The sequence below is a fragment of the Microbacterium sediminis genome, from assembly GCF_004564075.1.
Classification (GTDB): Bacteria; Actinomycetota; Actinomycetes; order Actinomycetales; family Microbacteriaceae; genus Microbacterium; species Microbacterium sediminis.
Window position 1 is genome coordinate 2,375,053 of record NZ_CP038256.1, and the last position, 115,343, is coordinate 2,490,395.

Annotated in this window: 102 protein-coding genes (2 of these 102 only partly in view); 27 read left to right on the forward strand and 75 right to left on the reverse strand. The window is 70.3% G+C overall.

The genetic code is table 11. The annotated features are described in order from the left end of the window. From E3O41_RS11385 to E3O41_RS11395, 3 genes are all read right to left on the reverse strand, one after another. Positions 1–544, reverse strand: the 5' portion of a protein-coding gene (locus E3O41_RS11385; RefSeq protein WP_135012420.1) for an IclR family transcriptional regulator domain-containing protein. The gene continues 251 nt to the left of window position 1, outside the view; the window shows 544 of its 795 coding nt (coding positions 1–544); it begins with the start codon at positions 542–544; its stop codon lies beyond the left edge, outside the window. Between the two features lies 1 nt (position 545). After that, on the reverse strand, positions 546–842 hold the full coding sequence (locus E3O41_RS11390; RefSeq protein WP_067024669.1) for a YciI family protein: 297 nt from the start codon (positions 840–842) through the stop codon (positions 546–548). A gap of 97 nt (positions 843–939) precedes the next feature. Next, positions 940–2,307, reverse strand: a complete 1,368-nt coding sequence (locus tag E3O41_RS11395) for a short-chain fatty acid transporter (protein ID WP_067024672.1) — start codon at positions 2,305–2,307, stop codon at positions 940–942. 136 nt (positions 2,308–2,443) lie between these two features. On the opposite strand from E3O41_RS11395, the gene E3O41_RS11400 reads away from it, so the two are divergent. From E3O41_RS11400 to E3O41_RS11420, 5 genes are read left to right on the forward strand one after another with little or no spacing between them, the layout of a single operon-like run. Further along, a complete protein-coding gene (locus E3O41_RS11400; protein WP_067024675.1) occupies positions 2,444–3,514 on the forward strand; it encodes a cyclase family protein in 1,071 nt (356 codons plus the stop codon). Between the two features lies 1 nt (position 3,515). After that, positions 3,516–4,229 (forward strand): SDR family oxidoreductase, encoded by a 714-nt coding sequence (locus E3O41_RS11405; RefSeq protein ID WP_067024678.1) that lies wholly within the window; start codon positions 3,516–3,518, stop codon positions 4,227–4,229. Next, positions 4,226–5,146: a 3-hydroxyacyl-CoA dehydrogenase gene (locus E3O41_RS11410; protein WP_067024681.1), complete on the forward strand. Its 921-nt coding sequence runs from the start codon at positions 4,226–4,228 to the stop codon at positions 5,144–5,146. The genes E3O41_RS11405 and E3O41_RS11410 overlap by 4 nt, the downstream gene beginning before the upstream one ends. A gap of 43 nt (positions 5,147–5,189) precedes the next feature. Beyond that, positions 5,190–5,981, forward strand: a complete 792-nt coding sequence (locus E3O41_RS11415; RefSeq protein ID WP_135012422.1) for a TMEM164 family acyltransferase — start codon at positions 5,190–5,192, stop codon at positions 5,979–5,981. Positions 5,982–6,005: 24 nt separating this feature from the next. Next, the gene (locus E3O41_RS11420) at positions 6,006–7,466 is read left to right on the forward strand and encodes a SulP family inorganic anion transporter (RefSeq protein WP_135012424.1); all 1,461 of its coding nucleotides are present in this window, start codon (positions 6,006–6,008) and stop codon (positions 7,464–7,466) included. A 400-nt stretch (positions 7,467–7,866) separates the two neighbouring features. Here E3O41_RS11420 and rplQ read toward each other — a convergent pair whose 3' ends face one another. The 31 genes from rplQ to E3O41_RS11575 form a co-directional block, all read right to left on the reverse strand. Beyond that, entirely contained in the window at positions 7,867–8,448 is a 582-nt protein-coding gene (gene rplQ / locus E3O41_RS11425; RefSeq protein ID WP_067024690.1) for a 50S ribosomal protein L17, read from the reverse strand. A gap of 38 nt (positions 8,449–8,486) precedes the next feature. Further along, entirely contained in the window at positions 8,487–9,476 is a 990-nt protein-coding gene (locus E3O41_RS11430; protein WP_067024693.1) for a DNA-directed RNA polymerase subunit alpha, read from the reverse strand. Between the two features lie 146 nt (positions 9,477–9,622). Beyond that, a complete protein-coding gene (gene rpsK, locus E3O41_RS11435) occupies positions 9,623–10,021 on the reverse strand; it encodes a 30S ribosomal protein S11 (protein ID WP_067024696.1) in 399 nt (132 codons plus the stop codon). A 27-nt stretch (positions 10,022–10,048) separates the two neighbouring features. Beyond that, complete coding sequence (gene rpsM / locus E3O41_RS11440) at positions 10,049–10,423, reverse strand: 30S ribosomal protein S13 (protein ID WP_067024699.1); 375 nt, start codon at positions 10,421–10,423, stop codon at positions 10,049–10,051. Positions 10,424–10,564: 141 nt separating this feature from the next. After that, on the reverse strand, positions 10,565–10,681 hold the full coding sequence (gene rpmJ / locus E3O41_RS11445) for a 50S ribosomal protein L36 (protein WP_055821300.1): 117 nt from the start codon (positions 10,679–10,681) through the stop codon (positions 10,565–10,567). Between the two features lie 68 nt (positions 10,682–10,749). Beyond that, on the reverse strand, positions 10,750–10,968 hold the full coding sequence (gene infA / locus E3O41_RS11450) for a translation initiation factor IF-1 (protein WP_029151296.1): 219 nt from the start codon (positions 10,966–10,968) through the stop codon (positions 10,750–10,752). A gap of 139 nt (positions 10,969–11,107) precedes the next feature. Next, entirely contained in the window at positions 11,108–11,785 is a 678-nt protein-coding gene (locus E3O41_RS11455; protein WP_067024703.1) for a DsbA family protein, read from the reverse strand. Between the two features lie 19 nt (positions 11,786–11,804). Beyond that, positions 11,805–12,653, reverse strand: a complete 849-nt coding sequence (gene map / locus E3O41_RS11460; protein WP_083990853.1) for a type I methionyl aminopeptidase — start codon at positions 12,651–12,653, stop codon at positions 11,805–11,807. 4 nt (positions 12,654–12,657) lie between these two features. Next, positions 12,658–13,251: an adenylate kinase gene (locus E3O41_RS11465; protein WP_067024706.1), complete on the reverse strand. Its 594-nt coding sequence runs from the start codon at positions 13,249–13,251 to the stop codon at positions 12,658–12,660. Continuing rightward, positions 13,248–14,573 (reverse strand): preprotein translocase subunit SecY, encoded by a 1,326-nt coding sequence (gene secY, locus E3O41_RS11470; protein ID WP_067024708.1) that lies wholly within the window; start codon positions 14,571–14,573, stop codon positions 13,248–13,250. Before secY ends, E3O41_RS11465 begins: the two co-directional genes overlap by 4 nt. Positions 14,574–14,679: 106 nt before the next feature. Beyond that, positions 14,680–15,144, reverse strand: a complete 465-nt coding sequence (gene rplO, locus E3O41_RS11475; protein ID WP_420845464.1) for a 50S ribosomal protein L15 — start codon at positions 15,142–15,144, stop codon at positions 14,680–14,682. Further along, a complete protein-coding gene (gene rpmD, locus E3O41_RS11480) occupies positions 15,141–15,326 on the reverse strand; it encodes a 50S ribosomal protein L30 (protein WP_067024713.1) in 186 nt (61 codons plus the stop codon). The genes rplO and rpmD overlap by 4 nt, the downstream gene beginning before the upstream one ends. Further along, positions 15,326–16,015, reverse strand: a complete 690-nt coding sequence (gene rpsE / locus E3O41_RS11485) for a 30S ribosomal protein S5 (RefSeq protein ID WP_067024716.1) — start codon at positions 16,013–16,015, stop codon at positions 15,326–15,328. Before rpsE ends, rpmD begins: the two co-directional genes overlap by 1 nt. Further along, positions 16,012–16,371, reverse strand: a complete 360-nt coding sequence (gene rplR / locus E3O41_RS11490) for a 50S ribosomal protein L18 (RefSeq protein WP_067024719.1) — start codon at positions 16,369–16,371, stop codon at positions 16,012–16,014. Before rplR ends, rpsE begins: the two co-directional genes overlap by 4 nt. Before the next feature lie 2 nt (positions 16,372–16,373). Then, positions 16,374–16,910 (reverse strand): 50S ribosomal protein L6, encoded by a 537-nt coding sequence (rplF, locus tag E3O41_RS11495; RefSeq protein WP_067024722.1) that lies wholly within the window; start codon positions 16,908–16,910, stop codon positions 16,374–16,376. A 7-nt stretch (positions 16,911–16,917) separates the two neighbouring features. Continuing rightward, positions 16,918–17,316: a 30S ribosomal protein S8 gene (gene rpsH, locus E3O41_RS11500; protein WP_067024725.1), complete on the reverse strand. Its 399-nt coding sequence runs from the start codon at positions 17,314–17,316 to the stop codon at positions 16,918–16,920. Between the two features lie 152 nt (positions 17,317–17,468). After that, positions 17,469–18,062 (reverse strand): 50S ribosomal protein L5, encoded by a 594-nt coding sequence (gene rplE, locus E3O41_RS11505; RefSeq protein ID WP_067024728.1) that lies wholly within the window; start codon positions 18,060–18,062, stop codon positions 17,469–17,471. Further along, a complete protein-coding gene (gene rplX, locus E3O41_RS11510; RefSeq protein ID WP_067024731.1) occupies positions 18,062–18,421 on the reverse strand; it encodes a 50S ribosomal protein L24 in 360 nt (119 codons plus the stop codon). The genes rplE and rplX overlap by 1 nt, the downstream gene beginning before the upstream one ends. 3 nt (positions 18,422–18,424) lie before the next feature. Continuing rightward, on the reverse strand, positions 18,425–18,793 hold the full coding sequence (rplN, locus tag E3O41_RS11515) for a 50S ribosomal protein L14 (protein ID WP_055992168.1): 369 nt from the start codon (positions 18,791–18,793) through the stop codon (positions 18,425–18,427). A gap of 3 nt (positions 18,794–18,796) precedes the next feature. Next, positions 18,797–19,099 carry a 30S ribosomal protein S17 gene (gene rpsQ, locus E3O41_RS11520; protein WP_067024734.1) on the reverse strand — a complete coding sequence of 101 codons (303 nt, stop codon included), beginning with the start codon at positions 19,097–19,099 and terminating at the stop codon, positions 18,797–18,799. Beyond that, a complete protein-coding gene (rpmC, locus tag E3O41_RS11525; protein ID WP_067024737.1) occupies positions 19,099–19,404 on the reverse strand; it encodes a 50S ribosomal protein L29 in 306 nt (101 codons plus the stop codon). Before rpmC ends, rpsQ begins: the two co-directional genes overlap by 1 nt. Further along, positions 19,404–19,823: a 50S ribosomal protein L16 gene (gene rplP / locus E3O41_RS11530; protein ID WP_067024740.1), complete on the reverse strand. Its 420-nt coding sequence runs from the start codon at positions 19,821–19,823 to the stop codon at positions 19,404–19,406. Before rplP ends, rpmC begins: the two co-directional genes overlap by 1 nt. Further along, positions 19,823–20,575, reverse strand: a complete 753-nt coding sequence (gene rpsC, locus E3O41_RS11535) for a 30S ribosomal protein S3 (RefSeq protein ID WP_067024743.1) — start codon at positions 20,573–20,575, stop codon at positions 19,823–19,825. The genes rplP and rpsC overlap by 1 nt, the downstream gene beginning before the upstream one ends. Next, entirely contained in the window at positions 20,575–20,973 is a 399-nt protein-coding gene (gene rplV, locus E3O41_RS11540; RefSeq protein ID WP_067024745.1) for a 50S ribosomal protein L22, read from the reverse strand. The genes rpsC and rplV overlap by 1 nt, the downstream gene beginning before the upstream one ends. Positions 20,974–20,998: 25 nt before the next feature. Beyond that, positions 20,999–21,280, reverse strand: a complete 282-nt coding sequence (gene rpsS, locus E3O41_RS11545; protein WP_067024749.1) for a 30S ribosomal protein S19 — start codon at positions 21,278–21,280, stop codon at positions 20,999–21,001. Positions 21,281–21,291: 11 nt separating this feature from the next. After that, positions 21,292–22,131: a 50S ribosomal protein L2 gene (rplB, locus tag E3O41_RS11550; protein ID WP_135012426.1), complete on the reverse strand. Its 840-nt coding sequence runs from the start codon at positions 22,129–22,131 to the stop codon at positions 21,292–21,294. Positions 22,132–22,159: 28 nt separating this feature from the next. Continuing rightward, positions 22,160–22,456, reverse strand: coding sequence for a 50S ribosomal protein L23 (gene rplW / locus E3O41_RS11555; RefSeq protein ID WP_067024755.1), 297 nt, complete (start codon positions 22,454–22,456; stop codon positions 22,160–22,162). After that, complete coding sequence (gene rplD / locus E3O41_RS11560; RefSeq protein WP_067024758.1) at positions 22,453–23,112, reverse strand: 50S ribosomal protein L4; 660 nt, start codon at positions 23,110–23,112, stop codon at positions 22,453–22,455. Before rplD ends, rplW begins: the two co-directional genes overlap by 4 nt. Positions 23,113–23,117: 5 nt before the next feature. After that, positions 23,118–23,777 carry a 50S ribosomal protein L3 gene (gene rplC, locus E3O41_RS11565; protein WP_067024761.1) on the reverse strand — a complete coding sequence of 220 codons (660 nt, stop codon included), beginning with the start codon at positions 23,775–23,777 and terminating at the stop codon, positions 23,118–23,120. An 8-nt stretch (positions 23,778–23,785) separates the two neighbouring features. Beyond that, positions 23,786–24,094, reverse strand: a complete 309-nt coding sequence (gene rpsJ / locus E3O41_RS11570) for a 30S ribosomal protein S10 (RefSeq protein WP_067024764.1) — start codon at positions 24,092–24,094, stop codon at positions 23,786–23,788. Positions 24,095–24,501: 407 nt separating this feature from the next. Then, positions 24,502–24,717, reverse strand: coding sequence for a hypothetical protein (locus E3O41_RS11575; RefSeq protein ID WP_067024767.1), 216 nt, complete (start codon positions 24,715–24,717; stop codon positions 24,502–24,504). 154 nt (positions 24,718–24,871) lie between these two features. Between E3O41_RS11575 and E3O41_RS11580 the strand changes: the two genes are divergently transcribed. Next, complete coding sequence (locus E3O41_RS11580) at positions 24,872–26,176, forward strand: UDP-glucose dehydrogenase family protein (RefSeq protein WP_135012428.1); 1,305 nt, start codon at positions 24,872–24,874, stop codon at positions 26,174–26,176. A 54-nt stretch (positions 26,177–26,230) separates the two neighbouring features. Here the strand turns inward: E3O41_RS11580 and E3O41_RS11585 are convergent, their stop codons facing one another. The 3 genes from E3O41_RS11585 to E3O41_RS11595 are packed head-to-tail and all read right to left on the reverse strand — an operon-like array spanning position 26,231 to position 30,074. After that, complete coding sequence (locus tag E3O41_RS11585) at positions 26,231–27,682, reverse strand: sugar transferase (protein ID WP_067024773.1); 1,452 nt, start codon at positions 27,680–27,682, stop codon at positions 26,231–26,233. A gap of 57 nt (positions 27,683–27,739) precedes the next feature. Further along, positions 27,740–28,198, reverse strand: a complete 459-nt coding sequence (locus tag E3O41_RS11590) for a VanZ family protein (protein ID WP_135012430.1) — start codon at positions 28,196–28,198, stop codon at positions 27,740–27,742. Positions 28,199–28,241: 43 nt separating this feature from the next. Beyond that, positions 28,242–30,074, reverse strand: coding sequence for a DUF4012 domain-containing protein (locus tag E3O41_RS11595; protein ID WP_067024778.1), 1,833 nt, complete (start codon positions 30,072–30,074; stop codon positions 28,242–28,244). Positions 30,075–30,193: 119 nt separating this feature from the next. Here E3O41_RS11595 and E3O41_RS11600 point away from each other — a divergent pair, with 119 nt between their 5' ends. Next, complete coding sequence (locus E3O41_RS11600) at positions 30,194–30,952, forward strand: DUF4422 domain-containing protein (RefSeq protein ID WP_158231516.1); 759 nt, start codon at positions 30,194–30,196, stop codon at positions 30,950–30,952. 28 nt (positions 30,953–30,980) lie between these two features. On the opposite strand, the gene E3O41_RS11605 is transcribed toward E3O41_RS11600, so the two are convergent. Genes E3O41_RS11605 through E3O41_RS11630 form a run of 6 tightly spaced genes read right to left on the reverse strand, consistent with a single transcriptional unit; the run spans position 30,981 to position 37,004 of the window. Continuing rightward, a complete protein-coding gene (locus E3O41_RS11605; RefSeq protein WP_067024784.1) occupies positions 30,981–32,117 on the reverse strand; it encodes a DegT/DnrJ/EryC1/StrS family aminotransferase in 1,137 nt (378 codons plus the stop codon). Beyond that, a complete protein-coding gene (locus E3O41_RS11610) occupies positions 32,114–33,130 on the reverse strand; it encodes a GDP-mannose 4,6-dehydratase (protein WP_067025326.1) in 1,017 nt (338 codons plus the stop codon). The genes E3O41_RS11605 and E3O41_RS11610 overlap by 4 nt, the downstream gene beginning before the upstream one ends. A gap of 5 nt (positions 33,131–33,135) precedes the next feature. Further along, the gene (locus E3O41_RS11615; protein WP_067024787.1) at positions 33,136–34,197 is read right to left on the reverse strand and encodes a sugar phosphate nucleotidyltransferase; all 1,062 of its coding nucleotides are present in this window, start codon (positions 34,195–34,197) and stop codon (positions 33,136–33,138) included. Positions 34,198–34,201: 4 nt separating this feature from the next. Beyond that, positions 34,202–35,329 carry a UDP-N-acetylglucosamine 2-epimerase gene (neuC, locus tag E3O41_RS11620; RefSeq protein WP_083990855.1) on the reverse strand — a complete coding sequence of 376 codons (1,128 nt, stop codon included), beginning with the start codon at positions 35,327–35,329 and terminating at the stop codon, positions 34,202–34,204. Next, positions 35,329–36,360: an N-acetylneuraminate synthase family protein gene (locus E3O41_RS11625; protein WP_067024793.1), complete on the reverse strand. Its 1,032-nt coding sequence runs from the start codon at positions 36,358–36,360 to the stop codon at positions 35,329–35,331. Before E3O41_RS11625 ends, neuC begins: the two co-directional genes overlap by 1 nt. 17 nt (positions 36,361–36,377) lie before the next feature. Next, positions 36,378–37,004 carry a PglD-related sugar-binding protein gene (locus E3O41_RS11630; protein WP_240482303.1) on the reverse strand — a complete coding sequence of 209 codons (627 nt, stop codon included), beginning with the start codon at positions 37,002–37,004 and terminating at the stop codon, positions 36,378–36,380. A 49-nt stretch (positions 37,005–37,053) separates the two neighbouring features. Between E3O41_RS11630 and E3O41_RS11635 the strand changes: the two genes are divergently transcribed. Genes E3O41_RS11635 through E3O41_RS11645 form a run of 3 tightly spaced genes read left to right on the forward strand, consistent with a single transcriptional unit; the run spans position 37,054 to position 39,493 of the window. Then, complete coding sequence (locus E3O41_RS11635) at positions 37,054–38,022, forward strand: Gfo/Idh/MocA family protein (RefSeq protein WP_067024799.1); 969 nt, start codon at positions 37,054–37,056, stop codon at positions 38,020–38,022. Then, entirely contained in the window at positions 38,019–38,717 is a 699-nt protein-coding gene (locus tag E3O41_RS11640; RefSeq protein WP_067024803.1) for an acylneuraminate cytidylyltransferase family protein, read from the forward strand. The genes E3O41_RS11635 and E3O41_RS11640 overlap by 4 nt, the downstream gene beginning before the upstream one ends. Further along, complete coding sequence (locus E3O41_RS11645; protein WP_067024806.1) at positions 38,714–39,493, forward strand: SDR family oxidoreductase; 780 nt, start codon at positions 38,714–38,716, stop codon at positions 39,491–39,493. Before E3O41_RS11640 ends, E3O41_RS11645 begins: the two co-directional genes overlap by 4 nt. A gap of 18 nt (positions 39,494–39,511) precedes the next feature. Here E3O41_RS11645 and E3O41_RS11650 read toward each other — a convergent pair whose 3' ends face one another. The 3 genes from E3O41_RS11650 to E3O41_RS11660 are packed head-to-tail and all read right to left on the reverse strand — an operon-like array spanning position 39,512 to position 43,208. Further along, complete coding sequence (locus tag E3O41_RS11650) at positions 39,512–40,594, reverse strand: glycosyltransferase family protein (protein ID WP_135012432.1); 1,083 nt, start codon at positions 40,592–40,594, stop codon at positions 39,512–39,514. Then, positions 40,591–41,802: an O-antigen ligase family protein gene (locus E3O41_RS11655; RefSeq protein ID WP_135012433.1), complete on the reverse strand. Its 1,212-nt coding sequence runs from the start codon at positions 41,800–41,802 to the stop codon at positions 40,591–40,593. The genes E3O41_RS11650 and E3O41_RS11655 overlap by 4 nt, the downstream gene beginning before the upstream one ends. A gap of 41 nt (positions 41,803–41,843) precedes the next feature. After that, positions 41,844–43,208, reverse strand: coding sequence for a lipopolysaccharide biosynthesis protein (locus E3O41_RS11660; protein WP_067024814.1), 1,365 nt, complete (start codon positions 43,206–43,208; stop codon positions 41,844–41,846). A 137-nt stretch (positions 43,209–43,345) separates the two neighbouring features. Between E3O41_RS11660 and E3O41_RS11665 the strand changes: the two genes are divergently transcribed. From E3O41_RS11665 to E3O41_RS11680, 4 genes are all read left to right on the forward strand, one after another. Beyond that, positions 43,346–44,398, forward strand: coding sequence for an acyltransferase family protein (locus tag E3O41_RS11665; RefSeq protein ID WP_067024817.1), 1,053 nt, complete (start codon positions 43,346–43,348; stop codon positions 44,396–44,398). 94 nt (positions 44,399–44,492) lie between these two features. Then, positions 44,493–45,359 carry a glucose-1-phosphate thymidylyltransferase RfbA gene (gene rfbA / locus E3O41_RS11670; protein ID WP_135012434.1) on the forward strand — a complete coding sequence of 289 codons (867 nt, stop codon included), beginning with the start codon at positions 44,493–44,495 and terminating at the stop codon, positions 45,357–45,359. Then, complete coding sequence (rfbB, locus tag E3O41_RS11675; RefSeq protein WP_067024823.1) at positions 45,359–46,357, forward strand: dTDP-glucose 4,6-dehydratase; 999 nt, start codon at positions 45,359–45,361, stop codon at positions 46,355–46,357. Before rfbA ends, rfbB begins: the two co-directional genes overlap by 1 nt. Continuing rightward, on the forward strand, positions 46,354–47,760 hold the full coding sequence (locus E3O41_RS11680; protein WP_067024826.1) for a sugar nucleotide-binding protein: 1,407 nt from the start codon (positions 46,354–46,356) through the stop codon (positions 47,758–47,760). Before rfbB ends, E3O41_RS11680 begins: the two co-directional genes overlap by 4 nt. Before the next feature lie 124 nt (positions 47,761–47,884). On the opposite strand, the gene tuf is transcribed toward E3O41_RS11680, so the two are convergent. From tuf to rpsL, 4 genes are all read right to left on the reverse strand, one after another. After that, positions 47,885–49,078, reverse strand: coding sequence for an elongation factor Tu (tuf, locus tag E3O41_RS11685; RefSeq protein ID WP_067024829.1), 1,194 nt, complete (start codon positions 49,076–49,078; stop codon positions 47,885–47,887). Positions 49,079–49,242: 164 nt separating this feature from the next. Next, positions 49,243–51,357 carry an elongation factor G gene (fusA, locus tag E3O41_RS11690; protein WP_067024834.1) on the reverse strand — a complete coding sequence of 705 codons (2,115 nt, stop codon included), beginning with the start codon at positions 51,355–51,357 and terminating at the stop codon, positions 49,243–49,245. A gap of 90 nt (positions 51,358–51,447) precedes the next feature. Continuing rightward, the gene (rpsG, locus tag E3O41_RS11695; RefSeq protein WP_067024837.1) at positions 51,448–51,918 is read right to left on the reverse strand and encodes a 30S ribosomal protein S7; all 471 of its coding nucleotides are present in this window, start codon (positions 51,916–51,918) and stop codon (positions 51,448–51,450) included. A gap of 5 nt (positions 51,919–51,923) precedes the next feature. Next, entirely contained in the window at positions 51,924–52,292 is a 369-nt protein-coding gene (gene rpsL / locus E3O41_RS11700; RefSeq protein ID WP_067024840.1) for a 30S ribosomal protein S12, read from the reverse strand. A gap of 428 nt (positions 52,293–52,720) precedes the next feature. Between rpsL and E3O41_RS11705 the strand changes: the two genes are divergently transcribed. Both E3O41_RS11705 and E3O41_RS11710 read left to right on the forward strand, forming a co-directional pair. Further along, complete coding sequence (locus tag E3O41_RS11705) at positions 52,721–53,092, forward strand: META domain-containing protein (protein ID WP_067024845.1); 372 nt, start codon at positions 52,721–52,723, stop codon at positions 53,090–53,092. 141 nt (positions 53,093–53,233) lie between these two features. After that, positions 53,234–54,601, forward strand: coding sequence for an HNH endonuclease (locus tag E3O41_RS11710; protein WP_067024849.1), 1,368 nt, complete (start codon positions 53,234–53,236; stop codon positions 54,599–54,601). Between the two features lie 565 nt (positions 54,602–55,166). Here the strand turns inward: E3O41_RS11710 and E3O41_RS14160 are convergent. The 15 genes from E3O41_RS14160 to rpoB form a co-directional block, all read right to left on the reverse strand. Beyond that, positions 55,167–56,852 (reverse strand): hypothetical protein, encoded by a 1,686-nt coding sequence (locus tag E3O41_RS14160; RefSeq protein ID WP_067024852.1) that lies wholly within the window; start codon positions 56,850–56,852, stop codon positions 55,167–55,169. Between the two features lie 95 nt (positions 56,853–56,947). Next, positions 56,948–58,375: a hypothetical protein gene (locus tag E3O41_RS11720; RefSeq protein ID WP_067024855.1), complete on the reverse strand. Its 1,428-nt coding sequence runs from the start codon at positions 58,373–58,375 to the stop codon at positions 56,948–56,950. Then, positions 58,372–60,816: a transglutaminase domain-containing protein gene (locus E3O41_RS11725; RefSeq protein ID WP_067024858.1), complete on the reverse strand. Its 2,445-nt coding sequence runs from the start codon at positions 60,814–60,816 to the stop codon at positions 58,372–58,374. Before E3O41_RS11725 ends, E3O41_RS11720 begins: the two co-directional genes overlap by 4 nt. After that, positions 60,813–62,219, reverse strand: a complete 1,407-nt coding sequence (locus tag E3O41_RS11730) for a DUF58 domain-containing protein (protein WP_135012435.1) — start codon at positions 62,217–62,219, stop codon at positions 60,813–60,815. Before E3O41_RS11730 ends, E3O41_RS11725 begins: the two co-directional genes overlap by 4 nt. Before the next feature lie 16 nt (positions 62,220–62,235). Next, on the reverse strand, positions 62,236–63,201 hold the full coding sequence (locus tag E3O41_RS11735; protein ID WP_067024863.1) for an AAA family ATPase: 966 nt from the start codon (positions 63,199–63,201) through the stop codon (positions 62,236–62,238). Continuing rightward, positions 63,198–69,482, reverse strand: a complete 6,285-nt coding sequence (locus tag E3O41_RS11740) for an Ig-like domain-containing protein (protein WP_135012436.1) — start codon at positions 69,480–69,482, stop codon at positions 63,198–63,200. Before E3O41_RS11740 ends, E3O41_RS11735 begins: the two co-directional genes overlap by 4 nt. A 1-nt stretch (position 69,483) precedes the next feature. Beyond that, positions 69,484–70,569: a serine/threonine-protein kinase gene (locus E3O41_RS11745; protein ID WP_240482306.1), complete on the reverse strand. Its 1,086-nt coding sequence runs from the start codon at positions 70,567–70,569 to the stop codon at positions 69,484–69,486. A gap of 169 nt (positions 70,570–70,738) precedes the next feature. Next, complete coding sequence (locus E3O41_RS11750) at positions 70,739–71,389, reverse strand: spermidine/putrescine ABC transporter substrate-binding protein (protein WP_135012437.1); 651 nt, start codon at positions 71,387–71,389, stop codon at positions 70,739–70,741. Between the two features lie 123 nt (positions 71,390–71,512). Beyond that, positions 71,513–71,986: a hypothetical protein gene (locus E3O41_RS11755; protein WP_067024869.1), complete on the reverse strand. Its 474-nt coding sequence runs from the start codon at positions 71,984–71,986 to the stop codon at positions 71,513–71,515. A gap of 70 nt (positions 71,987–72,056) precedes the next feature. Continuing rightward, entirely contained in the window at positions 72,057–73,265 is a 1,209-nt protein-coding gene (locus tag E3O41_RS11760; protein WP_067024872.1) for a hypothetical protein, read from the reverse strand. Between the two features lie 120 nt (positions 73,266–73,385). Continuing rightward, positions 73,386–74,204, reverse strand: coding sequence for an ABC transporter permease (locus tag E3O41_RS11765; protein WP_067024875.1), 819 nt, complete (start codon positions 74,202–74,204; stop codon positions 73,386–73,388). Further along, on the reverse strand, positions 74,201–75,070 hold the full coding sequence (locus E3O41_RS11770; RefSeq protein ID WP_067024878.1) for an ABC transporter permease: 870 nt from the start codon (positions 75,068–75,070) through the stop codon (positions 74,201–74,203). The genes E3O41_RS11765 and E3O41_RS11770 overlap by 4 nt, the downstream gene beginning before the upstream one ends. Then, positions 75,067–76,008 (reverse strand): ABC transporter ATP-binding protein, encoded by a 942-nt coding sequence (locus E3O41_RS11775; RefSeq protein ID WP_067024881.1) that lies wholly within the window; start codon positions 76,006–76,008, stop codon positions 75,067–75,069. The genes E3O41_RS11770 and E3O41_RS11775 overlap by 4 nt, the downstream gene beginning before the upstream one ends. Before the next feature lie 284 nt (positions 76,009–76,292). Then, positions 76,293–80,168: a DNA-directed RNA polymerase subunit beta' gene (rpoC, locus tag E3O41_RS11780; RefSeq protein ID WP_067024883.1), complete on the reverse strand. Its 3,876-nt coding sequence runs from the start codon at positions 80,166–80,168 to the stop codon at positions 76,293–76,295. A 42-nt stretch (positions 80,169–80,210) separates the two neighbouring features. Beyond that, complete coding sequence (gene rpoB / locus E3O41_RS11785; protein ID WP_067025334.1) at positions 80,211–83,705, reverse strand: DNA-directed RNA polymerase subunit beta; 3,495 nt, start codon at positions 83,703–83,705, stop codon at positions 80,211–80,213. A 367-nt stretch (positions 83,706–84,072) separates the two neighbouring features. On the opposite strand from rpoB, the gene E3O41_RS11790 reads away from it, so the two are divergent. Continuing rightward, on the forward strand, positions 84,073–86,907 hold the full coding sequence (locus E3O41_RS11790; RefSeq protein ID WP_135012438.1) for a cation-translocating P-type ATPase: 2,835 nt from the start codon (positions 84,073–84,075) through the stop codon (positions 86,905–86,907). 23 nt (positions 86,908–86,930) lie between these two features. Beyond that, on the forward strand, positions 86,931–87,560 hold the full coding sequence (locus E3O41_RS11795; RefSeq protein WP_067024889.1) for a 2-phosphosulfolactate phosphatase: 630 nt from the start codon (positions 86,931–86,933) through the stop codon (positions 87,558–87,560). 80 nt (positions 87,561–87,640) lie between these two features. Here the strand turns inward: E3O41_RS11795 and E3O41_RS11800 are convergent, their stop codons facing one another. The 3 genes from E3O41_RS11800 to E3O41_RS11810 all read right to left on the reverse strand — a co-directional run bounded on the left by E3O41_RS11800 (position 87,641) and on the right by E3O41_RS11810 (position 89,666). Beyond that, complete coding sequence (locus E3O41_RS11800; RefSeq protein ID WP_067024892.1) at positions 87,641–88,132, reverse strand: SprT-like domain-containing protein; 492 nt, start codon at positions 88,130–88,132, stop codon at positions 87,641–87,643. A gap of 35 nt (positions 88,133–88,167) precedes the next feature. After that, positions 88,168–88,692 carry a hypothetical protein gene (locus tag E3O41_RS11805; protein WP_067024895.1) on the reverse strand — a complete coding sequence of 175 codons (525 nt, stop codon included), beginning with the start codon at positions 88,690–88,692 and terminating at the stop codon, positions 88,168–88,170. Positions 88,693–88,805: 113 nt separating this feature from the next. Next, positions 88,806–89,666 carry a spermidine synthase gene (locus E3O41_RS11810; protein ID WP_067024897.1) on the reverse strand — a complete coding sequence of 287 codons (861 nt, stop codon included), beginning with the start codon at positions 89,664–89,666 and terminating at the stop codon, positions 88,806–88,808. Positions 89,667–89,918: 252 nt separating this feature from the next. Here E3O41_RS11810 and E3O41_RS11815 point away from each other — a divergent pair, with 252 nt between their 5' ends. From E3O41_RS11815 to E3O41_RS11830, 4 genes are all read left to right on the forward strand, one after another. Further along, complete coding sequence (locus tag E3O41_RS11815) at positions 89,919–91,070, forward strand: benzoate/H(+) symporter BenE family transporter (protein ID WP_067024900.1); 1,152 nt, start codon at positions 89,919–89,921, stop codon at positions 91,068–91,070. A gap of 37 nt (positions 91,071–91,107) precedes the next feature. Beyond that, positions 91,108–91,407, forward strand: a complete 300-nt coding sequence (locus E3O41_RS11820; protein WP_067024903.1) for a putative quinol monooxygenase — start codon at positions 91,108–91,110, stop codon at positions 91,405–91,407. Between the two features lie 196 nt (positions 91,408–91,603). After that, the gene (locus tag E3O41_RS11825) at positions 91,604–92,086 is read left to right on the forward strand and encodes a GNAT family N-acetyltransferase (protein WP_135012439.1); all 483 of its coding nucleotides are present in this window, start codon (positions 91,604–91,606) and stop codon (positions 92,084–92,086) included. A 752-nt stretch (positions 92,087–92,838) separates the two neighbouring features. Next, positions 92,839–94,263, forward strand: a complete 1,425-nt coding sequence (locus E3O41_RS11830) for a DUF6421 family protein (RefSeq protein WP_067024909.1) — start codon at positions 92,839–92,841, stop codon at positions 94,261–94,263. A gap of 133 nt (positions 94,264–94,396) precedes the next feature. Here the strand turns inward: E3O41_RS11830 and E3O41_RS11835 are convergent, their stop codons facing one another. The 4 genes from E3O41_RS11835 to E3O41_RS11850 all read right to left on the reverse strand — a co-directional run bounded on the left by E3O41_RS11835 (position 94,397) and on the right by E3O41_RS11850 (position 98,757). Then, complete coding sequence (locus E3O41_RS11835; RefSeq protein WP_067024912.1) at positions 94,397–95,845, reverse strand: ABC transporter permease; 1,449 nt, start codon at positions 95,843–95,845, stop codon at positions 94,397–94,399. Continuing rightward, entirely contained in the window at positions 95,842–96,633 is a 792-nt protein-coding gene (locus tag E3O41_RS11840; RefSeq protein ID WP_067024915.1) for an ABC transporter ATP-binding protein, read from the reverse strand. The genes E3O41_RS11835 and E3O41_RS11840 overlap by 4 nt, the downstream gene beginning before the upstream one ends. Positions 96,634–96,931: 298 nt before the next feature. Next, entirely contained in the window at positions 96,932–97,513 is a 582-nt protein-coding gene (locus E3O41_RS11845) for a response regulator (protein ID WP_135012699.1), read from the reverse strand. Between the two features lie 62 nt (positions 97,514–97,575). After that, positions 97,576–98,757, reverse strand: coding sequence for a sensor histidine kinase (locus tag E3O41_RS11850; protein WP_240482307.1), 1,182 nt, complete (start codon positions 98,755–98,757; stop codon positions 97,576–97,578). A gap of 98 nt (positions 98,758–98,855) precedes the next feature. Between E3O41_RS11850 and E3O41_RS11855 the strand changes: the two genes are divergently transcribed. Both E3O41_RS11855 and E3O41_RS11860 read left to right on the forward strand, forming a co-directional pair. Further along, on the forward strand, positions 98,856–99,926 hold the full coding sequence (locus E3O41_RS11855) for a threonine aldolase family protein (RefSeq protein WP_067024921.1): 1,071 nt from the start codon (positions 98,856–98,858) through the stop codon (positions 99,924–99,926). 62 nt (positions 99,927–99,988) lie between these two features. Next, the gene (locus tag E3O41_RS11860; protein ID WP_067024924.1) at positions 99,989–100,741 is read left to right on the forward strand and encodes an MIP/aquaporin family protein; all 753 of its coding nucleotides are present in this window, start codon (positions 99,989–99,991) and stop codon (positions 100,739–100,741) included. Between the two features lie 33 nt (positions 100,742–100,774). On the opposite strand, the gene E3O41_RS11865 is transcribed toward E3O41_RS11860, so the two are convergent. Then, the gene (locus tag E3O41_RS11865; RefSeq protein WP_067024927.1) at positions 100,775–101,425 is read right to left on the reverse strand and encodes an NUDIX hydrolase family protein; all 651 of its coding nucleotides are present in this window, start codon (positions 101,423–101,425) and stop codon (positions 100,775–100,777) included. Positions 101,426–101,536: 111 nt separating this feature from the next. On the opposite strand from E3O41_RS11865, the gene E3O41_RS11870 reads away from it, so the two are divergent. Next, positions 101,537–102,187, forward strand: coding sequence for an alpha/beta hydrolase (locus E3O41_RS11870; protein WP_067024930.1), 651 nt, complete (start codon positions 101,537–101,539; stop codon positions 102,185–102,187). A 7-nt stretch (positions 102,188–102,194) separates the two neighbouring features. Here the strand turns inward: E3O41_RS11870 and E3O41_RS11875 are convergent, their stop codons facing one another. Beyond that, positions 102,195–107,141: a lamin tail domain-containing metallophosphoesterase family protein gene (locus tag E3O41_RS11875; protein ID WP_067024933.1), complete on the reverse strand. Its 4,947-nt coding sequence runs from the start codon at positions 107,139–107,141 to the stop codon at positions 102,195–102,197. 135 nt (positions 107,142–107,276) lie between these two features. Beyond that, positions 107,277–109,925 (reverse strand): hypothetical protein, encoded by a 2,649-nt coding sequence (locus tag E3O41_RS11880; protein ID WP_067024937.1) that lies wholly within the window; start codon positions 109,923–109,925, stop codon positions 107,277–107,279. Between the two features lie 208 nt (positions 109,926–110,133). Between E3O41_RS11880 and E3O41_RS11885 the strand changes: the two genes are divergently transcribed. Both E3O41_RS11885 and E3O41_RS11890 read left to right on the forward strand, forming a co-directional pair. Then, positions 110,134–114,879 carry an Lhr family ATP-dependent helicase gene (locus E3O41_RS11885; RefSeq protein WP_135012441.1) on the forward strand — a complete coding sequence of 1,582 codons (4,746 nt, stop codon included), beginning with the start codon at positions 110,134–110,136 and terminating at the stop codon, positions 114,877–114,879. Continuing rightward, positions 114,872–115,343: the 5' portion of a DNA-formamidopyrimidine glycosylase family protein gene (locus tag E3O41_RS11890; protein ID WP_067024942.1), read on the forward strand. Its footprint extends 311 nt past the window's final position; 472 of the gene's 783 nt are visible here — the first part of the coding sequence; the start codon lies at positions 114,872–114,874; its stop codon lies off the right edge, out of view. Before E3O41_RS11885 ends, E3O41_RS11890 begins: the two co-directional genes overlap by 8 nt.

A 115,343-nucleotide genomic window follows, 5' to 3' on the forward strand; every position in this document is an offset into this window, starting at 1 on the left:
GCACGAGATCCGGATCGGTCGTGGTCACCTCGGTGAGGCGCTCCAGGCGCGCCCGGCGCAGGTAGGCGTCGAGCTCGGCGTCGGGCAGCTCGCCCAGCAGCACGCGCCCCATCGCCGTGACGTAGGCCGGCAGGCGCGATCCCACCTGCAGCTCGAGCGAGACGAGCCGGTCGGAGCGGACGCTGGCCACGTAGCGCACGTCGTCGCCGTCGAGCACGCACGCGGCGGTGTGCTCGCCGACCTCGCGCGCGAGCTCCGCGACGCGGGCCTGCAGCAGCTTGGCCTCGGGCTGCGAGGCGAGGAACGCGTAGCCGAGCTGGAGCACCGCGGGGGTGAGCCGGAACACGCGCCCGTCGTCGCTGGCCATGTAGCCGAGCTCGGCCAGGGTCAACGCGAAGCGCCGCGCCGCCGCGCGCGAGACGTCGGCGCGCTGGGCGATCTCCGGCAGCGTCAGCTCGGGGTGGTCGGCGTCGAACGCGCGCAGCACCGCCAGCCCGCGCGCGAGCGACTGGACGAAGGATCGGGAGCCGTCGGCGTCGGGCATGTCAGAGAAAGCTCCGGCCGTCGACGTAGGCCTTGCGCCACCGCTGCACGTGCACGCGGTCGAACAGCCCGCCGCGGGCGAACGGGTCGGCGGCGATGAGGGCCTCGGCCTCCTCGCGGGTGTCGACGTCGACGAGGTAGATGCCGCCGTCGGCGGTCTCGCCGTCGTCGGACAGCTTGGCGCCGCACGCGATCAGCTTCGGCGCCACCGTGGCGAGGTAGTCCAGGTGCGCCGGGCGCAGCTTGGTGCGCAGCGCGACGTGATCGGGCTTGTCGAACGTCTCGATGAGGTAGGGCATCTCGTTCCTTCTGTCGCGGGGCCAGGTCCATCCTGCCGCTCGGGGCCGGCGCCCGCGTACCGCGTGGCGCCGGCCCCGAGCGGGAGCACGGCCGATGTCAGCCGATGAAGCCCCACAGCAGCATCGCGGCGCCGTAGACCAGGCCGATCCAGAACATGCAGACCACGGTGTGGCCCATGATGTCCTTCAGCTTCAGCTTCGAGATCGCCAGCGCGGGGAGGATCCAGAACGGCTGCACGAGGTCGTTCCACGCGTTGCCCAGCTGCACGCTGACGGCCGTGGCGGCCATGTTCGAGCCGAGCTGGTTCGCCGCGTCGATCATGAACGGGCCCTGCAGCACCCAGTGCCCGCCGCCCGAGGGGGCGAAGAAGTTGATCACGAAGCTCGCCACGTAGCCCCAGAACGGCAGGGTCTCGGCCGTCGAGAAGCTCGCGAACCACGCGGCGATGGTCTCGACGAGACCCGAGCCCTCCATGATCGCCATGATGCCGGCGTAGAAGGGGAACTGCAGGATGATGCCCGAGACGGTGCCGATGCCGCCCGCCAGCTTCTCGACGTAGCGCTGCGGGGTGCCGACGAGGATGATGCCGAGGAACAGGATCAGGAAGTTGATGAAGTTCAGGTCGGCGGCGCCGCCGGTGAGCAGGTGCTGGACCGACCAGCCGATGCCGAGCGCACCGATCACGTAGGCGATCACGCGCGAGTGGTTGAGGCGGTTCGCGAACGTGAGCGTGCCGCCGTCGGCCTCGCGCAGCCGGGCGATCTCGTCGCGGTGCGAGATGCGGGGCTGCTCCATCTCGCCGCGGAACCGGTCGCGGTCGATCTCGACGATGTCGGCGCCCGGCTTGGGGTGCAGCCAGGCGTTCAGCAGCGGCAGCGTGATGAGCACCACCACCGCGGTGACGAGCATGATCGGGTGGAACAGCGTCTGCGCGACGGGGATGAGGCCCATGCTGCCCTCGAGCGCGTGGCCCGCGGTCGAGATGGTCAGCGGGATCGTCGCCGACAGGCCCAGGCCGTAGAGAGTGAAGCCCGAGTAGGCCGAGGCGATGATCGTCGGGTAGTGCACGCCGCGCACGCGGTAGGCGAGCTTCTTGGCGATGATGCCGCCGACGACGAGGCCGAAGCCCCAGTTCAGGTACGAGCCGATCGCGCCCACGAGGGTGGCGACGATGACGGCGCCGCGCGGCGTGCGCACCTTGTCGGCGAGGCGGTCCAGCAGGCGGTCGGTGACCGGCGCGACGGCCAGGACGTAGCCCATCGCCAGGATCACGGCCATCTGCGTGGTGAACGCCAGCAGGTTCCAGAAGCCGTCGCCCCACGAGGCGACGATGTCGATCGGGTTGCTGCGCTCGATGACGATCGCGAGCAGCGCCGTCAGCAGCGTCAGCAGGATCGCGAACACGAACGGATCGGGAAGATACTTCCGCATCAGCTGGGTGAAGAACCCGGTCACCTTCGTCATCGTCGACCTCCTGAATCGTCCGGCTTTGGACGCCTGCACGTGCGCTTTGCGCACGCATGCGCTTTATGCGCACAGTGGGGTAGCGTAGCCCACCGCCGGGCCGATTGCGGAATCGGCCCGAGACGAGGAGGCGCGCATGGCGACGACGCGGTGGACCAGGCGACCCGAGGGGTCGACCTGGGGCGATTTCGGGCCCGACGACACCCTCGGCCGCCTCAACCTCATCGGCCCCGAGCAGGTGCGCAAGGGCGTGGCCGAGGTGCGCGACGGCGTGACGTTCTCGCTCTCGCTGCCCCTGGATCTGCCCGGCGGCACGGCGATGAACCCCAACCGCTTCCCGCCGATCGTGCGCCCGAACCTGCGCGCCGGTCACGCGAACTTCAACGTGCCGATGTCGGTGGCCTACCCCGGCGCCTCCGACCTCATGTGCGACGACCTCGTGGTGCTGCACACGCAGTACTCCACGCAGTGGGACGCGTTCGGTCACGAGGGCGCCTTCTTCGACGCCGACGGCGACGGCGTCGCCGAGCCGGTCTACTACAACGGCTGGCGTGCGGGCGCCGACGTGACGGGCCCCGCCTCGCCCGCCGACGCCGGCCTGGGCTCGCTCGGCCGCGTGGACGGCGCCGCCGACGGCTCGGCGTCGACCTCGCACGCCGGCCCCGTCGACATCTCGCACGCCGCCGCGCACGGCATCCAGGGCCGCGCGGTGCTCGTCGATCTCGAGGCGCACCTCGGGCGCGACCGCACGGTCGTCGGCGGCGACGCCCTGCGCCGCATCCTCGACGCCGACGGCATCACCGTCGAGCCGGGCGACATCGTGCTGCTGCACACCGGCTTCGCCGACGCGATCCTCGCCGCCGGCGGCTCGCCCTCCGCCGACGTCATCGGCTCGTGTGCCGTGCTCGACGGCGCCGACCCGGCGCTGCAGGCCTGGATCCGCGACAGCGGCGTCGCGGCGATCGCGGCCGACAACTACGCCGTCGAGGCGTTCCCCGCCACGCGCGCGGGCGACGGCGACCCCGTGCTGCCGCTGCACGAGCTGTGCCTGTTCCGCCTGGGCGTGCACCTCGGCGAGCTGTGGCACCTGACGCCCCTCTCGCGGCACCTGCGGCGGGCCGGGCGATCCCGGCTGCTGCTGACCGCCCCACCCCTGCGGCTGCCCGGCGCAACCGGGTCGCCCGTGACCCCGATTGCGACGGTGTGACATGACCCCCTCCCGCATCCTCATCACCGGCGGAGCCGCCGGGATCGGCCTGGCCATCGCCCGCGAGGCCGCCGCGGCCGGGCACGACGTGGTCGTGATCGACCGCGCCGCGGCGCCCGTGGGCACCTCGATCCAGGCCGATCTGTCCGACCCCGCCTCGACGGCGCGCGCGCTCGAGGAGGCGCTCGCGGGCGGCCCGATCACCCGGATCGTCAACAACGTCGGCGCGGTGTTCCCGCACCCGGTCGAGGAGCAGACGCTCGACGAGGTCGACGCCGCGTTCGCGCTCAACCTGCGCTGTGCGATCCAGTGCACGCAGGCCCTCCTGCCCGGCATGCGCGAGGCCCGGTTCGGGCGGATCGTGAACATGGCCAGCCGCGCCGCGCTGGGCAAGGAGCTGCGCAGCGCCTACGCCGCCACCAAGGCCGGGCTCATCGGCCTGACCCGCGTGTGGGCGCTCGAGCTGGGCGCCGACGGCATCACGGCCAACGCGATCGGTCCCGGCCCCATCGCGACCGAGCTGTTCGAGAAGGCGAACCCGCCGGGGCATCCGCGCACCCAGGCGATCGTCGACGCCGTGCCCGTGCGCCGGGTCGGCACGCCGGAGGACGTCGCGCACGCGGCGGCGTTCTTCCTCGACGAGCGCAGCGGCTTCGTCACCGGCCAGACGCTGTACGTCTGCGGCGGCATGACCGTCGGGGTGGCGCCGCTGTGACCGCTCCCCTGGCCGTCCTGGGCGGCGGATCGATCGGCGTCGCCTTCGCCCTGCAGTTCGCGCTCGCCGGCCGCGCCGTGCGCGTGTACGAGCCGTCGCCCGACCGGCGCACGGCCATCCCCGGCGAGCTGCGCGCCCGCCTGGCCGAGCTGGCCGCGCACGGGCTGCTCGACGACGACCTCGACGCGGTGGCCGGACGCGTGGTGCTGACCTCGGCGGTGGCCGAGGCGGTGGCGGGCGCCGCGATCGCGCAGGAGTGCGCGCCCGAGCGGGCCGAGATCAAGCGGGCCCTGTTCGCCGAGGCCGCCGCGGCGGATCCCGACGCGATCCTCGCGAGCTCGTCGTCGGCGATCGTGCCGAGCGCGATCACGGGCGAGGAGCCGTGGGCCGACCGGCTGATCGTCGCCCACCCGGGCAACCCGCCGTACCTGATCCCCGTCATCGAGCTCGTGCCGGGGCCTCGCACCGCGGCCGGCGTAATCGATCGGGCCGCCGCCGTGTACGAGGCGGTGGGGTTGCGGCCCGTGCGCCTGACGCGCGAGATCGAAGGCTTCGTGTTCAACCGCCTGCAGGGCGCCGTGCTGCGCGAGGCATACTGCCTGCTGCGCGACGGCATCGCGTCGGTCGACGACATCGACGCCGTGATGCGCGAGGGCCTCGGGCGGCGCTGGTCGTTCATGGGGCCGTTCGAGACGAGCGACCTCAACGTGCGCGGCGGGCTCGAGGCCCACGCCGCGCGCATGGCGCCCGCCTACGAGCGCATGGGCGCCGAGCGCGGCCAGCACGATCCCTGGACCCCCGAGCTCGTGGCCGAGGCGCACCGCCAGCGCCGCGAGATCCTGCCGCTCGAGGAGTGGGAGGACCGCGTGCTGTGGCGCGATCGGGAGCTCATGCGGCGCAAGCGCCTGCTCGGCTGAGCCCGCCGTCCGCGTCGCCGGGGCGCGCCGCTATCCTCGGCTCATGCTGATGACCCCGTTCACACCGACGTGGACGCTCTTCCTCCTCGCGATGCTCGGCTTCGGCCTCGCCCTGTGGGCCGTGCTCCGGCGCGCGCCCGACCGCACGCGCCGCCTCGCGCTCGTGGCCGTCGCGGTGGCGAACTGGGCGATGTCGACGTACTTCACGTTCGATCGGATCCTCGACCCGGCGATCCCCGACTTCGTGTTCAGCCAGAACTGGCCGTCCCACTTCTGCACGCTCGTGACGATCCTGCTCGTGCCGGCCATGTGGTTCCGCCCCGATCCGGCGAGCCGGTGGCGGTTCTGGGTGCGGCCGCTGCACACCCTGCTGTTCTTCCCGGGGGCGCTCGCCGGGTTCCTCGTGCTGTTCTCGCCGGCGGCCGAGTACACCGAGCTGCCGGTCTTCCACGAGAACACGCTGTTCTACCTCGTGCACGCGCTCAACGTGGTGCTGCCGTTCGTGCACGCCGCGCTGGGCTACTACCGACCGCGGTACCGCGACGCCCTGCTCTCGCTCGTGTGGTTCGCGATCGTCGCGCTGGGCGTGCTGGCGATCACCCTCTTCGCGCGCGCGTTCGTCGATCCCGCGGCGAACTACATGTACTTCTTCGATCCGATGGGCGCCGGCATCCTCGTCGTCCTCTGGGACCTGATCGGCATCCCGGTGCTGTACGAGCTGCCGCTCGTGCCGATCCTCGCCCCGGTGCTGCTGCTCATGTGCGCGATCCACCACGGCATCGAGGCGCTCGCCCGCCGGGCCTCCCGGCGCCCGCTGGAGGCCGTCCCGGCGTAGCCGCGCGCCGCGGGAGAATGGAGCGTGCCCTCCGTTCTCGATGCCCTCCGATCGCCGCGCCTGCTGGTGCGTGAGGCGCTGGCGGGCCTCGTCGTCGCCCTCGCGCTGATCCCCGAGGCGATCGCGTTCTCCGTGATCGCCGGCGTCGATCCGCGCGTGGGCCTGTACTCGTCGTTCGTGATGGCCGTGGCGATCGCGTTCGTCGGCGGGCGCTCCGCGATGATCTCGGCATCGACGGGCGCGGTCGCTCTCGTCGTGGCCGACGTGGCGCCGACCTACGGGCTCGACTACCTGCTCGCCACGATCATGCTGGCGGGGGTGTTCCAGATCGCGCTCGGCGCCCTCGGCGTGGCCAAGCTGCTGCGCTTCATCCCTCGCAGCGTCATGGTCGGCTTCGTGAATGCCCTGGCGATCATCGTGCTCATGTCGCAGCTGCCACAGCTGATCGGCGTGCCCTGGCTCACCTACCCGCTCGTGGCGCTCGGGGTCGTCGTCATCGTGCTGTTCCCGCGCCTCACGACCGCGGTGCCGGCCCCGCTGATCGGGGTGATCGCGGTCACCGCCGTCGTGCTCATCGCCGGCATCGACGTGCCGACGGTGGGCGACCAGGGCGCGCTCCCCTCGGCGCTGCCCGTGCCGCTCCTGCCGGCCGTGCCGCTGACGGGCGAGACGTTCGCAATCATCGCCCCCTACGCCGCCGGCGTCGCCGTGGTGGGGCTCGTGGAGTCGCTCATGACGGCCAAGCTCGTCGACGACATCACCGACACCCGCTCGTCCAAGACCCGCGAGGCGGCCGGCCAGGGCATCGCGCAGATCCTGTCGTCGCTGTTCGGCGGCATGGGCGGGTGCGCGGTGGTGGGCCAGACGATGATGAACGTGAAGATCTCGGGCGCCCGCACCCGCATCTCGACGTTCCTCGCCGGGGCGTTCCTGCTGCTGCTCGTGATCGTCTTCGGCGACTTCGTCGCCTCGATCCCGATGGCGGCGCTCGTGGCCGTGATGCTCATGGTCTCGTACGCGGCCTTCGACTGGCACTCCGTGCGCCCGTCGACGCTGCGGCGCATGCCGCTGAGCGAGACGACCGTGATGATCGTGACCGTGGCGCTCACGGTGGCGACCGAGAACCTCGCGATCGGCGTGGGCGCCGGCATGCTCACGGCGGCCGTGCTGTTCGTGCGACGCGTGGCGCATTTCACCACGGTGACGCGGCGGCTGTCGGACGACGGATCGACCGCGCACTACGACGTGGTGGGCGAGCTGTTCTTCGCCTCGTCGAACGACCTCACGACGCAGTTCTCGTACGCCGACGATCCCTCGCGCGTGGTCATCGACATGTCGCGCTCGCACGTGTGGGATGCCTCGACCGTCGCGGCCCTCGACGCGATCGTGCACAAGTACGCCCAGCGCGGCACGGCGGTCGAGATCGTCGGCATGAACGAGGCCAGCGGCGACTTCCACACCCGCCTCACGGGCAATCTGCCGTAACCCGGCTCCCGGGGCTCTCGACTCGCTTCGCTCGCTCGAGCCGTCTCGGCTCCCTCCGGTCGCTCGACGAGCCCGGGTGGTTCCGGCGCGGCTACCCGCCATCACGACCGAAGCTCGCACGGGCTCGTCGACCGGAGGCGCGCAGCGCCGGAGCGGAGACGGGCCGAGCGGAGCGCCGCAGGCGCGGAGTCGAGGCCAAGGCCTCAGGCCCCGCTCTCGGCTCCCTCCGCTCGCTCGCCGCGCCCGGGTGGTCACGGCACAACAGCGCAGATCTGCGATTCCGCGCAGCCGATCCCCACCCCGATGCGCCACAACGCAGATCTGCGCCGCGACGCACGCCCGGGAACGACGAAGGTCCCGCACCCTGACGGATGCGGGACCTTCGGTCAGCGGTGCTGAGTTACTTCTTGTCCTCGTCCTCGACGACGGCGTCCTCGGCGGCCTCCTCGGCAGCCGCGCCCTCCTCGGGCGACTCGGCACCGGCGTCGGCGGCGGCCTCCTCGGCCGGAGCCTCCTCGACGACCTCGGTCTCCTCCGCGGGGGTCTCCTCGGCCGGAGCCTCCTCGGCCGCAGCGGCCTTCTTCGAGGAGGACTTCTTGGCGGCCGGGGCGGCCTTCTTCTCGACGGGCTCGAGCACGAGCTCGATCACGGCCATGGGCGCGTTGTCGCCCTTGCGGTTGCCGACCTTCGTGATGCGGGTGTAGCCGCCCTCACGGTCGGCCACCTGCGGCGCGATCTCGGTGAAGAGGACGTGCACGACTTCCTTGTCACCGATGACCGACAGCACGCGACGGCGGGCGTGCAGGTCGCCGCGCTTCGCGAACGTGATGAGGCGCTCGGCGAGCGGACGCAGGCGCTTGGCCTTGGTCTCGGTCGTCTTGATCGACTTGTGCGTGAAGAGCGACGCCGCGAGGTTGGCGAGGATCAGACGCTCGTGGGCGGGGCCGCCGCCGAGGCGGGCACCCTTCGTGGGCTTAGGCATTTCTTGTTACTCCAGGATGTTCGTCAAGTCGAAGAGGATCAGAGGGTCTCGTCGTCGTAGCCGCCGTAGAAGTTGGCGCCGTCGAAACCGGGCACCGAGTCCTTCAGCGACAGACCGAGCGAGACGAGCTTGTCGCGCACCTCGTCGACCGACTTCTGACCGAAGTTGCGGATGTTCATGAGCTGCGTCTCCGAGAGGGCGACGAGCTCGCTCACCGTGTTGATGCCCTCGCGCTTGAGGCAGTTGTACGAACGGACCGACAGGTCGAGGTCCTCGATCGGCATCGACAGCTCGTTCGAGAGCACCTGCTCAACCGGCGCGGGGCCGATCTCGATGCCCTCGGCCTCGACGTTCAGCTCGCGGGCGAGGCCGAACAGCTCGACGAGCGTGCGGCCGGCCGAGGCCACCGCGTCGCGCGGGGCGATCGACGGCTTGGTCTCGACGTCCAGCACGAGCTTGTCGAAGTCGGTGCGCTCACCGGCACGCGTGGCGTCCACGCGGTAGGCGACCTTGAGCACCGGCGAGTAGATCGAGTCGATCGGGATCTGACCGGCCTCGGCGTACTCGTTGCGGTTCTGCACGGCCGAGACGTAGCCGCGACCGCGCTCGATCGTGAGCTCGAGCTCGAACTTGGCGGTGTCGTTCAGCGTGGCGATGACCAGCTCGGGGTTGTGGATCTCGACGCCCGCGGGAGCCGAGATGTCGGCAGCCGTGACCTCGCCGGCGCCGGTCTTGCGCAGGTAAGCCGTGATGGGCTCGTCGCGCTCGCTCGACACCACGAGCTGCTTGATGTTGAGGATGATCTCGGTGACATCTTCCTTGACACCGGGGATCGTGCTGAACTCGTGCAGCACACCGTCGATGCGGATGCTGGTGACGGCCGCACCCGGGATCGACGAGAGGAGGCTGCGACGCAGCGAGTTGCCGATCGTGTAACCGAAGCCCGGCTCCAGCGGCTCGATGATGAACCGGCTGCGGAACTCCGAGATCTTCTCCTCGGTGAGAGTCGGACGCTGTGCGATGAGCACTATGTGTTCCTTTCGATCAAGTGCCCGCTATATGACACTTGGTTGTTCGAGGTCTTGAGTTTTACTCGTGCGAGCCGAGCCCGCGGTGGAACGACGAAGGCCCCGGGGCGGCCGGCACGAGGCCGGCGGCACCCCGGGGTGACGCGTCAGACGCGGCGGCGCTTCGGCGGACGGCAGCCGTTGTGCGCCTGCGGCGTCACGTCCGAGATCGAGCCGACCTCGAGGCCGGCGGCCTGCAGCGAGCGGATCGCGGTCTCGCGACCCGAGCCCGGGCCCTTCACGAAGACATCGACCTTCTTGACGCCGTGCTCCTGCGCCTGGCGGGCGGCCGACTCCGCGGCCATGCCGGCGGCGTACGGCGTCGACTTGCGCGAGCCCTTGAAGCCCACGCCACCCGACGAGGCCCAGCTGATGACAGCGCCCGACGGGTCGGTGATCGAGACGATCGTGTTGTTGAACGTCGACTTGATGTGGGCCTGGCCCAGCGCGATGTTCTTCTTCTCCTTGCGGCGCGGCTTGCGCGCAGCAGTCTTGGGGGTAGCCATTATTTAGTCTCCTGAACCAATCCGCGCTTAGCGGGCCTTCTTCTTACCGGCGACGGTGCGCTTCGGACCCTTGCGGGTACGCGCGTTCGTCTTGGTGCGCTGACCGCGCACCGGAAGGCCGCGACGGTGGCGGAGACCCTCGTACGAGCCGATCTCGACCTTGCGGCGGATGTCGGCGGCGACCTCGCGGCGCAGATCACCCTCGACCTTGTAGTTGGCCTCGATGTAGTCGCGGAGCGCGACGAGCTGGTCGTCGCTGAGGTCCTTGACGCGGATGTTCTCGTCGATGCCGGTGGCAGCGAGGATCTCGTTCGAGCGGGTACGGCCCACGCCGTAGATGTACGTGAGTGCGATCACCACGCGCTTGTCGCGCGGGATGTCGACGCCGGCAAGACGTGCCATGCGGTTCTCCTGTGTGTTGGTGGAGGTGTGGAGCAGGATCGGTGCCCGGGCCTCCGCCCCGAGGTGTCCCCCACGTGTGGGTTCTGATCCTGCCGTGATGTGTGAAGTTGTAAGCCTGCGGATCCGCCGAAGCGGAAGACGTCAGCCCTGGCGCTGCTTGTGGCGCGGGTTCGACTTGCAGATGACCATCACGCGGCCGTTGCGGCGGATGACCTTGCAGTGGTCGCAGATGGGCTTGACGGAGGGGTTGACCTTCATGGCGCGTTCCTTATCGCTGTCTTCACCGGGCCGCTCGCGCGGGGGTGTTACTTCTCGGCCGGCTGAACTCAGCGGTAGCGGTAGACGATGCGGCCGCGGGTGAGGTCGTAGGGGCTGAGCTCCACGACCACGCGGTCCTCGGGGATGATGCGGATGTAGTTCTGCCGCATCTTTCCCGAGATCGTGGCGAGCACCTTGTGACCGTTCGTCAGCTCGACGCGGAACATCGCGTTGGGCAGCGCCTCGGACACCGTGCCTTCGATCTCGATGACACCGTCTTTAGCCATAAACTCGCTTACGCTGGGCAGACCGGCCGGTCTGCGGTGGATGGGGTGGTGGTGCCCTATGACACGCCGAAAATAGGCGCAAGGCACCAAAGATCTATGGTAGACCACCCGCCGCCGTTCGGCAAACGGGCGTGTCGCCTCACTGCAGCTGGTCGACGATGTTGGCCTGCGGGTCGCCCGAGAGCGAGACGAACTCGTCGTTCAGCAGCACCGTGGGCGTGCCGATGCCCTGCGCGTTCGGGGCCACGGGGGTCTCGGGCGTCATCTTGGTGACGTAGTCCTTGTACTCCCCGGCCGCGATGCAGTCGGCCGCGCCGCCGGCGCCCGCCTGGGACGCGTAGTCCGCCAGCTCGTCGTCGGTCAGGCCCGTGCTGCCCTCGGCGGGCTGGTTGCGGAACAGCAGGTCGATGAACGGGTACACGGCGTCGGGGTTCTCGTCCGCGACGCAGTACACGGCGCTCGCCGACCGCGTGGAGTACTCCGTGCCCTGCGAGTACCGGTCGAGGATCGAGATGGGGTGCACCTTGAGGGTGACCTCGCCGTCGGCGACGAGGTCGGAGACCGTCTCGCTGTACCCCTCGTGGTACCGCTGGCAGACCGGGCAGAACAGATCGATGTACTCCTCGACGACGTTCTCGCCGTCGCCGAAGGTGATCGCGCCGGTCGCCTCGTCGACGACGGCGCTGGCCGGCGACTCCGCGCCGGCGAGGGCCTGGCGGTTCATCTGCACGACGAGCACCGCGATCACGGCGATGGCGACGACCACGGCCGCCGAGATCCAGATCGCGAGCCAGTTGGTCTTGCGCGCAGCGGCCATGGGGTCCTCCGAGGAAGGGTCAGTTGATCGGGGCGGGCGTCACGCCGAACGGCGCGAGCCCCTCGGCGCCACCGTCGGGGGCGGTGAGCACCCAGATACCACCAGCATGCACCGCAACGCTGTGCTCCCAGTGTGCGCCGTCCGAGCCGTCCTCGGTCGTCACCGTCCAGTCATCGTCCTCGACGAACACGGCCTCCGAGCCCGAGGTCATCATCGGCTCGACGCAGATCGTCAGCCCCGGCTTGACCTTGGCGCCCGGCTGCGCGGTGCGGTAGTGGAACAGCGTGGGCGGCTCGTGCATCTTGCGCCCGATGCCGTGGCCCACGTAGTCGCGCAGGATGCCCGCGGGGGCGCCGCTGAACGACAGCGGGTTGTCCTCGATGTAGTCCTGGATCACCGCGCCGACGCCGGCAAGGTGACTCGCGCTCGCGAGCGCCGCGATCCCCGCCCACATCGATCCGCGGGTGACGTCGCTCAGCTCCTGCCGGCGCGCAACGACCTCGGGGTCGCCGCCGGGCAGCACGATCGTGATCGCGGAGTCGCCGTTCCATCCCTCGGGCGTCTCGGCGCCGCAGTCGATCGAGACGATGTCGCCCGGCTCGAGCACGCGCTCCCCCGGGATGCCGTGGACGACCTCGTCGTTCACCGACACGCAGATCGTGTGGGCGTAGCCCGGCACGAGCTGGAAGTTGGAGTGCGCGCCCCGCTCGACGATCGCGGCCTCGGCGATGCGGTCGAGCTCGAGCGTGGTCATGCCCGGCCGGATCGCGGCGCGGACGGCCTCGAGGGCGGCGTGGGTGATGAGGCCGGCCTCGACCATCCCGCGCAGCTGCTCGGGGGTCTTGTACGCGCTGCGGCGGAAGACCACGGCGTCAGGCGCTGACGCGCGCGATGCCGCGGGCCTCGAGGGCCGCGAAGATGCGCGCGGTGATCTCGTCGAGCGAGCCCACACCGTCGATGCGGTCGACGATCCCGCGATCCTCGTAGAGGTCGATGATCGGCGCGGTCTCGGACTCGTAGATGTCGAGGCGCTTGGCGATCGCCTCTTCCGTGTCGTCGGAGCGGCCCTCCTGCTCGGCGCGGAGCGTGAGGCGCTGCAGGCTCTCGGCGCGCGGCACGTCGAGCAGGATCACGGCGTCGAGCTTCTCGCCGCGACCGGCGAGGAACTCGTCGAGGTGCCCCACCTGGGCGGCGTTGCGCGGGTAGCCGTCGAGCAGGAAGCCGGCCTGGGCGTCGTCCTGCGACAGGCGGTCGCGCACGATCTCGCTCGTGACGGCGTCGGGCACGAGCTCGCCGGCGTCGGTGATCGCCTTGACCTTGAGGCCCAGCTCCGTGCCGCCCTTGATGTTGGCGCGGAAGATGTCGCCCGTCGAGACGACGGGGATCGAGAGGGCCTCGGCGATGCGGACGCCCTGGGTGCCCTTGCCCGAGCCCTGGGGGCCGACGATGAGAAGACGTGCGGTCATCGGAGGAGCCCTTCGTAGTGGCGCTGCTGCAGCTGCGCATCGATCTGCTTCACCGTCTCGAGACCGACGCCCACGATGATGAGGATCGAGGCCCCGCCGAAGGGGAAGTTCTGGTTCGCCTGCACGGTGGCGAGGGCGATGAGCGGGATCAGCGCGATCAGGCCCAGGTAGATCGAACCGGGGAACGTGATGCGCGTGAGCACGTAGTCGAGGTACTCGGCCGTGGGGCGACCCGCGCGGATGCCGGGGATGAAGCCGCCGTACTTCTTCATGTTGTCGGCGACGTCGACCGGGTTGAAGGTGATCGCCACGTAGAAGTACGTGAAGCCGATGATCAGCAGGAAGTACACGAGCATGTACAGCCAGTGGTCGCCCGTCGTGAAGTACGTGTTGATCCACGTGACCCACTCCGGCACGTTGCCCTCGGCGTCGGGCGTCGCGTTGAACTGCGCGACGAGGGCGGGCAGGTACAGCAGCGACGAGGCGAAGATGACGGGCACGACGCCGGCCATGTTCACCTTGATCGGGATGTAGGTGTTCGTGCCGCCGTAGGTGCGCCGGCCCACCATGCGCTTGGCGTACTGCACGGGGATGCGCCGCTGGGACTGCTCGACGAAGACGACGAGCGCGACAATCACGATGCCGATCGCGAGCACGAGCAGGAAGACCTCGAAGCCGCGGGCCTGCCAGATGGCGCCCATCGCGCCGGGGAACGTGGCGGCGATCGAGGTGAAGATCAGCAGCGACATGCCGTTGCCGATGCCGCGCTCGGTGACGAGCTCGGCGAACCACATGATCAGGCCGGTGCCGGCGGTCATGCAGATGATGATGAGCAGCTGCGCCCACCACACGTCGTTCACGAGCAGCTGGTTGCACTCCGCGATGCCCGTGACGCCGAACAGCTGACCGCTGCGGGCGACGGTGACGAGGGTGGTCGACTGCAGCAGCGCCAGCGCGATCGTGATGTAGCGCGTGTACTGCGTGAGCTTGGCCTGCCCCGACTGGCCCTCCTTGTAGAGGGTCTCGAAGTGCGGGATGACCACGCGCAGGAGCTGCACGATGATCGTCGCGGTGATGTACGGCATCACACCGAGCGCGAAGATCGACAGCTGCAGCAGCGCACCGCCGGAGAACAGGTTCACGAGCGAGAGGAGACCCTCGGCGCCGGCCGTCTGATCGAGGCAGCTCTGGACGTTCGGGAAGTTCACGAACGGAGCAGGCACGTGCGCGCCCAGGCGGTAGATCACGATGATCGCGAGCGTGAAGCCGATCTTCCGACGCAGATCCGGCGTGCGGAAGATCCGCGCGATGGCACTGAACAAGGAAATGCCTTCCTGAAAACTGGTGGCTGCCGCCCGCGGCGGAGCCTGGTCAAGCCTAACGCAAGAGGGGCCGGGGGCCTTCCGGCTCCCGACCCCTCTGCGTGCGTTACTTGACGCTGCCGCCGGCGGCGACGATCTTCTGCTCAGCCGAGCCGGAGACCTTGTCGACCTCGACGTTCAGCGCCACGGCGATGTCGCCGTTGCCCAGAACCTTGACCTTCTCGTTCTTGCGGACCGCGCCCTTGGCCACCAGGTCGGCGACGGTCACGTCGCCACCCTGCGGGTAGAGCTCGGCGAGCTTCTCCAGGTTCACGACCTGGTACTCCACGCGGAACGGGTTCTTGAAGCCGCGCAGCTTGGGCGTGCGCATGTGCAGCGGCATCTGGCCACCCTCGAAGCCGGTCTTCACGGTGTTGCGGGCCTTGGTGCCCTTCGTGCCGCGACCGGCCGTCTTGCCCTTCGAGGCCTCACCGCGACCCTTGCGGGTCTTCGCGGTGTTGGCGCCCGGGACCGGACGGAGGTGGTGGACCTTCAGAACGCCGGGGCGCTCCTCGTTGTTCTCGGCCATCAGTCGATCTCCTCAACCTTGACGAGGTGAGCGACGGTGCGGACGTAGCCGCGCGTCTGCTGGTCGTCGGGACGGACGACCGAGTCGCCGATCCGCTTGAGACCGAGCGAACGCAGCGTGTCACGCTGGTTCTGCTTCTCGCTCACCTTGGACTTGATCTGCGTCACCTTGAGACGCGCAGCCATCAGGCACCTACCTTCGCGGCAGCGGCGGCCTCGGCCTCCGCACGAACCAGACGAGCCGGCGCGACCTGGTCGAAGTCGAGGCCACGGCGCGCGGCGACCGCACGCGGCTCCTCGAGCTGCTTCAGGGCCGCGACGGTCGCGTGCACGATGTTGATCGTGTTCGACGAGCCGAGCGACTTCGACAGCACGTCGTGGATGCCGGCGCACTCGAGCACGGCACGCACCGGGCCACCGGCGATCACACCGGTACCCGCAGCGGCCGGACGGAGCAGCACGACACCGGCGGCGGCCTCACCCTGCACCGGGTGCGGGATGGTGCTGGCCACGCGGGGCACGCGGAAGAAGTTGCGCTTGGCGTCCTCGACACCCTTCGAGATGGCCAGGGGCACCTCGCGGGCCTTGCCGTAGCCGACGCCCACGACGCCGTTGCCATCGCCCACGACCACGAGGGCCGTGAAGCTGAAGCGACGACCGCCCTTGACGACCTTCGACACGCGGTTGATGGTCACCACGCGCTCGAGGAACTGGCTGTCGGCGCCGCGGCCACCGCGGTCGTTGTCACGACGGCGGTTGTCGCGGCCACCGCGGCCACCGCGACGGTCGTCGCGCGGCTCGGTGCCGGCGGCCTGCTCGGCCACGGCCGGAGCGGCTGCTTCGGTGGTCACTTCGGTCTCCTTGTTGTCACTCACAGGTTCAGCCCTCCTTCGCGGGCGCCATCGGCAATCGCGGCGACGCGACCGGCGTAGCGGTTGCCGCCGCGGTCGAACACCGCGTCGGTGACGCCGGCGGCCTTCGCGCGCTCGGCGAGGAGCTCGCCGACCTTGCGGGCCTTGGCGGTCTTGTCACCTTCGAGCGAGCGCAGCTCGGTCTCGAGGGTGGAGGCGCTGGCCAGGGTGTGACCCTTGCTGTCGTCGACGAGCTGCACGAAAACGTGGCGCGCCGAACGGGTCACGACCAGACGGGGGCGAACAGGCGTGCCCACGACCTTCTTGCGAAGGCGAACGTGGCGGCGCTTGCGAGCGACGGACTTCGACTTCACAGCCATGATTACTTACCAGCCTTTCCGGCCTTGCGACGCACGACCTCGCCGGCGTAGCGCACACCCTTGCCCTTGTAAGGCTCGGGCTTGCGGATCTTGCGGATGTTGGCGGCGACCTCGCCCACGGCCTGCTTGTCGATGCCGCTCACGGTGAGCTTGTTGTTGCCCTCGACCGTGAACGTGATGCCTGCCGGCGGCTCGACGGTGACCGGGTGCGAGAAGCCCAGAGCGAACTCGACGGCCGAGCCCTTCTGCGCCACGCGGTAACCGGTTCCGACGACCTCGAGGCCCTTGGTGTAGCCCTCGGTCACGCCGATGATGTTGTTGTTGATGAGAGTGCGGGTCAGACCGTGCAGCGAACGCGACTCGCGCTCGTCGTCGGGGCGGGTGACGAGAACCTGGTTCTCCTCGACCTTGACCTCGATCGGCTTGGCCACGGTGAGCGAGAGCTCGCCCTTGGGGCCCTTGACGGCGACCTGCTGCCCGTCGACGGTCACAGTGACGCCGGCGGGGATGTCGATGGGAAGACGTCCAATACGCGACATTAGGTGATCACCACACGTAGGCGAGGACTTCCCCACCCACGCCCTTCTGCTCGGCCTGGCGGTCCGTGAGGAGGCCCGACGAGGTGGACAGGATGGCGACGCCGAGGCCGCCGAGCACCTTGGGGAGCTCGTTCGACTTGGCGTACACGCGGAGGCCGGGCTTCGAGACACGCTTGATGCCGGCGATCGAACGCTCACGGTTGGGACCGTACTTGAGCGTCAGCGTGAGGTTCTTGCCGACGCGGGCGTCGGTCTCCTCCCACGCCGCGATGTAACCCTCCTGCTTGAGGATGTCCGCGATGTGCGTCTTGAGCTTGCTCGACGGCAGGGTCACGGAGTCGTGGTGCGCCGAGTTCGCGTTGCGCAGCCGGGTCAGCATGTCTGCGACCGGGTCTGTCATGGTCATATGAGTTGTCCTTTGTTCATGAGGTTTCGGCTGCCGTTACACGACAGACGACCTTCCACGACCGGATTGAGCAATATTCGATTGTCCGTGGGAATGCCGGGCCCGACAAAATCGAGCCCGGCATTCACAGCGGTTTACCCGAGACCGAGGCCTCAGGCAGCCTGCGTGGCCTTGTTCACGAAGGGGAAGCCGAGGTGGCGGATCAGCGCCCGGCCCTCGTCGTCCGTCTTCGCGGTGGTCACGATGGTGATGTCGAAGCCGCGGACGCGATCGATCTTGTCCTGGTCGATCTCGTGGAAGATCGACTGCTCCTGCACACCGAAGGTGTAGTTGCCGTTCCCGTCGAACTGCGCGTCCGACAGACCGCGGAAGTCGCGGATGCGGGGCAGGGCGAGCGAGATGAGGCGGTCCAGGAACTCCCACGCGCGGTCACCGCGGAGGGTGACGTGCGCGCCGATGGCCTGGCCCTCGCGCAGCTTGAACTGCGCGATCGACTTGCGGGCCTTGGTCACGAAGGGCTTCTGGCCGGTGATGGCCTCGAGGTCCTTGATGGCGCCCTCGATCACCTTGCTGTCGCGAGCTGCCTCGCCGACACCGGTGTTCACGACGACCTTGACCAGGCCGGGAACCTGCATGACGTTGGCGTAGCCGAACTCGTCCTGCAGCTTCTGACGGATCTCCTCGCGGTAGACCCGCTTCAGGCGCGGCTGGATCTTGCCAGCCTGCGCGGCGGTGTCCGTGCTCATCAGATGTCCTTACCCGACTTCTTCGCGTAGCGAACGCGAACCGTCTTCTTCACGCCGTCCTTGACCTGCTCCTCGAGACGGAAGCCCACGCGGGTCGGCTTCTTGGTCTCGGGGTCCACCAGCGCGACGTTCGACACGTGGATCGGGGCCTCGAAGGTCTCGATGCCGCCGGTCTTGGTGCCGCGCTGAGTCTGGCCGACTCGGTTGTGCTTGGTGATGAAGTTCACGCCCTCGACGACGACGCGGTTGCCGCCGTCGATGACCTCGAGAACCTTGCCCTGCTTGCCGCGGTCGCCGCCGCGGTCCTGCTTGGCGCCGGTGATGACCTGAACGAGGTCACCCTTCTTGATGTTCGCCATGGCTTACAGCACCTCCGGGGCGAGCGAGACGATCTTCATGAACTTGCGGTCACGAAGCTCGCGGCCGACCGGGCCGAAGATGCGGGTGCCGCGGGGCTCCCCGTCGTTCTTCAGGATCACGGCGGCGTTCTCGTCGAACTTGATGTACGAGCCGTCTGCACGGCGCGTCTGCTTCACGGTGCGGACGACGACGGCCTTGACCACGTCGCCCTTCTTCACGTTGCCGCCCGGGATCGCGTCCTTGACCGTCGCGACGATGGTGTCGCCCACGCCGGCGTAGCGGCGGTTGGAGCCACCGAGCACGCGGATGGTGAGCAGCTCCTTCGCGCCGGTGTTGTCGGCGACCTTGAGGCGGGATTCAGTCTGAATCATGGATTACTTCGCCTTCTCGAGGATCTCGACCAGGCGCCAGTTCTTCGTGGCGCTCAGCGGACGGGTCTCGTGGATCAGAACGAGGTCGCCGATGCCGGCGGTGTTCTGCTCGTCGTGCGCCTTGAGCTTCTTCGAACGACGGATGACCTTGCCGTAGAGGGGGTGCTTCACGCGGTCCTCGACCTCGACGACGATCGTCTTGTCCATCTTGTCGCTCACGACGTAGCCGCGGGCCGACTTGCGGTAACCGCGGGCCTCGGCGTCGCGCACGTCGTGCTCGGCGCCGGCCTGCTTCTCGGTGGCCATTACTCAGCCTCTCCCTCGGCGACAGCCGGCTCTTCGGCCTTCTTCGCCTTGCTCTTCTTGGGCTTCGCCTCGACCGGAGCGGGCGTGGCACGGATGCCGAGCTCGCGCTCACGGATGACGGTGTAGAGCCGCGCGATGTCGCGCTTCACGGCGCGGATGCGGCCGTGGCTCTCGAGCTGGCCGGTGGCCGACTGGAAGCGCAGGTTGAACAGCTCCTCCTTGGCCTTGCGCAGCTCCTCGACGAGGCGCTGGTCCTCGAACGTGTCGAGCTCGGTGACAGCGAGCTCCTTGGTGCCGATCGCCATTACGCGTCGCCCTCCTCGCGCTTGATGATGCGTGCCTTGAGCGGCAGCTTGTGAATGGCACGGGTCATGGCCTCGCGAGCGAGCTGCTCGTTGACGCCGGCGACCTCGAAGAGGACGCGACCCGGCTTGACGTTGGCGACCCACCACTCCGGCGAACCCTTACCGGAACCCATTCGGGTCTCGGCCGGCTTCTTCGTGAGCGGACGGTCGGGGTAGATGTTGATCCACACCTTGCCGCCACGCTTGATGTGACGCGTCATGGCGATACGAGCTGCCTCGATCTGACGGTTCGTCACGTAAGCGGGGGTGAGGGCCTGGATGCCGAACTCACCGAAGGAGACCTGCGTCCCACCCGTGGCCGCGCCATCCCGCTTGGGGTGGTGCTGCTTGCGGTACTTGACCTTGCGAGGGATGAGCATTACGCCGTCGCTCCTTCCGCGACCTTCGGGGCAGCGTCGTCACGACGCGGGCCACGGCGGCCGCCACGGTCGCGAGCGGGCTTCATGTTGGCCTGCTCGCGAGCGAGTTCCTTGTTGGTGAGATCACCCTTGTAGATCCAGACCTTCACGCCGATGCGGCCGAAGGTGGTCTTGGCCTCGTAGAAGCCGTAGTCGATGTTCGCGCGCAGCGTGTGCAGCGGCACACGACCCTCGCGGTAGAACTCCGAACGGCTCATCTCCGCGCCGCCGAGGCGGCCCGAGACCTGGATCCGGATGCCCTTGGCGCCGGCGCGCTGGGCGCCCTGGAGGCCCTTGCGCATCGCGCGGCGGAATGCCACGCGGGCGCTGAGCTGCTCCGCGATGCCCTGGGCGACGAGCTGGGCGTCGGCCTCGGGGTTCTTGACCTCGAGGATGTTGAGCTGGATCTGCTTCTTGGTGAGCTTCTCGAGCTCGCTGCGCAGACGCTCGGCCTCCGCACCACGACGACCGATGACGATGCCCGGGCGTGCGGTGTGGATGTCGATGCGGACGCGGTCACGCGTGCGCTCGATCTCGATGCGGCTCACGCCCGAGCGGTCGAGCGTCTCCTGCAGGTACTTGCGGATCCGAACGTCCTCGGCCACGTAGTCCGCGTAGCGCTGACCCGGCTTCGTCGAGTCAGAGAACCAGCGCGAGACGTGGTCCGTGGTGATGCCGAGGCGGAAGCCGTAGGGGCTGACCTTCTGTCCCATTACTTGCTCGCCTTCTTCTCAGCACCGGCGGCAGCGGTCTCCGCGACCTCCGGCGTCGAAAGCACGACCGTGATGTGGCTCGTGCGCTTCTTGATCTGGAACGCGCGGCCCTGGGCGCGGGGCTGGAAACGCTTGAGCGTCGTCCCCTCGTCCACGAAGGCGTTCTTCACGAACAGATCGCGCTGATCCAGGTACTCACCGTCGCGGTCGGCCTTCACCTGCGCGTTGGCCATCGCGGACTCAACGAGCTTGAAGATCGGCTCCGAAGCGGCCTGCGGCGCGAACTTCAGGATGGCAAGGGCCTCTTCGGCCTGCTTGCCCTTGATAAGGGCCACGACACGACGAGCCTTCTGAGGGGTCACGCGGATGTGTCGCACGCGTGCGATGGACTCCACCATTTCTCTCTCCTCTTGCGTCCCCGCGTCAGCGGCGACGGCCCTTCTTGTCGTCCTTCTCGTGGCCGCGGAAGGTGCGGGTGGGCGAGAACTCGCCCAGCTTGTGGCCGACCATGGCCTCGGTCACGAACACGGGGATGTGCTTGCGACCGTCGTGCACGGCGATGGTGTGTCCCAGCATGGCGGGGACGATCATCGAACGGCGCGACCAGGTCTTGATGACGTTCTTGGTACCCGCCTCGTTCTGCGAGACAACCTTGCGAAGCAGGTGCTCGTCGACGAAGGGGCCCTTCTTCAGACTGCGTGGCATCTTCTTGACTCCTACTTACGCTTCTTGCCGGCGGTACGGCGACGAACGATGAGCTTGTCGCTTTCCTTGTTGGCGTGACGGGTACGGCCCTCAGGCTGACCCCACGGGGTGACGGGGTTGCGTCCACCCGAGGTCTTGCCCTCACCACCACCATGGGGGTGGTCGACCGGGTTCATGGCGACACCGCGGACAGTCGGGCGCACGCCGAGCCAGCGCTTGCGGCCCGCCTTGCCCCAGTTGATGTTCGACTGCTCGGCGTTGCCGACCTCGCCGATCGTGGCGCGGCAGCGGGCGTCGACGTTGCGGACCTCGCCCGACGGCAGACGGAGCTGCGCGTAGGGGCCGTCCTTGGCGACGAGACGCACCGAGGCGCCGGCCGAGCGAGCCAGCTTCGCACCGCCGCCGGGACGGAGCTCGATCGCGTGGATCACCGTACCGGTCGGGATGTTGCGCAGGGGCAGGTTGTTGCCCGGCTTGATGTCGGCGTTCGGGCCCGACTCGACGACGTCGCCCTGCTGCAGCTTGTTCGGCGCGAGGATGTAGCGCTTCGTGCCGTCCACGTAGTGCAGGAGCGCGATGCGCGCCGTGCGGTTGGGGTCGTACTCGATGTGAGCGACCTTGGCGTTGACGCCGTCCTTGTCGTTGCGACGGAAGTCGATGACGCGGTACTGGCGCTTGTGGCCACCGCCGATGTGGCGGGTGGTGATGCGGCCCTGGTTGTTGCGACCACCGGTCTTCGACAGCGGGCGCAGCAGCGACTTCTCGGGCGTCGACCGGGTGATCTCGGCGAAGTCAGCCACCGACGAGCCGCGACGGCCAGGCGTCGTGGGCTTGTAGTTGCGAATAGCCATATTCGTTCTCTCTAGTCCTTCCCGGCGATCAGGCGACGGCCGTGAAGATGTCGATGGTGCCCGACTTGAGCGTGACGATCGCGCGCTTGGTGTCCTTGCGCTTGCCGATGCCGAAGCGGGTGCGGCGCGCCTTGCCGACGCGGTTGATCGTGTTCACCGAAGCGACCTCGACGCCGAAGATCTTCTCGATCGCCAGCTTGATCTCGGTCTTGTTCGAGCGCGGGTCCACCAGGAAGGTGTACTTGCCCTCGTCGATGAGCCCGTAGCTCTTCTCCGAGACGACCGGCTTCAGGATGATGTCGCGCGGGTCCTTGTTGACGGTCATGCCGAGACCTCCTTGGCGCCGACCGTCTTGAACGCGACGAACGTGTCGACGGCGGCCTTGGTGAAGACGATGTCGTCCGAGACGAGCACGTCGTAGGCGTTGAGCTGGTCCGGGGTGAGGACGTGAACGTTCGCGAGGTTGCGAACGCTCAGCCAGCCGTAGTCGTCGGTGCGGTCGAGCACGACGAGGACCTTCTTCGACGGAGCGACCTGGGCGAGGTACGCCGCGGCAGCCTTGGTCGAGGGAGCGTCGGTGCCGAAGGACTCGACGACGTGCAGGCGGCCACCGCGCAGACGGTCGCTGAGCGCGCCCGCGAGGGCGGCGGCGATCATCTTCTTGGGGGTGCGCTGCGAGTAGTCGCGCGGCTTCGGGCCGTGGACGATGCCACCGCCGCGGTGCTCGGGCTGGCGGATCGAGCCCTGGCGCGAACGGCCGGTGCCCTTCTGCTTGAACGGCTTGGCGCCGGTACCCGAGACCTCGCCGCGACGCTTGGTCGAGTGCGTGCCCTGGCGAGCCGCCGCGAGCTGCGCGACGACGACCTGGTGGATGAGCGGGATGTTCGTCTTGACGTCGAACACCGAGGCGGGCAGCTCGACCGAGCCGGCCTTCTTGCCGTCGGTGCCCTGGACGTCCAGAGCGAGAGTCGAGTCAGTCATCTAACTCAGGCCCCCTTCACAGCGTTGCGGACGTACACGGTGCGGCCGCGCGCGCCGGGGACGGCGCCCTTGACGAGCAGCAGACCCTTCTCGGCGTCGACGGCGTGAACCGTGAGGTTGAGGACGGTCACGCGCTCCGAGCCCATGCGGCCGGCCATGCGCATGCCCTTGAACACGCGGCTCGGGGTCGACGAGGCGCCGATCGAACCGGGCTTGCGGTGGTTGCGGTGCGCACCGTGCGAGGCGCCGACGCCAGCGAAGTTGTGGCGCTTCATGACACCCGCGGTGCCCTTGCCCTTGCTCGTGCCGACGACGTCGACGAGCTGGCCGGCCTCGAAGGTGCCATCGACCGTGAGCTCCTGACCGAGCGTGTACTCGGCGGCGTCCGCGGTGCGGATCTCGGCGATGTGACGACGCGGGGTGACGCCGGCGGCCTCGAAGTGGGCCGTGAGCGGCTTGTTCACCTTGCGCGGGTCGATCGCGCCCGCGGCGATCTGGATGGCCTTGTAGCCGTCCTTCTCGGGCGTGCGGATCTGGGTGACGACGTTCGGCTGGATCTCGATCACCGTGACGGGGATGAGCTTGCCGTTCTCGTTCCACACCTGGGTCATGCCGAGCTTCTTGCCCAGGAGACCCTTGGAAGTCTTCGTGTTGATGTCAGCCATGTCGAACCTCAGAGCTTGATCTCGATGTTGACGTCGGCCGGCAGGTCCAGACGCATGAGCGAGTCGACCGCCTTCGGGGTCGGGTCGACGATGTCGATGAGGCGCTTGTGCGTGCGCATCTCGAAGTGCTCGCGGCTGTCCTTGTACTTGTGGGGCGAACGGATCACGACGACCACGTTCTTCTCGGTCGGAAGGGGCACGGGGCCCACGACCTGGGCGCCCGCGCGCGTGACCGTGTCGACGATCTTGCGCGCCGAGGAGTCGATGACCTCGTGGTCATACGACTTCAGGCGAATGCGGATCTTCTGTCCCGCCATAGTCTGCTCACTCTCTTTACGCGTCGTACCTCAGGGGCATTGGACGCACGTACCCTCCGGATACCCTTCGGGCCTCTGTTCACATGTCAGACCCGAACACGCGCGACAATGCCTCGCGAGTTGGGGTGTGTGATTGATTCCCTGCCCGCGGCCCAGAACCCTGCATCCTGGATCCGAGGATCCGGTGCCGTCTGTGCACTGTCGTGACAGTGATCCCGCTGCGCGAACGCACGCAGGAATGTGGAACCTGTCTATTCTGCCATCCGGTCCGCACTTGCTGCAACCCGGGCGTGTCGCGCCGGCTTCCGCGTCGTTCCGCGGTTCCCGCCGGGGGCGTCAGTGGTCTCCCAGGAACGCCGAGGCCCCCGGGAGCGGGTGCTTCCGGGGGCCTCGGGGGATCGATCAGATCACTGGTTGCCGATCTTGTCGTCCAGGTTCGCGCGGACCTCGTCGACCTTCGAGTCGACCGAGTCGGGCAGGACCTTCTTGGCGAAGTCCGAGACGCCGTCGAGGACCTTGTCGCTCACACCCTCGGCCTGCTCGCTGTTCAGGGCGTCCTGAACCTTGTCCTTGTTCTGCTCGAAGAGCTCCTTGCCCTTGTTCACGAGATCGTCGAGACCCATGGTTCCCCCTACGGAGTTCGTGCGCGCTCCCCCTCGGAGCGCGCCTGCGGCTCAGTCTGGCATCGGACGCGGGCGGGGCGCCAGAGGATCGTCATGAGCGTTCACGGATCGCGACCGGCTAGCGTGGTACACGCCTCGACCCGAAGGAGTACGGATGAAGATCTCGGTCATCGGATGCGGTTACCTCGGTGCCGTCCACGCCGCCGCCATGGCGTCGCTCGGGCACGAGGTGGTGGGCATCGACGTGGACGCGGCGAAGATCGAGTCGCTCTCCGCGGGCGTGCCGCCGTTCTTCGAGCCGGGGCTGCCCGAGATCCTCAAGGCCGGCATCGACTCGGGTCGCCTGCGCTTCTCCACCGACTTCGCCGACGCCGCCGACGCGCGCGTGCACTTCATCGGCGTCGGCACCCCGCAGCGCAAGGACGGCCAGGGCGCCGACCTCACTTACGTCAACGCCTCGATCGCGTCGCTGAAGCCGCACCTGGCGGCCGGATCGCTCATCGCCGGCAAGTCGACGGTGCCCGTGGGCACGGCGGCGCGCCTGGCCGAGGAGGTCCGCGAGACCGGCGCGCACCTGGCCTGGAACCCGGAGTTCCTGCGCGAGGGCTTCGCGGTGCAGGACACCGTCGACCCCGACCGCCTGGTCTACGGCGTGGCCGACGAGACCCACGACGAGGACGTCGCCACGCTCGACGAGGTCTACGCGTCGATCATCGCGAAGGGCACCCCGCGCCTGGTGATGAACCACGCGACCGCCGAGCTCGTGAAGATCTCGGCGAACTCGTTCCTGGCCACGAAGATCAGCTTCATCAACGCCATGGCCGAGATCGCCGAGGTCGCCGGCGCCGACGTGACGCAGCTGGCCGACGCGATCGGCCTCGATGCCCGCATCGGCCGCCGCTTCCTCAACGCCGGCGTCGGCTTCGGCGGCGGCTGCCTGCCCAAGGACATCCGCGCGTTCGCGGCCCGCGCCGAGGAGCTCGGCAAGGGTGAGTCGCTCGCGTTCCTGAAGGAGGTCGACCAGATCAACCTCCGCCGCCGCCAGCGCATGGTCGACATGGTGGTGGACTCGTTCGACGGCCAGCCGTTCGGCCGCCGCGTGGCTGTGCTCGGCCTCGCGTTCAAGCCCGACAGCGACGACGTGCGCGACTCCCCCGCCCTCGACGTGGCGGTGGGCCTGCACGGCCGCGGCGCCGAGGTGGTCTCATACGACCCCGAGGCGATGGCCAATGCCAAGCGCCTGCACCCGCAGCTGTCGTACGCCGCCAGCATCGACGAGGCGCTCGAGGGCGCCGAGGCCGTGGTGATCGTCACCGAGTGGAAGCAGTTCCGCGAGCTCGACCCGGCCGCGACCGCCGCGAAGGTCGCGCGCCCGTTCGTGTTCGACGGCCGCAACATCCTCGACCCCACCGTCTGGCGCGAGGCGGGCTGGACCTACCGCGGCATGGGCCGCATCTGATCGAACGACGAAGGGGGCGCGGCTTCGGCCGCGCCCCCTTCGTCGTTCCCCGGGTCAGTGGGCGGTGTCGCCCGGATCGACCACGGCTCGGACGGTGCGGAAGAGGATGACGATGTCCTGCGTGAACGACCAGTTCTCCACGTAGTAGAGGTCGAGGCGCAGCGCGTCCTCCCAGTCCAGCGAGGATCGCCCGCTCACCTGCCACAGGCCGCTCATGCCCGGCTTGACGAGCAGGCGGCGCTTGGCGTCGTCGTCGTAGAGCGCGACCTCGGCGGGGCGCTGCGGGCGCGGGCCGACGAGGCTCATGTCGCCCTTGAAGACGTTGACGAGCTGGGGCAGCTCGTCGAGCGAGTAGCGCCGCAGGATGCGGCCGACCTTGGTGATGCGCGGGTCGTCGGTCACCTTGTGCAGGGGCTTGTCGCTCGTGCCCTGCGCGTCGAGCAGCGACGCGAGCTGGTCGTCGGCGTTGACGATCATGGAGCGGAACTTGATCATCCCGAACAGGCGGCCGCGGCGGCCCACGCGCTCCTGCTGGTAGAAGAACGGGCCGCGCCCCTCCGAGCGGATGGCGATCATCACGCCGAGGAAGACCGGCGACAGCAGGATCAGCAGCAGGCCTGAACCGATGATGTCGAACGTGCGCTTGGCCACGCGGCGACCACCGTCGAGCCGCGGGTACGAGATCTGCACGAGCGGCAGGCCCGCGACGGGGCGCGAGTGAATGCGCGGACCGGCGATCTCGGTCATCGCCGGCGCCACGATCACGTCGACATCGCGATCGGCCATCGCCCATCCGAGCCGGCGCATCTCCGCCGGCGGCAGGTCGTCGGCCGACGCGAAGATCACGCTGTCGATGCGCTCTGCGTCAATGATTTTGCCGAGCTCGTCGTAGCTGCCGAGCACCTCGATGTCGTCGTCGGGGTCGATATCGTCGCCGCGCTCGGTGACGATCCCCTTGATGAGCAGGCCCGTGCCCTCGGTGCCGTGTACGGTGCGGACGATGTGCTCGGCCTTGCGCTGCTCCCCGACCACCACCACACGGTGGACGAAGTCGCCCTGCGCCTGCTGCCGGCGCAGCCAGCGCCGCCACACCCAGCGCGAGAACATGAGCAGGATCGCGCCGACGGGGATGGCGACGATCAGGATGCTGCGAGCCAGATCGATGCGCAGGAAGAACGCGATCGCGATGATCGTGGCGAACAGCGTGCCCGACGCCCGCGCCACGCGCTGATACTCGGCGACGCCGTGGCCGACCACCCGCTCGTCGCGCGAGTCGAAGATCTCGAGGCAGAGCCACCACACGGCGCCGATGACGATCAGCCCGGCCCAGTAAGGAATCTCCGGACCGGTCGGCCATTCGATCAGTCGTTCGTCGCCCGGCGCCCACAGCACGTCATAGACGACGAGGACCGCGGCGATGACGGCGAGATCGCTCAGCAGCAGCAGCGCGGCATAGCGACGCGTCCACGGAATGCGCGAAGGGCGTGAGGAATCTGAGGAGGACATACCGGCGAAATCCTATCCGCACGGTGAGAGTTTCCTGGAACCCTTCGCTGCCGGGCCCTACCGTGGGGAGACGGCGAACTCGCGCTCGGCCTCGTACCGCGCGATCACGCGCTCGTCTCGCATCGCGACCATGGCCCGCAGCGTGAGCGCGATCAGAACGCCGATCGTGGACCCGATCGAGTTCGCGACGACGTCCGAGACGGTCGAGTACCGTTCGTCGAGCACCTGCGACTGCGCGAACTCGATGCCCGCGGAGAGTGCGGGCCCAAGGATCAGCGTCAGCAGCGTCCATCGCATCGGGATCGCGAGGCCGAGCAGCACGCCGACGGGCAGGAACAGCGCGATGTTGGCCCCGAACTCGATCACTGCGTAGTCCACGAACTCCGGGACGCCGCGCTCGTGCAGCTCCTCGATCACGCGGTCGAGCAGGCCGCGAACCGGCCGGTCGATCGGCGTGGGCCAGAACACGACGACCGCGAGAAAGACCCCGTAGATGACCGCGAGGGTCCCTACCATGGCGTGGCGCACGCCCGACGTGGACGGCAGTCGCCGAGACACGTCAGAGCCCGCCGCAGGAGGCGTCGATCGTGACGGGCGTCTCGCCGACTGTGGGCGCGTGACGCACCGCCAGCGGGCCCAGCTCGCCCTCGGGCAGGGTGCTGGTGAAGCTCACCGTGCGCGTCTCGCCCATCGGCAGCGCCACCGACACGCTCTGCACGGGGTGGCCCTTCTCCGCGCCGGCGCGATCCCAGCCGTCGAAGTCGCCCGCCGCGGGCTCGAAGCCGGTGATCGTCGACCCCGGAGGAGCGAAGTACATGACGTCGAGGATCATCGTCGTCCGCGGCAGGCCGAGGCTGTTGTTCCGCCAGCCGAGCGTGTAGCCGTTGAGGTTCGGGTCGGTGATGGTGTTCCGCATCGTCAACGTCGTCGTCATCGTGCGGGCCGCGGTGTCGCAGGTAACCGCGACATCCTGCGAGTAGAAGTACTCGAGCTTGCTGTACGCCGCGTCGTTCACGTAGACACCGACCTGAGTCTCGGCCTCGTTGTCGCTCGACAGGGCGCCGTCGATCCCGAGCTCGAGCGACACGGCCTGCTCCTCCTCGCGGGGGAACCACGCGTAGATGCGCTGCTCCTCCACGCCCCATTGCAGCGCCTTGAGCATCGCCATGGGATCCCAGTCCCCAGAGGTCACCTTCTCGAACACGCGGTCAGCGACGTCTGCGAAGTACGCATCCGCAGAAGCGCCGTCGAGACCGAACCGCTCATACGTCTCGAAGAGCAGCATCGACACGGCGTTGTCCGCATTAATCTCGGAACCGTCCGCGAGGGTGACCGGGCCCGTTACCGTCAGCATGCGCGCGAGGGCCGGTGGGTCGATCGAGATGACGCCATCCAGAGGCTCACCCGACGCGTTCTGCCAAAGGGAGTTGAAGAGATGAGCCGTGGTCGGGAAGTCCGGCGTGCGGCTGTAATTCTGCGAGAAGCGGGCGAAGTCCCACTCATACAGATCCAACGTCTCCTGGGGCATGTCGGCGTATTGCACGCCGGAGATGCCCATGTTGAACGCCTGCGCGCTGACCCAGTCGTCTCGCTTCTCGACGTCTCCCGCTTCGACTTGCATCACATTGAAGGTGGCCGGATTGCCGCCGGTGGCACGGATCTCCGCGTTGTTCTGGAAGATCACCATGTATTCGCGGGGCTCGTCCTTGCCGAGCATCTGCAACAGCGTCGGCAGGTACTTCTCAAGCATCTCCAGCGCGGGAGCTGCCTGATCGACGACCTCGATGAGCTCACGTAGCGCGTCGGACACAACCGGGTGGAGCGCGTCGAGCTCGATCGGTTCGATCTTGGCCTTGGCAGCGCCGAAGGCGGCGGTGATAGCGGGGAGGTCGCTCTGGGCTTGCTCGAAAGGATCGAGGTTGATCCCGCCCCCCTCGAGCTTCAGCTTGCTCGGATCGATCGTTTCCAGCAGCCGCACGCCCACGGGCACCGCGTCACGCACGAGGATGTGCGTCGCCTGTGTAGCGCTCTTGACCGCGGCGATGTTCTGACCCACGAACGGCACGCCTGCAGCGAAGTCCCAGAGCGGTCCTGCGACCGTCTTGTCCGCGCGCGCGGTGAGCTCGAGGGTCTCCTGCGCGACGCGCTGAACGCCCTCGGTGTCACCGGCCGAAACCAACGACGTGATCTGCCCGACTTTGGACTTCGCTGCCATCAAATCGTCGCGGACGGACAGTGCTTCGCGGGCGAACACCGCGCCCACGATGCCGACCACGAGCACCAGCGCGAATACACCAGCTGTCACCCATGGCCAGATTCGGCGCCGCGCAAAGCGCGCGTGGTCACCGGCACGCCGGGCGCGGTAGCGGAAGCGGGGGCGGGAGGAGGACATCGTCCTGATCGTAGTCGGCGCTGACTGAGAACAGAGGGCGGCGCGGCGAGCGTAGCGTCGCTGCGCCCCATATGCTGATCAGTCGGGTCGATCGACCGCCATATCGAGGAGAGTTGCCGTTGTCCCTTCGCGTCTTCGTTGCTGCGCACAAGCCGTACGACATGCCGGATGACGGCGTCTACGAGCCGATCCACGTCGGCCACGCAAATGCGACTGTCAAGACCGGTTTCACTGCCGATGACACTGGAGACAACATCTCCGCCCGCAACGCCTCGTACTGCGAGCTGACGGGCCTCTACTGGTTCTGGCGCAATACGAACCACGATGCGTACGGACTCGCTCACTACCGCCGATACTTCGCGGGTTCCGGGTGGCGAGGCGTCGCCACCGGCGAGGAGATGCGGGATTGGCTGAACGCGGCCGATGTGATCGTCCCGCGACGCCGGAACTACGTCATCGAGACCGTCCGTTCGCAGTACACGCGAGCGCACCACGGGTCTGATCTCGACGCCGCCAGGACCGCGATCGCAGAGCTCAGCCCGGATTACCTGCTCGCGTTCGATCGGGTGATGGCCCGACGCACGCTGTCGCTGTACAACATGTTCCTCATGCGTCGCGAGCTGCTCGATGACTACGCGAAGTGGGTCTTTACCATCCTCGAGCGCGCGAGCCGGGACATCGATGTCTCGTCCTACGGCCCGCAGCAGAAGCGCGTCTTCGGATACCTGGGCGAGCGTCTCTTCAACGTGTGGCTCGAGAAGAACGCGGACCGGCTGAAGGTGCAGCGACGCCGCATCGTGGCACTAGAAGGCGAAAACCTGGTCAAGAAGGCTTGGGGCCTCATCAATCGACGTTTCGGACGGGGGCGCGCACATTGAGCGGAGCGCCTCCTGTGGCTCAGGAGTACTAGGCCGCCCCGAAGAAGTCACGGACGGCGGCGATGACGCGGTCCTGTTCCTCATCGGTCATGCCTGTGGAACTCGGCAGCGACACGCCTCGCTCGAACAGCGCGCGTCCGACATGGCCCCCGATATGGGCCGGCTCGCCATACGCCGGCTGCATGTGGAGCGGCCTCCACAGCGCCCGCGCCCCGATACCGGCCGAGTCGAGCGCTTCGAGCAAGCGGTCCCGTTCCATCTCGTCGGCGGTCAGCACCGAGTACAGCCAGTATGTCGAGTCGAACCCCTCGACTCGCGGCGGCACGACCAACGGCAGGTCGGAGAATGCCTGGTCGTAACGTGCAGCGAATCGTCGCTTGGCCGCGACGAAGTCATCGATGCGCGCCAGCTGCGCATTGCCGAGTGCGGCCGCGAGGTTCGTCAGACGATAGTTGTAGCCGACGACATCGTGTAGGTAGCCAACTCCTGGAACCTTGGCTTGAGTGGTGAGGTGCCGAACAGCCGCTGCGAGCTCGGCGTCATCGGTGACCACCATTCCGCCGCCACCGGTCGTTGCGATCTTGTTGCCGTTGAACGAGAAGCAACCAATCGTTCCGACCGTTCCCGTATGGCGTCCGGCGAGTACGCCACTCGACCACCGCGCCCCGAGACTCTCGGCAGCGTCTTCAACCACCGGGATGCCGTATCTTGCGCACACTTCGAGGATCGGTGCGGCGTCGGCCGGCTGGCCGAGAACATGCACGATCTCCACTGCGGCCGGCTGGGGCTCACCGGCGGCGGCGCGCCGCTCGATCTCCTCGACAACCAGCTGGGGGTCCATGTTCCAGGTCCGCCACTCCGAGTCCACGAATACCGGTTGAGCGCCGAGATAGGCGATGGGATTGCCGGAGCCCGCGAACGTGAAGTCGGCACAGATGACGTCGCGCTCGCGCGTGACGCCCACTACCTGGAGTGCGACATGAAGCGCAGCGGTACCGCTCGCGCAAGCGACCGCATACTTCGCGCCGACATACCGTGCAAACGTCTCCTCGAAGGAGCTTACGTCTGGTCCGACCGAGGACACGAAGCCCGACTCCAGCGCACGATTGACGTGCTGAGCCTCGAGCTCTGAGAGGTTGGGAACAGAAAGCGGGATGTAGCTCACGTGTGGTACCTCAGCGCAGTCTCGGCGTCGACGCGGCCCTCGAGCCAATCAGCGGTCTGCTTCAGCCCTTCCTCAAGACCCACGGCGGGTTCCCACCCGAGCTTTTCCTTCGCTCGCTGAGGGTCGGAGAGCAGGATCTCGACTTCGGAGTTCGCGGGACGGATGCGCGCCTCGTCGGTCTCGATGGTGGCGTTAGATCCGGTGACCGCCTTGCAGAGGTCAACCAGCTCGCCAATCGACACGGTGCGGCCGGTGCCGAGCTGAATGACCTCGCCGTTCCCGACCTGCGCTACGGCAGCGCGAAGGAACCCTTCGGCTGTATCCGTTGCGAACGTAAAGTCGCGTTGCGGGGACAGCGCGCCAAGGCGGATGTTCTGCACACCGGCAAGCATCTGCGAGAGCACCGTGGGGATGACAGCGCGCGCGGACTGGCGCGGGCCAAAGGTATTGAACGGACGCAGAGTGACGACCGGCAGGTCGAACGAGCGGGCGTACGACTCCGCCATCTTGTCCGCCGCGATCTTCGAGGCTGAATATGGCGACTGCCCCTTGAGAGCGTGGTCCTCCCGAATGGGCACACTATCGGGTGTCCCGTACACCTCCGACGTGGACGTGTGAACCATGCGAGACACACCCGCCGCTCGAGCAGCCTCCAGCACATTCAGCGTCCCGATCACGTTCGTCTCCACGTAGGAGCGAGGCGCGACATACGAGTACGGGATGGCAATCAGGGCTGCCAGATGCAGCACGATGTCGTGCCCGGCGATCGCCGTGCGCATGTGCTCCGCATCCCTGACGTCCCCAAGCACGGTGCGCACCTGACCGTCCCGCTCAGCTGCTGCAAACGTCTTCGACTCATCCAGCCAACCACGGGAACCGAACGAGTTGTATACGCACAGCGCCGTGACGTCTGCACCACGCGCAATGAGCGCGTCCACGACGTGTGAACCGATGAAACCATCGGATCCTGTGACGAAGACCTTCCGGCCCCTGAGTTCAGTGTCGAGGTCCATCACGTTCAATGCTCTCCTTTGGCGCGTGCGAGATCGGCCGGAGTGCCGACATCGATCCATTCAGAAGTAAGAGGCCAGGCCTGGACACGACGGTCGCTGTCCAGGCAAATCTGTGCGAGCTCCGGCATTGTGCTCGGCTCGCCGACGGGCAGCTCGCGAACGAGCTCGGGATCGATGCAGTACACCGCAGCGTTGACTTCGACAGCCACTTCCGGTTTCTCAACGATCGACGTGATGAGTCGTGCCTCATCCATCTCGATCACACCGAACGGCACAGTGTGCTGGTAAAGCTTGGTGCCGATCGTCATCTTCGCCTTGCTCTGCGCATGCTCTTCAAGCAGCGCGCGGGCACTGAACTCCACCATGATGTCGCTGTTCAAGACGATGATCGGGTCCGCGCCAGGCTCCGTAAGGTGGGGCGGAAGCAACGTCAACGAGCCGGCGGTTCCAAGGGGGAGTTCGGGCGTCTCATGTAGGTACTCGATGCGACATCCGAGAGCGGTTCCATCGCCCAGGTGCTCGATGATCTGGTCTGCCATATGGTTGACGCTGACGAAGATGTTGCGAACACCATCGCCCACCAAACCGAGAATGACCCACTCGATGATTGCCCGCCCCGCGACCATCATGAGCGGCTTCGGCCGATGCTTCGTCAGCTCGCCCAGGCGGGTGCCTTTTCCGCCCGCCATGATCACCGCGTAATTCGGCAGGACTCTCCCGCCGACGATGTCGGAGAGTGTGTGGATCGCACGCAGCCTTCCCGACTCGTCGATCTCGGGCACTGCGCTGATACGCAGCGACTTCATGAGATCGAGCACGCTCGCACGCGATGTTCCGCTGGGAACGGTGTGCGGGTTGCGCACAGCGAATCTCTCGGCAGGGTCCTCGAGTGCCGCACCGCCGAGCAAGGCGCGACGCACGTCGCCGTCCGTGAGAACCGCGACCAAACGGCCGTCGTCGTCGACAAGACACGAAAGCCCGCCCGCCCCGCGATCAATGGCACCGAGAGCGTCGATCAGCGTCGCGGTGCTCGCGGAAAGCACCGCCTGCAGGTTCTCATTCAGCATCTGATCACCGATCTATGAATTTCTTGCTCATGGGCAGCTCTCTGGCGCGCAGGATGACGTCACGGATTTTGGCCGCAGCGTCACCATTCCCGTAAGGGTTGGCGCGGGCGCGAGCCCGCGCCCGAACGACATCTGAGAGTGCCTCTGCCAGCGCGGCGGCTACCGATGGCCCATCCCCACTTGCATGGACAACAGTATCCGCTCGCAAGCGGCCTGCTTGACGCCGCCCGATGTCGACAGCCGGCACACCCGCGCTCGCCGCCTCAATAACGCCCGACGAGGAGTTGCCAACCACCACGTCGACCGCGGCGAGCACCGACGGGTAGCGCGCTCCCAGCGAACTGATGCGCGTGATTCGACCGTCGCGTGCAGCCATCTCGTCGATCACACCGAGAATCACGTCTCGTCCCGCATCCATGCCCGGATCGGTCACGATAACGCTCGGACACGAAGCGACGGCTGCAGAAAGGCTCACGCGCACAGCTTCGGCAAGATCGACAAACTCGTCCGCTGTCGGCGGGTGAAACGTGAAGAGCGCAAGGGGCCGCGCGACCTCGTGTCCGAGCAGGTTCTCGAGCGCTCGATCGTTCATCGGGATCGCGTTGACAATGCGATCGAGTCCTGGCGCACCCGTGAGGAACACACGGTCATCCGGCTCGCCGAGCTGCTTTACCCGCTGGGCCGCGTCCTCGGACGCTACACAGTGAATGTCAGCAAGTTTCGTGATTGCGTGGCGGACGCGCTCATCGAGCGCCCCTTCCGTGACCTCACCACCGTGTACATGGATGATCCGCAGACCGGCCAGATATGCGGCCGTGGCGACCGCTAGCAGCTCCCAGCGATCGCCGAGCACGACCACGCGATCGAGCGACAGCCGCTCGATCTGCCGTTGCATTCCCTGGAGGAGCACGGCGGACTGCTCAACCATGACGGTTGCATCCACCTGCTCGACCGTGTCGGCAAGCGCAACGACCCTCACATCAATGCCGAGAGCGTTGAGGTTGGTCGATAGTTCAGCTTCCGTGAATGCCACGCCGCAGAGCACAACGACATCGTCTGAAGCGCACGCGCGGATGACCGGCTCCAGTGGCCCAAGATCTGCCCGCGTGCCGACGAATATCGCCGTCGTCATTACACCTCGCCAACAAGGTCTGCTGCGCGCACTGCGCTACCCGGTGCCACGTCGCCCTGGAGCGTGCGCCCCACGATGTCGATGCTCGGCGAGATGCCGTCCTCCGGGCGGAGCGCCACGAGGTCGCCGACGGACACGATCTCACCAGCGCGCAAGGGCCGTGCAGCATGCCAGGACCGACGCACGAGTGGCGCGTTCTCCTCCTCAGCTGGCATCCGACGCTTCACTCCATCGCCGAGCATCGCAGGCACCGCCTTGAGCTGCGCAACATAGGAACGCAGCTCCTCAGGCTCGAGGCTCGCGGCGTGGTCCGGACCCTCCATTGCGCGGTCCATTGTGAAGTGCTTCTCGAAAAGTCGCGCTCCGAGAGCCGCGGCAACGAGGGCCGACTCCGCACCCGGAGTGTGATCCGACCAGCCGACCGGTACGCCGGTCTTCGCAGCAAGCACGGGGATGGCCTGCAGATTGCACTGTTCCACGGGGGCCGGATAAGCCGACACGCAGTGGAACATCGCGAGAAACGGGGCCGCCGAACACGCATCAGCGGCCGCGAGGACCTCTGCTTCGGTCCCCATGCCCGTTGAGACAAGCAGGTCGATACCCATCGCCGCGAGCTCTCGGAGGTACGGGAGGTTGGTGAGCTCCCCGGACGACACCTTCATCGCGTGAACCCCGAGGCTGGCCAGCAAGCGCGCACTGTCGAGGTCAAACGGCGTACTGAGGAATCCGATGCCCACGTCCTCTGCGTGGTCGCGAAGCTCGATCCAGACCTTCTCCGGCAGCGCGAGCGCCGCGAGAAGGTCGCTCTGGCTCTTGGCTCCGCGTTCGCGCTGGTACGGGGTGGCCTCGGTATTCGGCGCGACGAGCTTCGACGGGTCGAACGTCTGGAACTTGACGAAGTCAGCACCAGAAGCCCTCGCGACTTCGATGAGTTCGTGGGCGATGGCGGGATCGCCGTTGTGGTTGACTCCCGCCTCGGCGATCACCACCACACGGTCGCCACCGTTCACGGCTTCTCTGAGACTGCTCATTCGCTCCCTTTCGGCTCCTAGCCCACAATTCGGGCAGGAACGCCGACTGCCGTCGCTCCCGCCGGGATGTCCTTCACCACGACTGCCCCCGCGCCGACCACTGCGCCGGCGCCGACCACGACGCCCGGGAGTACACGCGCACCCGATCCAATGAACGCCCCCTCGCCGACACGCGCGGCGCCGAGAAGCACCGCGCCCGGTGCGATGTGGGCACCATCGCCCACCACCGCCTCGTGCTCAATGATCGCTCCCGTATTGACGATCACCGCTTCCCCAACCGAGGCAGACGGCCCAACGTGCGCGTGGTGATGGACGACGGTACCGACGCGGAGCTCACCGGCGACAGTCGCGGTCAACGCAACAATCGCCTCCGCGAGACGACTGGGCGCGAACGCGCGATGCAAGCGCAGACGCGTCACGTTGTCCCCGATTGCAACCACGATCGGGTAGGCGCCAAACCGGCTCGACCCGGCGAACTCCGCTTCATCAATAATCGGCGGGTCTGCACCTTCGGCAGCCGATCTCGATACGAACGCTGCTACGACCCCACCCCGGGATGCAATCACGTCCGACACGCTGCGGGCATGCCCACCTGCGCCGAGAAGCACGTAGCCGCGCGGATTCGCGCCAGGATGGTCGGACACTGGAAGATAGTACCGAACCGGAACATTCGCTCACTTGAAAGGGGCCGTCGTGCGCATCTTCATCGCTGGGCATGGTTCGATCGCTCAGCGACACATGAAGAATCTCGCCGCGTTGGCGCCGAGCACCGAGTTCGTGGTTCAGCAATCTCGTCATGGGCGCGCCGTCGCACTTCCTCCCAACGCGAAGGTCGTCGCCTCGCCTGAAGAAGCGACGGCACGTGGAATCGACGCCGCCGTCATCGCGACCGCATCGGCCGAGCATGCCGACGCACTTAGGCACCTGATCCCGGCATCAGTGCCACTCTACGTCGAGAAACCCGTGCTGACCTCAGAAATCGATGCGGCTGAGATCTCGCAACTCATGCGCGAGGTGGGGTACGACGCTCCGTCGTTGGTGGGGTGCAACCTGCGCTATCTCCCCTCCCTGATCAAGACTCGCGAACTGATCACCAGCGGTGCCGTGGGTCGGATCGTTCGTGCGCATTTGGAGGCGGGTCAGTGGCTGCCGGATTGGCGCCCCGAGCGCGATTACCGGGCCAGTTATAGCGCCTCGTCCGAAGCAGGCGGCGGGGTGGTGCTGGATCTCATCCATGAGTTGGATGTCGCCCGCTGGATGCTCGGTGAGTTCGACCGCGTTCAGGCTGACCTCGCGCAGAGGTCGTCCCTGGAGATCGACTCGGAGGACACCGCAGGCATACTGCTGTCGCAACGAGGCGGCGCCCTCGCAGTCGTCGCGCTTGACTACGTGAGCCGACGCCCCGTCCGCCGATACTGCTTCACCGGCGAGGAGGGCACAATCGTTTGGGATATGCCTTCGAAGCAACTCGTCATCACCCGCGCAACCGGGATTGAGCAAATTCGGCTCGATGATGACGCATTCGACGTGTCAACGACCTACATGCGAGCGATGTCAGAGTTCCTCCGCGCGATAGACTCCGGGCTGCAAACTTCTCAGCCTCTCTCCGAAGGCTTGAGCACTCTCGCGCTCGCGCTCCGCGCGAAGAAGGCAGCACTGTGAGCACTATCGCAACAATCTGCGCCCGCGGCGGTTCGAAGGGCGTGCCCGGCAAGAACTCGCGACTCATGCTTGGGCGCCCCCTCATTGCGTACACCATCGAGCAGGCGTTGAGCGCCACGGGTATCGACGGCGTGTTCGTATCAACCGACTCTCCATCGATCGCCGCCATCGCGGAGCGTGAGGGGGCAACTGTGCTGAGCCTCCGCCCGGCGCACCTCGCGACCGACACCGCGCCGAAGATCCCCGTGATCGAGAATCTCGTCGAGACCGTCGAGGCGACCGGAATCGTCGTCGACCGCATAGTGGACCTCGACCCGACATCACCGCTGCGTTCCGTAACCGACATCGATCGAGCTCTCGAGCTCCTCGATCGAGACACTGACGTCGTCATCACCGGATATGTGTCCGATAAGAACCCCTACTTCAACATGGTCGAGGACAAGGGCGAGGGACGCTTCGGCCTGGTGGTGTCACCGGCGAATCCGATCGTCGGCCGCCAGGCCGCGCCGCGCGTGTACGCCATGAACGCCTCGATCTACTGCTGGTGGCGCCATACGCTTCCGCGTGGGCTGTGGACAGGAAACGTCCGGCTGCACGAAATGCCGCGCGAAAGGTCGATCGACATCGATCATGAGATGGATTGGCTACTCGTGGAGCGGCTTCTCCACGAGCGACAGAAAGATGGACTTCGATGACCCAGCAGGCAGTCACGCTTCTCACCGGTGGGGCCGGCATCCTGGGCTCACGCATGGCCGCCCGCCTGATTGCCGAGGGACACGTCCTCGTTGTCGTCGACCGAAATCAGGAGGCCCTGGAGAAGCTCGCGGCGGATCTTGGGCCGAGCGAGTCGTTCCGCGGCCTCGCGGCCGACGTCGCGTCACGCACCGATATGGAAGCGGTTCGCGACGAAATCGAAGCAGAACTCGGCGCTGTCTCCACGCTCATCAATGCTGCTGCAGGCAAGAGCGAGAATTTTTTCGAGCCCTTCGAGGAATTCCCGATCGGTGATTGGGACGAGGTAATGCGGATCAACCTGACGAGCGCGATGGTTTGCTCCCAGGTATTCGGCAAGGGCATGGCAGAACGCGGCGCGGGCAACATCGTCAACATCCTGTCGATCTACGGCATTGTGGCTCCGGACCAGCGGATCTACGAGGGCTCAGAGTATCTCGGCCGCGCCATCAACACTCCCGCGGTGTACAGCGCCTCCAAGGCTGGCCTCTGGGGGCTCACGAAGTATCTCGCAGCGTACTGGGGGCATCGCAACGTTCGCGTCAACGCCGTGACTCCAGGCGGGGTGTTCAGCGGACAGAATGAAACCTTCGTGGAGCGCTACTCGGCGCGAGTGCCGCTGGGCCGCATGGCCGAGCCGTTCGAGATCGCCGATGCAGTGGCTTTCCTCGCGTCCGACCGCTCGGCGTACATCAGCGGGCAGAACATCGTTGTGGATGGCGGCCTGAGCACCTGGTGACTGGCGCCGTCGCAGCTTTCAGCGTCGAACCAGCCCAGCGAGCGCCGCACTCGCGGTATCGAAATCTACCCGACTAAACACTTCGACCGCCGGTCGCGTCGACGACAGGTCGCCGTCGAGAATCTCATCGATCGACCGCGCATCGATACCCAGCCGCTCGTACATGTGAAAGTATGCCTTCGTTGCGACCGGATCAGCATAGAAAACGACCGTGCGCCCAAGGTGGAGAGCCTCGAAGGCCAGTGTCGACAAAGGCGTGATGAGCACGTCATCGGCTGTCAAGCTCGTGAGAAAGTCGCCCGGCAAATCGCGGTTAAGTTCCACACGCGCGAAGGCAGGATCCGTCTCGTACGGGTAGTTGTCTCGCGGATGGACACGCAGGGCGAATCGCTTCGTACCGCGCCATTCCCCAGCCAGCCGACGGGTGATGCGCAACTGCGCCTCGTGCTCTTCCGATCGCCCATGCGCTTCCCACGCGCCGGTGACGAAGTAGGCGGTGCCCCTGTTGCCACGGTCGCCGGCGTCGCCCGCCCGCTCGGCAGATGAGGATCCATCGAGCCATACGGGCCCGACGACATGGATCGCCTGATCCGAAAGTCCGCGGCCCCTTAGGAACTGGCGGTTGAGCTCCCCGATCGTCAGCACCGCGTCTGCCCAATAAGTTGCAACGATCCGCCTCGGAACAAGGCGCCGAAGTGCGCCGAACCGAAGCTTGTCAGAGATCCCCACGACCACTTCGGGATCGAAAACGACCCCGCGTATGTACGCCGCATGCGGAACACGAGTGAGCCACGCCGCCAGACGATGCTTCATCATCGAGAACCCGGAGAACACCATGATCGGCCGGCGCCGCACCAGTCGCCATGAGAAGCTCACCAAGCTGCGCAGCTTGTCCGGGACGCTGATTCCGGTCGCGTAAGAGTAGGGCACCGCGACCACACGTGCGCCGGCGACCGCCGCGGGAAGGTTCATCGTCGCCAGGACCGATTTCGGCGCATCGACCAGGATCTCGTCAGCGTCCAATGGCGTCCGCTCGAGAATCAAGAGGATCTCCTCGATCTCCTCACGGATCTCGGCGCTGAGCCAGATCGTGCGCTTCACCATTCCGTGCTACCGCTTCCCGTGGGCTTAATCATCACATCACCGCTATTCCGCACCACAGCGCCTTCCGCGGCCGCGTCCCTATGCTCTACTCCTCGATAACTCACCCAGAGAAGTAGGAGAAGTCCGAGAGACGCATACGTGAGGTAGTTGTTCGCAAGGTTGGCTATCACGACGGCGACGATCAGCGTGGCGGCTGTCGTGTCTCTGTTTCGAGCGGCGCGTACAACTGCCATGACGATCAACGCCGCAAAAAGCAGGATTCCCACGGCGCCACGGTCGAAGAACACCTGGATGAATCCGTTATGCGAGTGAATGGCAGTCGTCAGCTTCGCGAGATCGGGCTCCACACCGGCGCCTGCCCCCAGAACCGGATGGCTCATCGCCTGTGCGAGAGTCTCGGCCCAGAGGTTTACGCGCCCGGTGAGGTTCGAGGAGCGCCCCAGGAGGCCGAGCAGTCGGTCTAGGAATCCGACGGGGGTCAAAGCGAGCATTCCTGCCGCCGCTCCGATGATGGCCACCGCTCCGAGACCCACTGCCCACCGCCAGCCTTGCATGAGCAGGAGAGCGAGTGACGCTATCAGCAAGGTGATCATCGACGCGGCCGAGTTCGAGTACCAGACCATGAACCCGTTGAAGGCGACAACAAGCAGCAGCCACCAAGACCTCTTGGTAAACGCAGCAGCCAACGCCAAAATGGCAGCGACGGCGGCGCTAAACCCCAAGTCGCTGTTCCAAGCGAAGAGGCCGATCGGTTGAAACGTGAGCCCCTCCGTGGGGTGCGACACCCAGACGGCGCCCACCTGAGGGGCAGCGATGACGAGCAAGAGGGAGCCCAAGGATGTGGCTGTGAACGTCCACATGAGCACCATGCCGATATCGAGGGACCGACCGAGCAGGGCCATTGCGGCTCCTAGAAGCGCGATCGCCCCCAGCCCGGCCACGGTGGTGAGCGTGGAGATCCGATCCTCGGACCACACGAGGCCGACCAGGCTCCATGCGACGAATCCAACAACCAAGTAGTTGCGAAAAACGAAGCGAACGAGGTTGCGGAACATCGCGCCGACCAGCACGAGCGTGAGCAAGAGAGTAATCACTCGTAACGGCACATAGCCGGTAGGCGGCGCTACTGAGCGGAGGAGACCGGCTCCGACGCCCGCAGTGGCCAGTACCGCCGCAACTGCGACCCCCGCACGCCAGTTCTTCACCAGCTCATCCTAGCGACGGCGGTGTCGTGGCCCTTGTACCACTAGGCCGACGCGACGCGGTTACCCGCGCGGCGCAATATGAGCCACAGCACCGCACCTACGAGAGCTGCGACACCCACGACCACGAAACTCCAAAATGGCTGGGGGATAAGCACCACGGCCTGCAGAGCCACCACACAAGTCACGCCGAGCACAGCGCTCGCCCGGCCGAGTCGCGCGGGCTCAAGCCCACCTACCCGCGCAAGCCCAAAGCTTGCGACTGCTTGGAAGAGGTAAAACACCGGCCACACCAAGGTATAGCCGATCAGCGAGTACTCCGAGGGGAACGCAATCCCGCACAGGACGCCCGTCGACACAGCGAGGGCGGCGGCGAGGGGCGTCGACAAGGCCAGCGGCCAGGTACGACCGCTGATGAAGGTGAGATGGATGTTCGCCAGATAGGCAACATGGAACGCCCCGGCCATCGCGACGATCGCTGACGCACGAACCGGCAGATCGTCCGCGACAGCGGGGCCGCCCACGAGGGGCACAACGAAGGGCGCCAACACGACGTAGCCGCTGACGAGCACCAACGCGACGGCGGCCACCATCACGCTCGACCTGGCGAGCATGTCGGCGCGCTCGTCAGCCGGCGCCTGCATCACCATGGGCGCCCATGCGTTGTTGACGGCGTTCAGCACGGTGACCACCGCTGATCCGAGCATCACCGCAACCTGCATCTGCCCAGCCTCGGCAACGCCGCCCAGACGGATCACGGCGGCCATCATCACGGTCAAAAGTGCTGGCACAGCGAGGCTATGCGGCACAGCGGGCAGGCCGACACGTATGGCCCGCCATGTGCTCCGCCAAGAAAGGGCGGGGGCCGCATGCCTGACCGAAACCGCGACGGCGACGGCCGCTGCGATGAGATACCCGACTGCTAACCCGATCGAGTATCGCGCCGCCGATGGTGTGCCAACGAGAACCAGCGTCAGTCCGACCACAGGTGGGAGCATCGCCGCCAGCATCGCGATGCTCACGAATGCGGCAACTCGCCCCGCGGCGCGTAGAACGGCCTGGCCGAGAGTTACGATCGCGAGGCCACCTCCTGCGACCACGCCCATGGCGACCACCAGCTGGTTTACTCCAGGGAACATCGCCGGCCCCCATGAGCCCGCCGTGCCAGCTACCGCGGCCGCCGCAACCACCACCAGGATCGACCCGATGGCGACGTAGCCCGTTGCACGGTTGAATCCTCCGTCGGCGAGAAGCGCATCGCGCGTTACCATCATGGGCAACCCGAGAGCGAGCGCTACTGACGCAAGCTGGTACACGCTGATCGAAACGGCCACCCCGCCGTACTCGTGGGCACCAAGTACTCGCGTGACGAGCGGCGTCACGAGCAACAGGATCAGAATCGGTGCCACCGTGGCGACTGTGTATAGAGCACCATGGCCCAGCAAGCCTCGACCGAGTCGAGACTTTAAGGGGTTCGTCACCTTACGAGCGTACAAGGGGTCGCTTCACTTCGCCGCCGATGCCGACCGTCGGCTAGTGTGACGCAGTGCGCGATGCGGCTCCTCACCTTCTCTACCTCGACCTGGTCCGCGCATTGGCGGCGCAGGCAGTGGTGCTCGGTCACGCTGCAGTTCTCGCATTTCCCGAGCTAATCGGCGCCGAAAAATTCCACATTCAGTCATACGCCGTCGTGATCTTCCTTGCGCTGTCTGGTTTCTTGATCGCTCGCTCGGTCCGCTCACGCATTGCCCGCGGGACGTTCGCACTCTCAGGCTATGTTTACGATCGGGCAGCTCGAATATTTGTTCCGCTGCTTCCACTCATCCCCTGCATCGTCATCATCGATCACATCGTCCTAGGCTCTCCTCCGACGAGCAGATTCGTCACGGACATGGATGACGGACCACTCGCGATCGTCTCTAATGCGTTGATGCTCCAGGACAACTGGCTGATCCAGGTGACGGATCGATTGTTCGACGCCGACCTTTCTCGTCGAGCCCTCGGGAGCGCGGCCCCCTGGTGGACAGTGGCGATCGAATGGTGGATCTACATTGCCTTCGGGTGCATCGCTGCACTCATGATCCGTCGGACGCAGCGCATCGCGGCGGCCTCCATCTTCGGCGGCTTCGCCCTTGTGAGTGTGTTGGGGACGAGCCTCGGAGGCAACATGCTCATCGTCGCCTGGGTGATCGGCGCTGCCCTCGCCTGGTGGTCGCCCGACTTCTCTGCTTCGACGTGGCGCTGGATCGCAGGCGCGTCGATCCTGCTTGTGGTCGCCTACCTGCTCGTTCTCCCGGACGGCACCTACACCCTCCCCGTGGTCGCGCTCACGGCAGTCGCCGTGGTCGCATCGTTCCGTTCATCGTCGTGGCAGATTCTCCAGCGCATCGCAGGCCCGATTCGATGGCTTGCCGACTATTCGTACTCGCTCTATCTCATTCACTTCTCGGTGCTCGTCTGGGTGGTGAGCGCTTCACCCGGCACCCCGGGTTGGGCGCACGTGGCGATTGGCGTGGTCGCATCGAACGTTGTCGCCATCGGCTGCTGGCTGGCATTCGAACGTCATCACAAGGCCATTCGCGCTAAGTTTCCTCGCTGACTTATCTCCTCCCCCAGGTAGCAATTACGGGGCCCGGCAGAGCACCCCGTTACTACCCGTGGAGCCGCGAATCCCGCGTGGAAGAATCGGCCGCATGAAGGGCATCATCCTTGCGGGCGGTTCCGGCACCCGCCTGCATCCGGTGACGCGCGGCGTCTCCAAGCAGCTGGTGCCCGTCTACGACAAGCCCATGGTGTACTACCCCCTGTCGACGCTGATGCTGGCCGACATCCGAGACATCCTGGTGATCACAACGCCCCACGATGCGGCGGCGTTCGAGCGGCTGCTGGGCGATGGGTCGCAGTTCGGGGTGAACATCACCTTTGCGCAGCAGTCGTCGCCGGATGGGCTGGCGCAGGCGTTCACGATCGGTGCGGACTTCATCGGGGACGACAAGGTCGCTCTCGTGCTCGGCGACAACCTGCTCTACGGCCCCGGGCTCGGCACGCAGCTGGGACGGTACGCGAGCATCGACGGGGGCGCGATCTTCGCGTACTGGGTGGCCCAGCCTCAGGCGTACGGCGTGGTCGAGTTCGACGCGGACGGGATGGCTGTGTCTCTGGAAGAGAAGCCCGCCTCTCCGAAGAGCAACTACGCCGTGCCCGGGCTGTACTTCTACGACAACCACGTGGTGGAGATCGCGCGGGGTCTCAGGCCATCGGCCCGAGGCGAGCTGGAGATCACCGACGTCAACCGTGCGTACCTCGAGCAGGGGAAGCTGCAGGTGGAGGTCCTTCCTCGCGGCACCGCGTGGCTGGACACGGGCACGTTCGATGACATGACCGACGCGGCCGACTACGTGCGCACGATCGAGCGGCGCACCGGTTTGAAGATCGGAGCGCCCGAGGAGGTCGCGTGGCGACAGGGCTTCCTCTCCGACGACGAGTTGCGAGTGCGGGCGGAATCGCTGGTGAAATCCGGATACGGCTCGTACCTGCTGGCGCTTCTGGAACGCGGCTGATGGGCAAGCTGCTGGTCACCGGTGGTGCCGGGTTCATCGGGTCGAACTTCGTCCACCACGTGGTCGAGCACACCGATCACACGGTGACGGTGTTGGACAAGCTCACCTACGCGGGCAACGAGGCCTCGCTGGCTGCGCTGCCGCAGGACCGGGTGAAGCTGGTTGTGGGCGACATCGCCGACGCGGAGCTGGTCGATTCCCTGTTCGCCGACGCGGACGCGGTCGTGCACTACGCGGCGGAGTCCCACAACGACAACTCGCTGAACGATCCGCGCCCGTTCCTGGACACGAACATCATCGGCACGTACACGCTGCTGGAGGCCGCGCGCCGGCACGGCACCCGGTTCCACCACATCTCCACCGACGAGGTGTACGGCGATCTGGAGCTGGATGACCCGGCCCGGTTCACCGAGAGCACGCCGTACAACCCGTCGTCGCCGTATTCGTCCACGAAGGCCGGGTCGGATCTGCTGGTGCGGGCGTGGGTGCGGTCGTTCGGGGTGCAGGCGACGATCTCCAACTGCTCCAACAACTACGGCCCCTACCAGCATGTGGAGAAGTTCATCCCCCGGCAGATCACGAACGTGATCCGCGGGATCCGCCCCAAGCTGTACGGGACGGGCGAGAACGTGCGCGACTGGATCCACGCCGATGACCACTCCTCCGCCGTGCTGACGATCCTCGAGAAGGGGCAGATCGGGCAGACGTACCTGATCGGTGCCGACGGGGAGCAGAACAACAAGGATGTCGTCGAGCTGATCCTCGAGCTCATGGGCCAGCCGCGCGACGCGTACGATCGCGTCACCGACCGGCCCGGTCACGACCTGCGCTACGCGATCGACTCCACCAAGCTGCGCACGGAACTGGGCTGGCAGCCCCGCTTCCAGGACTTCCGCGCCGGCCTCACTGACACGATCGCCTGGTACCGGGAGCACGAGGACTGGTGGGCACCGGTCAAGGACGGCGTCGAGGCGTTCTACGCGTCGAAGGGGCAGTGACGGTGACCGAGTTCGGCAAGCAGCTGGGCGCCCGCACCACCCCGATCGAGGGGCTGCTCGTGTTCGACCTGCCCGTCCACGGTGATTCCCGCGGCTGGTTCAAGGAGAACTGGCAGCGCGAGAAGATGACCGCGCTCGGGCTGCCCGACTTCGGGCCCGTGCAGAACAACATCTCGTTCAACGCCTCCGCCGGCACCACCCGCGGCATCCACGCCGAGCCGTGGGACAAGTGGGTCTCCGTCGCCACCGGCCGCATCTTCGGCGCCTGGGTCGACCTGCGCGAAGGCCCCGGGTTCGGGACCGTGTTCACCACCGAGGTCGACCCCGCCACCGCGGTGTTCGTTCCCCGCGGCGTCGGCAACGCGTTCCAGGCCCTCGACGACGGCACCGCCTACACGTACCTCGTCAACGACCACTGGTCGCCCACCGCGGAGTACTCCTTCCTCAACCTCGCCGACGAGACCGCCGCGATCGCCTGGCCGATCCCGCTCGAGCGGGCCGAGCTGTCCGACAAGGACCGCGCCCACCCGCGCCTGGCCGATGCCACCCCCGTCCCGGCGCGCAAGACCCTCGTCCTCGGCGCCAACGGGCAGCTGGGCCTGGCCCTGCGCGCCGCGCTCGGCGACACCGCCGAATACGCCGGCCGCGCCGACCTCGACCTCACCAGCCCCGACCTGCCCGCCGCACGCCACTGGCGCGACTACGGCGTCATCATCAACGCCGCCGCCCACACCGCCGTCGACGCCGCCGAAACCCCCGAAGGCCGCACCGCCGCCTGGGCCGCCAATGTCACCGGCGTGGCCGCCCTGGCCCGCATCGCCCGCGAGAACGACATCACCCTCGTCCACGTCTCCAGCGACTACGTCTTCGACGGCACCTCCACCCGCCCCTACCGCGAAGACGACCCGATCAACCCCCTCGGCGTCTACGGGCAGACCAAGGCCGCCGGCGACGCGATCGTGACCACCGTGCCCCACCACTACATCGTCCGCACCTCCTGGGTCATCGGCGAGGGCAACAACTTCGTGCGCACCATGGCCTCCCTCGCCGGGCGCGGCATCGACCCCACCGTCGTCGACGACCAGACCGGGCGCCTCACCTTCACCACCGACATCGCCGGCGCCATCCGCCACCTGCTCGACACGAACGCCCCCTACGGCACCTACAACGTCACCGGCAGCGGACAACCCCGCACCTGGGCACAGATCGCCGCACGCGTCTACGAGCTCACCGGCCACGACCCCGCCCGCGTCACCCCCGTCACCACCGCCGACTACTACGCCGGCAAGACCGGCATCGCACCCCGCCCCGCCTACAGCGTGCTCGACCTGTCGAAGATCGAGGCCAGCGGCTACACCCCCGCCGACCACGAGGAATCCCTCAAGGCCTACCTCGCCGGCTGAGAGCTGGAAACGACGAAGGGCGCCCTCCAACGCGGAGGGCGCCCTTTCGCGTGTCCACGGTGCCCGCAAACGCGAAGCGGGGCCGCACCCGAAGGTGCGACCCCGCTTGCGGTGTAAGCAGTACTTACTTGATGATCTTCGTCACCGTGCCGGCGCCGACGGTGCGGCCACCCTCACGGATCGCGAAGCCGAGGCCCTCCTCCATGGCGATCGGCTGGATCAGCTCGACCGTCATGTCGGTGGTGTCACCCGGCATGACCATCTCGGTGCCCTCGGGCAGCGTGATGACGCCCGTGACGTCCGTGGTGCGGAAGTAGAACTGCGGGCGGTAGTTCGTGTAGAAGGGGTTGTGACGGCCACCCTCGTCCTTCGAGAGGATGTACGCGGTGCCCTCGAAGTTGGTGTGCGGCGTCACCGAACCCGGCTTCACGACGACCTGGCCGCGCTCCACGTCCTCGCGCTTGAGGCCACGGAGGAGCAGACCACAGTTCTCGCCGGCCCAGGCCTCGTCGAGCTGCTTGTGGAACATCTCGATACCCGTGACCGTGGTCTTCTGCGTCGGGCGGATGCCGACGATCTCGACCTCGGAGTTGATGGCGAGGGTGCCACGCTCGGCGCGACCCGTGACGACGGTGCCACGACCGGTGATCGTGAAGACGTCCTCGATCGGCATGAGGAAGGGCTTGTCGCGGTCACGCACCGGGTCCGGCACCGACTCGTCGACGGCGTCCATGAGGTCGAGGACCGACTGGACCCACTTCTCGTCGCCCTCGAGAGCCTTCAGGCCCGAGACGCGGACGACCGGAGCGTCGTCGCCGGGGAAGCCCTGCGACGAGAGCAGCTCGCGAACCTCGAGCTCGACGAGCTCCAGGATCTCCTCGTCGTCGACCATGTCCGACTTGTTCAGCGCGACGAGCAGGTAGGGAACGCCGACCTGCTTGGCGAGCAGAACGTGCTCACGGGTCTGAGCCATCGGGCCGTCGGTGGCGGCCACGACCAGGATCGCGCCGTCCATCTGGGCGGCACCCGTGATCATGTTCTTGATGTAGTCAGCGTGGCCCGGGGCGTCCACGTGAGCGTAGTGACGCTTCGGGGTCTCGTACTCGACGTGCGAGATGTTGATCGTGATACCGCGCTGACGCTCCTCGGGGGCCGAGTCGATCGAGCTGAAGTCGCGGACGACGTTGACATCCGACGGGTACTTGTCCGCGAGCACCTTCGAGATCGCGGCGGTGAGCGTCGTCTTGCCGTGGTCGACGTGACCGATCGTTCCGATGTTCACGTGCGGCTTGGTCCGCTCGAACTTGGCCTTAGCCACTGGGTCCTCCTCAGGACTTATTCGTTGTCACAGCGCCGGGCACCGGTTTGCGACCGGCCTGCAACGGGGATGGTTCTCAGTGTAATAGAGAGTTCTGTATGAAGTTTTGGGGTGGCCGGGCCGCTGCAGTCAGCGACCCGGCCAAGCCATTCAGGCCAGGGTGATTACTCGCCCTTGCCCTTCTGGATGATCTCGTCGGCAACCGCCTTGGGAACCTCGGCGTAGCTGTCGAACTCCATCGAGTACACGGCGCGGCCCGAGGTCTTCGAGCGCAGGTCGCCGATGTAGCCGAACATGCTCGAGAGCGGGACGAGGGCCTTGACGACCTTCACGCCCTGAGCGTCCTCCATCGACTGCACCTGACCGCGACGCGAGTTCAGGTCGCCGATGACATCGCCCATGTACTCCTCGGGAGTACGGACCTCGACGGCCATGAGCGGCTCGAGGAGGACGGGGTTCGCCTTGCGGACGGCCTCCTTGAAGCCCATCGAACCGGCGATCTTGAACGCCATCTCCGACGAGTCGACGTCGTGCGAGGCACCGTCCATGAGGGTCGCCTTCACGCCCACCATGGGGTAGCCGGCGAGCACGCCGACGTTCATGGCGTCCTGGAAGCCCTGGTTGGTCGGCTCGATGTACTCGCGCGGGATGCGGCCACCGGTGACCTCGTTGACGAACTCGTAGGTCTTGTCGGCGGTCACCTCGAGCGGCTCCAGCTTGAACTGGATCTTCGCGAACTGACCCGAACCACCGGTCTGCTTCTTGTGGGTGTAGTCGTGACGCTCGACGGTCTTGCGGATCGTCTCGCGGTACGCGACCTGGGGCTTGCCCACGTTGGCCTCGACCTTGAACTCGCGGCGCATGCGGTCCACGAGGATGTCGAGGTGCAGCTCGCCCATGCCCTTGACGGTGGTCTGACCGGTCTCGGCGTTGTTCTCGACGCGGAACGTCGGGTCCTCTTCCGCGAGCTTCTGGATCGCGAGACCCAGCTTCTCCTGGTCGGCCTTGGTCTTGGGCTCGATGGCGACCTCGATCACCGGCTCCGGGAACGTCATCGACTCGAGGACGACCTGGTTGTCGGAATCGCAGAGGGTGTCACCCGTGGTGGTGTCCTTGAGGCCGATCACCGCGTAGATGTGGCCGGCGGTGACGCCCTCGACCGGGTTCTCCTTGTTGGCGTGCATCTGGAAGATCTTCCCGATGCGCTCCTTCTTGCCCTTGGTCGAGTTGACGACCTGCGCGCCCGACTCGAGGTGACCCGAGTACACGCGGATGTAGGTCAGACGACCGAAGAACGGGTGCGAGACGACCTTGAACGCGAGGGCCGCGAAGGGCTCGTTCGCGTCGGCGTGACGCTCGATGACCTTCTCCTCGTCCTTCGGGTCGTGCGCCTCGATGGCGGGCACGTCGAGGGGCGACGGGAGGTAGTCGACGACCGCGTCGAGCATGGGCTGCACGCCGCGGTTCTTGAAGGCCGAGCCACAGAGGACCGGGTAGGCCTCGCCGGCGATCGTGAGCTTGCGGATGGCGCCCTTGATCTCGGCGATCGTGAGCTCCTCACCGCCGAAGTACTTCTCGAGCAGCTCGTCGTCGGTCTCGGCGACGGCCTCGAGCAGCTTCGCGCGGTACTCGGCGGCCTTGTCGGCGAGCTCGGCGGGGATCTCGGTGACGTCGTACTTGGCGCCCATGGTCACGTCGCCCTTGGCGTCGCCGGGCCACACCTTGGCGTTCATCTCGACCAGGTCGATCACGCCGACGAAGTCGTTCTCCGAGCCGATCGGCAGCTGGATGACCAGCGGGGTCGCCTTCAGGCGGTTGATGATCGTGTCGACCGTGAAGTAGAAGTCGGCGCCCAGCTTGTCCATCTTGTTGACGAAGCAGATGCGGGGCACGTTGTACTTGTCGGCCTGGCGCCACACCGTCTCGGACTGCGGCTCCACACCCTCCTTGCCGTCGAAGACGGCGACGGCGCCGTCGAGCACGCGAAGCGAGCGCTCGACCTCGACCGTGAAGTCCACGTGGCCGGGGGTGTCGATGATGTTGATCTGGTTCTTGTCCCAGAAGCACGTCACAGCAGCGGACGTGATCGTGATGCCACGCTCCTGCTCCTGCTCCATCCAGTCGGTCGTCGCGCCACCGTCGTGGGTCTCGCCGATCTTGTGGTTGACGCCCGTGTAGAACAGGATGCGCTCGGTCGTCGTCGTCTTGCCGGCATCGATGTGCGCCATGATGCCGATGTTGCGGACCTTCTTGAGGTCGGTGAGCACTTCCTGTGCCACGGGCGTTTCCTTACGTTGTCGCAGGTGAATCTGAGAGCCGGTCCCGGATGACCGTGGTTCCGATCATCCGGAACCGGCATGAATGGCTGGTTACCAGCGGTAGTGCGCGAAGGCCTTGTTCGACTCGGCCATCTTGTGCGTGTCCTCACGACGCTTCACAGCGGCGCCGAGGCCGTTCGAGGCGTCGAGGATCTCGTTCATGAGGCGCTCGGTCATCGTCTTCTCACGACGGCCCTTCGCGTAGCTCACGAGCCAGCGCAGCGCGAGGGTGTTCGCGCGGTGCGGCTTGACCTCGACCGGCACCTGGTAGGTCGAGCCACCGACGCGGCGGCTGCGGACCTCGAGGGTCGGGCGGACGTTGTCGAGCGCCTTCTTCAGCGTGGCGACGGCGTCCTGGCCGTTCTTCGCCTCGACGCCGCGGAGGGCGTTGTAGACGATGGCCTCGGCGATCGACTTCTTGCCGTCGACGAGGATCTTGTTCACCAGCTGGGTGACGATCGGAGCGCCGTAAACCGGGTCGTTGACGACGGGGCGCTTCGGAGCGGGTCCCTTACGAGGCATTGGTCTCAGCCCTTCTTCGCGCCGTAGCGGCTGCGCGCCTGCTGACGGTTCTTGACGGCCTGGGTGTCCAGGGCACCGCGGACGATCTTGTAGCGGACACCGGGGAGGTCCTTCACACGACCACCGCGGACCAGCACGAGCGAGTGCTCCTGCAGGTTGTGGCCCTCGCCCGGGATGTAGGCGGTGACCTCGGTGCCGTTGCGGAGCTTCACACGGGCGACCTTGCGCATGGCCGAGTTCGGCTTCTTGGGCGTGGTCGTGTAGACGCGGGTGCAGACACCCGCCTGCTGCGGGTTCGCCTTGAGCGCGGGAGCCTTGGTCTTGGTGACCTTCGGCTTGCGGCCCTTGCGAACCAACTGCTGAATGGTTGGCACGTTCTCTCCTGTTTCAGTGCTGCACGGTGACAGCGCGTGAGGTTTCACGCAGACCCACCTCCGGTCGCCCGGATGATGTGGTGGTGGGTATGCCGTGGGGGTGGACTGTTCGCAGCCCGGGTCCCTAGAGTGCTGACTCCGCCCGTCTCGCCGTTACCGAGGCACGACACGAGGGCGTGCAGAAACACGCACGAGACCATGTTACGCGGGATGACGTGGTAAGGGCAAACGGGGGTGTTTGGGGTGGGGGCTCGGGCGGGGTGGTGGTCCGGGGCGCGCTTCATGCGGGGTGGTGCTTCGTGCCGGGTGATGCTTCGTGCCGGGTGCCGGTCTGGGGGCGCGTTGTGCGGATCGCCGGCCCAGGTGGCGCTTCGAGCGGATGCCGGCCCGGGGGCGCGGTGTGCGGATCGCGATGGGACGATGGACACATGCGGAAGATCCTCGCCGGTGCGCTCACGATCCTCGGTCTCGCGACCCTCGCCGGGTGCGCGACCGCGCCGACGGCCCCGGTCGAGCTCCCCGACGACGCCTACGGCACGTGGCAGAGCCCCGTGGAAGGCGCCTATCTCGAGATCCGCGACGACGGCACGTTCGGCGGCAACGACGGCTGCAACGGCTTCGGCGGCGAGTACACCGTCGGCGACGCAGCGCTGGAGCTGGAGCCCGGCTTCACCACGCAGATGTTCTGCGAGGGCGTGGACGACTGGCTCAAGAAGACCGCGACGATCGAGGTGGCCGGCGACACGTTGATCGCCTACGACGACGCCGGGACGGAGCTGGGGCAGCTGACGCGGGAGTGACCGCGGTTTTCGGGTGTCCGAGGGTCCGTTGTTCGGCGGGTTCGGCGGGTTCGCCGGTTCGGTGCTTGCCAGGCCCGGCGGGTTATCCACAGGTCGAACAAATGTTCGAAGAATGTCGGTGGTCCGCGCCAGAATGGGGGCATGACCACCACCGCGCAGCTCCTCGATCAGGCCGAGCGCCTGGTCCGCGACGCGCGCGCCTCGCTCGATGCCCCGGGCCTGGCGCCCGCGGAGCTCACGGGGCTGCTGCAGGTGCTCGGTCGCGTTCGGCGCGAGGTCGATGCCGCCACGGCGGTGGTGGCGAGCGAGGTGTCGCGCCAGTCGCGCCGTGAGCTCGGCCGCGACGCGCTCGCTCGCCGGCAGGGCTTCCGCTCCCCCGTGGCGATGATCGCAACGGTCACCGGGTCGTCGGCCGGCGATGCGGTCCGGCTCGTGCAGGTGGGCGACGCGATCGCCCCGCGCGCGAGCCTCGCCGGCGAGGCGATGCCGGCCCGCCATCCGCACGTCGCCGAGGCGGTCAGCGCCGGTCGGCTGGGCACCTCGGCCGCGGCGGCGATCGTGTCGCTGCTGGATCGCATGACGCCGCGGGCCGGGCAGGAACGGTGCCTGCAGATGGAGCGTGTCCTGGCCGAGCGCCTGTCGGGCGCGACGCCCGACGAGGCCCGGCGCCTGCTGATCGAGGCCGAGGCGGCGCTCGATCCGGGCGGCGCGGAGACCCGCCACGACGTCGCCCGGGCGGCCCGGGAGCTGCGCACCAGCCAGGACGCCGAGGGGATGACCGTGCTCCGCGCGCGGCTCGACGCCGAGACGGCCGCGCCGATTCTCGCCGTCCTCGACGCCGAGGTCACGCGCGTGATCCGCTCGAACGAGCGCGAGGAGGACGAGGCGCGGAAGGATCCGCGCACCGTGCCACAGATCCAGGCCGACGCGCTCGCCGCCCTCGCCGCGCACGCGCTCGGGTGCGATCGGGTGCCGACCGGCGCCACGACGACCGTGGTCGTGCGGATGGATCTGCCCTCGCTGCTGGCCGCCACCGGCCGCGCCGGCGGCGAGGTCGTCGGGCGCAGCGCCCGCGGCGAGGCGCTGATCCGGATCGACGGGGTCGACCAGCCCGTGCCGGCCTCCGCCATCCGCCGGATGGCCTCCGACGCCGAGGTGATCCCGATGCTCCTGGCCCGCGACGGGCAGGTGCTCGATCTCGGGCGGCGGGAGCGGCTGTTCACGAAGAGCCAGAAGCTCGCCCTGGCCGAACGCGACGGCGGCTGCGCCTTCTGCGGGGCACCGCCGGGGCATACCGTGGTCCACCACATCCGCTGGTGGTCGCGCGGCGGCCCGACCAATCTCGACAACGGGGTGCTGCTGTGCACCGCCTGCCATCACCGCATCCACGACGACGGGTGGGAGATCGAGGTGCACGGGCAGCACGTCAGGTTCATCCCACCGCCCTGGCTCGATCCCGCCCGCGTGCCGCGCGCGGCCGCGAGGGAGCGGGTGCGGGTCGCGGCGTAAGCCGGGTTGGGTCGGGCGATGCGGGGGGGGGTGCCACGTGAGCGGGTTTGGGCGCGCGACCCGCGGTGGGCCGCCGCGTGAGCGGATCTGGGCACGCGACCCAGCCGGTCGGCGCGAGCGGGTTTGTGCTCGCGATGCGCGGCCGGTCGGCGCGAGCGGGTTTGTGCTCGCGATGCGCGGCCGGTCGGCGCGAGCGGGTTTGGGCGGGCGGCCTCGGCAGGGCGTGCCGTGAGCGGGCACTGGGCGCGCGCCCCCAGTCGGTCACCACGTGAGCGGATTGGGGCGCGACCCCGGGCGCTCGCCGCGGGCGGGTTGGCGCGATCCGCGGCGGGTCGGCGCGATCGGGTTGGCGCGGCATGCGCGTTCGCGCTGCGCCGGCCGGGGCAAGCGGTGGCGCGGCGCTCGCCGTCGCGGGGGTCAAGCGGTGGCGGGGCGCGCTTGGCGGCGGCGGCGCGCGGTCACACGGTCGCGCGGCGCGCGGGGTCGGGCCGCGGTATGGCCGGGTGGCTGCGGCGGGGCCGGGTGGCTGCGGCGGGGCCGGGCTCAGCGCGCCGCGGCGGCCGGGTCAGGCGGTGGCGCGGGCGCGGCGGCGGCTGATTGCGAGGAAGGGGATCGCGAGGGCGAACAGCGCCGATGCGGCGGCGAGGGTCGCCGTCGGGTCGACGCCGCTCTCGGCCAGGCAGTCGACGCCCGCCGTGCAGGTCGGTGCCGCGGCGGCCGGGGCGGCCTCGACGGCGGCGGGCTCCGCCGGCACCTTGGCCGGCTGCTCGTCGACGGCGGGCTGCTGCGCGGCGACCGGCCAGACAGTGATCGGCACCTCGACCGTGTCGGACACGTTGAAGCCCGCATCGCGCACCGACAGGCGCAGGGTGTACTCCCCCGCCTCGGCCGGGACGGTCCAGCTCCACGCTCCGGCCGCATCGACGGGCACCTGCTGCGACTGCTCGCCGTAGGCCACCGTGAGCGTGGTCGACGGGTGGGCCGTGCCCGTGATCGTCGATCCGGTGCCCAGCACCGACAGGTCGGCCGGGCCGGTGACGCGCGGCTCGGCCAGGTCGAGGCGCAGGCTGTAGCCGCCGGTCTGGGCCAGCGCGTTGCCGATGTCGGCCACCCAGGTGAGCGTGCCGTTGCTGCCGCTCACGACGCCCAGCGCCGCGTCGCCCGAGAAGACCGCGCCGCCCGAGTCGCCGTTGAGCGTGGCGAAGTTCGTCGAGAACCCGTGCACGACCGTCGCGCCCTGCGGGCCGTTGATCGTGGCCCAGCCGAGCCCGCCCACGACGGCGCCCGAGACGAGGCCCGACGTGCGGCCGCTCGCCGAGACCGGCATGCCCGGCTCGGCCGCGCCGATGCGCGCGATGGGCGTGCTCGAGGCGGCGAGGTCATCGGAGCTCGCGGTGCTCCAGTCGGTCACCGCCGGGAGCAGGGTGAGCGGCGAGTCGTCGGCGACATCGATCGCCGCGATGTCGACGCTGTCGAGCGTCGTCGCGCCGGCCGGGTTGCCGGGCTGGCCGAACTGGGCGAAGCCGAGCGTGCCCAGCGGCGTCCAGGCGATGCCGCCCGCACCGCCGGCGGGCGGGTCCATCGACGGGAGCGTGAGCTCGGCCTCGAGGTCGCTGCGCCCCTCGGCGCAGTGACCGGCCGTGAGCACGGCGTCGCCGCCGTCGGGCGTCCAGGCCGTGAAGCCGATCGAGCAGGCGACCGTCGTGGTCGCGTCGAGCCGGAACTGGTAGCCGGCGCCGCCGACGACGTCGTCCGTCGCCTGGGTCGTGAAGGGCGCGCCGATGTCCTCGACGACGACGCGCTCGGCGAAGCGCTCCGCGAAGGCGACCGTGGCGTCGGCGAGGTCGGCCGCCGTCACGTAGAGCGCGAGCGCGCCGGACTCCTGCGGCACCACCGCATGCACGGCGGGGTCCATGGTCAGCAGCTGCTGCGCGAGCGCGTCGAGATCGGCCGGCGCGGCCGGAGCCTCGGTGGGCTGCGGCTCGGCGGTCGGTGCCGGGGTGGGTTCCGCCGTGGGCTCGGGCGACGCCGTGGGCTCGGGGGCTGCCGTGGGTTCGGGCGATGCCGTGGGCTCGGGGGTTGCGGTGGGCTCGGGGATCGCGGCCGATGTCTGGTCAGGCGCGACCGCGGACTCGGGCGCGGTCGTGGGCTCCGGCGCGGGCTCGAGGGCGACGGCGGGCGCGGCCACGGTCGCGAGAAGCAGCGTGCTGAGCGCCGCCACGGCGGTCGCGGTCGATCGGCGAAGCGTCATCCTGTCCCTCTGTTCACACCCGTCACATCAGCCCCATCGGCCCGGTCAGCCTACGGGATGCGGATGACGCGGCGGTAGCCGAGTGTTTCCGCGCCTCAGAACGAGGTGAGCAGAAGCGCGGCCAGGCCGGCCGCCGAGCCGACCACCACCACCGCGATCACCGTGACGACCGTCGCGGCCTGGCGGCGCCGCTGCGCCCGCGCCTCGCGGTGCAGCTGCGCGGTGTCGACCACGCGCAGCTCGGTCTCGCGCTCCCAGCGGGGCGCCTGTAGTCGGGCGGGCAGGCCGTCGATCAGCCGCGGCCGCGGCGTGCTCGAGCCGTCACTCTCACCCTCGCCCGCCGGCGACGGCAGCGGGGCGATCCGCGGTGCGCCGCCCGTGGGCCACCGCTCGTCGCCGGTCTGCTCGAACGTCGCGGTCTGCGTGTTCGAGATCACGCGGGTCTTGGTCGGCAGGATCGCGCGGGCCGGCGGGTCCGGGTCGACGATCGGCTCGGGCGGGTGGATCGCCAGCTGGGTCGCGTCGTCGACGGGACCGTCGTTGTGCGGGTTCTCGGCACGGGCGGCGAGGCGCGCCGCCAGGTCGCGCGCCGCGCGCTCCTCGGCGCTCTGGGGCCGGGAGACGATGCGGGTCGAGTCCTCGAGCTCGTTCGCCCGGCGCAGGTCCTCGGCCCGGCGCTCCGCGCGCGTGGCGGGCCGGGTCACGAGCCGCGTGGACTCGTCCGGCTCGATGCGCGTGTCGGCGCGGTCAACCGGGGCGGTGGCCGCCGAGTGCCCGGGGTTCGCGTCGCCAGTCGACGGCGCCGCGGTCTCTTTGCCGGTCGCTCGGGAGACAGGATCGGCCCGGTCGGCCGGCGCGGGGGCGCGGTCGACGATGCGGGTTGCCTCGTCGAGCGACTCCTCCGGCGCAGCACCGGGGCGCGCGGCCGGCGCCGGTGAGCCACCGAGCGACGGAGTCAGCGTTGCATCGCTGGCCGGCTGGGCGCCCTCGGCCACCGACTCGGCCGGCGCGGGGGCGCGGTCGACGATCCGCGTCGCCTCGTCCCACGCGCTTGCCGGTCCGGCGTCGTACCCGGTGCTTGCGTCGCCGGTCGGCTCCGGGGCACGGTCGACGATGCGGGTTGCCTCGTCGAGCGACTCCTCCGGCGCAGCGCCGGGACGCGCAGCCGACGCCGGTGAGCCACCGAGCGACGAGGTCAGCGCTGCATCGCTGGCCGGCTGGGCGCCCTCGGCCACCGACTCGGCCGGCGCGGGGGCGCGGTCGACGATCCGCGTCGCCTCGTCCAGCGGCTCCGCCGGCGACGGGCCGGGCCGCTCGACGATCCGGGTCTCCTCGTCCGGCGACTCGGCCGAACCGGAACGCTCGACGATCCGCGTCTGCTCGTCCGGCGCATCCGCCTCGGCCGGCGGCTCGGGCTGCGCGCCGCCCGTGATGCGGAGCACCTCGTCGAGGGACTCGTTGGCGCGGGCGACGATGCGGGTGACGTCGTCGAGCTCGCCGCGGTCGTCGTCGCGTTCGGTCACGATGCCCCTCCCCGCGTGCCGTCCACGAATGAGCGCAGCGAGACCGCGGCCCGCAGCCGCGCCCACCACGACCGCTCCGCGCCGAGCGCCTTGCGCTCCTCGCGCACGACCTCCCAGAAGCGATCGGCCTCGTCGTGATCCACCTCGCTGCGCGCGAACACCGCGCGGTCGGCCACCGCCGCCAGCTCGGGCGCGTTCGGCGTGGCGTAGAGCCGCGCGAGCTCCGAGCGCGTGCGGGCGCCGGGCGCGGCGAACCCGTGGTCGATCGCCGTGTCGACGTACTCGCTCCAGCCGCCCTCGATCCGCTGCACCGGCTCCTCGGCGCCGCTGCGGGCCGAGCGGCGCAGGGCCTTCGCGATGAGGACCACGAGGAACGGCCCCAGCACGAGCAGCGCGGCGAGCAGGCCGATCCCGATGCCGCGCACGACGACCCAGGCCAGCTCGGCCACCGGATCGTCCTCGCGGTCGTCGGTCTGCTGCGTCTTCTGCTGGATCGGGTCGGGCGGCTGCACCTCGCTCGCGTCGTCGGGGCGGACGATCGTCGGCACCTTCGGGTCCTGCAGCTTCTGCTCGTCGGTGTCGAGCTGCTCCTCCCACTGCGGCGTGGTGTCGACCGCCGCCCACTGGCCGGAGGCGCCCTGCACCTCCAGCCACACGCTGAGGTCCGATCCCAGGCACACGCCGCCCTCGCACACCGGCAGCCCGGGCTCGGCCTGCAGCCGCGTGCCCACGACGACGCGCGTGGGGAAGCCGAGCTGCTGGGCCACGAGCGAGGCCGCCACGGCGAACTGCTCGTCGTCGCCCGCGGCCGCGGCCGTCGACGTGGCCAGCGAGGCCTCGGAGTCGAGCAGGTCGCGGAACAGCTCGTCGATCCGGGCGAGCGAGTGGCCGGACTGGCTCGGGCGGAAGGTGTACTCGTCGCCGAGGTCCTGCACCCACAGGGGCTGCTCGCCCTCGTCGTCCAGCCGCAGCGCGTGGCTGAGGTAACCGCGCTCGCGCAGCAGCTTGATCGCGTTCTCCAGGCCCGCGCCGTCGGGGGTGATGCCGTTGGTCTCGACCCACTGGATCACCGAGTCGGGGATCGGCACCGTGGCCGGCTCGCGCGGCGAGGTCAGCTGGGCGAGCGGTGCCCACACCTCGTCGGCGACCACGGTGTACGACGTGCCGGGCTCGAGGCCGGCGGTCTCGACCGCGCCGTCGGCGACGTCGCTGTAGTACAGGCCGTCGGCGAGCGACGCGGCGCGGCTGCCGTCGAACTGGATGCGCGCGACCTCGCCGAACGTGGGCAGCCAGATGCCGCCGAGCTCGCCGATCTGGATCGTCGCGCCGCCGCCGGCGTCGCCCGCGCCGCTCCACGCGGGGACGCGCACGAACAGGTCGTCGGCCCGGTCGGAGCCCACCTCGAGCGCGCGATAGGTCTCGCCGTCGTACGCGGTGAGGGCCGCGATGCGGATGCGCTCCGGCTGCGCGGCGCCCGTGACGCGGAACAGCTCGCGCTGATAGGCCTCATCGGCGAACGTGGCGCGGTACTCCGACAGCGGGCTCACGGCCTCGCGCAGCGCGAGGTCCGGGCCGGTCACCGAGCGCGGCACCAGGCGGTCGCGACCGTCGACGAGGGCCGGGGCCGCGGCGCCTGCGGCGATGACGGCGGCCGCCACGAGGCCCACCGTGACCGATCCGCGCGCGACGGCGCTCCAGGGCGAGCGGCGCCGCAGCCGCACGCCGGTGCGGGCCGAGGCCTGGGCCAGCGCCCGGCGCCGCGCGGAGCGGGTGCGCCACACCAGCCAGGCGATCGACAGCAGCAGCACGATCGTCCCCACCGCGAGCTCGCGGGGCGCGGGGATCGTCAGCCCACCCAGGTACCAGGGCTCGCTCGCCACGGTGTGTCCGAACAGCAGGCCGAAGCTCGCGACGGCGATCGCGACGCCGACGGCGAGCCCCGCCCGCCCGGCGAGCGCGGCCATCGCGGCGAGGAGCGGACCGGCCACGAACACGATCACGGCGGGCATGAGCAGGTTGCGGTACGACGCGACCGGCAGCTCGACGGTGAGGAGGTCCTTCCAGCCCGTGACCGCGCCGGTGGCGACGTCGACGAACACGCCGGGGAACGGCGCGCCCGACGACCAGCGCCCGGGCACCGCGAACGCGACGCCGAGCACCAACACCGCGGCGACCGCGCCCAGGGCCGTGAGCCATCCCGCCCACCGCCACACCCGCGCGGCGACGGCGAGGCCGAGCGCCACCGCGAATCCGACGGCGACGATCACGACGAAGCGACCGTCGCGGTAGATGGGCCACGCCGCGAACCCGGCGACGACCGTCATGGCGGCGACGTAGCCCAGGGCGATGAGGGTGGGGGTGCCCGTGAGCTCGCGCAGGCGCGCCGCGACCGACCCGGCGCCGCCGCCCCACGAGGCGGGGGCCTGTGCCGCGGCGCTCACGACTGCGCTCCCCGGATCAGCAGGCCCGCGAGGTCCTGGATCGCCGCGATCGTCACGGTCGTCAGGCCCGTCACGGCCTGCACCCGCGGGCGGGCGTGCTCGTCGCAGAGGATCGCGACGACGGCCGTGTCGCCCGGGAAGGCGAGCGCGGCCCGCTGGATGCGGCGCAGCGGCATGACCGATCCGACGATCAGGAAGGCCAGCGAGACGGTCTCGTCGTCCTCGGCCACGATGTCGCCGATCTGCTCGATCGGCGTCGCGCGCGGGCGCGGGTCGACGCCCGAGAACCCGTCGAGCATCGTCCGCGGCGAGGGCGACGGGATGCGCTCGACCAGCTGCATGCCGCGCGGCACCACCGGCGGCAGCTCCACGCCCGTGACGATCTCGAGGTCGCGCCCGTCGTGCAGCACGCGCACGCCGAGCGACGCGGCGGCGCTCACGGCGAGCTCGAACTCCTCCTCGTCGAGGTAGTCGCCGGGGTCGACGCTGAGGATCACCGCGGTGCGGGAGCGCAGGGTCTCCTCGTACTGGCGCACCATGAGGCGGCCGGTCTTGGCGGTGGACTTCCAGTGGACGTGCCGGCGGCTGTCGCCGGGGACGTACTCGCGGATCGCGTGGAACGAGATGTCCGAGTCGACGATCCGCCGCGACGGCTGCCCCTCGAGGTCGCGGATGAGGCCGGCGCTCGTGGTCGGCACGGTCTCGACGCGCGGGTGCACGTACAGCTGGTGGCGGTCCTCCCACGCGCGCTCGCGGCGGAACAGGCCGACGGGGTCGGAGCGCACCTCCACGGGCGGCCCCACCTGGATGATGCCGCGCCGGGGCGTGGGGATCTCGAGGCTGCGCGTGGCCTCGTGGCCGGCGCGCAGGAACGGCACCTCGACCTCGATCAGCCCCTCGCCGACCGGCAGCTCGATGCGCCCCGGCAGGCTCGCGCGGGCGCCGTCGTTGCGGATGACGACCTCCGCTGTCGCCGATCCGCCCGCCACCACGCGATCCCGATCCACCCGGAGCGTGACGTCGTGGGCGCGGGCGCCGAACAGGAACGGCACCGTGACGGCGATGAGCGCGACGCCCGCCAGCCCCGCGACGAGCCATTCGACCCAGCCGAGCGTCCAGCCGACGAGCGTGCCGGCGACGGCCGCGACGAGCACGAGCCATCCGGCCGGAGTGATCGTCTCGAGGCCCCACTGCCACGCCCGCCGCAGCACCTCGCCGGCGCGACGCATCTCGACGGCCGACCACGACACCGCCGTGACGATCGCGTTCGAGCCGCGTCGCGTCGTCCCGCCCACCGTGCGGGTGCGCCCGACCGTGCGCGTGCTCGTGCGCGTGGACGTGCGGCCCCACGTCGCCGACCGTCGGGTCGTCGAGGAGGGCGCGCGGGTGCGGGACTCGGTCATGGAGCGGGCCGTGCGATCAGTTGGCGGGCTGGTCGACCGGCGGCGCGACGCTCAGCAGCACCTGGCCGATCACCGCGTCGGCGGTGACGCCGTCGAACTCGGCCTCGGGCTGCAGGATGAGGCGGTGCGAGAGCACGGGCACGGCGAGGGCCTTCACGTCGTCGGGGATCGCGAAGGTGCGGCCCTGCGACGCGGCGCGCGTGCGCACGGCGCGGGTGAGCGCGAGCGCGCCGCGGATGCTCACGCCCAGACGCACCTGCTCGGCCGTGCGGGTGGCCTCGACCACGCGGGCGATGTAGTCGAGCACGAGCGGGTCGACGTACACGGTCCGCGCGAGCGCGGCCATGCCCACCATCGCGTTCGGCGCGATGATCGGCGAGAGATCGGCGGTGGCGGTGGCCGCTCCCCCGATGATCCGCACGGTGGCCGCATGGTCGGGGTAGCCCAGCGACGTCTTCATGAGGAAGCGGTCCAGCTGCGCCTCGGGCAGGCGGTAGGTGCCCGCCTGCTCCACCGGGTTCTGCGTGGCGATCACGAGGAACGGCGATCCCACGGGACGGGTGACGCCGTCGACGGTGACCTTCGCCTCCTCCATCACCTCGAGCAGCGCCGACTGCGTCTTGGGCGAGGCGCGGTTGATCTCGTCGGCGAGCACGATGTTCGCGAACACCGGGCCGGGGTGGAACTCGAACTCGCCGGTCTTCTGGTCGTACACCGTCATGCCGGTGATGTCGCCCGGCAGCAGGTCGGGGGTGAACTGGATGCGCGTGTTCGTGCCGCTCACGGTCTGGCCCAGCGCCCGCGCGAGCGACGTCTTGCCCGTGCCGGGTACGTCCTCGAGCAGCACGTGGCCGTCGCTGAGCATGGCCGTGAGCACGAGCTCGACCACGTGGCGCTTGCCGAGCACCGAGCGCTCGACGTTGTCGGCGAGCTGCGTGAAGGTCTGCGCGAACCAGGTCGCCTGCTCCTGCGTGATCGTCATGCCTGTCCTTCGTCTCGGTGCGTGGGGGTCGTGGGTGGGCTCGGTGCGGCGGCGGGGGCGCCCAGCGTGGTGCCGCCGTCGGTCGGCGGCGCCAGGGCGGATCCCCCGTCGGCGGGCGGCTCGCTCGGGGCGGGCTCCTCCGGCATCACGCAGGTCTCGGTCGCCGGGTCCCAGGTGCCGCCCTGGTCCTCGCACTGCTCGATGCGCGGGTCGACGGGCTCGATGCACACGCCGTTGTCATAGTCCCACTCGCCGCCGCGGCCGACGCAGGCGTCGACCTCCGCGCCGGGCGAGCACTGCGCGAGCAGGCGGATCTGGCCCGTGCCCCGCAGGCCGTACGCGTCGTTGGCCGCGTCCGGGTACGAGATCGACAGCCGCGCCTCGACCGACGTGGCGCCGTCGGGCACCGTCTGGCCCGACCCCACCTGGAACGGGATGCCGTGCCACGTCGCGAAGTAGCGGACCTGATCCCAGTTCACGTTCATGGCCGCGCCGCCCTGGGGCAGCACGCCGCTGTCGCGCAGCGCCATGTCGAGCGGGAGCCCGCCGACGCAGCGGTTGATCGACACGGTCGCGCTGAGCTGATACGGCGCCGAGCCGGGAGCCGGCGTCATCGTGGCCGGCTCGCTGGTCGTGCCCCACTCGCGGTGCTGGTAGCGCACCTGGATGCCGGGGTCGCGGTTGTAGACGCTGCTCGGGTATCCGCTGACGACGACGTCGTTGTTGTTGGGCACGCGCTCGCCGCCGTCGTCCCAGCCCGTGATCGGCCAGCGGGCGGTGGCCGACGACGACCACTCGCCGTCGACCTGCGGCGTGCCGCCGACGCGGAAGGTGAAACCCTGGGGCGGGGTCGTCGGCTGCAGCGCCCGGACGCCGGTCTGGGTCACCGAGACCGTGCCGTAGGTGCGCCCCTCGAACACCGATGCGACGCACATCGTCACGTCGTACGTCTGGCCGTCGGCGAGGCCGGGGAAGTCCGCGTGGGCCGACTGCGACGTCGGACGGCACTGCTGGCCGCCGAGCGCGAAGCCGTAGTACGTGGACGCCCGCGCACCGCCCGAGCGTGCCGTGCCGTCGACGTGGATGGTCGCCTGGCCGCCGCCCTGATTGCTCGACGTCGCGTTCGTGATCCCTGCTCCGACCGGCGCCCCAATGCCGTGCGGGGCGATCGTGATCGACTCGCCCGACTCGACGCCCGCGAGGCCCGGCGGGATCGCCCAGCGCGAGATCGGCGTGATGACCACCTCGGTCGGCTGGTTGGAGCCGACCAGGTAGCCGCCGATCGTCACGGTCGAGCCGCCGACGCCGACCTCCTGCACCGCGCCCGTTGCCGAGTTGCGCAGCTGCAGCTTGGCCGTCTCGTTGGCGGCGATGCCGGTCACCGTGATGTCGGCGCGCAGTCCGGCGCCGTCGCTCGTGACGGTCGGCGTGAACGAGGCCCCGCCCGGTCGCTGCGGCGGGTCGTAGGCCCACGCGGTGGTCTGCACCGATCCGCGCGACGGGCCGGTGGAGTTGAACGCCGTCACCGTGTACACGCGCGGCTCGCCGTTGGGCGCGCTGATCACCGGGCAGGCGCCGTCGGCGCTGCAGGTGGCGACCTCGCGGCCCTCGTACGTCACGTGGAAGCCCTGCAGCGACGGGTAGGCCGAGCGCGAGGCGCCCGGGTCCACGCGCAGCATGACCTGCTCGTCGTCGTAGCCGATCTGGCTCACGCCGCCCGGCTGCGAGGGGATGCCGTGCAGGTCGAGCAGCACGGTGCCCATCGCGTCGCCGCCCGAGACGCGGCCCTGCGCGTCGCGCACCTCGAACCGCGCGCGGCACGTGGCGCCCGGCGTGTCGGCGCCCCACGACGCCCGCACGTGCGTGTCGGAGGCGGCCTGGAACGTCACGCCCGGGCACGCCTGCGAGGCCTGGACCGACACGAGCCGCAGCGGCGTGCCGGGCAGCGGGTTGGTCTCGCCCGCGATGCCCACCACGAGGATGTCGCACGAGTTGCCCTCGGTGGTGCGGCACAGCTGCGAGGCGGTGCCGCCGCGCGGCAGCTGGGCCGGGGCGTCGCCCACCGTGAACGTCAGCGAGGCCGGCTCGACGTCCTGGTGGCTCGTCGTGTAGACCGTCGCGCGCTCCTGGGTGCCCGGTCGCGCGCTGTCGGTGGCCGTGACCGTGACGGTGTCGCCGCTCGCGGAGGCCTGCACCGCCGATCCCGAGAACTCGAACGCCATCGACACCGGATCGCCCACGCGACCGCCGGGCCAGGTGACCATCTGCTGCAGGTCGAAGGTCTTCGTCTCGCCCGGCGAGACCGTGACCGACGCGGCCTGCAGGTCGGGCTGCGGCGCGACGGGGATGACGCGGATCGGCGTGGTCAGCACCGTCCACTCCTCGTCGCCCTCCAGGCGCACCTGCACGCTGCAGCCGTCGCTCCACGGCGCGCCCGCGCCGGCGGTGTACGTGGCGACCGTGCCGTCGATCGTGCAGGTCGCGGCGGGGCGCGCGCCCGAGGGTTTGGCCTCCGCGCCGACCTGCAGCACCTCGCCGCGCGGGACGACCACGCGATCGGCGAGGTCGTACTCGACGGAGGACTCCTCCTCCACCTCGATCAGCGGCGCGTCCGCCCGCTCGGTGAGCACGGGGCGATCGCCGGGCACCCGCAGGAAGCCGAAGCTCGCGACCTCCTCGCCGCTCGCGCCGACGCCGGAGACCTGGAACGGGATGATCCGCGGCTCGGCGGGCAGCTCGCCCGACAGCTCGTCGCCGCTGACCTCGACGCCCTCCTGCTGCCCCCACAGCGACAGCTGGAGATCGTCGACGTCGCCGCCGCTCCACGACACCGATCCGTCGATCACGTCGACGCCGCGCTCGAAGGTCTCGCGCGTCTCGGCCGTGAGGCGCGTGTCGGCGACGATCGGGTAGTCCGGCACCTCCTCGCGCGCCACGTACACGACGATGCGCCCGCGCGCGGAGTTGCCGCTGGAGGTCTGCACGTCGTACAGGTACGAGATCGTGCCCAGCTCCTCGCCCGGCTCGATCCGCACCTGGGCGCCCTCGACGTCGAGGCGCTCGGAGAGCTCGACGTAGCGCGGGTTCTCGCCGCCGTCCTCGAGCGTGGCGGGCACGTCCGGCACGACGTCGGTGAGCTCGAGGTCGCCGCCGAGCGGATCGATGTCGTTGGCCAGCGGCTCGACGTTGACGAACGCGTCGGCCGCGCCCTGCACCTGCACGTAGTCGGTGTAGAGCACGGGGCGCGGGTCGGCCTCGGTGGAGCTCACGCCCACGCGCACGCCGCCGATGCCGGTCTCGCCGTGCCCGTCGACCACCTGGTACGTGAACGACACCTGGCCGAACGAGCCCGGCGCGCTGGTGTAGATGATCGAGTCGCCGTCGGCCGAGATCGCCGCCGATCCCACATCGGGCTGGGTGACGATCTGGTCGAGGTCGACGGTGTCGCCGTCCGGGTCGGCGCCGAAGGTCTCCAGCGGGATCTCCACCGCCTGGCCCGCGAGCACGCGGCCCTCCAGACGCGGCGGGGTCGGCGCCCGGTTCTCGCGATCGCCGACCACCCGGATCGTCACGGCGGCCGTGTCGGCCAGCGACGGCGCGCCCGCGGCGTACGCGGCGTAGTCGACGCGGTACTCGCCCGGCTCGCTCGGCGCGAGGTAGCGCAGCACCGAGCCCGATGCGAAGGCGAGGGCGGCGTCGGTGGACGAGTCGATCGACGACGGATCGAGCATGAGCGATCGGCCCGCCGCGGCCACGTCGTTGTCGAGCACCGGGATGTCGACCTGCGAGCCGACGCGCACGGTGATCGCGTCATCGACCGCCACGGGCGACAGGTCGGAGGCGGGCGGCAGCAGGAAGACCGCGACCTCGCCGGCGACCTGTGCGCCGGTGTCGCGCGTGCCGTCGCCCACGGTGTAGCGCACGTGCCCCAGCAGGCCGGGCTCGCCGTCGGCCGTCGTGCCGGTCAGGCGCAGCGCGCTCTGGCCCACCGCGTCGACGTGCAGCGTGGAGCCCTCGGCCGGCGTGGCCTGCGGGTCGCTGAGCATGAGCACGCGGCGGGTGGGGTTGCTCACGGCCTCCATCACGTCGAGCGTGATGTCCTCGCCCTGGTGCACGAACGCCGTGATGGGCGCGCTCGTCAGCTGCGCGGGCGCGTCGGCGTCGAGCAGGGTCAGGCGGGCGGTCGCCTCGGAGGTGCTCTGGCCGTCGGAGACGGTGTAGCGCACGAGGTACACGCCGGGCTCGTCGGCGGTGAAGTCGAAGGCCGTGCCGAACGACGACGGGGCGGCGGTCGCGTCGGCGTCGTCGAGCACGCGCACCGACTCGACCGACAGGCGCCCGGCCGTGCCGGAGACGTGCGGCTCGACGTCGACCGTGATCGTGCCGACGGAGTCGAGCACCGCGAACGACTCGGCCTTCAGCTGCGGGCTCGGATCGACCGTGACCGCGAGCGACGCCGTGGACCGCGCGCCGTGGGTGTCGGCGACGGTGACCCGCAGGTCGACCGTCGTCGTGCCCGCCGATGAGTCGCTGTGCTGGTAGACCACCTCACCCTGGGGCGTGGCGGCGACCGATCCGTTGCCCGAGGGGTTCTCGACGTCGAGCAGGATCACCGGGTCGCCCTCCGGGTCGACCCAGCCGTCCAGCACCGGCACGGTGATGGTGCCGCCGGGCGCCACCTCGGGGCTCGGCCACTCGGCCAGGCAGCCGGCGACCGCGCACCACGCCGGCGGTCTGTTGCCCTCGGCCACCGTGAGCGTCACCTCCGCGGGCTCCGAGGCGCGTCCGCCCTCCTGCGTGCCGTCGACCACCTGATAGCGGAAGGTGGCCGATCCCGTCGCCCCGGGCGCGACGTCCACCGCGATCCGCCCGCCGCCGTCCGTGATCGACACGCGCCCGAACTCCTCGGGCAGGCCCGAGACCGAGCCATCCATGATCGTGAGCACGTCCTGGTTCGGATCGTGGTCGTTCAGCATGACCGGCAGGCTCACGAGCGTGCCGGCGCGCACGCCGAACGCGTCGTCCTCGGCGACCGGCGGGCGCGGATCGGTGACGACCTCGGCCTGCTCCTGGGTCTCGACGGTCTCCTCCTCGAGATCGTCCTCCGGCTCCCAGTCCTGGCTCGAGGGCACGAGCGCGCCGTCGGGCATCGTCCACACCCAGCCGGAGCGCGTCTCGTTGAGGATCATGCGCGAGCCCGACGACGTGAACACGCCGTCGCGCTCCTCGGCCAGCTCGAGCCCGCCGTAGTCGAGCGAGATCTCGGTGCCGCCGCCGGTGCCGTCGGCGCGGGCGCGCCACAGCGTGCCGCCCGCGATGTCGAGCCACGCGCCGTAGATCTCGCCGTTGAACACCACCGGCCGCACCGGCGCCCCGCCCGGCGCCTCGAACACGCGCTCGGGCTCGCCGCCCACGGGCAGCGCGATCAGCCCGGCGTCGTCGGCGACGTAGGCGACATCGCCCTCCACCTGCGCCTGGCCCACGACGACCTCGCCGTCGAGCCCCGGCCGCAGGGCGTCCGACTCGCCGCGGCGCCAGACCTCGCCCGACTCCCCGTCGACGAGCACCCAGTCGTCGCCGGCGGTCGTGAGCGACAGCGCCTCGCCGCCGAGCCCCTCGGGCGCATCGTCCTCGCCGAGCAGGCGCTCGCCCGGCACGTCGTAGCGCACGACCGACGAGGTCGACGAGCTGTAGCCGTAGAGGTGCCCCGCGGCGTCGATCGTGATCGCATCGGCGGTCCACTCGGGGCCGTCGTCGGCCTGCTGGCCCTCCGGCTCCCCGTCCCCGTCGGGGCTCTCGGTGGGCTCCGGCGTCTCGCTCTCGTCCTCGCGGAACGGATCGATCGCCACCGCGGTCGTTCCGAGGGTGCCCGCGAAGACGGCGCCGGTGTCGGTGCGGTACGCCACGAAGTCGCCGGCCGTGATCACGTCGACGGTGCCGGCCGGGGTGCGCTCGGCCGAGGCCTGCGCCTCCTCGGTGTAGTCGATCGGCATCGCCGCGTCGATCGGCAGCACGCGCGAGTCGCTCTCGGCGAAGAGGTACGCGCCGTTCTCGGACTGCGCGATGCCCGACGGGTTCAGCACGGTCCGCACCGTGTCGAGCTCGCCGAGGGCGGTGTTCACCCGCGCGTACCGCACGCGCTCGCCCGTCTGCAGCGCCCACACGGCGGGCTCCGTCTCGGGGGTGCGCTGGGCGTCGAGGCCCGGCCACACCACGGCCAGCACGGTCACGGTCGCGACGACCACGCCGCCCGCGATGCCCGCCCAGAGCCCCCGCCGCATCTCAGATCACCGTGCCGATCAGCCACGCCGCCGCGGCGCCGACGGCGATCAGCCCCGCGCCGCCCGCCACGTACCACGGCCACACCACGCGGCGCCGGCGCGGCATCGTCGTGACGGTGCCGTCCTCGTCGCGGTGCAGCGGCGCGTTGGGCTGGTACTTGCGGGTGGTCGGGTACGCCACCGACGGCCGCTGCGCCCACCGGGCCGCGGTGTCGTCGAGGTCGAGCCGCGACGAGGGCCGGTACGACTCCACGCGCACCTCGACCGGGGTCGGCACGAGTCCGGCGGCCGCCTGCACGGCGCGGATGTCCTCGGCGAACTGCAGCGCGCTCTGCTGGCGCCGCGACGGCTCGCGGTTCATGGCCCGCTGCAGCACCGCCTCGAGCGCGGGCGGCACGTCGCCGCGGCCGATCGGCGTGTAGGCGGCGCGCGCGATGCGGCGGGTGAGGTGCTCGCGCGAGTTCTCGGCGCGGTCCGATCGCTCGAACGGGCTGCGGCCGGCCAGCAGCGAGTAGATCGTGGCGGCGATGCCCCACACCTCGCTCGCGACGGTGCCGGCGCTCTGCTCGAGCACGACCTCGGGCGCCGACCACGGCACCGACAGCGCCATGCTCGCGCGCGCGGCCCCGGCGATCGATGCCGAGATGCCGAAGTCGGCGAGCACCGGGGTGCCGTAGCCGGTCACGAGGATGTTGCTGGGCTTGATGTCGCGGTGGATCACGCCCGAGCGGTGGGCGGTCTCGAGCGCGCTGGCCATCTTCACGGCCACCTCGAGCACCTCGTGCACGGGGATCCGCTCCTGGCGGTACCGCTTCGCGTAGGAGGCGGGGCAGTACTCCATCGAGATGTACGGGCGACCGTCGGGGGCGAGACCCGCGTCGTAGATCGTGACGATCGACGGATGCGTCGCCAGCCGCGCGAGCACGTCGATCTCGGCGTTGAACATGCGCACGAGCTCGGGGGTGTGCAGCGAGTCGGGGAGGACCTTCACCGCCACCTCGCGGCGCGGCATGTCCTGCCCGTAGAGGTAGACGTCGGCGAAGCCGCCCGACCCGAGGGGTCGCACGTAGTTGAGTCCCGGAAGCACAGGAGGCTGTGCGGGGAGTCGTTCAGCCAATCGCCCTCCCCCGGCCGTCTGCAGAACGCGCACGCCCGTCCCGCGAATGCCGCGGGTGGGCTCGATTATCGTAACAACGCCCGCGGCCCGGTCCGCACACGCGGCAGACCGAGGGCACGGGCACGGATCACCGGCCCGATCAGGCGAAGTCGCGCGGGTCGAAGGGCGCGTCGAGCTGGCGGGTGAGATCGGCGAGCAGGGCCTCGATCTGGGGCTCCACGAACTCGGCGACGGCGGCCTGGATGCGCAGGCGGTGCTGCAGCAGCAGCCCGCAGATCTCGCGGCCGACGAGGTTGGCGTACTCGTCGGCGAGGCCCACCTCCTGCCGCAGCGCGGCCTTGGCCTCCTCGCTCAGCGGCGGCAGGCTCGGCACCTCCTGCTCGGCCTCGCTCGCGAGCCCCTCGATCGTGAAGAGGAACGGCGCGCCCGGCACGGGGTCGGGGTCGAGCGGCAGCCCCTCGAACTCCGGGTCGAGTCCCTCGGCCGGGCGGTAGCTGCGGGAGCGGTTGCGGGCCGCCTGCTGATCGAGCTCGCGCTGCAGCATCGGCAGGTTCTTGGCCGTGTACTCGGCGACGGCGCGATCGACGATCGTCTTGATCCGCGTGCTCAGGCCGTGCTGCACGCCGTGCGGCACGTCTCCGCCGAGCCCCGCCGCCGACAGCACCGGCGAGCCCAGGCACCGCCGGCAGGGCGCCGCGCGGCCGCGGTGGGTGGCCGGCTCCCAGCGCGGCAGCCACCGCAACCAGGCGTCCACCGCCTGGTTGACCTGTGCATCGAGCGAGCGCTCCACGGTCTCAGGGTAGGTGCTCCGCCCCGCGAGACCGCATGTTTGCGCCGAAACCGGGTGCGCGCGCCGCTGTTTCGGCGCGCAGGTGCCGTCTCGGCGCGAACATGCGGTCTCGGGGAGCGCCGGTCACTCGTCGTCGGGGTGGGTCTCCCACGGCCACTTCGGCGGGCGGGCGGCCGTGCGGCGCACGGCGATCGCGCCCCACGCGGCGATCACCGCGGCCAGCAGGAACGCCGGCGCGGTCCACCCGGTGATCGCGCCGGCGACCGCCGCCGTGGCGCGCGCCAGCCCGGATCCGAACACCACGGCGAGCAGCCACAGCGACGCGAGGTGCGCCAGCGCGGTCGCGAGCGCCACCGGGATCACGCCCGTGAACGCCGGTCGCGCCACCCGCAGGACCGGCCACAGCATCGCCGCGAACACGAGCACCGACGCGAGCACCGCCAGCGCGCCGGGCACCGGGCCGAGGCCGGGCACGGCGATCACGTCGGTGTCGGTGATCAGGCTCGCGAAGCCGGTGATGCAGATCGCGAGCGCCCCGTAGGCCACCGCGGCGAACGCGAGCAGGATCCCCGGCGGCAGGCGCTGATCGTCGGTCATGAGACAAGTCTCCGCCCCGTCGCCGGCGGCGGCCAGGACGGGGCGGAGACTCGCGAGGGGTGTGCGTCGCTCAGGCGGCGGGGCCGGCCTCGAGCGTCTTGTCGTACTCGGCCTGGGCCTCGGCGTTGAGCGCGTTCATGCGGGCGCCGCGCTTGGCGGCCCAGCCGCCGAACCAGATGGTGACCTCGCGGCCGATGATGAAGGCGGCGATCGAGAACGGCGTGAGCAGGTTCTCCTCGATCAGCGCGATGCCCTCGCTCTGCGTGAGCCACCAGAACGGACCGGCCAGCACCGGCGCGAACACGTGGCCGGCGTAGGCGACCAGGCCCACGAAGAAGCCCAGCAGCACCCAGGCGACCCAGCGGCCGTTGTTGATGAGCGCGCCGATCAGCCAGAACGCGAGGAAGAACGCGACGACGGGGATCCAGAACGTCCACGAGGTGGCGATCTCGATCGAGGCGTCGGCGATGTTGTCGAACGACACGTCGCCCTCGAGCGCCCCGAAGCCGATCCGCACCGCGAAGGTGAGCAGCGCGAACACGATCGCCGCGACGAGGCCGATCAGGCCCACGGCGCCGCGGTTGCCCCGCTTGGTCGGGGGCTCGGGCGCCTCGACGAACACGGGCTGCGGTGCCGGCGCGGGCGCGGCGGCGGGGGCAACGACGGGCTCGCTGGCCGTCACCGCCGGCGCGGCCTCGGGCTCGGTCGCGCGGAAGGTCTGGGTCTCGTCGGCGCGCTCGAACCACGGGCTCGATCCGGCCGCGGCGGCACCCGCGGCGGCGGCCGTTCCGGTCGCGGCGCCGGAGGGCTCGGCGGGGGCCGCGGGCTCCGCGCCGCCCACGGCGCCGTGGCGGGCCTCGAGCTCGTCGAGCTCGGCCGCGAGGGCGGCGTAGTCGGGCTCGGGCTTCGCGGCGGGCGCGTCGGCGGGCTCGGCCGGGGTGGGCTCCGCCGGGGCGGGCTCGGCCGGGGCCGGCTCGCTCGCGGCAGGCTCGGCGGCGGGCGCGGCGGGAACCGCCGACGGGTCGGCGGCCTGGGTCTCGCTCGAGGCGGCGCGCGCGTCGGCGGCCGGCTCGGCAACGGGCTCGTCGCCGATCGGGGCGGCGGTCTGCGCGGGCGCGGTCACGTCCGACACCGAGGCGTCGGGGTCCTCGCCGAGCGCATCGGCGAGGGCCGAGGGGCGACCCTCGGGCGAGGCCTCCGCGTCGCGCGGGGCGGGCGTCTCGGCCGCGTTCGCCTCATCGGGCGCGGTCGGGACGGTCTTGTCGTCCTGGTCGCTCATCCGTTGCACTCCTCACGGCGGGGCGGATCCCCTCTGCGCGAGGGTACCGCGGCTGCCCGCCGCTGCCCGGGAGCCTCGCCGCGACCCGCGCACGACACGCCGGCAGGGCGCACATCCGCGTCAGTCGAGGAACAGCGCCCGCAGCCGCCGGGTCGTGAACACCAGGCCGATGCCGATCATGACGACGTAGTACAGCACGTGCCAGAGCATGCCGACGCTCAGCGCGCCCGTGGTCAGGCCGCGCACCAGCTCGACGCCGTGCCACAGCGGGAATGCCATGATCACGCTCTGGATCCACGCCGGGTAGATGTCGATCGGGTAGAGCGTGGCCGAGAAGAGGAACATCGGCAGCAGCACGAAGTTGATCCAGTCCATGTGCTGGAACGTCTTCATGTAGCTCGTGATCGCCATGCCGAGGCTCGCGAAGCCGAATGCGACCAGCAGCACGGCCGGCAACGCCAGGATCGCCGTCGGCGCCAGGTTCAGCCCGAGCAGCTGCATGATCAGCATGAAGCCGGTGGCGTAGAGCAGGCCCCGCAGCAGCGCGTAGAGGATCTCGCCGAGGGCCACGTCGAGCGGACCGAGCGAGGTGGCGAGCATGCCCTCGTAGAGCTTGCCGTAGTTGAGCTTGAAGAAGACGTTCCACGTGGAGTCGTAGATCGCGCCGTTCATGGCCGAGACGGTCAGCAGCGCGGGCGCGATGAACGCCGCGTACGGCACCTCGCCGCCCTGCGAGGTCTGCACCTCGCCGATCAGCGAGCCCAGGCCGATCCCCATGGAGGCGAGATAGAACACCGGCTCGAAGAAGCCCGACAGCACGATCGCCCAGCTCGACGAGCGCGCCGCGATGAGCCCCCGCTGCACGACGGCGAACGGGTTGCCCGCCCACAGCGCGCGCACGCCGCCGGTGCGGGGCGGGGCGGTCTGCACGGCGGTCACGAGGCCAGCCTCTTCGTGAAGACGCGGCCCGCCAGCCACAGGCCGCCGATCGTGAGCAGCCCGAGGTAGCCGAGGTGGATCGCAACCATCCCGGCCTCGGCCGGCTTGCCGTAGGCCACCATGCGCCCGAGCTCCGAGGCGTGCCACAGCGGCGAGACCCACCCGATCCACTGCAGCCACAGCGGCAGCGTCGCGAGCGGATAGAACGTGCCCGAGAAGAGGAACATCGGCATGAAGATGAAGCGCTGGATCAGCTGCAGCTGCCCGCGGTCGTCCTCGATCGATCCGGCGTAGGCCAGCAGCACGCTGCCGTACGCGAGCCCGCCGAACAGGCCGATCGGCGCCATCAGCCAGGCCGTCGCCACCTGCGTGGCCCCGGGGTGCAGCGACGCGAAGAAGGCCAGCACGAACGCCATGTACAGCACGAGCGTGAGGATCATGCGCGCGCCGGCGCCCACCACGACGCCCACCGCGATCTGCCGCGACGACAGCGGCGAGGCGTTGAAGCCGTAGAAGTACCGGCGCCACTTGAAGCCCGCGAGCACCGGGTAGGTGAACTCCTCGGAGGCCACGTTGATCGCGGCCGTCATGAGCAGCGCCGGCGCCACGTAGAGCAGGTACGGCACGTCGCGCCCGCCGTCGGAGATCGGCACCTGGATGAGCGCCGCGAGCCCGACGGCGAGGCCCAGCAGGTACAGGATCGGCTGCCCGAACGATCCGACGACGATCGTCCAGCCGTACGCCCGCATCGCGCGGAGCATGTGCTCGGCCACGTACCAGGTGCCGCGGGCGCGCGGCTTCCGGCCCCATGCGAGGGCCTCCTCGCGGAGCTCGTCGAGCCCCGGGTGCGCGATCGTGCCGCTCATTCGATCAGCGACCTTCCCGTCAGGCGCAGGAAGACGTCCTCGAGGCTCGAGCGGCGCACGAGGCTCGTGATCGGCTCGAGCCCGCGGGCCGTGACCTGCTCGAGCGCCGCCTCGCCGTCGCCGGCGTAGATGAGCACGCGGTCGGGCAGCACCTCGACGCGGTCGCCGATGCCCTCCAGCCGCGGCGCGACCTGCTGGTTCTGGTCGGAGCCGAACCGCACCTCGAGCACCTCGCGGCTGGAGTGCTCGCGGATGAGCGAGGCGGGCGTGCCCTCCGCCATGATCCGGCCCTTGTCGACGACGATCAGCCGATCGCACAGCTGCTCGGCCTCGTCCATGTAGTGCGTGGTGAGCACGAGCGTGGTGCCGCGCTCCTTCAGCCGGAACAGGCGATCCCACAGCACGTGCCGCGCCTGCGGGTCGAGCCCGGTCGTCGGCTCGTCGAGGAGCAGGATGCGCGGGTCGTTGATGAGCCCGCGCGCGATCGTGAGCCGGCGCTTCATGCCGCCGGAGAGCTGATCGACCTTGGAGCGCGCCTTGTCCTCGAGCTGCGCGAACGCGAGCAGCTCGTCGGCCTTGCGCGCGCACTCCCGGCCGGGCAGGCCGAAGTAGCGGCCGTAGATGTAGAGGTTCTCGCGGGCGTTGAGCTCGCCGTCGAGGTTGTCCTGCTGCGGCACCACGCCCAGCCGCGAGCGGATCTCGGGGCCGTGGCGGTCGGGGTCGAGACCCAGGATCGACAGCTCGCCGCCCGAGCGCGACGACACCGCGCCGATCATCTTCATCGTCGTGGACTTGCCCGCGCCATTGGGCCCGAGGAGGCCGAACGACTCGCCCGGCGCCACCTCGAACGACAGCCCGTCGACGGCGACGAAGTCGGGCTTGCCCTTGACGCGGTAGGTCTTGCGCAGGCCATCGGCGGCGATCACGGCGGAGGTCACCTGGCTCACTGTAGCGGCGGGGTCCGACACGCGCGGGTCGCGGCCTCGCGCTCTCGACTCGCTGCGCTCGCTCGAGCCGTCTCCGCTCGCTTCGCTCGGTCGACGAGCCGGGGTGGGGACAGCTCGTGGTCCGGGGCCACCCGCACACGCGAAAGCGGCCCCCGGCCGAAGCCGGGAGCCGCTTTCAGGCGTTCACCGATGGATCAGTTGTGTTCGCGACTCCGTCGCTCAACAACTTCAATCGGCTCGGCCGAGCGAGCAAGCTCGCTCGGCTCTCGCCTCAATCAGTTGTACGAACCCGGGGTGAAGTCGTCCGACGAGAACGCGTCGAAGTCGACGAAGCCGTAGTCGCCCTCGGCGAAGGCGCCGTCCGAGGCGAAGATGCGGTTGGGGTACCGCTCGCTCTTCGCCTCCTCCGTCGCCTCGACCACGACGTTGCGGTACTTCGCAAGGCCGGTGCCGGCGGGGATCAGCTTTCCGATGATCACGTTCTCCTTGAGGCCGACGAGCGGGTCGCGCTTGCCCTGGAGCGCGGCCTCGGTGAGGACGCGGGTGGTCTCCTGGAACGACGCGGCCGACAGCCACGACTCCGTCGCGAGCGACGCCTTCGTGATACCCATCAGCTCCGGACGACCCGACGCGGGGCGCTTGCCCTCGGCCACGGCCGCACGGTTGATCTCCTGGTAGCGCTTGATGTCCACCAGCTCACCGGGCAGCAGGTCGGTCTCGCCGTGGTCGACGACGGTGACCTTGCGCAGCATCTGGCGCACGATGACCTCGATGTGCTTGTCGTGGATCGGCACACCCTGCGAGCGGTACACGCCCTGCACGCCGCCGACGAGGTACTTCTGCACCTCGCGGGCACCCTGCACGCGCATGATCTCCTTCGGGTCGAGCGTGCCGACCTGGAGCGGCTGACCGACCGTGACGTGCTGGCCGTCCTCGACGAGGAGCGTCGCACGCTTCAGGACCGGGTAGACCTTCACCTCGTCGCCGTTGTCGGGCGTGAGGATGACCTTCTTCTGCTTGTCGGTCTCCTCGATGGTGATGCGGCCGTCGGCCTCGGCGATCGGGGTCGCGCCCTTGGGGGTGCGGGCCTCGAACAGCTCCTGCACGCGGGGCAGACCCTGCGTGATGTCGTCGGCCGAGGCCGAACCACCGGTGTGGAAGGTACGCATCGTCAGCTGCGTGCCGGGCTCACCGATCGACTGGGCGGCGATGATGCCCACGGCCTCGCCGATGTCGACGATCTTGCCGGTGGCCAGCGAGCGGCCGTAGCACTGCGCGCAGACGCCGACGGCCGAGTCGCAGGTGAGCACCGAGCGCACCTTGATGGACTCCACGCCCGCCTCGACGAGCTTGTCGATGAGCACGTCGCCCACGTCCGAGCCCGCCTCGGCCAGAACCGTGCCGTCCTCCGCCACGACCGGGGTCGCGAGCGTGCGGGCGAACACCGCGTTCTCGACGTTGGCGTCCTTGACCAGGGTGCCGTTCGCGTCGAACGCCGCGATCGGGTACTCGAGGCCCTTCGTGGTGCCGCAGTCCTCCTCGCGGATGATGACGTCCTGCGACACATCCACGAGACGACGGGTCAGGTAACCCGAGTCGGCCGTACGCAGAGCGGTGTCGGCCAGACCCTTGCGGGCACCGTGCGTGGCGATGAAGTACTCCGCCGCCGACAGACCCTCGCGGTACGACGAGATGATCGGGCGAGGGATGATCTCACCCTTCGGGTTGTTCACCAGGCCTCGCATACCCGCGATGTTGCGGATCTGCAGCCAGTTACCACGCGCACCCGAGGTCACCATGCGGTTGATGGTGTTGTCCGCCGGGAAGTTGTCGCGCATCGCCTTCTGGACCTCGTCCGTGGCCTCGGTCCAGACCTGGATGAGCTCCTGGCGACGCTCGGCGTCGGTGATGAGACCCTTCGCGTACTGGCTGTTGACCTTCTCGGCGAGCTTCTCGTGCTTGGCGACGATCTCGCGCTTGTTCGGCGGGGTGAGCACGTCGCTGAGCGCCACGGTGACACCCGAGCGGGTGGCCCAGTAGAAGCCGGCGTCCTTGATCTTGTCGAGCGTCTCCGCCGTGACGACCTTCGGGTACTCCTCGGCCAGCTTGTTCACGATCTGCGAGAGCTTGCCCTTGTCGGCCTGCTCGCGCACGAAGGGGTAGCCCTTCGGCAGCTGGTCGTTGAAGATCGCCTGGCCGAGCGAGGTGTCGACGAGGCCGTGGGTCTCGTAGCCCTCGGGCGCCTGGCCCTCGAGGAACGTCAGACCCGGGATGCGGATGCGCACCTTGGCCTGCAGGTCGAGGGTGCCCTCGTCCTTGGCCAGCTGCGCCTCGGCGACCGAGCCGAACACGCGGCCCTCACCCTTCGCGCCCTCCTTGAGGGTGGTCAGGTGGTGCAGACCGATGATCATGTCCTGCGAGGGCAGGGTCACCGGGCGGCCGTCCGACGGCTTGAGGATGTTGTTCGAGGCGAGCATGAGGATGCGCGCCTCGGCCTGGGCCTCGACCGACAGGGGCAGGTGCACGGCCATCTGGTCACCGTCGAAGTCGGCGTTGAACGCCGCGCAGACGAGCGGGTGCAGCTGGATCGCCTTGCCCTCCACGAGCTGCGGCTCGAACGCCTGGATGCCCAGGCGGTGCAGCGTGGGGGCGCGGTTGAGCAGCACGGGGCGCTCGCGGATGATCTCCTCGAGCACGTCCCACACCTCGGGACGCGTGCGCTCGACGGCGCGCTTGGCGGCCTTGATGTTCTGCGAGTGACCGAGGTCGATCAGGCGCTTGATGACGAACGGCTTGAACAGCTCGAGCGCCATCTGCTTGGGCAGACCGCACTGGTGCAGCTTGAGCTGCGGGCCGACCACGATGACCGAACGGCCCGAGTAGTCCACGCGCTTGCCGAGCAGGTTCTGGCGGAAGCGACCCTGCTTGCCCTTGAGCATGTCGCTCAGGGACTTCAGGGCGCGGTTGCCGGTGCCCGTGACGGGACGACCGCGGCGGCCGTTGTCGAACAGCGCGTCGACGGCCTCCTGCAGCATGCGCTTCTCGTTGTTCACGATGATCTCGGGGGCACCGAGGTCGATGAGGCGACGCAGGCGGTTGTTGCGGTTGATGACGCGGCGGTACAGGTCGTTCAGGTCGGAGGTCGCGAAGCGGCCACCGTCGAGCTGGACCATCGGGCGCAGCTCCGGCGGGATCACCGGGACGACGTCGAGGACCATGGCGGCCGGCGACATGCCGGTCGTCAGGAACGACTGCACGACCTTGAGGCGCTTGATCGCGCGGATCTTGCGCTGGCCCTTGCCCTCGGCGATCTGCGTGCGCAGCGACTCGGCCTCGGCGGCCAGGTCGAACTCGGCGAGGCGGCGCTGGATCGACTCCGCACCCATGAGGGCCTCGAAGTACTGACCGAAGCGGTCCTGCAGCTCCTGGAAGACGTCGTCCTCCGCCTTGAGCTGGCCGACCTCGAGGTTGCGGAACTCCTCCCACACGCGCTCGAGACGGGCGATCGACTCGTCCGCGCGCTTGCGGATCGTCGTCATCTCCTTCTCGGCGGCGTCCTTGACCTTCTTCTTCTGGTCGGCCTTGGCGCCCTCGGCCTCGAGGGCCGCGAGCTCGTCTTCCAGCTTCTGAAGGCGCTCGGCGATCTTGGCGTCACGGCGGTCGCCGAGCGTCTTGATCTCGAGGCGGAGGTTGTTCTCGTGGCTGGGCATGTCGCGGTGACGCGCCTCGGCGTCGACCGAGATCACCATGTAGGCGGCGAAGTAGATGACCTTCTCGAGGTCCTTCGGCGCCATGTCGAGCAGGTAACCCAGGCGCGAGGGCACGCCCTTGAAGTACCAGATGTGCGTGACGGGCGCGGCGAGCTCGATGTGGCCCATGCGCTCGCGACGGACGGAGCTCTTGGTCACCTCCACACCGCAGCGCTCGCAGACGATGCCCTTGAAGCGCACGCGCTTGTACTTGCCGCACGCGCACTCCCAGTCGCGCGAGGGGCCGAAGATCTGCTCACCGAACAGACCGTCCTTCTCGGGCTTCAGGGTGCGGTAGTTGATCGTCTCGGGCTTCTTGACCTCACCGAAGGACCAGCGACGGATGTCGTCGGCGGTCGCCAGGCCGATGCGAAGCTCATCGAAAGTAGTTGCGTCGAGCAATTGATGTCTCCTGTAGGGAAATCTTTGAATCGGCTGGCTGGATCAGATCTCGTCGATCGAGGCGGACTCGAATCGGCTGGAGATGTTGATGCCGAGCTCTTCGGCGGCGCGGAACGCCTCGTCGTCGGTGTCGCGGAGGTTGATCGTCGTGCCGTCGGCCGAGAGGACCTCGACGTTCAGGCAGAGCGACTGCATCTCCTTCATGAGCACCTTGAACGACTCGGGGATGCCCGGCTCGGGGATGTTCTCGCCCTTGACGATCGCCTCGTACACCTTCACGCGGCCGAGGATGTCGTCCGACTTGACGGTGAGGAGCTCCTGCAGCGCGTACGCGGCACCGTAGGCCTCGAGGGCCCACACCTCCATCTCACCGAAGCGCTGACCACCGAACTGCGCCTTACCACCGAGCGGCTGCTGGGTGATCATCGAGTACGGACCGGTCGAACGCGCGTGGATCTTGTCGTCGACCAGGTGGTGCAGCTTGAGGATGTACATGTAGCCGACCGAGATCGGGGCCGGGTACGGGTCGCCGGTGCGGCCGTCGAACAGCTGCGCCTTGCCCGAGCGGTCGATCAGGCGCTCGCCGTCGCGCGTGGGGAGCGTCGAGTCGAGCAGACCCTGGATCTCCTCCTCGGTCGCGCCGTCGAACACCGGGGTGGCCAGCTTCGTGCCGGGGGCGACCTCGCGGGCGTCCTCGGGGATGTGCACGGCCCACTCCGGGTTGCCCTCGATCTTCCAGCCCTGCTTGGCGATCCAGCCCAGGTGGGTCTCGAGCACCTGACCGAAGTTCATGCGGCCCGGGATACCCATCGGGTTGAGGATGACGTCGAGCGGCGTGCCGTCGGCGAGGAAGGGCATGTCCTCCACGGGGAGGATCTTGGCGATGACGCCCTTGTTGCCGTGGCGGCCGGCGAGCTTGTCGCCCTCGGTGATCTTGCGCTTCTGGGCGATGTAGACCACGACGCGGCGGTTGACGCCCGAGCCCAGCTCGTCGTCGCCCTCCTCGGCGTTGAACTCCTTGACCGCGATGACGGTTCCCTGCTCACCGTGGGGCACCTTCAGCGACGTGTCGCGGACCTCGCGGCTCTTCTCGTTGAAGATCGCGCGGAGCAGGCGCTCCTCGGCGCTGAGCTCGGTCTCGCCCTTCGGCGTGACCTTGCCGACGAGGATGTCGCCGGGGCGGACCTCGGCGCCGATGCGGATGATGCCGCGCTCGTCCAGGTCCTTCAGCAGCTCCGGGCTGACGTTGGGGAGGTCACGGGTGATCTCCTCCTTGCCGAGCTTGGTGTCGCGGGCGTCGACCTCGTACTCCTCGATGTGGATCGAGGTGAGGGTGTCGTCCTTGACCAGGTTCTGGCTCAGGATGATCGCGTCCTCGAAGTTGTGACCCTCCCACGACATGAAGCCGACGAGGAGGTTCTTTCCGAGGGCGAGCTCGCCGGTCTCGGTCGAGGGACCGTCGGCGATGACCTGACCGGCCTCGACGCGCTCACCCGCCGAGACGATCACGCGCTGGTTGTAGCTGTTGCCCTGGTTGGAGCGGTCGAACTTGCGCAGGAAGTAGTCCTGCGTGCCGCCCTCGTCGAGCTGGACCGAGATGTAGTCGGCCGAGACCTCGAGGACCACGCCCGGCTTCTCCGCGATGATCGAGTCACCGGCGTCGACGGCCGCGTACGACTCCATGCCCGTGCCCACGACCGGGGCCTCCGACTCGATGAGCGGAACGGCCTGGCGCTGCATGTTCGCACCCATGAGGGCGCGGTTGGCGTCGTCGTGCTCGAGGAACGGGATGAGCGACGTCCCGACCGACACCATCTGGCGCGGCGAGACGTCCATGTAGCCGATCTCCTCGACGTCGACGAGGTCCACCTCACCGCCGCGCTGGCGGGCCAGCACGCGCTTCTCGGCGAACGAGCCGTCGGCCTTGAGGGCCGCACCCGCGTTCGCGATGATGAAGTTCTCCTCCTCGGCAGCCGTGAGGTAGTCGATCTGGTCGCTGACCTTGCCGTCGACGACGCGACGGTACGGGGTCTCGATGAAGCCGAACGAGTTGATCCGGCCGAAGGTCGCGAGGCGGCCGATCAGACCGATGTTCGGGCCTTCCGGCGTCTCGATCGGGCACATGCGGCCGTAGTGCGACGGGTGGACGTCGCGGACCTCGACGCCCGCGCGCTCACGCGACAGACCGCCGGGGCCGAGGGCCGACAGCGTGCGCTTGTGCGTGATCGACGACAGCGGGTTGTTCTGGTCGAGGAACTGCGACAGCTGCGACGTGCCGAAGAACTCCTTGATCGCGGCGACGACGGGGCGCACGTTGATCAGGGTCTGCGGCGTGATCGCCTCGATGTCCTGCGTGGTCATGCGCTCGCGGACGACGCGCTCCATGCGCGACAGACCCGTGCGGACCTGGTTCTGGATCAGCTCGCCGACGGCGCGGATGCGACGGTTGCCGAAGTTGTCGATGTCGTCGACGTCGAGACGGATCTCGACCTTCTGGCCCTTGCGGACGCCCTCGAACGAGGTGTCGCCGCGGTGCAGGCGCACGAGGTACTTGATCGTCGCGACGACGTCGTCGACGGTCAGCACCGAGTCGCTCAGAGGGCGGTCGAGACCGAGCTTCTGGTTGATCTTGTAGCGACCCACCTTGGCCAGGTCGTAGCGCTTGGCGTTGAAGTAGAAGTTGTCGAGCAGCGAGCGCGCGGCCTCGGCGGCCACCTGCTCGCCCGGACGCAGCTTGCGGTAGATGTCGCGCAGCGCCTCTTCCTGCGTGAGGATCGTGTCCTTGGCGAGGGTCTCCTCGATCGAGGCGATGCCGGCGAACTCGCGCTGGATGTCCTCGGTGGTCAGGCCGAGGGCCTTGAGGAAGACGGTGACCGACTGCTTGCGCTTGCGGTCGATGCGCACGCCGACCTGGTCGCGCTTGTCGATCTCGAACTCGAGCCACGCACCGCGGCTCGGGATGATGCGCGCCGAGACGATCTCCTTGTCGGAGGTCTTGTCGGGCGTCTTGTCGAAGTACACACCGGGCGAACGGACCAGCTGCGACACGACGACGCGCTCGGTGCCGTTGATGATGAACGTGCCCTTGTCGGTCTGGAGCGGGAAGTCGCCCATGAAGACCGTCTGGGTCTTGATCTCACCGGTCTGGTGGTTCATGAACTCGGCCTCGACGTAGAGCGGGGCCGCGTAGGTCTTGCCGCGCTCCTTGCACTCCTCGATGGAGTACTTCTCGGGCTCGAGGTACGGGTTGGTGAACGACAGCTGCATCGTCTCCGAGAGGTCCTCGATCGGCGAGATCTCCTCGAAGATCTCCTCGAGTCCGCTCTGCTCCGGGACGTCGGTGCGGCCCTCGGCGAGCGCCGCCTCGAGGCGCGAGCGCCAGGCGTCGTTTCCGACGAGCCAGTCGAACGACTCGGTCTGCAGGGCGAGCAGGTCCGGGACGGTCAGCGTGTCGTGGATCTTGGCGAACGAGAGACGCGATGCGACGCGTCCGTTCTTTACAGTGGTGGGAGATGCGGACTTGCGCGCAGCAGCCAAGGGGATGACCTCCATGAGCCCGGTGAGGGGCTACTAGATTCCTTGTCGACAGGTGAGGTGCGTCTCCGGATCCACCGCCTCAATCGACCCGCCATCATCTGCGGGGATCAAAGCGCCAGCCGACCACCATTTGAGGGCATGGGGGAATCCAGGGAGCGCAACTTCCCACTGTAGACCCTCCGACGCGCCATGTCCAGCCGAATGCTTGACGATCGCGTTTCGCGGCGGTATAACCGCGCGCTGGGTGCTGCCGTGGTGGCCTCGGTCGCCGAGACGGGTCGAGCGAGCGAGGCGGGTGCTGAGTGACCCACTCAGCGGGGCCGCTCAGGCCTGGTGCAGGGTGCGCCGCGTCCCTAGCGTGTGAGGCATGGACGTGCGGGAGATGGATCCGACCCTGGCCGATGCCACCGACGTCGCGCGCGCGATGGACGTGGATCCGGAACGCGGGCTGGGTGCCGGCGAGGCCGCGCGCCGGCTCGCCGAGCACGGGCCCAACGAGCTGCGCGGCACGCCGCCCGTGCCGCTGTGGCGCCGGGTGCTCGCGCAGCTGAACGATCCGCTCGTGATCCTGCTGCTCATCGCGGCGGGGATCTCCGTGGTGGCGTGGCTGATCGAGGGCGCGCACGGCGCCCCGGTCGACGCGATCGTCGTGCTGGCGGTGATCGTGTTCAACGTGATCATCGGCCTCGTGCAGGAGGCCAGGGCCGCCGACGCGGTGGCCGCGCTGGCGGTGATGACGCGCGCGCACGCGACCGTGCTGCGCGACGGCGAGCTCGTGGTGATCCCCGCCGGCGAGCTGGTGCCGGGCGACATCCTGCAGCTCGCCGAGGGCGACCAGGTGGGCGCCGACGCGCGGCTGCTGCGCTCGAGCTCGCTGCGGGTGACCGAGGCCTCGCTCACCGGCGAGAGCGCGCCGGTGGAGAAGGACCCGGCCACGCTGCGTGAGATCGTGCCGCTCGGCGACCGCTCCAACATGGTCTTCCGCGGCACGGCCGTCAACGGCGGCACGGCCCGCACCGTCGTCACGGCCACGGGCATGGACACCGAGATGGGCGCGATCGCCACGATGCTCGATCAGACGCAGGAGGAGGCCACTCCCCTGCAGCGCGAGGTCGGCAGGGTCGGGTCGATGCTCGGCCGGATCGTCGTGGGCATCGCGATCGTCATCATGCTCACCATCTCGATCGTCGAGCGCCCCGACAGCGCGGCCGAGTGGGTCACGGTGCTTCTGCTGGGCGTCTCGCTCGCGGTGGCGGCGGTGCCCGAGGGGCTGCCGGCGATCCTCTCGGTCGTGCTCGCCCTCGGGGTGCAGCGCATGGCGCGGCGCAACGCGGTGGTGAAGCGGCTCTCGAGCGTCGAGACGCTCGGCTCGGCATCGGTGATCTGCACCGACAAGACCGGCACCCTCACCCAGAACGAGATGACGATCGGGCGGATCATCACCTCGTCCGGATCGGTCGAGCTCACGGGCGTGGGCTACGCGCCGGTCGGCGAGGCCTGGGTGCGTGCCCGCGACGCCGCGGCCGATCACGTGCTCGGCGACGAGGACGACCAGCTGCTGGCCGAGGTGCGCGCCGTCCTCGGCGTGGGCGCGCTGGCCAACGACGCGCAGCTCGCGGAGCGCGAGGGGCGGTGGGAGATCGCGGGCGACCCGACCGAGGCGGCGTTCCTCGTGGCCGAGCGGAAGATCCCGGGCCTGGCCGACGAGGTGCACCGGGCCTCGCGCGTGGCGGAGGTGCCGTTCTCGAGCGAGCGCAAGATGATGTCGACCGCGCACCGCGATCCCGCCGGCCGCGTGCTCGTCTTCGCCAAGGGCGCGCCCGACATCCTGCTGGAGCGCTGCACCGCGGTGCTCGTCGGCGGCGAGCGCGTGCCGCTGGACGACGTGCGCCGCGACGCGCTGCTGGAGGACGTCGAGGCGCTCTCCAACGACGCCTACCGCACCCTGGGCGTGGCCGCGCGCCTGGCCCCCGAGCTCGAGGAGGGCGAGCCGGCGCTCGACGAGTCGGCCGAGACCGATCTGGTCTACCTCGGCGTGGTCGGGATCATCGATCCCCCGCGCCCCGAGGCGAAGGCCGCCATCGCGCAGGCGCACGCCGCCGGCATCCGGGTGGTGATGATCACCGGCGATCACCCCGCCACGGCCGCGCGCATCGCCGCCGACCTGGGCATCGTGGAGCCGGGCACCGTGGCCGTGACGGGCCGCGAGCTCGACGGGCTGAGCGACCACGACCTCGTCGAGGTCGCCCGGCGCACGTCGGTGTACGCGCGGGTCGCGCCCGAGCACAAGCTCAAGATCGTCGACGCACTGCAGGCCGACGGCCGGATCGTGGCGATGACCGGCGACGGCGTGAACGACGCCCCGGCGCTGAAGTCGGCCGACATCGGCATCGCGATGGGCATCACCGGCACGGAGGTGACGAAGGAGGCCGCCAAGATGGTGCTGGCCGACGACGACTTCGCCACGATCGTCAAGGCGGTGCACGAGGGCCGGGTGATCTTCGACAACATCCGCAAGTTCCTGCGCTACCTGCTGTGCTCGAACATGGGCGAGGTCCTGACCATGTTCTTCGGCGTGGTGCTGATGGGCGTCATCGGCCTCTCGGACGCCGCCGGCGAGGGGATCGTCGTGCCGGTGCTGGCGGTGCAGATCCTCTGGATCAACCTCGTCACCGACACCGCGCCCGCGCTGGCGATGGGCGTGGACCCCGAGATCGACGACGTCATGGCCCGCCCGCCGCGCGGCGCCCGCGACCGGGTGATCGACGGTCGGATGTGGACGGCGATCGTCTCGACCGGCCTGACGATGGCCGTGATCACCCTGCTCACCATGGACCTGTGGCTGCCCGGCGGGATCATCCCCGGCGGCGACGACTCGCTCGAGGTCGCCCGCACGGCCGCGTTCAACGCGCTCGTGCTGGGCAACCTGTTCGCCGCGTTCAACGCGCGCTCGGCCACCTCGAGCGCGTTCCGCGGCATCTTCGCGAACCGCCGGCTGTGGCTGGCCGTGCTGCTCGGGGTGGCGCTGCAGATCGCCGTGGTCCACGTGCCGTTCCTGCAGGTGGCCTTCGGCACCGCGCCGCTGGACCTGTGGCACTGGCTCGTGGGCGTCGCGCTCGCGTCGTGCGTGCTGTGGGTCGAGGAGATCCGCAAGGCCGTCATCCGGGCCCGCCTGCGCGCCCGGGGCGAGGCGGTCGTCTGAGCCCGGCGTCGTAGGCTTCCGGCGTGGGTGCATTCGACCAGGGCAGGTATCAGGTTCGGCTCGACTGGGGCCTCGCGGGGCTCGAGCGGCTGGCCCCGGCCGACGTGTACGTGATCGTCGACGTGCTGCGGTTCAGCTCGTCCGTCGCCGCGGCGGTGACGGACGGCGGCACGGTGTCGGTGGACGCGGCCCGCTCCTCGTCGATCAACGGCGCCCCGCTCGCGGCCGCCGCCGCGGCGCTGCCGCACGCGCCCCTCGTGCTGGCCGGCTCGCTGCGCAACGCATCGGCCGTGGCGCGCGCGATCAAGGCCGAGCAGGAGCGCCGATCGGCCCGCACGAGCGTGGCGATCGTCCCGGCGGGCGAGCGCGGCGCCGGCGACGCGGTGCGCTTCGCGGTGGAGGATCAGCTGGGCGCCGGCGCCATCGTCGACGCGCTCGTGCCGCTCGGCATCGACCACTCCTCGCCCGAGGCCGTGGTCGCGGCCGAGTCGTTCGCGGGGCTGCGGCGGGCCGTGAAGCACCTGCTCACCGCGAGCGCGTCGGGCCTGGAGCTGGCCGAGGTCGGCCGCGTCGACGAGGTGCGGGCGGCCGCCGCGATCGACGACCTCGATGCCGTGCCCGTGCTGCGCGACGGGGTGTTCACCGCGCTCTGAGCCACGCTCAGCGCGGGGCGAGGGTTGCGCCGACCGGTTGCTGAACGGAGGCGCGAAGCGCCGCAGATGAAGCGACCGGCTCAGGCCCGGGGCGCGAGGGCCGCGCGGCGGGCGGCCGCGGTGATCTCGCGGCGCGTCCACGTGAACAGGTGGCGCCGATCGAACTGCGGCGCGCACTTCACGCACGACGAGGGGCGCGTCGGGCGGCGATGCCGGTAGGCCGTGTGGCCGGCCGGGCACACCCCCACCCACGGCGCCAGCTCGTTGGCGGTCTCGCCGTGGTGGGTGGTGCCGCCGACGTAGCCGAGGCCGCGCGCGATCCGCTTCCACTCGCGGCCGTGACCGGCGGCGGGCCCGGCGAGCGCGTGGGCGACCTCGTGCAGCAGGGTCTGGTGGTTGGTGTCGTCGTCGTAGCGGGCCGCCAGGTAGCGCGAGAGCGAGATCCGCTTGCGCGAGAAGTCGCACAGGCCGGCGCGGCGCTTGGCGTTGTCGAACGCGAACGTCCACGACGGATCCAGATGCAGGCGGATGAGGGCATCCGCCCACACCCTCACGCGATCCAGGTCCGACACGCTCCGATGCTATGCCGGGGTACCGACATTCGGGGTCAGCTGGCGACCGAGTGCGAGCGGCGTCGCTCGGCGGCCTCGACCATCGACATCGCCACCTCGAGCTGCGTCTCGTCGCCCTGCAGCTCCTGGCGCAGGAACAGCACGCGCTTGAAGTCGGAGCGCGCGCCGTCGTAGTCGCCGGCGTCGAACCGCGTGCGGCCGCGGTGCTGCAGCGCGAACGCGGTGATCGCGGGCCACTCCTGCCCCTCGGCCTCCTCGGCGCAGGTCGACAGCTCGTACTCGGCGGCGGCGTGGGCGCCGCGCTCGTTCACGACCGAGGCGTGCAGGATGCGCGCGCGCAGCAGGTCCTTGCGCGTGCCGGCCATCCGCGCCACCCGCACGGACTGCTCGCTGAGCTCGAGCGAGTCGTCGAGCTGGCCGAGCACCTTCAGCAGCCACACGCGCTCCAGCAGCGCCGGCAGGCTGCGCTGGTGACCGATCTCGGCCAGGCGCGCCCGGCATGCCGCGGGGTCCACGATCTCACGCAGGGTCTCGCTGTCGTATCCCTGGATGTAGCTCACGGCTCACTCCCCTCGCGCGGTCGGCCCTTCCAGTCTGCGGGACGGATCGGCCGTCCTCGGCAGGGCACGCGGACCGATCCGAAACCGAACCGTTACCAACATCCCGGTACGCGTCAGCGGTCGAACAGCGACCACGACGGGCGCGGCGAGTCGGTCGCATCGCCGTCGATCGCGGGACGCGCGTCGGCGACGAAGCGATTGATCTCGTCGCCGTGCGCGACCTTCGCGGGGTGGGGCCCCGCCGCCATGAGCCGCGGCAGCCACTCGACCGGCAGGGGGCGCGCCGATGCCGCCATGACGAGGTTCCCGAACCGGCGCCCCTTGAGCACCTGTACCTCGGCGAGCACGGCGATCTCCGGTAGCACCTCGCGGATCGTCGCCGCCTGCCGCCGCGCGAACGCCAGCCCGGCGCCGTCGGCGACGTTCACGAGCAGCACGCCCTCCGGCCGCAGCAGCGCGGCCGCCTCGCGGTAGAACTCGATGGTCGTCAGGTGCGCCGGGGTCTGCGCGCCGGAGTACACGTCCGAGACCAGCAGATCGGCGGCGCCCCACATCGCCTGCGGCAGTCGCGCGAGACCCTCGCGCGCATCGCCGATCCGCACGCGGATCGCGGCGCCCCGCGGCAGCGGGAGCGCCTCGCGCACGAGGTCGACGAGCGGCTGCTCGAGCTCGATCACCTGCTGCCGCGATCCCGGCCGCGTGGCCTCGATGTATCGCGGGATCGTCAGCCCGCCCGCGCCCAGGTGCACCGCCGTGAGCGGGCCCGCCGGCAGCTGGTCGATCACCGCGCCCATGCGCGCCACGTACTCGAAGTGCAGGTGCGTGGGATCGTCCGGGTCCACGTGCGACTGCGGTGTGCCGTCGACGTCGACCTCGAAGCCCGAGACGTAGTCGCTCGGCAGGATCCGCGCGATCCGCCCATCGCTCAGCCGCGCGCTGGGGGTCTCGCCCTCGGTCTGCCGCTTCCTGCCCACCCGTCGAGCGTACGCGCGGCGGTGGGGTGCGGCGGCGGGGTTTGCGGCGGGGCTTGCGACGGAGGCTTGCGGCGGGGCCTGCCTGCACAACCACGGCAGATCCGGCCACCCAGGCCCCGGCGCCCGCGGAAACCCCGGGGGTTGCCGCAGCCCACTCCCCCGTTCTGCCGTCGTTGTGCAGGGCGCGGGAGCGGGCATCAGGGCTGCGCACCCGAAACGTCCCGGTGACGCGGCCGCCCTAGGCTCGTGCCGATGGAACGAGGACGGATCGCCCTGGCGGGCGTCACCACCGCGCTGGTCGGGTTCGCCAGCTCATCCGCCGTCGTGCTCGCGGGCCTGCAGGGGGTGGGCGCCACGCCGACGCAGGCCGCGTCCGGGCTGGTGGCCCTGTGCCTGACGCAGGCGCTCGGCATGCTCTGGCTCGCGCAGCGCACGCGGATGCCGATCGTGCTCGCGTGGTCCACGCCGGGCGCGGCGCTGCTCGCGGCCGGATCGGTGCCCGCCGGCGGCTGGGCGGCGGCGATCGGCGCGTTCGTCGTCGCGGGTGTGCTGATCGTGCTCACCGGGCTCTGGCCGGGCCTCGCGCGGGCGGTCGCGGCGATCCCGGCCCCGATCGCGCAGGCGATGCTCGCCGGCGTGCTGGTCGGGCTGTGCCTCGCGCCCGTGCGCGGCCTCATCGAGACCCCGTGGGCGGTGCTGCCGATCGTCGTCGTGTGGCTCGTGCTGATGCGCGTGCGCCCGGCGTGGGCGGCGCCGGCGGCCTTCGCGGCGGGGCTGATCGTGCTCGGCGTGCTCGCCGCACAGCGCGGGATCGACGGGCCGCTGCTCCCGGTGCTCGACCTCGTCGTCCCCACGTTCGAGTGGTCCGCCCTGATCGGGATCGCCCTGCCGCTGTACATCGTGACGATGGCGTCGCAGAACGTGCCGGGCGTGGCCGTGCTGGCGTCCTACGGCTACACCGCGCCGTGGCGCGAGTCGATGATCGTCACCGGCGTCGGCACGATCGTGGGCGCGCCGTTCGGCGGCCACGCGATCAACCTCGCCGCGATCACCGCCGCGCTCTCGGCCGCGCCCGACGCGCACCCGGATCCGCATCAGCGGTGGCGCGCCGTGCGGGTCTCGGCGCTGCTGTACCTCGCGATCGCCGCGCTCGCCACGGCGATCACCACGCTGGTGGGCGTCGCCCCGGCCGTGCTGGCCGCCGTCGCGGGCCTGGCCCTGCTGCCGACGCTGGCGTCGTCGCTGATCGGCGCCGTGCGCGACGAGGCCGATCGGATCCCCGCCGTCGTGACCTTCCTCGTCGCGGCCAGCGGCCTGAGCGCGTGGGGCATCGGCGCGGCCTTCTGGGCGCTCCTCGCGGGCCTCGCGGTGCACGCCGCGCTGCGGATCGGCCGGCGGGGTTGAGCCGGCGGATGTCGGTGGGGCGCGCCACCATCGGGGCATGACCTTCGCGAACATCGGAACCCTCGGCGCGCTCCCCGGCCGCCGCGACGAGCTCATCGCGCACCTCACCCGACCCTGGACGGAGGTGCCCGAGGGGTGCCTGCTGTACGAGGTCGGCGCATCCGACGACGCGCCCGACACGGTGTTCGTCGCCGAGCTGTGGACCTCGGCCGAGGCGCACGCCGCCTCCCTGCAGCTGCCGTCGGTGCGCGCTTCGATCGAGGCGGCCCGGCCGCTCCTCAGCGGCGAGTTCGGCGGCTACCGCTTCGACGTCGTGGGCTCGCCCCTGCGGTCGTGACCCCCGGGCTCGTCGAGCAGCAGCCCCACGGGCTCCTCGAGCAGAGCCCGCCCGCTCCCGGGCCGTGACCCACACGGGCTCGTCGAGCAGAGTGAGCGCAGCGAACGGCGCCGAGACGGATCGAGCGAGCGCAGCGAGTCGAGATCACCAGAGCACGCACGCACGCACGACGATCCCCCGCTGGCAGACTGACCGCATGGAGCACGCGCTGATCCGCCCCGCCGTGCCCGACGACGCGGAGGCGATCGGCCGGATCCACGTCGCGGTCTGGCAGCACGCCTACGCCGGGCTGCTGCCGCAGCAGGCGCTCGACGAGCTCGACCCCGTGGCGCGCGGCGCGTGGTGGCGGAAGGGGCTGATCACCGGTGCGGCGAGCGCCTGGGTCGCGGTGCGCGGTGGCGAGATCGTCGGATTCGCCGGTGCGGGCCCCGCGGTCGGCGAACCGGAGATCACGCAGCTCTACACGCTCTACGTCCTGCCCGAGCATCACGGCACGGGCGTCGCCGGCCCGCTCACGGCGGCGGCGATCGGCGACGGACCGGCACTGCTCAACGTGCTCGACGGCAACGCGCGCGCCATCCGGTTCTACGAGAAGATCGGCTTCCGCTTCGACGGGCACACCAGCACCGAGCGGCTGTTCGGGATCGAGGTCGTCGAGCACCGCATGATCCGCGACTGACCGCGGGCGCACGGCGATCTCGCCTCCGCGGCTGCGCCGCTTCGTTCACAGGCCGTAACCCCTACGGGCTCGTCGAGCAGAGTGAGCGCAGCGAACGACGCCGAGACGGATCGAGCGAGCGCAGCGAGTCGAGATCCCCAGGGGCGCAGGCCTAGAGATCTCGACTCCGCGGCTTCGCCGCTCCGCTCGATCCGTCTCCGCTCCGCGCTTCGCGCTCCGGTCGACGAGCCGTGACCCCCACGGGCTCGTCGAGCAGAGTGAGCGCAGCGAACGACGCCGAGACGAATCGAGCGAGCGCAGCGAGTCGAGATCCCCAGGGGAGCACCGCGTCGCGCAGCGACGACCACAGGACCACAGGCCTCGATCTCGACTCCGCGGCTGCGCCGCTCCGCTCGATCCGTCTCCGCTCCGCGGCTGCGCCGCTTCGGTCGACGAGCCGTGGAGCTACAGCGCGTCGAACGTCTCGACCCCCCACGGGCCGTGACCCCCACGGGCTCGTCGAGCAAAGTGAGCGCAGCGAACGACGCCGAGACGGATCGAGCGAGCGCAGCGAGTCGAGATCCCCAGGGGAGCACCGCGTCGCGGAGCGACGACCACAGGGCCACAGGCCCGATCTCGACTCCGCGCTGCGCCGCTCCGGTCGACGAGCCGTGGGCCTGACCACGCGGGCGGCGGCGGAGCGACCCCCTAATCTGGTGCCACACCGCACCGCCGACCGGCACCGCGGCCGACCGAGCAGATCGGAGGTTCCCATGTCCATGCAGAGCCAAGTCGAGAGCGTCAAGGCCATCATCGGCGAACCCGAGGTCGTCGAGGACGGCGCCCGGGCGATCGGCGTGGAGCGGGAGCCGGCGTGGCTCGCGCTCAAGGCCGCCGCCACCGAGCTGCAGGGGCTGCAGGTCAAGGACGGTTCCGTGCCCGAGGAGCACGACCGCGCCCGCGCGCTCGTGGCCGAGGTGATCGCAGGGATCGAGGCGCTCGCGCCCCGCTTCCCGCACGACCGCGAGTACCTCGCCGCCGCGGTGGCCGACCTGCGCCGCTGGTCCGATGAGGGCCTGGGTGTGCCGGACTTCCACGACTCGCTCGTGGCGTTCCAGCCGCAGCGGCATCGCGTCGACGGGCTGCGCCACCTCGTGGTGTTCCCGATGTACACGCAGAACGGATCGCCCGACCGGCACCTCGAGGCCGTGCTCGTGGAGGTCATCTGGTCGGAGTTCATCGCGCGGCTGGAGGCCGATCACTACTGCAACAAGCTGTTCGTGAGCCTGCGGCTGATCGACTTCACCCCCGGCTACGACACCAACTCAGCGGTGCTGTTCCCCGAGACGGTGTCGGTGGCCGAGGTGCCGGCGTTCACGTGGGGCGCGATCTTCCAGGATCGCGAGGCCGCCCGCTACGGGCGCGTCGTGCGGGCCGCGGCCGAGATCACGAAGCTCGAGCTGCCCGAGGATGCCGAGCGGCTGCTCGACGACCAGGCGCTCGCCGAGCGCACGTTCGTGATGTGGGACCTGATCCACGATCGCACCCACATGCGCGGCGACCTGCCGTTCGATCCCTTCATGATCAAGCAGCGCATGCCGTACTTCCTCTACGGGCTCGAGGAGCTGCGCTGCGACCTCACCGCCTACCGCGAGACGCTCGCGATCGAGGAGCGGCTGCAGGCGGCCGGCGAGCTCGACGAGGTCGACCACGAGACGCTCGATCAGGCGCGGCTCGTGCGGTACGCCGTGCTGTTCGATCGGATCTTCCGGTTCGCGATCACCGGCTCGCGGGTGCGCAACTACGACGGGCTCGGCGGCCAGCTGCTGTTCGCGTGGCTGCACCAGCGCGGCGCGCTGCACTGGACCGACACGTCGCTGTCGTTCGACTGGGACGCCGTGCCGGGTGCCGTGGTGGCGCTGGCCGACGAGATCGATCGGCTGTACTGGCGATCGATCGACCGGCCCAAGACGGTGCACTGGCTCGCGGCATACGACCTCGTGCGCTCCGTGCTGTCGCCGCACCCGGCGTCGGTGTGGGCCCGCGGCCTGCCGGACGAGGTCCTCGCGGGCCCGCCGAAGGGCTACACGGACGCCGTGCTCGACGACGAGTTCCCGCTGTCGATGTTCTACGAGGCGCTCGACCGCAAGATGCGCGACGTGATCGCCTCAACCTCGGGGATCCGGGCGGCGTACTGATCCGGCCCGCGGTGGTCGCTTCATCTTCGGCGCTTCGCGCCTTCGTTCCGCAACCGAGCGGCTGTACCGCCCGGTTGCGGAACGCAGCGGCCGAAGGTCGCGGAGATGAAGCGACCACCTGTGGCCCCGTGCGTCAGTCGGCCGCGAGGGCCTCGACCGGGGCCACGCGCGTGGCCAGCCGCGTCGGGCCGACCGATGCGACGAGCGTGAGGATCGCGGTGGCCGCCACGATCACCACCATCGGCAGCCACGGCACCGCGGGCGGCACGAGCGCACCCGCCGGCGCGCCCGCTGCCGTCGAGATCGATCCGAGCAGCGACTGCGCCGCGGCCCAGCCGTAGCCGATGCCGAGGACGAGACCGACCGCGACGGCCGTGATCGTGATGTGCGCCGCCTCGAGCAGCACCATGCGGCGCACCTGCGGGTTCGACAGGCCCAGCGCGCGCAGCAGCCCGAGCTCCGTGCGGCGCTGCACCACGCCGATCGTGAGGAGGTTCACGAGGCCCACGGCCGCGATCACCGCCGAGACGGCGACGAGCCCCATCATCACGCCGGCGAACAGGTCCATCATGGCCGCGAAGTCCGCGCCCATGGATCCGCCGGAGTTGGCGATCATGACCGCCTTGGCCGACTCGGCCGCGACGGCGAACATCGTCACGAGCGTGACGCCCACGACCACGCCGATCGCCATGCGGCTCGAGCGCTCGGGGTAGCGCAGCGCGTTCTCGGCCGCCATGCGCGCGGTGGCCGAGCCGCCGAACGCCCGGCCCACGAGCCGCAGCGCGGGCGGCATGACGAGCGTGGCGCCGATGACGAGGCCGGTGAACGAGATCAGGCCGCCGACGAACGAGACGACGATGGCCAGCGGCGTGAGGAGGCCGAGCATCACGCCGATGCCCAGCAGCGCGCCGCCGGTGACGAGCAGCGCGATCGCGCCGACGTGGCGGCCCCTGCCGCCGCGCGCCTGCTCCGAGGTGCGCTCGACCGAGCCGCCCAGCGCCTGCAGCGGCGTGACCGACAGCACGCGGCGGTAGCCGGCCCACGCCGCGGCCCAGGTGGTGAGCACGACGGCGATCGTCGGCAGCGCGAGCCACGGCTGCAGCACCGCGTACTCGACCGGCGGCACGTCGAGCAGCGCGCCGGCCACGGCGACGCCGGCGAGCGACAGCACGACGCCGGCGACGAGGCCGGTGAGCGACCCGATGACGCCGACGACGAGCCCCTGCCGCGCGACCTCCGCCCGCTGCGCGTGCGCGGAGGCGCCGATGAGCCGCATGAGGGCGATCCGGCGGGTGCGGCCCGCGACGATCGTCGAGAAGGTGTTGGCCGTGACCACCGCGCCCACGTACATCGCGATGATGACGAAGATCACGCTGAGCACGGGGATCATGAGGGCGAGGGTCTCGCCGTCGCTGCCGAAGACGGCCCGCAGCAGCGCCGAGAGGTACCCGGTGGTCGAGAGCAGGACGACGCCGAACGCGGTCGACAGCGCGGCCACGAGCACGCTCGCGCCCATGCCGCGCTCGGCGAGGAACGCGATCGACCGGCCGCGCGGCGCGGCATCGACGGTCACGGCGGTCATGCCGTCACCCCGGCGGCGGCTGCAGCGGCGGGTGCGCCATCGGCGGCCAGCATGTGGGCGGAGATCTGCTCGGCCGTCTGCCGCGGCTTGTCGGCCACGATCCGCCCGTCGCCCAGGAACAGCACGCGATCGGCGTGCGCGGCGGCGATCGGATCGTGCGTGACCATCGCGATCGACTGGCCGTGCTCGCGGCTGGCGGTGGCCAGCAGCGCGAGCACCTCGCGGCTCGTGCGCGAATCGAGCGCGCCGGTCGGCTCGTCGGCGAAGACGAGGTCGGGAGCGGTGGCGAGGGCGCGGGCGATCGCGACGCGCTGCTGCTGGCCGCCGCTGAGCTCGTGCGGGCGATGGGTGAGGCGGCCGCGCAGCCCGAGCGACTCGATGAGGCCGTCGATGCGCGCCTGCTCGGCCGCCGTGGGGCGGCGCCCGTCGAGGTCGAACGGCAGCAGGATGTTGCCGCGCACGTCGAGCGTGGGCACGAGGTTGAACGACTGGAACACGAAGCCGACGCGCCGGCGGCGCAGGACCGTGAGCTCCGAGTCGCGCAGGCCGGTGATCTCCTGATCGCCGATCCAGGCGCGACCGCCGGTGGGGGCGTCCAGGCCCGCCATGATGTGCATGAGGGTGGACTTGCCCGATCCGCTCGGGCCCATGATCGCGGTGAACTGGCCGCGGCGGATGCCGACGCTGACGTCGTCGAGCGCGCGGACCGCGCCGTCGCCCGAGCCGAAGGTCTTGGACAGGTGTGTCACGCGGGCGGCAAGGCCCAGGTCGCTGGTGCTGATCTCCATGTCCTCGACGCTACGGACGGCCCCGTAGCGCGGTCATCGGCCGCGGGGCGCATCCGCGTACATCGCAAGGATGACGTTTTGCGGGTGGGTTTCGGCTGTCGGTCTCGACTCCGCCGCTACGCGGCTGCGCTCGACCCGTCTCCGCTCCAGCGCTGCGCGCCTCCGGTCGACGAGCCGTGGTCGCTGAGGCACGTCACGAGCGACGACCCCGACGGGCTCGTCGACTGAGCGAAGCGAACGGAGACGGGTCGAGCGCAGCGCCGAAGGCGCGGAGTCGAGACCGACGGCCGCGCGTCGCTCAGGCCAGTCCGTGCTCGAAGGCGAAGACCACGAGCTGCACGCGGTCGCGCAGGGCGAGCTTGGAGAGGATGCGGCTGATGTGCGTCTTCACGGTGGCCTCGCTGAGGAACTCGCGCGCGGCGATCTCGCCGTTGCTCAGGCCACGGGCGGCGAGGGCGAAGATCTCGCGCTCGCGATCGGTCAGCTCGCGGTACGACGGCGGCACGGGGCGCACCGGCTCGGCGAACCGGGCGAACAGCTCGCGCGTCGCCGAGGCGGCGATCACCTCCGATCCGGCGTGCACGGAGCGGATCGCGGCCAGGAGGAACTCCGGGTCGGCGTCCTTGAGCAGGAACCCGCTGGCTCCCTGCCGGATCGCCCGCGCCGCGGCCTCGTCGAGGTCGAAGGTCGTGAGCATGACGATCCGCGGGGCGGCCGGATCGGCCAGCAGCTCGGCGGTCGCGGCCAGGCCGTCCATCACGGGCATGCGGATATCCATGAGCACCACATCGGGACGGGTGCGGCGCACCACCTCGACGCCCTCGCGCCCGTCGCCGGCCTCGCCCACCACCTCGAGGTCCGGCTGCGACGACAGCAGCATGCGGATGCCCGCGCGGAACAGGGCCTGATCGTCGACGAGCACGACGCGGATCGGATCGCCGCTCACGCCGCCGCCCCGATCGGCAGCTCGGCCGTCACCACGAACAGCCTTCCCTGCGCACCCGCCTCGGCATGGCCGCCGACGAGCTGCGCGCGTTCGCGGATGCCGATGAGACCGTGCCCCGGGCCGTCCGATCGCTCGGGGGCCGGCTGCGCGATGCCGTTGTCCACCCGCAGCGTCACGCGCTCCGGCCACCACGACAGCCGCACGTCCACGGGTCCGCGATCGCCGTGGCGCAGGGCGTTGGTGAGCGCCTCCTGCAGGATGCGGTAGACGGCCAGCTGCACCGAGGCGGGGACATCGCCCTGCGGCGTGGGATCGACATCGACCGCGAGCTCCACGCCGGCGGCCCGCACCTGCGCGAACAGCTGCTCGAGATCGGCGAGGGTCGGCTGCGGTCCCTCCGCCTCGCGATGGCGCAGCTGGGTGAGCAGCAGCCGCACGTCGGACAGGGCCGCGCGGGCGGTCTGGCTGATCGTGCGCAGCGCCTCGGCGGCGGCGTCGGGATCGGCGGCCGCCGCGTAGCGGGCGCCGTCGGCCTGCGCCACCACGACGGCGAGCGAGTGCGCCACGACGTCGTGCATGTCGCGGGCGATGCGGCCGCGCTCCTGCTCGGACGCCGCCTCGATCTCGGCCCGCCGCTGCGCGTCGCGGTTCTCGCGCGCCTGGATCGCCGAGCGCACGAGCGCGCCGCAGGTCCACGACAGCACCAGCGAGAACAGGGATGCGGCGAGCACCGACGAGACGAACACCGCGCTGGCGAAGGGGCTCACGAAGCCCGCGGGGCCGGAGCCGAGCAGCGCCGGCAGCACGAGGAACAGGTAGCCCGTGATCGTGAGGGCGCCGACGATCGCCGAGGCGAGCCCGATCCACATCACCGCCCGCGTCCCGTAGGCGGCCGTCACGTAGAGCACGCCGAAGATGGCGATGTTGCTGGGCAGCGGCGACAGCATCATCGCCATCTGCGTGACCGCGCCGGCCCAGGCGATCGCCAGCGCGAGCGCGGGCGACAGGCGCCGCACCGCGAGGGCGGCCGACATGAGGAGCCCCACGATCACCGCGAAGATCCACGGGCGCCCCGGGGCGAGGTTCACGAGCCCGAGCACGACGAAGAACCCGGCGGCGAGCGCCACATCGAGGATGAGATGCGCGGCGGGGATCGATCGGAACAGCGGGTGGGTCACGGCCTCCCACGCTAGGCCAGCGGCGGGGCGGCCCACATCCATCGCTGGTTGTATCCCGCCCGCGCGGGTGGGGCCGGCGGGAGTCCTAGGCTTGTCGGGTGACCCCTCTGCACGACACCACGCTCCGCTCCTTCGCCTCCGACAACTACTCCGGCGTGCACCCCGAGGTGCTCGCGGCCATCGCCGCCGCCAACGACGGACACCAGGTCGCGTACGGCGAGGACGTCTACACCGCGCGGCTGCAGGAGGTGCTGGCCGGTCACTTCGGCGAGGGGATCCAGGCGTTCCCCGTGTTCAACGGCACGGGGGCGAACGTCGTGAGCCTGCAGGCGATGCTGCCCAAGTGGGGCGCGGTCGTCGCCGCCACGACCGCGCACATCAACACGGACGAGGGCGCGGCGCCCGAGCGCGTGGCCGGCATCAAGATCCTCGGCGTGCCCACCGACGACGGCAAGCTCACCCCCGAGCTCATGGATCGCGAGGCCTGGGGCTTCGGCGACGAGCACCGCGCCCAGCCCGCAGTCGTGTCGATCACGCAGTCGACCGAGCTCGGCACGCTCTACACACCCGACGAGGTCCGCGCGATCGCCGACCACGCCCACGAGCTCGGCATGACCGTGCACATGGACGGCTCGCGCCTGAGCAACGCCGCCGCCGCGCTCGGCCTGCCGCTGCGCGCCTTCACGACCGACGCGGGCGTGGACGTGCTGAGCCTGGGCGGCACCAAGAACGGCGCCCTCGGGGCCGAGGCCGTCGTGCTGCTGAACCCCGACGCGGCGCCCGGCGTGACGTACATCCGCAAGTTCGACATGCAGCTCGCCTCGAAGATGCGCTTCCTCTCGGCGCAGCTGATCGCCCTGTTCGACGGCGACCTCTACCTGCGCAACGCCACCCGCGCCAACGCCATGGCGGCCCGCCTGAGCGCGCTCGTCGAGGAGGGCATCGCCGACGGCTCCATTCGCGGCACGCGCCTGACGCAGAAGACCGTCGTCAACGGCGTCTTCGTCTCGCTGCCCGACGGCGTGGCCGACGTGCTGCGGCAGTCGTTCCGCTTCTACGACTGGGACGCGTCGAAGAACGAGGTGCGCTGGATGTGCAGCTTCGACACCCAGGAGTCCGACGTCGACGCCCTCGTGGCCGCGCTGAAGGCCGCCACCGCCGCGCTCTGAGCCCTACCGTCGATGGCCGCACGCCGATAGGGTGCGGCCATCGGTCGTGAGAGGGGGGCGCGATGGATCCGGGTGTCGACCTGTGGGTCAGGCTCGCGTGCGAGTTCATCGGCATCGCGATCATGATCATCATCGGCAACGGGGCCGTCGCCAACGTCCATCTCAAGGGCACGAAGGGCTTCCAGTCCGGCTGGGCCGTGATCGCCATGGGGTACGGGATCGGCGTGATGATCCCGGCGATGATGTTCGGCGGCATCTCGGGCAACCACATCAACCCCGGCTTCACCATCGGCCTGGCCGCGTGGGGGTACTTCCCGTGGGCCGAGGTGCCCGCCTATGTCATCGCCCAGCTGCTCGGAGCGATGGCGGGCCAGCTCATGGTCGTCATCGCGCACAAGCGGTACTACGACAACACCACCGATCCCGACGACGTGCTGGGCACCTTCGCGACGATCAACGCCGCCCGCTCGAACGCCAACGGGTTCATCGCGGAGCTGATCGGATCGGTCACCCTGTTCTCGTGCGCCCTCGCGATCACCCGCTCGCCCCTGTTCGGCGACGAGCCGGGCGCCGCGCACCTGGGCCTGGGCTTCCTCGTGTGGGGCCTCGTGCTGGGCATCGGCGGCCCGACCGGCCCCGCGCTCAACCCCGCCCGCGATCTCGGACCCCGGCTGCTGCACCAGCTGCTGCCGACGTCGGTGCTCGCGCACAAGGGCTCGTCGCAGTGGAGCTACGGCTGGGTTCCGATCGCCGCACCGCTGCTGGGCGGCCTGCTCGGCGTGGGCGGCTACACCCTCATCCTCGGCGGGCTCTGACCGGCCGCGGCCGTCTCAGCGGACGCGGCCGTCTCAGCGGACGGCGCCGACGCTCGCGAGCGCCATGCGCAGCAGCGCCCCGCGACCGCCCTCCATCTCGGCCGCGACGGCCGGCGAGGAGGCCTCCTCGGGCGACATCCACGTGACCTCGAGCGCGTCCTGCCGCGGCTCGCACGTGCCCGTCACCGGCACGACGAAGGCCAGCGACACGGCGTGCTGGCGATCGTCGTGGAAGGCGCTGACGCCGGGGATCGGGAAGTACTCGGCGACGGTGAACGGCACCGGCGACGGCGGCAGCAGCGGGAACGCCATCGGCCCGAGGTCGTTCTCGAGGTGGCGGAACAGCGCATCGCGCACCGTCTCGCCGTAGCGCACCCGGCCCGACACGATCGTGCGGATGATCTCGCCCAGCGGCGAGGCGCGCAGCAGCACGCCCACCTGGGTCACCTGGCCCGTGCCGTCGGTGCGCACGGGCACGGCCTCGACGTAGAGGATCGGCAGCCGGCGGCGGATCTCGGCGAGCTCGACGTCGGTCAGCCAGCCCGGGTTCTTGGCCGCGTTCGGCATGCCCGGCAGGCGGATCGCGCCGGTGTCGAGGCTGACCGGCCCCTGCCCCAGGTCGGCGGGGCCCGAGGAATCCGGGTCCTCGGGCAGGTCATCGGGATCGGGGGTGCGAACGGCCATGACTCCTGTATACCCGCCGAAGGGGTCGTTCCGGTTTCGCGCGGCGCGAACCGCCGGCCCCGGGGCCGGACCGCGCGGGCCGATGTCGGCCGATCCGGGCATCATGGACGCATGAGCGCGATCCCTCCCCTCGACGACGCGGCGGTGCTGTGGTCGGGCGAGCGCGACGGCCGCCCGCTGCTCGTGCTGCTGCACGGCTACGGCTCGGACGAGCGCGATCTGTTCGCCCTCGTGCCGGAGCTTCCGGACGGCTTCGCGATCGCCTCGGTGCGGGCTCCGATGGAGCCGCCCTGGCCCGCCCCGGGCCACGCCTGGTACGCGCTCGAGGGCGAGGGCGCGCGCGACCCGGAGGCGGTGACGCAGTCGGCCGCCCGCTTCCTCGAGTGGCTCGACGCCGTCGGGCACGAGGGCCCCGTCGGGCTGCTCGGCTTCTCGCAGGGCGGGGCCGTGGCCCTGCAGGCCCTGCGCCTGGTGCCCGACCGCTTCGCGTTCGCGCTGAACCTGTCGGGCTACGTGGCGCCGGGCGCGCTCGCCGGCGACGAGCTGCTGGCCGAATCGCGCCCGCCCGTGTTCTGGGGCCGCGGCACGGCCGACACGGTGATCCCCGAGGCGCTCATCGTCCACACGACCGACTGGCTGCCCGGCCATGCCGACCTGGTGGGCCGGATCTATCCCGGGCTCGGCCACGCCGTCTCGCCGCAGGAGCTCGCCGACGTGCGCGTGTTCCTCGGCAAGCAGCTGTCGGCGCTGGCCGCCGGCTGACGCCCCCTCAGCGCGCGACGCGGCGCCGGGCCGAGCCGATGAGCAGCGCGCTCGCGCCGAGCAGCAGCAGGACGAGCGCGATCAGCGCGGTGGGGCCGGCCTCGACGCCGGTCAGCGGCAGCGCCCCCGCGGCGGCGGCCTCGGCCGTGATCGTGAACGGCGCCGACATGATCGACAGCCCCGACGCCCCGATCGCCTCGAGGCGGTGGGTGCCGGCCGGCGCCTCGGCCGGGATCGTGACCTCGCCCGAGACGACGCCCTCGGCATCGGCCGCGAGCACCTCGGCGAGCGGGATCGGATCGGAGTGCAGCACGAAGCGCACCTCCTCGCCCGGCTGGAATCCCTCGAACGTCACCGCCATGCGGCCACCGGGCACGAGGGCCGAGCCGTGCGCCGCCCCGACCGTGCCGGACCCGGCGCCGACGGAGCCGCCGCCACCGTGGTCGCCGCCACCGGGCGTGCCGCCGCCCGCGTTGCCGCCGCCCTCGTTGCCGCCGCCGGGCTGGCCGCCGCCGGGGTTGCCACCACCCGGGTTGCCACCACCGGGGCTGCCGCCGCCCGGGTTCCCGCCCGGGTTGCCACCACCGGGGTTGCCGGGATTGCCGCCCGGGTTGCCGGGGTTGCCGCCGCCGGGGTTGCCCGGCTCCTCCTCGGCGGGCACGGTCGTGAAGGCGCGCACGGGCGAGTACTCGATGCCGCCGTGCGGGCCCTCGGCGATGACGTACCAGCCGTGATCGCCCTCGGCGAGGCCCTGCCACGGCACCGTCACCGCCTGGCCCGGCGCCGCGGCCGCCACCGCGCCGATCTCGTTGGCCGTGAGGATCTCGGCCCGGAACGAGTCGGTCGCCAGCGTCTTGGCCTGCGGCACGATCCCCACCGCCGCGTACGGGATCTCGAACTCCTGCATGCCCGCCGGGTCGTTCAGCGATGCGTCATCGGAGTCGAAGTCGTCCAGCGAGGGCGAGTAGGTGCGGAAGACGATCCGGCCGCCGTCGTTGTCGAAGTGGGCCAGGCGCAGGTACCCGAGCCCGCCCTCCGGGAGCCCCTGATAGTCGAAGAGCATCGAGTACACGGTGCGATCGGCCACGCCGTCGCCGGTGTCGTCGATCTCGTCGGTGCGCGTGTAGGCGTCGTGGTAATGCCCCGAGCTGACCGCGAACACGTTCGGGTTGGCCTTGACCACCTCGTCGAACACGCGCTGCGGGAACGGGCCGAGACCGCCCGTCGTGAGCATGTACTCGTGCAGGTTGAGCCACACCTTGCGCTCGGGGTAGCGCTGGATGATCTCGTTCATCCACGCGATGTCCTCGGTGTTCGACGCCTCGTCGTTCGGCGTCGGCCAGCCCATGTAGAGGAACAGGAAGTCCACCCCGCCGACCGACACCAGGTCGTAGTGGCCGCGGTTGTCCTTGTAGGAGCCGCCGTACCAGGGGTTCTCGGCGAAGCGCGCCTCGCCGAAGAACTGCCCGTACTGCGAGTAGTCCGCCGCGAAGCCGCCCACATCGTGGTTGCCGGCCAGCACGCCGTAGGGCAGCGAGGCCTCGTCGAGCATCCGGTAGGCGGCGTCGGCGTTCGCCCACTGGTGCGGCTCGGTGTGCACGTTGACGATGTCGCCGTTGTGGATCAGGTACTGCAGGTTGAGGTTCGCCCGCTGCTCGAGCAGGAAGTCGTGGATCGCGAGCTGGTGCGGGTAGTAGCCGTCGGTCTCGTTGTAGTACTGCGTGTCCGACTCGATCGCGACGGTGAAGTCGTACTCGGAGCGCGCCGTCTCCTCGGCGTGGTACGGGTCCACCGCGGTGTCGCGCGCCGACAGATCGGTCCCGGCGAAGCCCTCCGAGTGCTGAACGAGGAAGGTCAGCGTGCCGTCGGCGGCATGCCCGTCCACCGGCACGAGGGCGTCGAGGGTGAACTCGGTCGGGGCGCCCTGGGTGGTGAGCACCTGATCGATCTGCTCCCAGGCGCCGTCGACGGTGCGCGCGAAGAGCGTCACCTTGGCGTCGGCGTTGGCGCGCCCGCGCCAGTCGACCCGCACGAGCGAGCCGGCGCCGGCCGTCTCCGGCACCGCGACCGTGAACAGCTGGTACGGCAGCGCGGTCTCGCTCGTCGTCTCGACGTCGACGCCGTCGGTGCCGAGAAGCTTGGCGAGGTCCTCGGCGCCCAGGGCCACGGCGCCGCTGCGGTCGGTGGCCGCGGCGTCGGTGACGGTGCCCGCGCTCACGGTGACGTCGGCGTCGCCCGGGGCGTAGCCGTAGCCCTCGCGGAAGCTGAGGTCGAGCGCGTCCTGCTCGGGCGAGCTGGGCGTGGCGACGAGATCGACCTTCTCGCCCTCGATGATCGCGCCGTCGGTGGGGCTCTCGAGCGTGATGCCCGGCCGCTCGTCGGCCGTCACGAAGGTCACGGCGCGCGTGGCGGTGTTGCCCACGGCATCCGTCGCCACGAACTCGGCCACGTGCTCGCCCGGGGCCAGCGCGAGCGACGAGGTCGCCAGCGGCAGCGTGATGGGCGATCCGTCGAGCGAGGCGGTCAGCTCGGCGACGCCCGATCCCGCGTCGGTCGCGGTGGCGTCGACCCCGAAGTGCCCGCGGTAGGTCTCGCCCTCGGCAAGCGGCGTCTCGATCGCCGGCGCGGTGTTGTCGACCCGGACCGTGCGGGTCGCGGTAGCCTCGCCGGCGCGGGCGGCGATGACGTGCTCGCCGTCGGCGATCGCCGTGGTGTCCCAGACCGTCGAGACCGACGTGAAGGCGTCGTCGGGCACGGTGAAGGTGGCGAGGAAGGAGACGAGGTTGGCATCCGAGAACGCGATACGCGCGTCGGGCGCCGGGCACGCGACGAACGCGGGCGCGGTGACCTCGCCGGCGAGCTCCTTCGTGGTGGCGCACTGATCGGGACGCAGCACCCGCCCGTCCGGCAGCGCGAGACGCAGGTTCATGGCGGCGAAGTCGTCGTTGTTCTCGTTGACGTCGGCCTCGGGCCACGCCTTGGTGCCGGCGGTGATCGACAGCGTCACCTGCTCACCGGGCACGACGCGCTCGACGGGTACCGTCGCGTCGACCGTCACGATGCGCGCGTAGTACCCCTCGTCGAAGATCCGCAGCACCTCGTCGCCGAGCTTGACGCCGTTGCGGAAGAACGCGTCGGTGCTGGTCGCCTCGAACGCGAACACGGGGCCGGTCTCGAGCGAGCGCACCGGATCGGCCACCGGTGCGCCGTCGATCGTGAGTTCCAGGTCCGCGGCGCCTCCGTCGGCGGTCGCGGAGACGCGGGTCTGGCCCCCGAGCACCTGGCCGTCGGCGAGGTTGATCCGCACCGCATCCGGCTCGTCCTCGACGAGGTCGACGCGCACGGGGCCCAGCGTCGACTCGGTGGCCCCGTCGCTGGCGACGAGCGTGTACTCGATCCAGCGCTTGCCGAACAGGTCGGCCGCGGGCACCGAGTAGTAGTACCGGTTCGCCGCCTCGAAGCGCAGGCTGCGCGTCTGCGTGGCCCCGAGGTTGTCGGTCATGCGCAGCGTCACCGAGCGGACGAGCACGTCGTCGGTCACGTCGAAGCCGAGGTCGAGGTCGGCCGTGTCGGGCACGTCGGAGCCGCCCGTGAGATCGGTGATCACCGGAGCCGATCCGGCGGCGGGCGGCAGCATCAGCGCGGCCGGCACCTGATCGGCGCTCACGGCGCCCGGCGTCGGCGCGGCCAGGCTCATCATCGTCTGCACGGTGCCGTCCGGCGCCTGCGGGCTCCACAGGTACGTGCCGCCGGTCGGGTTCCAGCCGTACTGGATCGCCGTGGTCGCGGTGGTCTGCGCGTCGGTGAAGTAGTAGGCGCGGCTGATGTCGTGGCCGGTGTTGGTGAGCACCTGGATGCCGCGCGAGCCGCCGTTGGCGAGGCCGCCGTTGTACATCTCGACGATGTCCTGCCCGAGCACGAGGTCGGAGCCGAATGCCGCGTTGAAGTCGTCGACCGTCAGCCCCGCCGCGACGACCGTGGGGTTCTTGATCCACAGCACGAGCGTGCCGCCGGCGGCGATCGTGACGTCGGCGGGCTGGGCGGGCCACAGCGTCGAGCTCGTGGTGACGGGCTCGGTGAGCGCGTTGTCGGTGTAGAGGTACGCCAGCGTGTAGTCGGCGAACGAGATCGGCGCCTCCGAGGCGTTGTACACCTCGATGAACTCGTAGCCGTCGGCGCCGTCGACGTTGGTGGTGTCGGGCGCGATCTCGGTGATCTGCAGCAGGGGCGCGCGCAGGTCGGGGTCGGTGGGCAGCGGCTCGGGCTCGCCCGCCGGCTCGGGGCGCACGAGCTGCTGGGGTGCGACCGCGCCCGGCGTCGGTGCGCCCGCGATCGGATTGACGAGCACGCTGCCGCTCTCGGGCAGCGTGAAGTGGTCCGAGGCGCCGCGGTTGGTCGCGACGCGGTTGTAGTCCGCGCCCGACACGAGCGTCGTGCCGTCGGCCTCGTAGAGGCGCAGCGAGCGGCCGCCCTGGTTCGCGAATCCGCCCTGGCCGGTGGCGTGGAAGAGCGGGTAGGTCGAGGCGGCGTCGCCGTAGTGCGCGCGGAACTCCGCCTCGGTCAGCTGCCACTGCCCGACGGCCGTCTCCCCCGAGACCACTCCGTAGCGCAGCCAGAACACCGCCGTGCCGCCGGCGGGGATCACGGCGTCGGCGAGCGGCGCGTCCGTGCCCGGCTCCACCACCTCGAGGAAGGCCGCGTTGTTGTACTGCAGCCGGTAGTCGGCGATGTCGATCGGCTCGGCCGTGGTGTTGGTGATCTCGTAGAACTCGAAGAGGTCCTGGTCGCCGGGGGTGCCGGCGTTGTCCTGCATCACCTCGGTGATCACCAGCGGCGGGATCGGCTCCGCGGCGGCCGCGGCGGGCGCGGCGATGCCGACGCCCGTGACGGCGATCGCGGCGGCGGCGAGGGAGGCGAGCGCGGCGCGGCGGCGCGCGAAGACGCGGGAAGTCACGAACGACGAGCGAATCGCCTCGCGGTGACGGATCGTGGCATGCCGGATGAACGGGCGCTGAATCGCGGGTGTCGATCCGCGCGGGCTGTCACGCCCGGGCCGCCTCCCGGTGGGACGGCGACCCGGGCGGGGCTGCTACCAGCCGTAGGTGACGACGACCTCGCCGTCCGCGAACGCGATCGAGCCGGAGAAGTCGATCTCGACCTCCTCGGTGACCTCTTCCTCCTCGTCCGAGAGCCAGTCCTGCTCCAGGTACGTCGCGGTGGCGACGCCGCCCTCGGCGATGAACGACGAGCCGTCCTCCGACACGGTGAGCGTCGGGTACGAGGTGATCTCCCACGCGACGGGCGTGTCCGACGGGTAGACGTAGGTGTAGAGCGGGCAGTCGTCCGGTCGGCCGATGCCCTGGGCCGCGCACTCGTCGAGGAGAGCCGCGACCTGGGCCTCGGCCTCGGTCTCGAGGGCGTCGGTCGGGCGGAAGTCCAGCACGGCATAGCCGGCATCGCCGCTGGGCTCGCTCGTGGCGAGCAGCGTGGCCGGGTCGGCCGCGAAGAAGTCCGACGCCGCCGGCTCGACCTCGTAGACGCCGGGGTACAGGTACACCGTGCCGGTGCCGAAGAACTCGTCGTCGATCGGCACCTCGACGCCGCCGATCGTCGCGCCGCCCGTGCCGTCGGTGCCGACCTGGGCCTCCACGACGAGCGGCGTGGTCACGCGCCAGTTCTCGAGCACGAGCCACTCGTTGCCCGTGCGCTCCACGTCGAGGGAGGCGGTCTGGTCGACGCCGTCGAGGCGGTAGGTGACGGTGACGCCGCGGACGTCGCCGCTGCCCTCGCCACCCTCCACGCGCACGTCCGAGATCGTCGAGGTCGCCGATCCGAGCACCTCGTCGGTCAGGAACGCGCGATCGGCGCTGGGCACGTTCGGATCGACGGCGGCGCCGGCGGCCTCGGCCTGGCCCGCGGCGATGAGCTCGACGTACTCCTGCGCGACCGCCGCGGGACCGCGGCCGGCGTTGACGATCGAGACCGCGACGGCACCGCCGATCCCGATCACCGCGACCGCGCCGACGCCGATCCCCGTCCACAGCAGCGCCTTCTTCGCGGCCGGGCTCAGGGGCTTCGGCGGGGCGAGCGGAGCGACCGGCATCGTCGGCGCGGCGCCGACGGGAGCCCCGGCGACGGGCGCGGTCCCGGGCGCGACGGGGGCGCCCGGCGCGGGGGCACCCGGCGCCGCGGCGGCATACGCCGCGCCGGGGGCAGACGGCCCGGCGGGCGCGACGACCGCGGGGCCGATCAGCCACGCCCCCGCGGCGCCGCGACCGGCGAGGAGGGCGAGCAGCTGCGGCGACGCGGCGTAGACGAGCGAGGGCAGCACCTGCGCGCCGAGCTCGATCGCGGCGGCCCACACGAGCATCACCAGCGGCGTCCACCAGCTCATCGCGATGCCGGCGCTCGCGCCGCCCGAGAGGAACGCCGCGGTCGCCATGCCCGTGCCCGAGAGACCGAAGAACAGCAGGCCGAACACGACCCACAGGCCGAGGATCACGAGCGGCAGGCGCCACGCGACCGTCAGGTCGAGGCCCGCCGCGCGGCGCGGTCGGCGGGTGCCGATCCGGACCGCGGCGATCGCGGCCAGGACCACCGCGAGCGCCGTGACCAGCCACAGCCACCACACGTCCACCGTGAAGATCGTGCCGACCTGGCTCATGCCGCCGATGCCGGCCTCGACGCCGCCGAGCTGGGCGAACACCGCGAGCACGGGTGCCACGTTGAGGCAGAGCACGAGCAGCAGCGGGATCCCCGCGGCTTGATCGGCGTCCACGAGCAGGACCACGCCGACGATGAGCGACAGCGGCACGAAGACGATCGCGAAGACGGTGACGACCGTGAGCGTCTCGCGCACCAGCGCCGGCAGCCCGATCAGCACGCGGCGCGCGGCGGCGACGATGCCCTCGCCCGGCGTCGTGCGCGCCCCGAGCGCGCGCCCGGCCGCGCCGGCCGCGGCGAGCAGGATCGTGCCGAACACGACGACGCGGAAGCTCGCCCCCGTCACCTCGATGGCCGCCCCGCCCGCATCCTGACGCACCGCGAAGATCGCGGCGATCAGCAGCACGACGAGCGAGGCGATGAGGCCGGACGCGACCGGTGCGAGCAGGCGGTGCACGCGCGCGGACGGCGTGCGACGCTCGCACCGCCACGACCACCAGAGCGACACCGCCATGACCGCCAGCGTCAGCAGCAGCGGGAACACCCACAGCGAGCTCGAGGCGCCGGCCGAGAAGAACTCGGCGGCACCGCTCACGCGCATCGAGAGCTCGCCACCGAGGACCAGCCCGGCGCCGATGGCGACGGCCGCGAGGAACGCGCCGATGCCGGACGCCGCCGAGCCCATCGACGCGGAGAGGTCGGCGAGCAGGCCGATCGCGGCGAGCACGATGACAAGACCCGCGACGACCGTCGCCGCGACGGCGATGCCCGCGGTGGTCAGGGTGTCGACGACGAGGGCCCTCGGCAGCGCGGGCGCGGCGGCCGGCGTCACCGGCGGCACGTACTGCCACGGTCCGGACGGCTGCGGCGGCGCGGCCTGGGGCGTCGCGGGCGGCACCGGCATGGCGGGCGGCCCGGCCGGCGCCGCGAGCGGCACGGGCGGGGCCGGCGGAACGGTCGCGTGGTCGGCCGGCGCGCCGGGGACCGGCGGGCGCGGCGGGATCGGCGGCACGCTCGCGCCCTGCGGCGCGTCGAGGCCCGGCGTCTGGCCCGCCGGCACGTCGTGGTCGGTCATTCGGATAGCCCCCCGGAAGTGAGAACGGCCGCTCGGCGGCGCACGGTGTCGGCGGGAGGCCGATGCGGCGGACGCGGCCGCACGATCGGCGCTTCTCGCCACTGGGAAGCTATCGGCCCGCTCGGGTGGCCCGTAAGCGCTGGCGCCCGCCGCTGCCCGGGGAACGCGGCGCCGCCCGAATGTCGGCGATCGGCGGCAGGATGGACGAATGGACGTGCTCGATCGATTCGGCGAGGCGACGCGGGAGTGGTTCCGCGGCGCGTTCCCCGCACCGACCGACGCGCAGCGGGGCGCGTGGGACGCGATCTCGAGCGGGCGTCACGCGCTCGTCGTTGCGCCGACCGGATCGGGCAAGACGCTCTCGGCATTCCTGTGGGCCATCGATCGCGTCTTCCGCGAGCCGGCGCCCGAGAAGCGGACGTCGCGCATCCTCTACGTCTCGCCGCTGAAGGCGCTCGGCGTCGACGTCGAGCGCAACCTGCGATCGCCGCTCGTCGGCATCTCGCAGGCGGCGCGCCGGCTCGGGATCGACGTGCCCAGCGTGTCGGTCGGCGTGCGCTCGGGCGACACCCCGTCGTCGGAGCGGCAGAAGCTCGTGCGCACCCCGCCCGACATCCTCATCACCACGCCCGAGTCGCTCTACCTCATGCTCACGAGCCAGGCCCGCGAGACCCTGCGCGGCGTGCACACGGTGATCATCGACGAGGTGCACGCGGTCGCGGCCACGAAGCGCGGCGCGCACCTGGCCGTCTCGCTCGAGCGGCTCGACGACCTGCTCGAGACGCCGGCCCAGCGGATCGGGCTCTCGGCGACCGTGCGCCCGATCGACGAGGTGGCGCGATTCCTCGGCGGCGCGGCGCCGGTCGACATCGTCGCCCCGCGCGCGTCGAAGACCTTCGACCTCACGGTCACGGTGCCCGTCGACGACATGCAGAACCCGCCGCCGGCCGCCGGCGCCGCCCCGGCCCCCGACGACGGCGAGGAGGAGTGGTTCCGTCCTCCCGAGTCGACCGAGATGACCGGATCGATCTGGCCGCACGTGGAGGAGGCGATCGTCGATCGCATCCTGCAGCACCGGTCCACGATCGTCTTCGCCAACTCGCGCCGCCTCGCCGAGCGGCTCACGGGCCGGCTGAACGAGATCTACGCCGAGCGGCTGGGCCTCGAGGTGCCGGCGCCGTCCGTCCCCGCCGCGATGATGGCGCAGGCCGGATCGGTCGCGGGCGCCGACCCGGTGCTCGCGAAGGCGCATCACGGCTCGGTGTCGAAGGAGCAGCGCGCGGTCGTGGAGGAGGAGCTCAAGTCGGGCGCGCTGCGCTGCGTCGTGGCGACGAGCAGCCTCGAGCTCGGCATCGACATGGGCGCCGTCGACCTGGTCATCCAGGTGGAGGCCCCGCCGAGCGCGGCCAGCGGCCTGCAGCGCGTCGGACGCGCGGGCCACCAGGTGGGCGAGATCAGCCGCGCCGCGCTGTTCCCCAAGCACCGCGCCGACGTGCTGCACACCGCGATCGTCACGGAGCGCATGCTGTCGGGGCGGATCGAGGCGATCTCCATCCCGCAGAACTCGCTCGACATCCTCGCGCAGCACACCGTCGCCGCGACCGCCCTGGGGCCGATCGAGGTCGAGGCGTGGTTCGAGTCGGTGCGCCGCGCCGCGCCGTTTCGCACCCTGCCCCGCAGCGCGTTCGAGGCGACGCTCGATCTGCTCGCCGGCCGATACCCGTCCGACGAGTTCGCCGAGCTGCGCCCGCGCCTCGTGTGGGATCGCGACGCCGGCACGATCGAGGGCCGCCCCGGATCCCAGCGCCTCGCCGTGACGAGCGGCGGCACGATCCCCGACCGCGGGCTGTTCGGGGTGTTCGTCGCGGGCGAGACCCGCAACGCGCGGGTCGGCGAGCTCGACGAGGAGATGGTCTACGAGTCGCGCGTGAACGACGTGTTCACGCTCGGCACCACCAGCTGGCGCATCGTCGAGATCACCCACGACCGCGTCAACGTCGTGCCCGCCTTTGGGCAGCCGGGCAAGGTCCCGTTCTGGCACGGCGACGGGCTCGGCCGGCCCGCTGAGCTCGGCGAGGCGCTCGGGGCGATGGCGCGGGAGCTGTCGTCGTCGCCGCGCGAGAAGGCCGTCGAGCGGCTCGCGGAGGCGGGGCTCGACGAGCGCGCGATCGACAACCTGCTCACGTACCTCGCCGAGCAGAAGGAGGCGACGGGATCGATCCCCACCGATCGCACCCTCACCGTCGAACGCGGCCGCGACGAGGTGGGCGACTGGCGGCTCATCCTGCATTCCCCGTACGGCATGCACGTGCACGCGCCGTGGGCGCTGGCCGTGAACGCGCGCATCCGCGAGCGCCTCGGCGTGGACGGATCGGCGGTCGCGAGCGACGACGGCATCATCGCGCGCATCCCCGACGCCGAGTCCGATCCGCCGGGCGCCGAGCTGTTCGTCTTCGAGCCCGAGGAGCTCGAGCAGATCGTGACCGACGAGGTGGGCGGATCGGCGCTGTTCGCCTCGCGGTTCCGCGAGTGCGCGGCCCGCGCGCTGCTCATGCCGCGCATGAACCCGGGCCGCCGCCAGCCGCTGTGGCAGCAGCGGCAGCGATCGGCGGCGCTGCTGGAGGTGGCGCGCAACCACCCGACGTTCCCGATCATCCTCGAGACGCTGCGCGAGGTGCTGCAGGACGTGTACGACCTGCCGGCCCTCACGCGCCTCGCCCGCGGGATCCAGGAGCGGCGGATCCGGCTCGTCGAGACCGAGACCCCCAGCCCCTCCCCCTACGCGCGCGATCTGCTGTTCGGGTATGTCGGCGCGTTCATGTACGAGGGCGACTCGCCGCTCGCCGAGCGCCGCGCGGCCGCCCTGTCGGTCGATCCGGCGCTGCTGAGCGAGCTGCTCGGCCGCGTCGAGATGCGCGAGCTGCTCGACCCCGACGTCATCGCCCAGTACGAGGCCGAGCAGCAGCGCCTCGCGCCCGACCGCCGCGCCCGCGGCGTCGAGGGCGTCGCGGATCTGCTCCGCGTCCTCGGCCCCCTGTCGGCCGAGGAGGTCGCCGCCCGCCTGGAGCCCGATGAGTCTTCGCCCGATCGGTTGCTGAACGAGGCGAGCGGAGCGAGCGCAGCTGAAGCGACCACCGCGACCGCGTCGCTCGATGATCCCCCCACGGCTCGTCGAGCGAGCGAAGCGAGCCGAGACGGGTCGAGCGAGCGCAGCGAGTCGAGACCGACGCCGCAACATGCCACCGCCGCCGCGTCCCACCTCGACGCCCTCGTCGCCGCCCGCCGCGCGATCCCCGTGACCATCGCGGGCGCCGAGCGGTTCGCCGCGATCGAGGACGCCGGCCGGCTGCGCGACGCGCTGGGGATCCCGCTGCCCGTCGGCGTGCCGGTCGCCTTCCTCGAGCCCGTGGCCGATCCGCTGGGCGATCTCGTCTCGCGCTTCGCCCGCACGCACGGTCCGTTCACGACCGACGCGGTCGCCGCCCGTCTCGGCATCGGCACCGCGGTGGCCCGGCACACGCTGCAGCGGCTGGAGCAGCAGGGGCGCGTGGCCAGCGGCTTCTTCCTGCCCGAGGGTCAGGGGGCGCTCGACGAGTCGGAGTGGTGCGACGCCGAGGCGCTGCGCCGCATCCGCATGCGCTCCCTCGCCGCCCTGCGCGGCAGCGTCGAGCCGGTCTCGCCCGAGGCGTACGCGCGGTTCCTGCCCGACTGGCAGCACCTGAACCGCCCCCTCGAGAGCATCGACGGCGTCCTCGCCGCGATCGAGCAGCTGGCCGGCGTGCCGATCCCGGCGAGCGCATGGGAGTCGCTCGTGCTGCCCTCGCGCGTGCGGGACTACACGCCCGCGCTTCTGGACGAGCTCACCGCGACCGGCGAGGTGGTCTGGTCGGGGCACGGATCGCTCCCCGGGCGCGACGGGTGGATCGCCCTGCACCCCTCCGACGCGGCGGCGATCACCCTCCCGGAGCCGGAGGGCGAGGTCGATCCCGAGTCGATCGAGGGCCGCCTGCTCGGCATCCTGTCGTTCGGCGGCGCGTACTTCGCGGCGCAGCTGGCCGAGATGGTCCGCGCGCGCATGCCCGACGCCGAGGCGGCGCTCGTGTCCGAGACGGCCGTGGTCGACGCCCTGTGGGGCCTCGTGTGGGCGGGGCGCGTGACGAACGACACGTTCTCGCCCGTGCGCACGCTCCTGGGCGGGGGCAGCCAGGCGCACCGCACCCAGCGCCGCACCCCGCGCAGCCGGCTGTACCGCGGCGCGGCCGCCCGTCCGCAGGCGCCGCGGCCGCTCGTGGGCGGCCGCTGGTCGGCGCTGCCCGCCCGCGAGCCGGAGGCGACCGTTCGCGCGGCCGCCACGGCCTCGATCCTGCTCGACCGGCACGGCGTGGTCACGCGCGGCGCGGTGCAGAACGAGGGCGTGCCGGGCGGCTTCGCGCAGGCGTACCGCACGCTCGCGGGGCTCGAGCAGGCCGGCCACTGCCGCCGCGGCTACCTCATCGAGAAGCTCGGCGCGGCCCAGTTCGCGACCTCGCCCACGATCGACCGCCTGCGCACGTTCGCCGGGCTCCCCGATCCCGCGCCGCTGCGGGCGATCACGCTCGCGGCCACCGATCCTGCCAACCCCTACGGCGCCGCGCTGCCGTGGCCGGCGCTCGAGGGCGTGCGGCACCGCCCGGGGCGCAAGGCCGGCGGCCTCGTCGTGCTCGTCGACGGCGCGCTCGTGCTCTACCTGGAGCGCGGCGGACGCACGGCCCTCGTGTTCACCGACGACGAGGCGATCATCGCGGCGGCCTGCGCGGATCTGGCCGCCACCGCCCGCGCCCGCCGGCTCGAGACCCTCACGGTCGAGCAGGCCAACGGGGAGTTCGTCTACACCGCGCCGCTCGGCCGTGCCCTGCGGGCCGCGGGCTTCGTCGAGTCGACGCGCGGCCTGACGCTGAGGCGCGAGCGTGCCTGAGGGCGACACCGTCCACCGCGCGGCCCGGCGCATGCACGCCGAGCTCGCCGGCCGCACGGTGACGTGGTTCGACATCCGCGTGCCGGGATCGGCCACCGCCGACCTGCGCGGCCAGACCGTGCGCGAGGTGACCGCCCGCGGCAAGCACCTGCTGCACCGGATCGGCGACGCGACGCTGCACTCGCACCTCAAGATGGAGGGCGAGTGGGTGCTCGTGCCCCGCGGCGCGCGCTGGCCGAAACCCGGCTTCCGCGCCCGCGCCGTCGTCCAGGTGCCGGGCATGGAGGCCGTGGGCTTCGACCTGGCGATGGTGGAGGTGCTGCCCACCCGCGACGAGCATCGCCTCGTCGGGCATCTCGGTCCCGACCCCCTCGGCCCCGACTGGGACCTCGACCGCGCCGTCGCGAACGTCGCGGCCGATCCCCGGCCGATCCACGTCGCGCTGCAGGATCAGCGCCTCGTCG

Bases quoted from the DNA above. Each gene is read 5' to 3' on its own strand.
- E3O41_RS11735 (WP_067024863.1), bottom strand. From the start codon at position 63,201: ATGACGATCACGCAGGAGCAGGCGACCTGGTTCGCGCAGACCTTCACG.
- E3O41_RS11885 (WP_135012441.1), top strand. From the start codon at position 110,134: ATGGACGTGCTCGATCGATTCGGCGAGGCGACGCGGGAGTGGTTCCGC.
- E3O41_RS11455 (WP_067024703.1), bottom strand. From the start codon at position 11,785: ATGGCCGCTGCGCGCAAGACCAACTGGCTCGCGATCTGGATCTCGGCG.
- E3O41_RS11580 (WP_135012428.1), top strand. From the start codon at position 24,872: ATGAAGATCTCGGTCATCGGATGCGGTTACCTCGGTGCCGTCCACGCC.
- E3O41_RS11390 (WP_067024669.1), bottom strand. From the start codon at position 842: ATGCCCTACCTCATCGAGACGTTCGACAAGCCCGATCACGTCGCGCTG.
- E3O41_RS11415 (WP_135012422.1), top strand. From the start codon at position 5,190: ATGCTGATGACCCCGTTCACACCGACGTGGACGCTCTTCCTCCTCGCG.
- E3O41_RS11790 (WP_135012438.1), top strand. From the start codon at position 84,073: ATGGACGTGCGGGAGATGGATCCGACCCTGGCCGATGCCACCGACGTC.
- rplB (WP_135012426.1), bottom strand. From the start codon at position 22,131: ATGGCTATTCGCAACTACAAGCCCACGACGCCTGGCCGTCGCGGCTCG.
- E3O41_RS11590 (WP_135012430.1), bottom strand. From the start codon at position 28,198: ATGGTAGGGACCCTCGCGGTCATCTACGGGGTCTTTCTCGCGGTCGTC.
- rpsK (WP_067024696.1), bottom strand. From the start codon at position 10,021: ATGGCTACCCCCAAGACTGCTGCGCGCAAGCCGCGCCGCAAGGAGAAG.
- infA (WP_029151296.1), bottom strand. From the start codon at position 10,968: ATGGCTAAAGACGGTGTCATCGAGATCGAAGGCACGGTGTCCGAGGCG.
- E3O41_RS11730 (WP_135012435.1), bottom strand. From the start codon at position 62,219: ATGACCGAGTCCCGCACCCGCGCGCCCTCCTCGACGACCCGACGGTCG.
- rplQ (WP_067024690.1), bottom strand. From the start codon at position 8,448: ATGCCTAAGCCCACGAAGGGTGCCCGCCTCGGCGGCGGCCCCGCCCAC.
- rpsS (WP_067024749.1), bottom strand. From the start codon at position 21,280: ATGCCACGCAGTCTGAAGAAGGGCCCCTTCGTCGACGAGCACCTGCTT.
- E3O41_RS11625 (WP_067024793.1), bottom strand. From the start codon at position 36,360: ATGAGCAGTCTCAGAGAAGCCGTGAACGGTGGCGACCGTGTGGTGGTG.
- E3O41_RS11405 (WP_067024678.1), top strand. From the start codon at position 3,516: ATGACCCCCTCCCGCATCCTCATCACCGGCGGAGCCGCCGGGATCGGC.
- E3O41_RS11870 (WP_067024930.1), top strand. From the start codon at position 101,537: ATGAGCGCGATCCCTCCCCTCGACGACGCGGCGGTGCTGTGGTCGGGC.
- E3O41_RS11770 (WP_067024878.1), bottom strand. From the start codon at position 75,070: ATGAGCGGCACGATCGCGCACCCGGGGCTCGACGAGCTCCGCGAGGAG.
- E3O41_RS11645 (WP_067024806.1), top strand. From the start codon at position 38,714: ATGACCCAGCAGGCAGTCACGCTTCTCACCGGTGGGGCCGGCATCCTG.
- E3O41_RS11835 (WP_067024912.1), bottom strand. From the start codon at position 95,845: ATGACCGCCGTGACCGTCGATGCCGCGCCGCGCGGCCGGTCGATCGCG.
- E3O41_RS11755 (WP_067024869.1), bottom strand. From the start codon at position 71,986: ATGACCGACGATCAGCGCCTGCCGCCGGGGATCCTGCTCGCGTTCGCC.
- E3O41_RS11865 (WP_067024927.1), bottom strand. From the start codon at position 101,425: ATGGCCGTTCGCACCCCCGATCCCGATGACCTGCCCGAGGACCCGGAT.
- E3O41_RS11465 (WP_067024706.1), bottom strand. From the start codon at position 13,251: ATGACCGCACGTCTTCTCATCGTCGGCCCCCAGGGCTCGGGCAAGGGC.
- rpsQ (WP_067024734.1), bottom strand. From the start codon at position 19,099: ATGGCCACCGAGAAGCAGGCCGGCGCCGAGCACGACGTGCGCGACGCC.
- rfbA (WP_135012434.1), top strand. From the start codon at position 44,493: ATGAAGGGCATCATCCTTGCGGGCGGTTCCGGCACCCGCCTGCATCCG.
- rpsC (WP_067024743.1), bottom strand. From the start codon at position 20,575: ATGGGACAGAAGGTCAGCCCCTACGGCTTCCGCCTCGGCATCACCACG.
- E3O41_RS14160 (WP_067024852.1), bottom strand. From the start codon at position 56,852: ATGACGCTTCGCCGATCGACCGCGACCGCCGTGGCGGCGCTCAGCACG.
- E3O41_RS11815 (WP_067024900.1), top strand. From the start codon at position 89,919: ATGGAACGAGGACGGATCGCCCTGGCGGGCGTCACCACCGCGCTGGTC.
- rpmD (WP_067024713.1), bottom strand. From the start codon at position 15,326: ATGGCTGCGCGTCTCAAGGTGACGCAGATCAAGTCCAAGGTGAGCGAG.
- rpsJ (WP_067024764.1), bottom strand. From the start codon at position 24,094: ATGGCGGGACAGAAGATCCGCATTCGCCTGAAGTCGTATGACCACGAG.
- E3O41_RS11615 (WP_067024787.1), bottom strand. From the start codon at position 34,197: ATGCTGAATGAGAACCTGCAGGCGGTGCTTTCCGCGAGCACCGCGACG.
- E3O41_RS11825 (WP_135012439.1), top strand. From the start codon at position 91,604: ATGGAGCACGCGCTGATCCGCCCCGCCGTGCCCGACGACGCGGAGGCG.
- rpsM (WP_067024699.1), bottom strand. From the start codon at position 10,423: ATGGCACGTCTTGCCGGCGTCGACATCCCGCGCGACAAGCGCGTGGTG.
- E3O41_RS11400 (WP_067024675.1), top strand. From the start codon at position 2,444: ATGGCGACGACGCGGTGGACCAGGCGACCCGAGGGGTCGACCTGGGGC.
- rpmC (WP_067024737.1), bottom strand. From the start codon at position 19,404: ATGGCGATCGGCACCAAGGAGCTCGCTGTCACCGAGCTCGACACGTTC.
- E3O41_RS11610 (WP_067025326.1), bottom strand. From the start codon at position 33,130: ATGGACCTCGACACTGAACTCAGGGGCCGGAAGGTCTTCGTCACAGGA.
- rplD (WP_067024758.1), bottom strand. From the start codon at position 23,112: ATGACTGACTCGACTCTCGCTCTGGACGTCCAGGGCACCGACGGCAAG.
- rplN (WP_055992168.1), bottom strand. From the start codon at position 18,793: ATGATTCAGACTGAATCCCGCCTCAAGGTCGCCGACAACACCGGCGCG.
- rplC (WP_067024761.1), bottom strand. From the start codon at position 23,777: ATGGCTGACATCAACACGAAGACTTCCAAGGGTCTCCTGGGCAAGAAG.
- E3O41_RS11585 (WP_067024773.1), bottom strand. From the start codon at position 27,682: ATGTCCTCCTCAGATTCCTCACGCCCTTCGCGCATTCCGTGGACGCGT.
- E3O41_RS11710 (WP_067024849.1), top strand. From the start codon at position 53,234: ATGACCACCACCGCGCAGCTCCTCGATCAGGCCGAGCGCCTGGTCCGC.
- E3O41_RS11575 (WP_067024767.1), bottom strand. From the start codon at position 24,717: ATGGGTCTCGACGATCTCGTGAACAAGGGCAAGGAGCTCTTCGAGCAG.
- E3O41_RS11740 (WP_135012436.1), bottom strand. From the start codon at position 69,482: ATGCGGCGGGGGCTCTGGGCGGGCATCGCGGGCGGCGTGGTCGTCGCG.
- neuC (WP_083990855.1), bottom strand. From the start codon at position 35,329: ATGACGACGGCGATATTCGTCGGCACGCGGGCAGATCTTGGGCCACTG.
- rpsH (WP_067024725.1), bottom strand. From the start codon at position 17,316: ATGACCATGACAGACCCGGTCGCAGACATGCTGACCCGGCTGCGCAAC.
- E3O41_RS11830 (WP_067024909.1), top strand. From the start codon at position 92,839: ATGTCCATGCAGAGCCAAGTCGAGAGCGTCAAGGCCATCATCGGCGAA.
- rplR (WP_067024719.1), bottom strand. From the start codon at position 16,371: ATGGCTGTGAAGTCGAAGTCCGTCGCTCGCAAGCGCCGCCACGTTCGC.
- E3O41_RS11845 (WP_135012699.1), bottom strand. From the start codon at position 97,513: ATGCTGCTGTCGTCGCAGCCGGACCTCGAGGTGGTGGGCGAGGCCGGC.
- rplV (WP_067024745.1), bottom strand. From the start codon at position 20,973: ATGGTGGAGTCCATCGCACGCGTGCGACACATCCGCGTGACCCCTCAG.
- E3O41_RS11705 (WP_067024845.1), top strand. From the start codon at position 52,721: ATGCGGAAGATCCTCGCCGGTGCGCTCACGATCCTCGGTCTCGCGACC.
- rplE (WP_067024728.1), bottom strand. From the start codon at position 18,062: ATGAGCACGGACACCGCCGCGCAGGCTGGCAAGATCCAGCCGCGCCTG.
- E3O41_RS11880 (WP_067024937.1), bottom strand. From the start codon at position 109,925: ATGACCGACCACGACGTGCCGGCGGGCCAGACGCCGGGCCTCGACGCG.
- E3O41_RS11840 (WP_067024915.1), bottom strand. From the start codon at position 96,633: ATGGAGATCAGCACCAGCGACCTGGGCCTTGCCGCCCGCGTGACACAC.
- rfbB (WP_067024823.1), top strand. From the start codon at position 45,359: ATGGGCAAGCTGCTGGTCACCGGTGGTGCCGGGTTCATCGGGTCGAAC.
- rplF (WP_067024722.1), bottom strand. From the start codon at position 16,910: ATGTCGCGTATTGGACGTCTTCCCATCGACATCCCCGCCGGCGTCACT.
- E3O41_RS11760 (WP_067024872.1), bottom strand. From the start codon at position 73,265: ATGAGCGACCAGGACGACAAGACCGTCCCGACCGCGCCCGATGAGGCG.
- rpsG (WP_067024837.1), bottom strand. From the start codon at position 51,918: ATGCCTCGTAAGGGACCCGCTCCGAAGCGCCCCGTCGTCAACGACCCG.
- rplP (WP_067024740.1), bottom strand. From the start codon at position 19,823: ATGCTCATCCCTCGCAAGGTCAAGTACCGCAAGCAGCACCACCCCAAG.
- rplW (WP_067024755.1), bottom strand. From the start codon at position 22,456: ATGACCGTCAACAAGGACCCGCGCGACATCATCCTGAAGCCGGTCGTC.
- E3O41_RS11595 (WP_067024778.1), bottom strand. From the start codon at position 30,074: ATGTCCTCCTCCCGCCCCCGCTTCCGCTACCGCGCCCGGCGTGCCGGT.
- E3O41_RS11860 (WP_067024924.1), top strand. From the start codon at position 99,989: ATGGATCCGGGTGTCGACCTGTGGGTCAGGCTCGCGTGCGAGTTCATC.
- rplX (WP_067024731.1), bottom strand. From the start codon at position 18,421: ATGGCGAACATCAAGAAGGGTGACCTCGTTCAGGTCATCACCGGCGCC.
- rpmJ (WP_055821300.1), bottom strand. From the start codon at position 10,681: ATGAAGGTCAACCCCTCCGTCAAGCCCATCTGCGACCACTGCAAGGTC.
- E3O41_RS11395 (WP_067024672.1), bottom strand. From the start codon at position 2,307: ATGACGAAGGTGACCGGGTTCTTCACCCAGCTGATGCGGAAGTATCTT.
- E3O41_RS11820 (WP_067024903.1), top strand. From the start codon at position 91,108: ATGACCTTCGCGAACATCGGAACCCTCGGCGCGCTCCCCGGCCGCCGC.